Source organism: Cyanobium sp. Copco_Reservoir_LC18, from assembly GCF_009834675.1.
Classification (GTDB): domain Bacteria; phylum Cyanobacteriota; class Cyanobacteriia; order PCC-6307; family Cyanobiaceae; genus Cyanobium; species Cyanobium minutissimum.
Map to the genome: position 1 here is coordinate 1 of NZ_ASAC01000018.1, position 112,776 is coordinate 112,776.

Here is a 112,776-nt window from a genome sequence, read left to right on the forward strand (position 1 = left end):
CCCCTATCAAAGGGGGCCCACATGCCCCCCCCCCCCCCCCCTGCGGAGATCTCCTCGTCCACCCAGGCCCCGCCTATCACGGCCAGGCTCTTTTCAAGGATCGGGTCGGCTGTGACGCCAATGTCATCGCGGCCTTGGAGCAGCAGAGGGCAGACAGGCTGCAGCAGCAGGATTCTTAAGCGCCTTCATCTGTCGGCTCGTCTCTCAGGGCCAACTAAAGTGGTAAACCGTGAATCAGCTCAGTCTCTCCATGGACCCCAGCATTGAGGACGTCGAGGCCAGGGCCCAGCGCTCCCGGCTGCCGCGGGCTGTCGAAAACGGCGATGGCTTCACCTTCACTACCAAGCGGGACAAAGCGGTGGCGGCACTGCGATCGTTCCCAAGGATCCGCGGTGTCAGTGATGTCGATCTCGCAGGATTCGTTGACGAGGGGCGCCGCTGACCCTTCCCCTGGATGGACCCGTCGCCAGCGGATCCCCAAGAGCCGGGCAAAATGGCAGCGCATGTGCTGACGTCGATGGTCACGGCCAGGCCCCCTTCCCGTCCCGGCGGCGCCCCTCCAGGTGGCAAGCAGCAGCGCTTGGCGGCCCGCCCCGCCTGGGACTGGCGCCTCTGGGCGATCGTGGGGCTCTGCTTCGGGGTCGGCTACGCCGCCAGCCTGCGGCTGCTTAGCCTCGGCGGCCCCGAGGAAGAAGGCAGCCGCCAGCGCTTCGATGTCCAGCCCGCCCCGGGCACGACCCTCGATTCCCTGCGCCAGCGCTTCGGCGGCGACGCCCGCGAGATCCGCGGTGATCTCGATCTGCTCGAGCTGGAGCAGGAGCAGAAGCAGGAGGCGGCCGCGATCGAGGAGCGTCGCCGCCAGATGGAGGAGCGGGACGCCGAGGAACGCCGGCGACTGCTCGAGGGCGGGGAGACCCCGCCGACCGACCAGCCGGCCGCGCCAGGCGCCGCCGATGCCGGGCTCCCGGCGGTCCCTGTCCTGCCGCCGCCGCGCACGCCACCGGCCCGGGAGCGGGAGGAGGCCGGCCCGGCGCCGATCGCCCCGCCGCCGCTGAGCGCCCCACCGGCCCCCGGAAGCCAGCCCTGATCTGCCACAGTTCGGTCATCCCTCCGGCCAAGTCATGAGCGCGCCGCAGTCCCTCGCCAAGGCGGCCATGAACCGCCTGGCCGCCCGCCTGGGCAGTGGCCTGGCTGACGTGGCCGCCACCCTGGCGGCCCTCGCCCAGGAGGCCCCCGCCCGGGTGCAGCAGGAACTGAGTCTGTTCTGGGAGGAGGTGGCCATGGAAGCCGAACGCATCGAGAACGACCGCGGCGCCGGTGCCCCCGCGTCCCGGGGCGGCGCCGCCGAAGATCCCCAGGAGCGCATCGATGCCCTGCGGGCCAAGGTGGCCGAACTCTCCCGGCGCCTCGACCGGATGCCGGCAACCCCCGACGGTCCGCCGCGGTCTCCGGGGCAGCCCTGATGGCGGCCCCTTCCACCCCCGGGATCGTTCTGTCCCGCCTCTGGCGGTCCCTGCGCATCTGGCGCCTCGTGCTCCAGCTGCTCGCGGGTCTCTGGTGGGACGCCCGGCCCTGGACCTACCCGGGCGGACGCACCCCGCAAGCCCAGGCCGCCCGCCAGCGCCGACGGGCCCGCTGGCTCACGGCCCAGTTCCTCGAGCTCGGTTCCGCCTTCATCAAGCTCGGCCAGCTGCTCTCGGCCCGCCCCGATGTCCTCCCCGCCGACGTGGTGGAGGAGCTGGCCCACCTGCAGGACCGGGTGCCCGCCTTCCCCTTCCCCGTGGTGGAGTCCCTGCTGGAGCAGGAGCTGGGGGAGCGGCGGGCGGAGATCATCGATCTGGAGGTGGTGCCGCTGGGCTCGGCGAGCCTGGCCCAGGTGCACCGGGCCAGCCTGCGCAGCGGCCGCCAGGTGGTGTTCAAGGTGCAGCGGCCCGGGCTGGAGCGCCTGTTCCGCCTCGATCTGGAGGTGCTCCAGCAGGTGGCCGCCGCGGTGCAGCGCCATCCCCGCTGGGGCGCCGGCCGTGACTGGGTGGGCATCGCCAAGGAGTGCCGGCGGGTGCTGCTGCGCGAGCTCGATTTCCGCCTCGAGGCCGAGCACGCCGCCCGCTTCCGCCAGCAGTTCCTCGACGACCCCGGCATCCGCATCCCGGCGGTGGTCTGGGAGCTGAGCTCCCGGCGGGTGCTCTGCCTCGATTACGTGCCCGGCATCAAGATCAACGACCGCGAGGCCCTCGTCAGTGCCGGCATCGATCCGGCGGCCGTGGCCGAGAAGGGGGCGGCCAGCTACCTGCAGCAACTGGTGCGCTTCGGCTTCTTCCACGCCGACCCCCACCCCGGCAACCTCGCCGTCGCCAGCGACGGGGCGCTGATCTACTACGACTTCGGCATGATGGGCCAGATCTCCGAGCGGCTGCGCAGCCGGCTCGGACGCATGGTGCGTGCCGCGGCGGCCCGGGATGCCGCCTCCCTGGTGGACGAGCTGCAGCAGGCCGGGCTGATCGCCGCCGGCATCGACCCGGGGCCGGTGCGGCGGCTGGTGCGGGTGATGCTCACCGAGGCCCTCACGCCCCCCTTCAGCGCCAACGTCATCGACAAACTCTCCGGTGACCTCTACGAACTCGTCTACGGCCAGCCGTTCCGGCTGCCGCCCGAACTGATCTTCGTGATGCGGGCCCTCTCCACCTTCGAGGGGGTGGGCCGCAGCCTCGATCCTGGCTTTAGCCTCATCGCCATCGCCCGTCCCTACCTGTTGCCCCTCATGACCGCCAGCGGCAACGGCCCCAACGAACTGTTCAGCGAGCTCTCCCGCCAGGCGGCCGAGGTGGGCAGCCGCGCCTTCGGGATCCCCCGGCGACTCGACGAGAGCCTGGCCCGCATCGAACAGGGGGATCTGCAGGTGCTGATCCGCGCCGGTGAGACCGATCGCTTGCTGCGGCGCCTGGCCCTGGCCCAGCAGAGCGCCGGCCAGTCGTTCCTGCTCGGCACCCTGGCGGTGGCGGCCTCCGTGCTGGCGGTGAGCAGCCGCCCGGTGCTCGCCGCCGTCCCGCTGGTGCTGGCGGTGCCCCTCACCGCCGGCTGGCTGAAGATGCAGGCCCGGCTCCAGCGCGACGGTCGCCTGGATCAGCTGCCCGGTGTGTCGTCCCCGGCCCGGCCGGACTGAGCCGGGCCCGGCTCAGTCCGGGCCCCGAGGGTTCAGGCCTTGCCCCGCGGTCCCCGGTCCTCCACACCGGCATACACCGCCTGGCTGCCCAGTTCGTCCTCGATGCGCAGCAGCTGGTTGTACTTGGCGACCCGGTCGCTGCGGCTGAGGGAGCCGGTCTTGATCTGGCCGGCCCGGGTGGCCACGGCCAGGTCGGCGATGGTGGTGTCCTCGGTTTCGCCGCTGCGGTGGCTGATCACGCTGGTGTAGCCGGCCCGGGTGGCCATGTCGATGGCCTGCAGCGTCTCCGTGAGCGAGCCGATCTGGTTCACCTTGATCAGGATCGAATTGGCGATGCCCTGCTCGATCCCCTGCTGCAGCCGGGTGGTGTTGGTCACGAACAGGTCGTCGCCCACCAGCTGCACCGTGCCCCCCAGGCGCTCGGTGAGCAGGCGCCAGCCCTCCCAGTCGTCCTCGGCCAGGCCGTCCTCGATCGAGACGATCGGGAAGCGGCTCGCCAGGGCCGCCAGCTGGTCGACCATCTCGGCGCTGGTGTAGCTGCCGCCGCCGAAGGCGTAACGGCCATCGGCGTAGAACTCGGTGCTGGCCACATCGAGGGCCAGGGAGATCTGGTCGCCGGGCCGGTAGCCGGCCTTCTCGATCGCCTGCATCAGCAGCTCACCGGCGGCGTCGTTGCCGGCCAGGTCGGGGGCGAAGCCGCCCTCGTCGCCCACGGCGGTGGACAGGCCCTGATCCTTGAGCAGCCCCTTGAGGGTGTGGAACACCTCGGCGCCCATGCGCAGGGCCTCGCGGAAGCTGCCGGCCCCGTGGGGCACCAGCATGAACTCCTGGAAGTCCAGGTTGTTGGAGGCGTGGGCGCCGCCGTTGATGACGTTCATCAGCGGCACCGGCAGCAGGGTGGCCATCGGGCCGCCCAGGTAGCGGTAGAGCGGCAGGCCCAGGGCCTTGGCGGCGGCGTGGGCCGTGGCCAGGCTCACCGCCAGGATCGCGTTGGCGCCGAGGGCGGATTTGTTGTCGCTGCCGTCGAGTTCGTTCATGGCCGCGTCGACGGCGCCCTGGTCGAGGGCGCTCAGGCCGCACAGGGCCGGGGCGATGCGCTCCTCGATGTTCTCCACCGCCTTGCTGACGCCCTTGCCGAAGTAGGCCTTCTCGCCGTCCCGCAGCTCATGGGCCTCATGGGCGCCGGTGCTGGCGCCGCTGGGCACGATGGCGCGGCCGCTGGCGCCCCCCTCCAGATACACCTCCGCCTCCACCGTGGGGGTGCCGCGGGAGTCGAGCACTTCGCGGGCAACGATGGAGTCGATGACGAGGTCGAGGGAGTCGTACACAGGCGGTGTGCTGGTGGGCGAATCCTATGGGTCGTCCTCCGCCCTCGCCTGTGTTCCCTGCGCCACCCTGGTCAGAATGGCCCGAGCTGGTGCACCGCCGATGCGACTCCTCCACACCATGCTCCGGGTGGGCGATCTGGAGCGCTCCCTGCGCTTCTACACCGAGGTGCTGGGCATGAAGCTGCTGCGCCGCAAGGACTACCCCGGCGGCGCCTACACCCTGGCCTTCGTCGGCTACGGCGACGAGGCGGACACCACCGTGCTGGAGCTCACCCACAACTGGGACACCGACGCCTACGAGATCGGCACGGGGTTCGGCCACCTGGCCATCGGTGTCGACGACATCCATGCCACCTGCGCGGCGATCGCCGCCAAGGGCGGGCGGGTGGTGCGTCCGCCCGGTCCGAAGCAGCACGGCACCACCGTGCTCGCCTTCGTGGAGGACCCGGATGGCTACAAGGTGGAACTGATCCAGACGTCCTCACGGTCCGATGCGCACTGATTCCCGCATGCGTGACGACCGGGGCGCGGGGGGCGCTGCGGCCAGCCTCACCGGCGACCCCGACCGCTTCAGCGACGCCGCCTGGGATCTGCTGATCGCCTCCCAGGACCAGGCCCGCCGCTGGCGCCATGGCGCCATGGACGTGGAACACCTGCTGCTCACCCTGCTGCTGAACCGGCGCTTCGCCAGCTGGGTGGACCCCCTGCCCCTCGACGAGGACCGGCTGCTGGACCGGCTCGAGACCTTCTGCGCCGAGCAGCCGGACGGCGGCGGCGGCACCCTCTACATCGGCGATGCCCTCGAGGACCTGCTGGAGGAGGCCGATCGGCGCCGGGCCGCCTGGGGTTCCCGTCTGCTGGATGTGCCCCACCTGCTGCTGGCCCTGCTGGTGGAACCCCGGATCGGGGCGTCCCTGCTGGTGGAGGAGGGGCTGAGCGAGGACCTGCTGCTGCGCCAGTGGCGCCCCCTGCCGGCTGCGGCCGAGGCCGCTTCCACCGGGGCCACCGTGACCGCCGCTGCCCCCGCCCCGTCGCTGGCGCCGGCCCCTCCGGCCACGGCGCCAGCGCCGGCCCCCTCGCGGGCGGCCACGGCGCCCGCCCCCATCGCCCCCCCGCGGCCGCCGGCGGCGCCCGAGCCCGCCATGACCCTGCAGCGGGAGGGGGAGCCTGAACCCGGCGCCCTCGAGCGCTATGGCCGCGACCTCACCGCCGCCGCCCGGGCCGGCCAGCTCGATCCGGTGGTGGGGCGCGACACCGAGATCCGCCGGCTGATCCAGGTGCTTTCCCGGCGCAGCAAGAACAACCCGGTGCTGATCGGTGAGCCCGGTGTCGGCAAGACGGCCGTGGCCGAATCCCTGGCCCAGCGGATCGTGGCCGGTGAGGTGCCCGATGCCCTGCGGGGCCTGCGGCTGGTGGCCCTCGACCTGGGGGCCCTGATCGCCGGGGCCAAGTTCCGCGGCCAGTTCGAGGAGCGCCTGCGCAGCGTGCTGGCCGAGGTCCGCGACAACGACGGGGTGCGCGGCGAGGACGGGGAAGGCGGTCGGGCCGGCGGGGTGGTGCTGTTCATCGACGAGCTGCACACGGTGGTGGGCAGCGACCGCTCCGGCGCCGATGCGGCCAGCATCCTCAAGCCGGTGCTGGCCCGCGGCGACCTGCGCTGCATCGGCGCCACCACCCCCGAGGACTACCGGCGCAGCATCGAGAAGGATCCGGCCCTGGAGCGCCGCTTCCAGCAGGTGGTGATCCGCGAGCCCGATGGCCCCACCTGCCTTGAGATCCTGCGGGGGCTGAAGGAGCGCTACGAGCTCCACCATGGCGTCACCATCACCGACGGGGCCCTGGTGGCGGCGTCCCGGCTGGCCTCCCGCTACATCAGCGACCGCTGCCTGCCGGATTCGGCCATCGACCTGATCGATGAGGCCGCCGCCAACCTGCGCATGGAGGCCACCTCCAAGCCCCAGGTGGTGGAGGCGGCCGAGGCGGAACTGCGGCGGGTGGAACTGGCGCTGCTGGCCGCCGAGGCGGCGCCCCTGGAGGAGCGGGTGCAGCTGCAGGAGCAGCGGCGCCTCGCCCATGAGCAGCTCGACCGCCTGCAGCGGCGCTGGGCGGGGGAGCGGGAGCGCCTGGCGGAGCTGCGCGAGCTGCTGCAGCAGGACGAGGACCTGCGCCACGCCATCGCCGAGGCCGAGCGGGACGGGGACCTGGAGGAGGCGGCCCGGCTGCAGTACGACCAGCTGCACGGGGTGCAGCAGCGCCGGGCGGCCCTGGAGGCGGAACTGCAGAGCGATCCGATGCTGCGGGAGCAGGTGGAGGAGGGGGACATCGCCGATGTGGTGGCCCGTTCGACCGGCATCCCCATCCAGCGGCTGCTGGCCGGCGAACGCCAGAAGCTGCTGGAGCTGGAGCAGCGGCTCGGTGAGCGGGTGATCGGCCAGCCCGAGGCGGTGGCGGCGGTGGCGGCCTCGATCCGCCGCTCCCGCGCCGGCATGCAGGCCCCCACCCGGCCGGTGGGGTCGTTCCTGTTCCTGGGGCCCACGGGGGTGGGCAAGACGGAACTGGCCAAGGCCCTGGCGGCGGCCCTCTTCGATGAGGAGGAGGCCCTGGTGCGGCTCGACATGAGCGAATTCATGGAGCGCAACGCCGTCGCCCGCCTGGTGGGGGCTCCCCCCGGCTACGTGGGCTACGAGGAGGGCGGCCAGCTCACCGAGGCCGTGCGCCGCCGCCCCTATGCGGTGCTGCTGCTCGACGAGGTGGAGAAGGCCCACCCCGATGTCTTCAACCTGCTGCTGCAGGTGCTCGACGACGGCCGCCTCACCGATTCCCAGGGCCGCACGGTGGATTTCCGCCACACCGTGGTGATCATGACCAGCAACCTGGCCAGCCGCGCCATCCTCGAGCGGGCCCGCTCCGCCCCTGCTGCCGGTGAGCCGGGGGATCCCGGCCCCGAGGAGGGGGAGCAGGCCCGCGACCGCAGCCTCGATCGGGCGGTGGAGGAGGCCCTGTCGCGCCAGTTCCGGCCGGAGTTCCTCAACCGCATCGATGAGGTGATCCGGTTCCGTCCCCTCGCCCGTGCCGATCTGGAGCGGATCGTGCGGCTGCAGCTGGCGGAGCTGGCCCTGCTGCTGCGGGAGCAGCATCTGGAGCTGGAGGTCGACGAGGCCGTCGTGGCGGCCCTGGCCGCCCAGGGTTACGAGCCGGAGTACGGGGCCCGGCCCCTGCGCCGGGTGCTGCGGCGCCGCATCGAGAACCCCCTGGCCACCGAGCTGCTGGAGGATCACTTCACGGCGGCCCGGGGGGTGCGGCTGGAGCTCGCCGCTCCCGGGGAGACGGGCTTCCGCTTCGTTCCCCTGGCGGACACCCGGGAGGGACGTCCGGTAGGGTGATCGTTTGTCGATGTCTGCCGACACCAGGGCAGCCATCGGAATCCACACCGTGGACCCCATCCCCCCTGCCACCACCACCACGAGCAGTCCCGACGGGCCCCTGGCCCGCGGGAACGGCACGTCCGCGCCCGACGACGGTCCGGATGGCTTCCCCTCCGAGGAGAAGGAGCCCACCGGCTTCGTGGCGGTCACGCTCGCGGAGCTGCGCAAGGTCGTCTGGCCGAGCCGTCAGCAGCTGTTCAGCGAGTCGGTGGCGGTGATCCTGATGGTGAGCCTTTCGGCCGCGGCGATCGCCGCGATCGACCGCTTCTACCACTGGGGATCAACCCAGATCTTCCGTTGATGACCCTTCCCCCGCCTGCCGTGCCTGAGATCGAACCGGACGCCCCCGAGGTGCTGGAGCTCCCCGCCGAGGGTACGGATCCCGCTGGGGAGGTCCTCGACCTCGCCGCCGAGGGCGGGGCCGAAGCCGCTGAAGCCGCCAAGCCCCAGGTGGCCCGCTGGTTCGCGGTCCAGGTGGCCTCCAGCTGCGAGAAGAAGGTCAAGGCCACCCTGGAGCAGCGGGCCGTCACCCTGGGGGTGAGCAACCGGATCCTTGAGATCGAGATCCCCCAGACCCCCGGTGTGAAGCTCAAGAAGGACGGCAGCCGCCAGTCGATCGAGGAGAAGGTGTTCCCCGGCTACGTGCTGGTGCGCATGGTGCTCGATGAGGACACGATGATGGCGGTGCGCAGCACCCCCAACGTCATCAACTTCGTGGGCCAGGAGGAGCGTCGTGCCACCGGCAAGGCCCGCGGCCACATCCGGCCCCGGCCCCTCAGCCGCCAGGAGGTCGACCGCATCTTCAAGCGTGCCGCCGAGAAGAAGCCCGTCCTCAAGGTCGACCTCACCGAGGGGGATCAGATCCTTGTCACCGCCGGTCCGTTCAAGGACTTCCAGGGCGAGGTGATCGAGGTCTCCGGCGAACGCAGCAAGCTGAAGGCCCTCCTGTCGATCTTCGGCAGGGAAACCCCGGTCGAGCTCGAGTTCTCCCAGATCAGCAAACAGAGCTGATCGAGCGGCGGCCGCCTCCCTGCGGAGGGCGGCCCCGGGTGGCCCCCTCGAGGGCCGCCATCCCGCCGGGCCGGCCCCCGCCCCGGCGATCCGCAACCTCCCGCAAGGGAGTTTCGTCCCGCACTCCCGCAAGGGAGTTTCGCCCCCTAGCCCAGCCGATGGCCAAGAAAGTCGTAGCTGTGATCAAGCTGGCCCTCCAGGCCGGCAAAGCGAACCCCGCACCACCGGTGGGCCCTGCCCTCGGTCAGCACGGGGTCAACATCATGGCGTTCTGCAAGGAGTACAACGCCCGCACCCAGGAGAAGGCCGGGTATGTGATCCCGGTGGAGATCTCGGTCTTTGAAGACCGCAGCTTCACCTTCATCACCAAGACCCCGCCCGCCTCGGTGCTGATCTCCAAGGCGGCCGGCATCGAGAAGGGTGCCGCCACGTCCGCCAAGGGAGCGGTGGGTGCCATCAGCCGCGCCCAGCTCGAGGAGATCGCCAAGACCAAGCTGCCCGACCTCAACTGCACCAGCGTCGAGTCGGCCATGCGCATCATCGAAGGCACCGCCCGCAACATGGGCGTCGCCGTCAAGGACTGACCGTCACCGGTCGTCGTTCCACACCCTTCATCTCACCGCTCCATCACCTTTCTGGGGGAGACCGATCACGGTCGTCCGCACCCCTTACCGCCATGACAAAAGTCTCCAAACGCTTCACCGCCCTCGCCGCCAAGGTGGAGGACCGCGCCTACGAACCGCTCGAAGCCCTCGCGCTGGTCAAGGACAACGCCACCGCCAAGTTCGACGAAACCATCGAAGCCCATGTGCGCCTGGGCATCGACCCCAAGTACACCGACCAGCAGCTGCGCACCACCGTGGCCCTGCCCCACGGCACCGGCCAGACCATCCGCATCGCCGTGATTGCCCGGGGCGAGAAGGTGGCCGAAGCCAAGGCCGCCGGTGCCGACCTGGCCGGCGACGATGAGCTGGTCGACCAGATCGCCGGTGGCGCCATCGACTTCGATCTGCTGATCGCCACCCCCGACATGATGCCGAAGGTGGCCAAGCTCGGCCGGGTGCTCGGTCCCCGCGGCCTGATGCCGAACCCCAAGGCCGGCACCGTCACCACCGATCTGGGTGGCGCCATCAGCGAGTTCAAGGCCGGCAAGCTGGAGTTCCGGGCCGACCGGGCCGGCATCGTCCACGTGCGTTTCGGCAAGGCCAGCTTCGACACCGCCAAGCTGCTGGAGAACCTCAAGGCCCTGCAGGAAACCATCGACCGCAACAAGCCCAGCGGTGCCAAGGGCCGCTACTGGAGGAGCCTCTACGTCACCTCCACCATGGGTCCCTCGGTGCAGGTCGACTTCGCCGCTCTCCAGGACATCAAGCAGGAGAGCTGAGCGTCCGCGGTGCCTGCCTCCCCATGGCTGCGGATCGGCGGCTGGGTGGCCCTGCCGCTCGGCCTGCTGGCGCTGGGGTGGGGCCTGTTCTCCAGGCCCCCGTCCACGTCAATGGCGGTGGAGCCAGCCCAGCCTCCGCGCCCTGATGCTCCGGTCACCTTCGTCGGCGACTCACTCACGGCCCAGGGCGACTGGCAGGTGGCCTTCCCCGATCGGGTGGTGTTCAACCAGGGCGTGAGCGGTGACACCAGCTTCCAGCTGATGGCCCGCCTGCCGCAGATCCGCCGCACCGGGGCCGGCACCTACCTGGTGATGGTGGGCATCAACGACATCGTCTGGGGCTACGACCCCGGCCGGGTCGCCGCCCGGATCCAGTGGCTGCGCACCGGTCTCCAGATCGGCACGGGGGCCCGGGTGATCATCCAGTCCACGATTCCCTGTGCCCGCTTCCGCTGTGGTGCCGACGGGGTCCGCCGGGTGGCCGAGCTCAACGCCCTGCTCGCCAGCCAGACGCCTCCCCGTGACTTCGTCGACCTCACCCCGGTGATGGCGGACGGCGAGGGTCTCAGGCGTGCCTACACGGTCGATGGTGTCCACCTCAATGCCGCCGGGTACGGCCGCTGGGCGGCCCGGCTGCGGGAGCTGGGTCTGCCGTGATGTAGGTTCAAGAGCTGGATTCGTCCAGAAGGGCACGCGCCCCACCCAAGACAGCAGGTCGTCAGGGCCACCGATTTCGGTCGGTTGTCCCCTGCCGTAAGCCCTGCCGAGGTTCACGCGATTGGTTTTTGCCTGGGCTGGGGTCTCCAACGGAGTCCATCAGATCGGAGCGGAGCGATGAGCGGCCTCGAAGCCCCCCGCCAGGGGAGCCCGTCAGGACCGCGTTCCCTGCTTGTTCCCCCGATCCGATCCACCTCCTATGGGCCGCACGCTGGAGAACAAGCAACAGATCGTCGAAGAGCTCAAGGGGCTCCTCGGTGAGGCCGAAATGGCGCTGGTCCTTGATTACAAGGGCCTGACCATCAAGGAGATGACTGATCTGCGGACCCGTCTGCAGGCCAGCAACGGTGTGTGCAAGGTGACCAAAAACACCTTGATGCGCCGTGCCATCGATGGTGACAGCGCCTGGTCGGATCTCGATTCCCTGCTCACCGGCACCAATGCCTTCGTCCTGGTCAAGGGCGATGTCGGCGGTGCGGTGAAGGCCCTGCAGTCCTTCCAGAAGGACAGCAAGAAGTCGGAAGTGAAGGGCGGCCTTTTCGAAGGCAAGCTCCTTTCCCCAGACGACATCAAGGCCATCGGGGATCTGCCCTCCAAGGAGGTGCTCATGGCCCAGATCGCCGGTGCGATCAATGGCCTGGCCACCAAGCTGGCTGTGGGCATCAACGAGGTTCCGTCCGGTCTCGCCAGGGCGCTCAAGCAGCACGCCGAATCCGGCGAAGGTTGAGTTCGCACCCGCGAACCCCTGGGCTCCACCGATCCTCCCGTTCTGTTGCTGATTCCCCCCCATGTCCGCTACCACCGACCAGATTCTCGAACAACTGAAAACCCTCTCCCTGCTTGAGGCTTCCGAGCTCGTCAAGCAGATCGAAGAGGCCTTCGGCGTGTCCGCCGCCGCTTCCGCCGGCGTCGTTGTGGCCGCCGCCGCCCCCGGTGCCGCCGCTGAGGCCGTCGAGGAGCAGACCGAATTCGACGTCATCCTCGATGGCTTCGATGCGGCCGCCAAGATCAAGGTGCTCAAGGCCGTCCGCGAGGCCACCGGCCTCGGGCTGGGCGAAGCCAAGGCCCTGGTCGAAGCCGCTCCCAAGGCCGTCAAGGAGGGCATCTCCAAGGCCGATGCCGAAGCTCTCAAGAAGAGCATCGAAGAAGTGGGTGGCAAGGTCTCCATCAAGTGACCCGCCGTTGCCGGGCCTCCGGGTCCGGCAGCCCCGCTTCGTTTTCAGCCGGTCCTTCGGGGCCGGCTTTTTGATGGCTTGTGCATAAAAAAAAGCCCCGCCGAAGGCAGGGCTCTGGAGATGGAACGATTCCGGGAGTCTGTCCTCGTTTCGACCCTGGAAGAGCGTCCTTCACTCCTCACGAAGTCAGATTAAGGGGCCGGAAAGGGGGATGGCGGCAGGGGGGACCGGAGATTCAACTGGCCACAGCCCCGGCCCGCCCCGGCTCAGAGCCCCTCGCCACCATTGCCGCTGCCGCTGCTGCCGCCGCTGTAGGGAATCACCTGGAGGGCGACGGCCCGCCCGGAGCTGCCCATCGCCATGCTGTCCTCCCCCTGGCCCGCGCCCGGTTCGATGGGGCTGAGGGCCGGCGGCTGGGCCCGGCCGGGGCCGAGGGGCCGGCGCCAGGTGGGGGAGCCGCCGGCGCTGGCGATCAGCTGCTCCAAGGGGGTGGCGCTGGCGAAGTAGAGGTGGCTCAGGGCCCGCTCCCCGTAGGTGCGCCGCTTCAGATCCCAGCCCTGCTCGAGCCTGAGGGCCACGAAGCCGTCACGGTCCCGCAGGGGAATGTCGGCCCTGCCCACCACCAGGATGGCCGAGGTGCCCGGGGAAATGGCCTGGAGCTCCAGGCGGGATCCCACCTGCTGCACCCGCAGCCGGTAGGCGGTGCCCAGGTCCTGCTCGGCGACCCGCAGGGAATAGCCGTTGCTGTCGAGGTAGCGGTTGCAGATGCCGGTGTAGTCGAACCGGTTGAGGGTCGGATCCACCAGGCCATCCGGCCGGGCCTGCCAGCAGGCGGGCTGGGGTGTCAGCTGCTCCAGCACCAGGAGCGTCCAGTCGTTGTCGCCCACCGGGCGCGCCAGCACCGCGAAGCGATCGGCGTCGACGTCGGCGCTCTGGAAGAGACCGGCGGCCATGGCCAGCCGGGGCTGGACCATCGGCAGGCCGGCTCCGGCCAGGGCCAGGCCCGCCAGGGCCAGGTAGGTTCGCTGCATGGGAACACCTCCAGGGCCCGGGCGTTCTCCGGGAGAGAGGGACCCATTCAAGCGATGCTGTCAAGACGTCTCCATGGGTGATCGACCGGTGCGGGTAGTGGCTGCCGCCTGTGACGGGGCCTGCAGCGGCAACCCCGGCCCGGGTGGCTGGGGCGCCCTGCTGCGCTTCGAGGACGGCTCCCGTCGGGAGCTGGGGGGGGCGGATGGGGCCACCACCAACAACCGCATGGAGCTGACCGCCGCCCTGGCGGTGCTGGAGGCCCTGCGGGAGCTGCCGCGCCACCCGGACCTGGTGCTTCGCACCGACAGCCGCTATCTGATCGACGGCTTCGAGAAGTGGATGGCCGGCTGGAAGCGCAAGGGATGGCGCACCGCTTCCGGCGGGGCCGTGCTCAACCGTGATCTCTGGGAGCGGCTGGATGCCGCCCGGCTGCCGGGTCTGGCCCTGCGCCACGTGCGCGGCCACAGCGGCGATCCGGACAACGACCGCTGCGATGCGATCGCGGTCGCCTTCTCCCGCGGCCAGTCCCCGGCCCTGGCGACCGAAGCCCGGCCCGGCCGGTCACCGGCGTCGGGAGCCCCTGCCGCCGCCGATCCGGAGACCGAAGCCCCCGCGGCCGGCTCCCCGGCGCTGGCCGACCCTTCCGAGCCGGCCCCGCCGTCGCTCCAGCAGCTGCTCTCCCGGCTGGAGCTGGCCGACCGGCTGGCGGCGGGCGGCTACAGCCTGCGGACCGTCGAGCTCGCCAGGCTGCTGGAGGTGCCCACGGCCCGTCTCGAAGGGAAGGTGGAGCCATGGCTCTGGCGCGACTGGCTCGTCAGACCCCTGGGCAACGGGTGCTGGCGCCTGGAGCGCGGCGCGGGAGGATTGGACAGGCCGCAGTGAGGAGACAGGGATGCCGCAGGAGCCAACGACCAGCGGCGGCCAGGTGGGGACCGGCGCCCTCTATGCCCGGTTCGTCGGGCCCCTGCTGCGCCGTGACGACGGCGCCGATGCCGAGCAGCTGAGCCGGATGACCCTCCTGGCCCTGGGGCAGGCGTCCCTGCGCCGCCACTGGCCCCTGGTGAGCGGCAGCCTGGAGGGCCTCGGGGCGGAGCTGCAGCGCCGGGACCCCCGGCTGGAGCAGACCCTGTTCGGCTGTCGCTTCGCCAATCCCGTGGGGCTGGCGGCGGGCTTCGACAAGAACGGGGTGGCGGCCGCCATCTGGCACCGCTTCGGCTTCGGCTTCGCCGAGCTGGGCACCATCACCTGGCAGCCCCAGCAGGGCAACCCGCGGCCGCGGCTGTTCCGGCTGGCCGAGGAACGGGCGGCCCTCAACCGCATGGGGTTCAACAACGACGGGGCCCGGGGCGTGCGTCGGACCCTGGAACGGCAGCACCTGCCACCCCCCGGGCAACGGCCCGCGGTGCTCGGCATCAACCTGGGCAAATCGAAGGCCGTGTCGCTGGAGATGGCCCCGGACGATTACGCGGCCTCCCTGGAGCTTCTGGCCCCCCTGGCCGACTACGCCGTGGTCAACGTCAGCTCCCCCAACACCCCGGGGCTGCGGGACCTGCAGGAGGAGGCCCAGCTGCGGCGCCTGGTGGAGCGGCTGCGGCGCCTGCCCGCCTGCCCGCCCCTGCTGGTCAAGATCGCCCCCGACCTGGAGGACGATGCCATCGACACCATCGCCCGGCTGGCCTACGAGGAGGGGCTGGCCGGTGTGATCGCTGTGAACACTTCGGTCCACCGGCTCGGGCTGGACGGTCGCCGGCTGGTGGCCACGGGCCGCACCCTGGCCGAGGAGACCGGAGGGCTGAGCGGCCGCCCCCTGCGCCGGCGCGCGGTCGAGGTGCTGCGGCGGCTGCGGGCGACCGCCGGTCCGGCCCTGCCCCTGATCGGTGTGGGGGGCATCGATTCGGCCGAGGCCGCCTGGGAGCGGATCAGCGCGGGCGCCTCCCTGATCCAGATCTACACCGGTTGGATTTATGAAGGCCCCGTACTTGTTCCGTCCATTCTGGAGGGATTGTCGCGGCAGCTGGACGCCCACGGATGCCGGACGCTTTCGGAAGTTGTAGGTTCGGGGATGCCTTGGCGCCCGTGATTCGGTAACTTTCGCTGGCATCGGATCGGAGCCTTGGTTTTTTCTGGCCTGATCGGCTTGAAGGATGATCTCGAAGATCGTCTGAGGCCCGTCCGCGCCCAGCTCTTCCCGCGTCAGTTGCTGCTGGAGCTTCAGGACGACTCCCTGAAGGGGCAGGTGCTGAGGGGATCGGGGCCGGAGGCCGTGAGCATCGATCTGCCCCTGCCGCCCCTCACCTGTCTGGATGGCCAGCCCCTGGAGAAGGAGCCCCTCGGTGATCTGATCGGCGATCTTCTGGTGCGTGACGGCCTGCTCGATGCGGTCGTCCTGGCCTCCCTTCCCGAGGGGGCGGCGCAATGGCGGGTTCTCGACTGGCCCTTCGAGGCCATCCCCGACGATCCCATCGCGGCCCTGCGCACCATCGACCCCCCCCTGAATCTGGCGGTTCCCCTGGCGGAGGCCACGATCGATCTGCGGCCCCTGGCCGGATCCACCCCCCGGCTGCTGATGGCCGTGGCCCCCAGAAAGCTGGTGGACGACTGGATCGATGTCTTCAACCTGGCCGGCGTGCAGCTGGAGCGGCTGGCCCCGGCCCAGTCATGCCGGCTGGCGGCGGTCACCTCCGTGCTGGAAGCGGCTCCCGAGGATGAACTGACCGTGCTGCTGCATCCGCTGCCGGCCGGCGGCCAGCTGCTGCTGCTGCGCGGGACGGAACCGGTCTTCGACTGGTCCCTGCCCCAGGACGAAGCGTCCCTCATCCGGGAGGTGAATCGCTGCGTGACCTTCTACCGTCGCCGGGATCCCTCCATCCGTCGGCTCCGGCTGTTGCTCAGCGCACCCCTCCCCAGCCAGGACCGCCTGCAGGACGCCCTGGGCGTGCGGGCCGAGATCCTCACCCCTGAGCCCTTCGGTTCCCTGGTGCTCCAGGGGCTGGCGATGGTGGAGTCGGTCCGATGAGCCCACCGATCCTCGATCTGCTTCGGGAGAGGCGCAAGGAACTCGGCCAGGAGAGCATGGTCTCGGCCCTGCAGGACCGGCGCCCCCTGCTGCTGCGTGGTGCTCTGATCGGGGCGATCGTCCTGGGCGGGTCCGTCCTGGCCACCGCCCTGGTGTTCCTCCGCTTCCAGTACGTCCGGATGCAGACCGCCCAGCTGACCCGGTTCGAGGCCGAGGCCACCCAGATGCAGGCGGAGATGGCCGCCAGCCGGGCCAGGCTCGACCAGCTCGCGGCCACCAACCGCAGCCTCACCGAGGGGCTCACCACCCTGCGCACCTCCTCGGCCCTCCTGGCCGACCTGCAGCTGCGCACCCCCGAAGGCATCCAGATCCAGAGCGCCGAGGCGGAAGGCACGAACCTCGTGCTCAAGGGACAGGCCCTCGATCCCCTGGCTTTCGCCCGCATCAATGCCCTGCAGCTGGAGCTGTCCCGCTCCCCGCTGCTGAACCCCAAGGGAGTGGCGCTGGTGAAGCTGGAACGGGTGCCGCCCGGCGATGCACCGGCCGGGCAGGCCGGGACCGCCACCCCGGCGCCCGCCCCCGCGACGGTCCGCTTCGAACTGTCGGGGCCGTTCGCCACCCTGCCCCCCGCCCGCCAGCTGAGCGTCATGCGCCAGCTGGGATCGGAGGGCATGGTGCGTCGGCTGCAACTTCTCCAGGCGGAGGGCCTCATCCCATGACCAACCTTCAGCAGGGCTCCAAGCGTCTCCCAGTCGCCAGCCTGCGCCTGATCTGGCTGCTGCTGCCGGCGGGCGTGCTGGGTGGACTCGGGCTGCTCCTGATCCTGGCGGGCCTGGTGCCCCTCTGGGCCGGCCTGCAGCGGGACAGCCAGCGCCTCCAGGAACTGGAGCAGCTGCGGGACCAGGTCACACTGATGCGTGCCCAGCTGGTGACCACCCAGGAAAGCACCGAAGCCGCCATGGCCAGCAAGGCCAAGATCGAGCGGCTGATCACGGGCAACGGCGACCTGTCCACCTTCCTGGCCATGCTCGACCGCGAGGCCGCCGCTTCGGGCGTCGAGCTGACCCTGTTCGAGCCCACCCAGGCCGCAGCCCCCGCCGCCGCCACGCCCCCTGGGGCCGCCCCCGCTCCCCCCGCCGCGGCCCCACCCCCCGCGGGAGGAGCCCCTGCTCCGGCTGCGGCCCCTGCCGACCCCCTGGCTCTTCAGGGGCTCACCCTGCGCACCCTGCTGGTGTCGGCCAAGGGGTCGTTCCCGTCCCTGCTGTTCTTCCTGCGACGGCTGGAGGCCCTCAACGTGCTGGTGGTCCAGAGCGATCTCAGTCTCACCATCCCCGAAACCGAGCCCTCCGAGCGAAACCGGCCCAACGTGGTCTCGAGCCCGCCGGTGCTGATGAAGCTCACGCTGGGTCTGTACAGCCGCACCCCGGCTCCGGCCGCAGCCCCTGCCGCGGCGGCCCCGGGGGCGACAGCTCCGGCCCCGGCGGCGGCGCCGGCCCCTGCACCGGCGCCCGCCCCTGCGCCAGCGCCGACCCCCGCTCCCCCTGCCCCTTCCAACTGACCATGCCCATCCAACGGGATAAGGCAACTGGCCGTTTCGCCCCATCGCCGATACCATTCGAGCGATTCGGAGATCAGCGGAACGTGGCAAAACGTCAGTGGCGGCACGTTTTTTCTGCGTCTCTTGGTGTGGTGGCCCTCCAGGCAACGGGTGTGTCCACTGCAGTCGCGGCGGTTGTTCCATCCCCTGCCGGGGGCTCTTCCGGCGTCCGGCTGTCTGAGATCGCCCAGGCCACTGGCAGTCTCGACATCAAGCTGCGTCGCCTCCCGGACTCCGTCGAGGTGGTGATTGAGGGCACCGGCCCATCACCGATGCTTCAGCAGACCACCCAGGGAGCCGTCTGGCTGGGCCGCCTGCAGACCGCCCAGCCGATGACCCTGCGCCGCGGCCCGGTGCGGCTCTCCCTGCCCGAGGCAGGGCTGCAGAGCATCAGCTTCGAGGGTTCGGGCAACGTCTTCGATCTGAAGGTCTCCCCCACCCCCGGATTCCCGGTGGGCCGGCCCGTGGTGAGCGGCGACGGCCGCAGCCTGATCCTCACCTTCAACGCTCCGGCGCAGCCCACCCTCCAGACCCTCACCCCCAACGTCACCACCCCGGGGCGGGTCCCCCAGCCCGGCTTCGTGCCGCCCCTGCAGCCACGGGCGGTGGCTCCGCCGCTGGGGGACATGGCCGTGGGCACCATGACCATCAGCAACCCCAGCTACGTGAATGTCAGTGGGCCGCCGGTCACCATGACCCTCCGCAACGCCCCGGCGAAGGACGTGCTCATGGCCCTCAGCCAGCTGGGGGGCTATGGATTCGTCTATGTCGGCGATACCCCTGCGGCGGGCTCCACCCCGGCCCCGACGGCCACGGGCACGTCCCCAGACATGCGGCCCATCTCCATCTCCTTCCGCCGGGAGAACTACGGCCGGGCGATCAACTCGGCGCTCCTGGCGGCGGGGCTGCAGGGCAAGCGCGACGGCAACACGATCTTTGCCGGCCCCAACGTGCTGGCCAAGAGCTTCGGTGCCCAGCTCTCCAAGGTCTACCGGCTGAACCAGGTGCCGGCCAACTCGGCGGCCGATTACCTGGCCAACCTCGGTGCCCAGGTCACCAAGACCAACACGATCACCACGGCGGTGTCCGAGGGGGTCGCCGCCACGGCCGCCCCCGCCGGCAGCCCCACGGCCTCCACCACCACCGCCAGCACCACCACCACGGTGGAATCCTTCGGGGCCACGAACGGCCCCCTGATCGGCCTGCGGGCCACCACCGACACCCGGCTGGGCACCATCACCCTGGTGGGCGCCCCGCGGCTGGTGGCCATCGCCGAGCAGTACCTGAGGCAGCTCGATCTGCGCCAGCGCCAAGTGGCCCTGTCGGTGAAGATCCTGGACGTGAACCTCCAGAACGACACCGAGCTCTACAACAGCTTCGCCTTCCGCTGGGGCAACAATTTCATCGTCAACGACAACGGCACCCTGGCAGCGAACTTCGGCGGCGTTCTCGGCGGTGCTTCCGTTCAGAGAGGTCTGGATGCGCCGTTGCTTCCCGGACAGCCCCTGGCAGGATTTGTCGGACAGACGAACCCAGGCGCGGCCGTCGGGGCGACTGGCCAACCTCTATATCCAAACAACAATTTTTTTGATTTTTTCCAAGCGCGCATCCTCGCCGACAATTCTAAAGTCTTGGCCAGTCCGACCCTGATCCTTCAGGAGGACCCCTCAATCCTGCGTGACGATTCTGCTGGAGGCGCTGCTGGCGGCGGCGGGGACACGGCCGGCTCCAGCCTTTTCTCCTCCTCCTTCGACAACATCGACGCCCCGATCGGGCGAAAGCGGGGAAATGAAGGTGTCGTGCGGGTGGGCATCAACGTGCCCACCAACGTCACCTCTAATGTGACCGGCACATCGGCCACTGTGAGCTGCACCATCAGCGAACTCTCCACGGCCGGTCTCGTGCTGGGAGCTCGCGTCCAGAAAATTGACGACAACGGCTTCGTTACGTTTTCGCTCTCCCCCAGTATCTCGGCAGTGGAACGCGAGGTCAGCGCCGGTAACCAATGCCCCCCCATCAGCATCCTGCGGGTCCGTCGCCTGGATACGGGCGTCGTCCGCGTCCGCGATGGCCAGACCCTGATCCTCACTGGCGTCATCTCCGATTTCGACCGGGCTCTGGTGTCGAAATGGCCGATTCTGGGGGATATTCCCATTATCGGCCAGTTCTTCCGGGCCTCGTCCAACAATCGCGAAAAGCGGGAGCTGGTGATCATGGTGACGCCGCGCATCATCAATGACACCGAGGGCGGCACCTACGGCTACGGCTATCAGCCCTCCACCCCGGCCTCCCGGGCCTTCCTGGGCGGCGAGCCCCAACCTTCGATGACCCCCTGATCCGGGACGTCCCCTGAATCAGAAGCCCTGATTCAGAAGGCCAGGGGCAGGAGAAACTTCATCGCCAGAGGGGCCACGGCCGAGGCGAAGGAGGCGGCGCCGGAGAGCATCTGGCCGCCCATGCCGCTGCCCTGGTTGGTCTTCTTGCCGGGTTTGAGCAGGGCGGTGGCCACCTCGGTGAGTTGTTTCGCCTGGGCCTCCTCGCCGGCCTGGCCGTAGAGGACGGCGGCGTAGTTCAGGTCGGCGGCGGCCAGCTCGGTCTTGCCCTGCTCGGTGCGGCTCAGGCCCCGGGCCACCCAGCTGATCGCCGCGTCCGGCTGCAGCCGGATCGCCTCGGAGAACAGCTGCTCCGCCTGGGGATGGCGCCCTTCCAGGGCGGCGGTGACCCCGGCGTTGTGGAGTTCCGGGTAGCTCAGCACCGTGGGGGCCACGCCCCGGGCGTCCTGCCAGTGGCTGCGGGCCAGTCCGCCGGGGTCGATCTGGGCGCCGCTGAGGTCGCTCTGGCGCAGGTCGGTGCCCTCCAGATTGGCCCCGCGCAGATCCGCACCCCGCAGGGACGCCCCCTGCAGGCTGGTGAAGCGCAGGTCGGCCCCCTGGAGGTTGGCCCCATCCAGCCGGGCCTGGCCCAGGTTGGCGCGCTGCAGCCTGGCGCTGCGCAGGTCGGCGTCGCGCAGGTCGGCGTGCACCAGGTCCGCATCCTGCAGCTTGCAGCGGGGGCAGTCCCGCTGGCTCAGCAGCCGCATCAGGTCGGCGTCGCTGCCGGCCTGCCCAGGACCGGCCAGCAGCAGCACGAGAAGCGCCGGGCCGGTGAACAGCAGCCCGGTCAAGGCGTGGCGAACGGACCCTTGGGGACTGGTCATGGTCGCCTGTTCAGGGGTGGTCCCGTTGTACCGCTCCCGCCCGCCGGTTGCCGGTCCGCAGGGAACGGCGCAGCACCCGTCCCAGCCGCCGAGCCTGCCGTTGTCCTGTCCGGCTGGGGGCGCTGGCGAAGCGCTGCTGCTGGTAGGTCGCCACGAAGGCCTCCAGGGGATCGACCAGGGACGGCCAGCGCTCGGCCAGCCTCCGGGCGAAGCCGCCCAGGGTTTCCCCCGCCGCCGGTGCCATGCCCTGCCGGGCGAAGGCCCGCAGGGTGCGTTCCAGCTCCAGCCGCAGGGGATCGCCGCGGTGGCGCCGGCCCAGCCACCCCAGGCCCCCCAGGCCGGCGGCCAGGCTGACGGCCACCGCCACCAGCACCACCACCCCCAGCAGGTGGCGCTGCTCGCCCAGCAGCCGGGCCACCAGGGCCTGCTGCTGCTCGCCGTCGTACCCCAGCCACCAGCGGGCCCAGGCGATGTCGAGCCCCCACCACTGCTGCTGGACCCAGTCCAGCGGGCCGCCGCCGGCACGCCTGCCGGCGCCGGCGGCCGCGGAGCGTGCCAGGGGATCCCCCGCCGCCCAGGCGGTGGGATCGACACGCCGCCAGCCCTCTCCGGCCAGCCACACCTCACTCCAGGCGTGGGCGTCGGCCTGGCGCAGGTCCACGTAGCCGGTGCCGCCCACCGGCTGCACCCACTGGCCGCCGCGGTAGCCGCTCACCACCCGCGCCGGCACCCCTGCCGCCCGCATCAGGGTGGTGAAGGCGCTGGCGTAGTGGCCGCAGAAGCCCAGCCGGCTCTCGAACAGGAAGTGGTCGAGGGGGGCCTCTCGAGGCAGGGCCCCGGGTTCGAGGGTGTAGCGGAAGGGCTGGCTGCGGAACCAGGCGGCGGCCGCGGCCAGCCGTTCCTGGTCACTGCCGAGGCGCCGCCAGCCGGCGGCCAGGGCCTCCAGCCGCGGGTTCTCCCCCAGCGGCAGCAGCAGGTCGACGGGACCGGGGGGGGCGGTGCGCCAGCCGGGCTGCTCCGCTGTCCGGGTCAGGGCGTAGACCCGCCGCTGGCTGCCCGGGGCCCGGTTCAGCAGTTCGCCGCTGCGCTGCAGGTTCAGGTCGGCGGATAGGGGCCGGCCGCTGCCGCTCCAGGGCACCGCCGCCAGGCCGCTGGGCTCGATCAGCCACAGCTGGATCCCCTCCCCCGGGGCGGCGGGGGGCGGCGGCGGTGCGGTCTGGCCGGCCGCCGGCCTGGGGAACGTGGGGGCGGCGCTGCGCCAGCTGCGGCCGTCGAAGCGTTCATGCACCAGCACCCGCCAGTAGCGCTGCTCCAGGGGCGGGGGCTCGCCGCCGAGGGGGAAGGCGACGCGGGCGGCGGCCTGGCGGCTGACGGCGAGCCTGGCGATGGAGCCCGGCTCCATGCTGTCGCTGAGGCCGGTCATCGCCCCCATGCCCTGGCCCGCCCCGAAGGTGGTGAAGGGCATCAGGCGGGGCAGCAGCAGGAACAGCACCAGGGCGATGGGCAGGGCCGCCAGCAGCACCTGCAGGCTGCGGCGCAGCAGCGCCTTCCAGTCGGGACCGGCCCCCAGTTCCAGGGCCAGCAGCCCGGCCAGGGCCATCAGGATGGCCAGGCCCTGCAGCAGGCTCGGGGCCAGTTCGGGGCGCAGGGCGGCCAGCAGGCCGGCGCAGACCAGCTGCAGCAGGGCCACCACCCTCCGTTCCTCGATGCTGCGGGCCTCGCGCAGCTTCAGGGCCGTCAGCACCGCCAGGCCGAAGGCCAGCAGGCTCAGGGACAGGGCCGGCGACAGGCCCAGCAGCCCCAGGGCCAGCAACCCCATGGTGAGCCACTGCAGCGGGGCGGCGGCGCGGCTCATCGGCAGCAGGCCAGGGCTGTCAGGCACTGGTCCCGGTGAACCACCCCCCGGCCTGGCGCGATGGTCTGGCCGTTCAGCTCCAGGCCGTAGCTGAGGCCCCGGCCGTGCCAGCTCCAGATGCGCTCACTGAGGTGTTCGAGGGCCGTCTCCAGGGGCACGCCGGGTTCCGGGGCCAGCAGGGGGGCCGCTTCGGGGCGGTCCAGGAAGCGCTTGGCATACTCGCCCCGCCCCTGGGCCAGCAGCTTCCAGGCCAGCCGGCTGGGGCTGTCCTGGGGGCGATGGGGGGCCAGGTCGCGCCAGTCGTCGGTGCCGTCCTGGCGGCTGGCCAGGGCCGGCTCGCCCTCCACCGGTGCCGTGCCGGCGGCCAGCAGCCGCACCGGTCCGGCCCGGCGGGCCGGGTAGATCAGCTGGGCCGTCGGCGGATGCCAGCGCGACCAGCAGAAGAACAGCCCCAGGGGGGCCGTCGTCTGGATCCGCAGCAGCCCGGGCCGCTGCCAGCCCCGGCCCGGCGGGGTCCAGGCCACGGTCAGTTCATGCTCCCCCGCCGCCAGGGACAGGGCCGGCCCGGGCGCCTCCCCCGCCAGCCGCAGGCGCACCCCCTCGCTGCGGCCCGGGCAGCGCAGCCGGACCGGATAGGGGACCGGTTCGCCGGCGAAGCCCGGCGCCGGGGCGCCGCAGGCCAGCTCCACCCCCTGCAGGTTGAAGTGGGTGAGGTGCAGGGTCAGCAGGAACAGGCTCAGCATCAGGAAGCTGAGCAGCAGCGTGCCGTTGCTCTGCATCTGCACCCCCACCACCTGCAGCAGCACCGTGCCCGCCAGCCAGAGCCAGCCGAAGCGCGTCGGCAGGATGTAGAGGTTGCGCATCCGCAGGCGCACCCGTTCGCCCTGCTGGGGCCTACCGAAGTCCATCGACGCCTTCCTGGAGCCGCCGGCTCAGCTCCCCGTCGCCGCCGCCGCGCTGGCCACCGTCCATGCGGTGTTCGCAGACGGCCGCCAGCACCGCCTGGACGTCGTCCGGAATCACATGGTCGCGGCCCTCCAGCAGCGACCAGGCGCGGGCGGCGGCCAGCAGCGCCAGGCCGGCCCGGGGCGAGAGGGGATGGGCCTGGGAGGGCTGGCGGCGGCTGCGCTCCAGCAGGTCGAGCACGTAGTCGAGCAGGGCGGGGCTGCAATGCTGCCGGTCGGCGCGCTCCTGCAGCGCCAGCAGGTCGTCGGGGCCGAAGGCGCGGCTGAGGCCGTCGGGCCGCAGGCCCTCCCCCTGCAGCAGGGCCCGCTCCGCCTGGCGAGGCGGGTAGCCGAGGCTGAGGCGCATCAGGAAGCGGTCGAGCTGGGATTCCGGCAGGGCCGAGGTGCCCCCCTGGTCGAGGCCGTTCTGGGTGGCGATCACCAGAAAGGGCCGCGGCAGGGGATGGCTGGTGCCGTCCACGCTCACCCGGCCGGCGGCCATCGCCTCCAGCAGGGCGCTCTGGGTGCGGGGGCTGGCCCGGTTGATCTCGTCGGCCAGCAGCACCTGGCTGAACAGGGGACCGGGCTGGAAGCGGAAACTGGCGGCGGCGGGGTCGAACACGTTCAGGCCCGTGAGATCCGCCGGCAGCAGGTCACTGGTGAAGCTCACCCGCTTGAAGCCGAGCCCGAAGCTGCGGGCCAGGGCTTCGGCCAGGGTGGTCTTGCCCATGCCGGGCAGATCCTCGATCAGCAGGTGGCCGCGGGCCAGCAGGCAGGCCAGGGCCAGCCGCACCTGATGCTCCTTGCCCAGCAGCACCTCGCCGATCGCGCTGATGACCGGCTGGAGGGGGGAAGAGGGCACGGGGGAGTGCGGCGCACCGGTGGCCCCCCCATTGCAGCAGCCCCGCCCTGCTTCCGTGTTACAACCGCCTTAATGTTCGCTGGAGCCGGTGCCAGCCCTCCACCCGGTGATGGGGACGCCTGAACCGCCGGATCCCCATGGCGGCAACCTGCAGGCGGCCGCCCGGCGGCTCGGCTGCCGCCCGCAGCAGCTGCTCGACGCCAGCGCCTCCCTGGTGCCCTTCGGGCCGCCGCCCCGGCTGCGGCGCCTGCTGATCCGCTCCCTCGGCAGCGATCTGCGGGACTACCCCGACCGGGACTACGCCGCCCTGTGCGAGGCCATCGCCGCCTGGCACGGCCTGGATCCGGCCATGGTCCTGCCCGGCAATGGGGCCGCCGAGCTGTTCACCTGGGCGGCCCGGGACGCGACGGCCGACGGCCTGAGTCTGCTGCCGTCGCCGGGGTTCGCCGACTACCGCCGCGCCCTGGCCTGCTGGGGCGGTGCCTGGCGTTCCCTGCCGCTGCCGCTCGACGGGTCCGGGGCCGGGCCGGGCCCCTGGCCCCTGGCCGAGGCCGCCGCCCAGGCGGTCGAGGCTGTCGGGTCCGGCGCCGCCGTGCTCTGGCTCACCAATCCCCACAACCCCACCGGCCAGCTCTGGAGCCGGGCGTCCCTGGCACCCCTGCTGGAGCGCTTCGCCCTGGTGGTGGTGGACGAGGCCTTCCTGCCGCTGGTGCCCGGCGGGGAGGAGCAGTCGCTGGTGCCGCTGCTGGCGGACCACCCCCGGCTGGTGGTGATCCGCAGCCTCACCAAGCTCTTTTCGATCGCCGGGCTGCGGCTTGGCTACGCCCTGGGAGACCCCGGGCGGCTGGCCCGCTGGGCGGGCTGGCGTGATCCCTGGCCCGTCAACGGATTGGCGGCGGCGGCGGGCCGGTTCCTGCTGGCCGACCAGGCCGGCCTGCGGCGCTGGCAGGGGCGGGTGCAGCGCTGGGTGGCCGTCGAAGGGGCCTGGCTGGCGGCCCGCCTGGCGGCCCTGCCGGGCCTGGAGCCCCTGCCCTCGGCCGCCAACTACCTGCTGGTGCGCAGCCGCCCGCCGGCCGCGTCGCTGCAGCCACTGCGGCTGGCGCTGGAGCGCCGCCACCGGATCCTGGTGCGTGACTGCCGCTCCTTCGAAGGCCTGGGGGAGGACTGGCTGCGGATCGCCGTCCAGGACAGGGCCGGCAACCGACGCCTGCTGGCCGCCCTGGCCCAGATCAGGCGCGAACGATGAGCTGCTCCAGCACCTGCACCAGCCGCTGGTCGGCGTCCCGCACCGCCAGGGTCCCCATGCCATCACCCATCCCCACCAGGGGGTCGGCGGCGGCGGCGCTGCCCCGCAGGCGGGGCCCCAGCAGGCGCCAGACGGCCCGCTCCAGGGCGGGCTCTCCGGGGTCGTGCTGCCAGACGATCACCGCGGCACCCACGGCGGCGGCGGCGGCGGCGTTGGCGTCCTGATGGCGGTCGGCGGCTTGGGGGAAGGGCACCAGGATCGCCGGGGTGCCGCAGACTGCCAGTTCGCTGAGGCTGCCGGCGCCGGCACGGCTGATGGCCAGGTCGCAGTGCTGCAGCAGGCCCGGCAGCTCATCGCTGAAGGCCCGCTCCACCACCCCGTCGAGGCGCAGATGGCCGGCGTCCGGATCCTGGCTGCCGGTGAGGTGCACGACGCGGCAGCCGCTGGCCGCCAGCAGCGGCAGCAGGGGCCGCACCATGCGGTTGAGGCGCAGGGCCCCCTGGCTGCCGCCCATCACCAGCAGCAGGGGGCCGGCGCCCCGGGGCACCCAGGCCGGCAATGCTGCGGGGCTGAGGAACGACCGCCGCACCGGGGTGCCGCACACCAGCGGGCGGCAGCGGGGCAGCCGTTCGACCGCCTGGGGCAGACCCACCGCCACCCGGGTGCACAGGGGCCCCAGCAGCCGGGTCACCCGGCCCGGGACGGCGTTGCTCTCGTGCAGCACCACCGGCACCCCGCACCAGCGGGCGGCGAGGATCGCCGGTGCCGCGATGTACCCGCCGCTGCTGAACACCGCGCTCACCCCTTCGCGCCGGATCAGGCGCCGCACCGGCAGCACGGCCAGCAGCAGCTGGAGCAGGTTCCAGAGCCTGCGCAGGCCTTTCCCCTGCAGCCCCCCGGCCCGCACCGTGTGCAGGGGGTAGCGGCTGGGCACCAGCTCGGTCTCCAGCCGGTCCGGCACCCCCAGCCAGTGCACCTGCCAGTCGTCCGGCAGGGCCTCGGCCACCGCCAGGGCCGGGAACAGGTGGCCACCCGTGCCGCTGGCGGCGATCAGCAGGGTCGGCATGGGCGGGTGGGACGAGCGCGCCTAACTTAAAAGCCGACTCCGGTCCGCCCACCGCCGCCCCGGATCCCTCCCCCTCCATGGCTCCGTCCTGCCCGCCGCCCGCCCCCCTGCCCCCGGTCCGGACACCGCAGCGGCTCGCCGCCTGCCTGGTGGGCCTGGCGGTGGCGGCCGGCGCCGGCGGGGCCCCTGCCGTGGCGGCACCCCCGTCGGCGGCCCAGCTGCAGGCCCTCGAGAGCGCCCTCAACAGCAGTTCCGACACGGCCCTGGCGGGCCTGCTGCAGGCCGGCCCTGGCCTGGATCCGGCCCAGCTGGAGAGCCGTCGCCGCCTGCTGCGACAGCAGTTCCCCGATGCCCGCTGGCAGTTGAGTTCCGGCACCCAGCTGCGGGACGGCCAGCCCACGGTCACCCTGCGGGTGGAGGGTACCCGGCGCCAGGGCGGCACCACCTACCGGCTGGAGGCGGAACAGCTGCTCGCCCTCCAGAGCGACGGCACCCGCATCAACGGCCAGACGGTGCTGCGGGAGAAGTCCCTGCTGCGCAGCGGTGAGAAGCCCCTGTCGGTGAGCCTGCTGATCCCCGATGCGGTGCTGACCGGCCAGCGCTACGACGTTGACGTGATCTTCGACGAGCCGCTCGACGGGGCCCTGGCCGCGGGCGGCATCGCGGCCATCACCCCCCAGCAGCAGGCGGCGATGGCCAGCCCCAGCCTGGAACTGGGTGCCCTCGCCGGTGGCGGCCTGTTCAGGATCGTCCAGGCCCCCCTGTCCCCCGGCTCCCAGACCTGGGCGGTGCTGCTGGTCCATCCCGATGGCATCGTCAGCGCCACCAAGCGGGTGCGGGTCGTCGCCGATCGCAAATCGCTCGAGCCCTGAGCCATGGGCCGACCGCATCGGATCTGGGTGGTGGATGACGACCCGGAGCTGCGCCAGCTCCTGTCCACCTACCTCGGGGAGCAGGGCTACGAGGTGCGCTGCATGGGGGACGGTGCCCAGCTGATGGCCCGGCTCGAGGGCCAGCGCCCCGACCTGCTGGTGCTCGACCTGATGCTCCCCGGCGACGACGGCCTCAGCCTGCTGCGGCGGCTGCGGGACGGGGCCGACGACCTGCCGGTGCTGATGCTCACGGCCCGGGCCGATGCGGTGGATCGCATCATCGGCCTGGAGCAGGGGGCCGACGACTACCTGGCCAAGCCCTTCCTGCCCCGGGAGCTGACCGCCCGCATCGAGGCCGTGCTGCGTCGTCGCGGCACCCTGCCGGGCGGATTGCCCCAGCCCGACGGGGAGCGGATCGCCTTCGGCGACCTGGAGGTGGACCTGGCGGCCCGCACCCTGGAGCGCCACGGGGAGGCGCTCACCATCACCGGCGGTGAATTCGCCCTGCTGGCGGCGTTCGTGCAGCACCCCCACCGCCCCCTGTCCCGGGAGCGGCTGATCGAACTGGCCCGGGGCCCGGGCAGCGACACCGACAGCCGCAGCATGGACGTGCAGGTGTCACGGCTGCGGCGGCTGATCGAGCCGGAGCCGTCCCGGCCCCGCTATGTGCAGACGGTCTGGGGCTACGGCTACGTGTTCGTCCCCGATGGCAAGCCCCGTCAGTCCTGAGCAGGGCCGTCGCCCGTCGTTCCGGCGCACCCTGGGGTACCTGCTGGCGGGCACCGGTGCCGCCGCCTTTTGCCTGCTGCTGCTGCAGCTGCTGCTGGGTCGCCGGCTGGCCCAGCAGCAGCTGGTCCAGACCGGCTCGGAGGTGGCCGCGAACGTGGTGCTGGGGGAGGTGGCCCTGGAACGCTTCAGCCCCGAGGTGCTCGGCCAGATCAGCGGCATGCAGCTGGTGGTGGGCCAGCGGCCGGAGCCGGCGGCCAGGGACGGCCGTGGCGGGGATCGGCGGCTGCGCTGGCAGACCCTGCGCCTGCAGGAGGAACTCTGCCGCCGCCTGGGGCGCTGCCCGGCGGTGCTGCCGGCCTCGTTGCCGCGGCGGGGGGTGTGGGTGGAGATGGCGTCCCCCCTGGAGCGGGCGTGGCTGTTCGTCGCCCTGCCCTCCCCCCGCGGCTGGCCTCCCGATCCCCTGCTGCTGACCCTCTCCATCGGCCTGGGGGCCCTCGGGGCGCTGCTGCTCTACCTCACCCTGGAGATCCAGCGGCCCCTCACCCGCCTGCAGGAGGCCCTGGCCGACGTTGGCCTCGAGGCCCTGCCCGGCGCCCTGCCGGACCAGGGGGCCCCGGCGGTGCGCCAGCTGATGGCCCGGTTCAACGCCATGCTGCTGCGGCTGGAGGAGGCCGGCAGGGAGCGCACGACGATGCTGGCCGGCATCGCCCACGACCTGCGCAGCCCCCTCACCCGGCTGCGGCTGCGCCTCACCCTCGCCGCCGAAGGGCCGATGGCGCCCCAGGAGCTGGAGCGGGCCCAGGCGGACATCCGCTCGATCGAGCGGATCACGCGCCAGTTCATGATCTTCGCCGGCGCCGAAGCCGACGAGACGCCGGTGCTGGTGCCCCTCGATGCCCTGGTGTCCGAGGCGGCGGCGGCGGTGGGGGAGGTGCCCCTGGAGCTGGATCTGGAACCGCTGGTGCGGCGGGTCCGTCCGATCGCCGTGGCGCGGGCGGTGGGCAATCTGCTCGACAACGCCCTCACCTACGGCCGGCCGCCCCTGCGGCTGGTGCTGCGGCCCCTGGGTCCGGGGGACGGGGAGGGGCGGCCCCAGGCGGAGGCCGGAGCGGTGGAGAGCGGCTTCGAGATCCAGGTCTGGGACTGCGGCGAGGGCATCGACCCCCAGCAGTGGCGCAAGGCCATGACCCCTTTCCAGCGGCTCGACCGGGCCCGCGGCGGCGAGGGGCACTGCGGTCTGGGCCTGGCCATCGCCGCCAAGGTGGCCAGGGATCACGGCGGAGATCTGCGCCGGCTGGAGGCCACCGCAGCCCTCGAACCGCCGCCGGGACGCTTCGCCGTGGCGCTGCGCGCCTGGCCCCTGGCCGGGGGGTGAGCGAGCTTCAGTTGCATCCGGTCATACCTGGCCGGTGGCCAGTCTGATCGCCGTCACACTTGCCGGTCACCATGGGTGTGTTCAGGACAGTTCCTCCCATGCCCTCCCGCCTGCTCCAGCCCCTCCGCGTCGCCGTCCTGGCGATGGTCCTGGGCTCCACCGGTGTCGCCATGGCCCAGAGTGGCCCCACTCCGGCCGGCCGTCCCACGGCGGCCCAGATGCAGCGAAATCTTCCCCGAGCAGAAGCGCCTCGCCCTCAGCGACCAGCAGGCGCGCATCGCCATCCTTCAGCGCGGTGAACGCTGCCTGTCGGCCGCCGGCAGCAGCGAGGCCCTGCGCACCTGCATGAAGGAGCAGCGCAGTGCCAGCCAGCGCCAGCGGGAGCAGCACCGGGCCGCCATGAAGGCCCTGTTCGAGCGCAATGGCATCCCCCTGCCCCAGTGGGGCAAGGGGGAGCGCAAAGGGGGCTGGGGGGAGGGTCGCCGTCCAGGCCCCGACAGCATCTGAGCAACCTGGCCAAGGGCCGGCCGGGACCGGCCCTGAAGGGGGGACCTCAGGCCTCGTCGAGGGCGGCCACGCCGGGCAGCACCTTGCCTTCCAGCAGCTCCAGGCTGGCGCCGCCACCGGTGGAGATGTGGCTCATCTTCTCGGCCACGCCCACCTTCTCCACCGCGGCCACGGAGTCACCGCCGCCGATGATCGTGCAGCAGCCCTTGGCGCTCAGGTCGGCCAGGGTGTGGGCGATGGCGTTGGTGCCGGCGGCGAAGGCGTCGAACTCGAACACCCCCATGGGGCCGTTCCAGATCACGGTCTGGCAGTCGGCCAGGGCCGCCTGGAAGGTCTTGACCGAATCGGGGCCGATGTCGAGGCCCATCCAGCCGTCGGGGATGGCGTCGATCGAGGTGGTCTGGCTGTTGGCGTCGGGGGCGAAGTTGTCGGCCAGCACCACGTCGGTGGGCAGCAGCAGCTGGACGCCCTTGGCGGCCGCCTTGGCTTCGAGTTCCTTGGCCAGCTCCAGCTTGTCCTCCTCCACCAGACTCTTGCCCACCGCCAGGCCGCGGGCCTTGTAGAAGGTGAAGATCATGCCGCCGCCGATCAGCACCTTGTCGCACTTGTCGATCAGCGACTCGAGCACGCCGATCTTGGAGCTCACCTTGGAGCCGCCCACGATCGCGGCCAGGGGGCGCTTCGGCTCATCGATGGCGCCCTGCAGGTACTGGAGCTCCTTCTCCATCAGGAAACCGGCCACGCTGGGGCTCAGGTACTTCGTCACGCCCTCGGTGGAGGCGTGGGCCCGGTGGGCGGCGCCGAAGGCGTCATTCACATAGACGTCGGCCAGGGCGGCCAGCTTCTCGGCGAAGGCGGCGTCGTTCTTCTCCTCCTCGGCGAAGAAGCGCACGTTCTCCAGCAGCACCACGTCGCCATCGGCCATGGCGGCCACCTTGGCCTCGGCGTCGGGGCCGATGCAGCTGTCGGTCTTGGTGACGGGCCTGCCCAGCAGCTCGCTGAGGCGGGCCGCCACCGGGGTGAGCCGCATGGACTCGTTCACCTGTCCCTTGGGCCGGCCGAAGTGGGCGGCCAGCAGCACCCGGGCGCCATGGTCGATCAGGTGGCGCACGGTGGGCAGGGCGGCCCGGATGCGGGTGTCGTCCGTGATCGCCCCGGCCTCGTCCAGGGGCACGTTGAAGTCGACCCGAACCAGCACCCGCTTGCCGCGGAGATCGTCGGCACTGAGGCTGGAGAGGGATCGCTTCGCCATGATTACGGATAAGGAAAGGCGGGGGGACATTAGCCTCCGGCGCCTCCCGCTCCGCGGCCGCCGCGATTCGGTTCTTCCCACCCCCGCTCCCTGGCCCCCGCAACGGTCGGCGCTAGGACAAGAGGGCCGGGCCTTCCGCCATGTTCGACACCGTCCTGTTCCCCATCGACCAGAGCCGCCAGACGATGGAAACGGCGGCCGTCGCCCTGCAGCTCGCCCAGCGCCACGGCAGCCGTGTCGTGCTGCTGTCGGTGGTGGAGGCCGAGGAGGGGGTGATGCATGATCCCGCCGCCGTGGCGCAGCTGCTGGAGCAGGCCCGCGCCAGCTTCACCCAGGCCGGTGTGGCCTGCGAGGTGCTGGAGCGGGAGGGAAAGCCGGCCTTCGTGATCGGCGATGTGGCCGATGAGATCAATGCCGATGTGATCGTCATGGGCACCCGCGGCATCACCCTCGAGGGCGATCACCAGAGCACCGCCGCCCGGGTGCTGCAGCTGGCGCCCTGTCCGGTGCTGGTGGTGCCCTGATGCCGGACGTCGGCGACACGGTCCGCCTCAGCACCGCCGCCCCACCGATCCAGTGGTACCCGGGCCACATCGCCAAGGCGGAGAAGGCCCTCAGCGCCAACCTGGAGAAGGTGGACCTGGTGATCGAGGTGCGCGATGCCCGCATCCCCCTGGCCACCGGCCACCCGCGGCTGCAGCGCTGGATCCGGGGCAAGGAGCACCTGCTGGTGATCAACCGCCGCGACATGGTCAGCCCCGCGGCGCGCCTGGCCTGGGATGGCTGGTTCCGCCAGCGGGGGGAGGTGCCCTGGTGGTGCGACGCCAAGGTGGGCACCGGCGTCAAGCAGCTGCAGCAGGCGGCGATCCGGGCCGGCGAGGCGCTCAACGCCCGCCGGGCCGGTCGGGGCATGAAGCCGCGCCCCGTGCGGGCCCTGATGCTCGGCTTCCCCAACGTGGGCAAGTCGGCGCTGATCAACCGGCTGGTGCGCCAGAAGGTGGTGGAGAGCGCCCGCCGCGCCGGGGTCACCCGCAGCCTGCGCTGGGTGCGGCTGGGGCAGGACCTCGACCTGCTCGACGCCCCCGGCGTGCTGCCCCCCCGCCTCGATGACCAGCTGGCCGGGCTGCGGCTGGCCCTCTGCGACGACATCGGCCAGGCCTCCTACGACGGCGAGGCGGTGGCCCAGGCCTTCCTGCGCCTGCTGGCCCAGCTGGAGCCGGTGGCGGCGGCCGGGGTGGCGCCGGGACTGCTGGAGCGCCGTTACGGGGTGGCGGTGCCGCCGTTGCCCGGAGCGGATCCCGGCCGAACGATCCCCGATGCCGAAGCCTGGCTCGCGGCGGCGGCGGCCCGCCACACCAGCGGTGACACCCCCCGCATGGCCCAGCGGCTGCTCGATGATTTCCGCCGCTCCCTGCTGGGGCCGATCGCCCTGGAACTGCCGCCCCCGGGGCCGCCCCCCGAGCGGCCTGCCCAGGAGCCGCCCTCCAGCTGATGGGTGCCTTCGGGGAAGGCGAAGGGGAGCTGCTGAGGCTCCATTACCCGAAGCCGCTGCCGATGCGGCTGGATCGCTGGCTGGTGTCCCAGCGGCCCGAGCAGAGCCGGGCCCGCATCCAGAAGTTCATCGATGCGGGCTATGTCCGGGTCAACGGGGTCACGGGCCGGGCCAAGACGCCCCTGCGCACCGACGACACCGTCGAGCTGTGGATGCCGCCGCCGGAGCCCCTGCCCTACCTGGTCCCCCAGCCGATGGCGCTGGATGTGCTGTTCGAGGACGCCCATCTGATCGTGATCAACAAGCCCGCCGGACTCACGGTCCACCCGGCCCCCGGCAACAAGGACGGCACCCTGGTGAACGGCCTGCTGCACCACTGCCCCGACCTGCCCGGCATCGGCGGCGAGATGCGGCCGGGCATCGTGCACCGCCTCGACAAGGACACCACCGGCTGCATCGTGGTCGCCAAGAGCCAGGAGGCGCTGGTGAAGCTGCAGGTGCAGATCCAGAAGCGCATCGCCTCGCGGGAGTACCTGGCGGTGGTGCACGGCCGGCCGGCCGCCGAGAGCGGCACGATCGTGGCGGCCATTGGCCGCCATCCGGTGGATCGCAAGAAGTACGCCGTGGTGACCGACACCAGCGGACGCCATGCCTGCACCCACTGGCGCCTGGTCGAACCCCTGGGCGATTACGCCCTGCTGCGCTTCAAGCTCGACACGGGCCGCACCCACCAGATCCGGGTGCACTGCGCCCACACGGGCCATCCGATCGTGGGGGATGCCACCTATGGCCGCTGCCGCAAGCTGCCGGTGGCGCTTCCCGGCCAGGCCCTGCACGCGGTGCGGCTGGCCCTCGACCACCCGATCAGCGGCGAGCGGCTGGTGTGCGAAGCGCCCCTGCCGGAGGTGTTCGAGAAACTGCTGCTGGCCCTGCGGCGGCGGTCGACCTGAGGGCGTTGCTCCGGCAGACTTGAAATCCCGGATCCCGGTGTCATGGCCCCGCCGCCGCGACGGCTGTTCGTCGATCAGTTCTTCGTCGGCTGGGTGTATGGCCCCTGGGTGGTGGCCGGCCTGCTGGTGATCCTGGCGCTGCGGCTCCTGCTTGCCGAGGATTTCAACCTGCACAGCCATGCCTGGGGGCTGTTCGGCAACGCCGCGATCTGCTTCTCGATCGGCTGCGTCTGCCAGCTTTCCTGGGCCATGGCGCGGGTCGGTGCCGTGCGGCAACTGGAGCTGCAGCTGCGCCGGGAGCTGGGCCTGCGCTGATGGCGATGACCCGCTCCCAGCTCGGCCTGGTCGTCACCCTGCCCTGGCTGGCCGCCGGGGTGGTGCTGCTGGCGATGACGCGCCTTCAGGGCGAGACCCGCGAGGCCCAGCTGGGGCTGTTCGGCAGTGCGGCGATCTGCTTCTCGATCGGCTGCCTGGCCCGCACCAGCCTGGGTCTGCACGATCTGATGCAGGCCCGCACCGTCCCACCAGCCGCCGCGCCATCGGCCCCGTCCCCGGGTCCGCCCCCCGGGACACGCCAGCCGTGATCCGGCGTCAGCTCCGACGCTGCCTGGCCCCGGCCCTGGGCCTGGCGCTGGCGGCACCGCTGGCCCAGGCCTGGGGCCAGGAGCTGATCGCCGCCCCCCGGCCCCGGCGCCTGCCGCCCCCCTCGCCGGCGCTGCTGCGCAGCCTCCAGGGGTTCCAGGACGACCTCGAACGGCTCGACCGCACCCTGCTGCCCGCCGCGCCCGAGGCCGACGCCACCGGGGTGCCGGACGCCACCCTCCCCGGCCTGCCCGATCCGTCGCTGCCGGCCCCGGCGGCGAACGCCCTGCCCGAGGCGCCCGACGCGGTGCGCATCGAGCGGCGTCAGCGGCTCAGCCTGGCCGAGGCCCTGGCGGTGGCCGTGCGCAATGACCCCGATCTGGCCGCCGCCGTGCTCGGCGTGCGCGAGCAGCAGGACCTGGCCGGTTCGGCCCGGGGGCGCCGCTGGCCGGAGCTGGGGCTGAACCTGGCGGGCGGTTTCAGCCAGCAGCGGTCCTACAGCCAGGTCTGGACCGACAACGCCGGGATTTATCCAGCGGGCTCCCCGTTCCTGGTCCGCAACCAGGGCTGGAATGTGGTGCAGTCCAACGTCGGGGCGGCGGCCGCCCGGGTGGAGCTGGCCTGGGAGCTGCTCAGCCCCTACCGCGCCGCCGCCATCGCCGAGGCCGACGACAGCCTCAGGGCCTCCCGCCAGCGCTACGCCGACCGGCTGCGCCAGCTGCAGCTGGACGTGAGCATCGCCTACTACGGCCTGCAGCTCGCTGATCAGCTGCTGCGGATCCGCCGGGCCGTCGTCGAGAGCGACACGGTGGTGCGCGACCAGGTGGCGGCGCTCCAGCAGGCGGGCCTGGTGCCGCGGCTCGACCGGCTCCGCGCCGAGGCCGCCCTGCAGCAGAGCCGCTATCGCTTCGAGCAGGCGGAGGCCCTGCAGCTGAGTCGCCAGCGCCAGCTCAGCAACCTGATCAACGTGCCCTTCGATGTCAGCCTGCGGGCCAGCGATGCGGTGCGGCTTCAGCCCCCCTGGCCCCTCGATCTGGAGCAGACGATCGTGCGCGGCTGGCGGGACAATCCCCAGCTGCGGGCCCTGCAGGCCGCCCGCGACGCCCTGCTGCGCCAGGCCGACCGCCGTGCCGCCGAGCTGCTGCCCAGCCTGCGGCTGGTGGCCACCGGTGGCTACGGCCAGGGGCTGATCACCCAGCCCGTGATCCGGCTGGAGGGCTGCTGCAGCTCGGCCCTGATCCCCCAGCTGCTCAACCAGCGCTCCGACTGGGCGGCGGGCCTGCAGCTGCACTGGCGCTTCTTCGACGGCGGCGTCACCGCCGGCGCCGTGGCCGCCAGCCGCAGCGCCGCCGCCCGCACCGACCAGCAGCTGGCCCGGGAGCGCAACGCCATCCGCCAGCGCCTTGAGGCCGCCTTCTACGACCATCGGGCCGCCCTGCGCCAGATCGTGGCGGCCCGCGCCTCCTACAGCGCCTCCCGCGAGGCCTTTCGCGACGTGCGGGCCCGCTACCAGCTGGGGCTGGCCGACTACAGCGATGTGGCCGACACCGTCGCCACCCTGACCGGCGCGATGGAGGGGGTGGCCGAATCCACCACCCTGGCCAATGTCAGTTACGCCCAGCTGCTGCGCGAACTGCTGCCGGTGCCGGACCGGCCCGATCAGCCGGTGGCGCTGCCGCTGGAGCTGGGGGGCTCCTGAGCGTCGCCGTGGCGTTCCTGCAGCCGCTGCCAGCGGCGCTGGCGCCAGGCGAACGAGCGCCACAGCAGCAGCACCACCAGGGCGGCGAACCAGAACCACACTTCCGGGGCATTGGCGTGCAGCAGCACCACCAGCAGGGCCGCCTCCACCACCAGCCAGGGCAGTTCGCGGGTCATGGCAGGGCGTCCCGCTGGCGCAGGGGCGGCTGGTCCTGGCGTTCCTGCTGGCGCAGGGTGCGGTAGCTGCCGGTGAGGTCGCGCAGCAGCGGCAGCAGGTAGCTGACCGGCGGGCGCCATTCCACGTAGCCGTGGGCCTTGAGCGTCAGCCCCTCGCGGATCGGAAAGACGCTGCTGCCGCGGCTGAGGGTCCAGCGGTAGCCATCGAGGCCGGGGCCGCCACCCCCGGGCAGCAGGGCGATCTCGGTGCGCATCACCGGCCCGTTGCGCACCAGGGCCTCCGCCAGCTGGGGGTTGCCCAGGGTCGTGTTGACGTCCTCGCGGGTGGCGGGCAGCAGATTGATGCGGCGCACGCGGCCGCGGATGCCGCCGAAGCGGCCCCGCTCGTTCCAGTCCGGCACCACCTCCATGGCCAGGCCGGGGCGCAGGCGGCGGGCATCGGCCGGGGCGAAGTAGGCCACCGCCTGCTGGGCCTGGCCGCCGCCATCGGCGTTGCTGCGGGCCGCCCGGGGACTCCCCAGGGTGCCGAGGCGCTGGCCGGGCTTCACCGTCTGGCCCCGCACCACCTGCAGGTCGAGCAGCCGCCCGTCCCGGGTGGCGGTGAGGGTGCCGTCGTAGGCCAGGCGTGTCTGGGTGACCCTCACGGCACGGCGGGCGTCCTGGATGGCGAAGCGCCGCCGCTGGGCTTCGGTGTCGATGGCGAGCCGGACCTTCTCCCAGGCGTCGATGGCCTCCCGCTGCCGGATGCCCAGCTCGGCGACGCTGTTGTCGAGCTGGATGGCCCGGTCCTCGCTGGCCACCACCTCCGCAGCCAGGGGGGCCACCACCTCGCGGCGGGCCAGATGGCGGAAATCGGCCACCTTCTGGTCGTAGACGCGGCGCAGGGCGTCCAGGCGCTCCCGGTTCGCCTCCAGCTGGGCCAGGGCGGTGTCCCGCAGCCGCCGGGCCGAGGCCAGCCGCGCCCGGTCGCGCCGGTCCAGATCGGCGTTGATGCGGATCAGTTCGGCCAGGTCCTTCTCCTGGCGGCGCAGCTGCTGCTCCAGGGTGGGCAGGTAGAGGCGGACCAGGGTCTGACCCCGGCGCACCCGCTGGCCCTCCCGCACCGGCAGGCTGAGGATCTGACCCTCGGCCCGGGCATCGATCACCGTGGCGCCGCCGGGCACGATCACCACTCCCCGGCCGACCACCTCGGTGGGCACCGGCCAGAACAGGAACCAGCCGGCCGTCAGGGCCCAGGCGGTGCCCAGGGCCACCAGCACCCGCCGCTCCGACGTTTCCTCCGGCGTGCCCATCGCCGCCCTCAGCCCCGCAGCCGTTCCACCAGGTGGGTGCCCACCCGCAGGGCATTGGCGATGGCGGTGAGGGAGGGATTCACGGCGCCGATCGTGGGCATGAAGCTGGTGTCGACGACATAGAGGTTGTCCAGTTCGTGGGCCTTGCAGTTGAGGTCGAGCACCGAGGTGGCCGGATCGCTGCCGAAGCGGCAGGTGCCGGCCTGGTGGCCCACGGCGGCGATGCCCATGCTGTTGGCGATGTAGAACTGGCGCTCCACCAGGTGCTTCCGCAGATAGAGGCGATCCAGCAGGCCCTCCAGGCGGCTCACCAGGCGCGTCGAGGCGGTGAGGTTGTTGGGGGTGTAGCTGAGCTGGATCTGGCCGGAGCCGGTGACGGTCACGCGGTTGTTCGGATCGGGCAGATCCTCGCTGGAGATCCAGAAGTCGAGCGCATGTTCGGCGATCCTGTCCATGCTCCAGCCGGGCATCAGGAACGTTTCCAGGGGCGCGTAGCCCTTCATGATCGTGCCGTTGGTCTTGCCCGTCATCTGGATGTTGCCCATCGGGTAGTCGAAGTCGGCATCCCCGAGATACCAGTCGTTGATCGACACCGTTTTCTGGAAGATGGTGCGGTTCGGTTCATGGGCCAGGGCCACCATCGCCTTGCTGTTGTGGAACATGTAGTGGCGACCCACCTGGTCGGAGCCGTTGGCCAGGCCCCGGGGGTGGCGGTCGTTGGCCGACAGCAGCAGCAGCCGGGCGCTGTTGGCGGCGCCGCAGCTCACCACCACCACATCGCCGCTCACCGTGAGCGGCTCGCCATCCCGCTCCAGCTCCACCCCGGTCACCGTGCGACCGGTGGCATCGGTGCACAGCCGTTTCACCTGGGCCCGCGTCAGCAGGGACACGTTGGAGGCCTCCAGGGCCGGCCGGATGCCCAGCACCTCCGCGTCGGACTTGGCGTGCACCAGGCAGGGGAAGCCATCGCAGCAGTTGCACTTGCGGCAACGGCTGAAGGCCATGTGGGCCTCATCCAGCTGGACGCCGCTGGGGGCATGGAAGGGGTGGAGCCCGGCGGAGCGCAGGTCGTCGACCAGCTGCTGGATGCGCGGCTCGTGGGCCACCGGCGGATGGGGATAGGGGCCGCTGCAGGGCGGCTCCGTGGGATCCTCCCCGCGCAGGCCGTGCACGTGGTACATCTCCTCGGCCTTCTGGTACCAGGTCTCGAAGTCGGCGTAGCGCAGGGGCCAGGCCGGTGAGAGGCCATCGAAGTGGGCCAGCTCCTCGAAGTCCTGCTGGCGCAGGCGGAAATGGGCGGCGCCGTACATCTTGGTGGCGCCGCCGACGAAGTAATGGCTGCCGGGCTGGAAGGGCTTGCCGTGCCTGTCGAGCCAGGGATCCTTCGACACGTAGCGGTTCTGCTGGAACACCGCTTCGGCGTCCCAGTTCTGGGGCTCCTGGGGCAGCCAGTCGCCCCGCTCCAGCACCAGCACCTTCAGGCCCGTGGGGGCCAGGTGGCGGGCCAGGGTGCCGCCGCCGGCGCCGCTGCCGATGATCACCACATCGAAGTGGGCCCCGTGGCTCACCTGCAGCTGCTCCGCCTGCGGCAGGGGCGAGGTGTAGAGGCTCGGACCGGCGACCGGTGCGCTCGAGGACGGGGTGCTCATGGCAGGGGGATCAGCCTTCGGGATAGCGGTGGAGCTGGTTGAGCATCTTGCAGACCATGGCGCTCCATCCGGTCTGGTGGGAGGCACCCACTCCACTTCCATTGTCGCCGTGGAAGTATTCGTTGAACAGGATCAGATCGCGCCAGTGGGGATCGGTCTGGAACAGCTCCACATCTCCCAGGAAGGGACGACGGCCCCGGCCGTCGCGGCGGAACAGCCCCACCAGCCGCTTCTCCAGCTCGAGGGAAGCCTGCCAGAGGGTGATCCAGTGGCCCGAACGGGTGGGGAACTCCACCTGGAAGCTGTCGCCGTAGAAATGGGCGAACTTCTGCAGCGATTCGATCAGCAGAAAGTTCATCGGCATCCACACCGGCCCACGCCAGTTGGAGTTCCCCCCGAACATCGCCACCGGGCTGTCGGCCGGGCTGTAGGCGAGGGTCTGGCTCTGGCTCCCTTCGGTGTAGGTGTAGGGGTGCTGGTCGTACACCTTGGAAAGGGAGCGGATGCCATGGGGGGAGAGAAACTCCTCCTCATCGAAGAGCCGCTCGCAGATGCGCTGCAGGCGCTCCCTGGGCACCAGGGTGAAAAGCACCCGGTCGTTGTTCCAGATTCCCAGGTTTTCCACCATCCAGGAGGGTGTGGTGCGCTCGTGGGTGAACCAGGCCAGGGTCTGGGTGACATCAAGCATCGGCAACCGTGCCACGGTGTCGATGTCGAAGCTCTGCACCGCCAGCAGGGGCACCAGGCCCGAGAGCGAGCGGGTGCGCAGGTAGTCGACGCTGCCGTCGGGACGCTTGATGACGTCGTAGTAGAAGCCGTCCTCCTCATCCCAGTTGAGGTAATTGCGGCCGGCGGGATTGTTGAGGGCGATCGCCAGCTGCACGAAGTCCACCACGAAGCGTTCGCAGATGTCGGCGTACTCCGGCTCTTCGCGGCTCAGCTCCACGGCGATCTGCAGCAGGTTGAGGCTGAGCGAGGCCATCCAGGCCGTGCCGTCGCACTGCTCGATGATGCTGCCGTCGGCCAGGGGGAAGCGCCGATCGAACACGGCGATGTTGTCGAGTCCCAGGAATCCCCCCTCGAACACGTTGTCGCCGGAGCGGTCATTGCGGTTGGCCCACCAGCCGTATTCCAGGATCAGCTTGCGCAGGGCGGCGCGCAGGAAGCCCAGATCGGCGGCATCGCTGTTCTTGCGATCGATCTGATAGATGCGCATCGCCGCCCAGGCGCCGATCGGGGGATTGGGGTCCGAAAGGGCCCACTCATAGGCGGGGGTCTGGGCGTTGGGGGCGGTGTACTGGGGCTTGCGCAGCAGCATGCACTGCTCCTTGGCCGTGGCCGGGTCGAAGACGGCGAAGGCCACGGCGTGGAACATCAGATCCCACTGGCAGAAGTAGGGGTATTCCCAGCAATCCGGCATCGAGATCACGTCGTGGGCGTGCAGCCGCTGCCAGTAGGCGTTCGGGCTGCGGCGGCGCTCCGGAGGCGGCGGCGCCCCGGTGGGGTCGCCCTCGAGCCAGCGCATCACGCTCCAGCCGTAGTACTTCTTGCACCACAGCAGCCCGGCGGTGCCCGCCAGGTGGATGCGGCGGTCGTCCTCGGACAGCCCCGGCACCCGATGCTCGAAGTACTCCAGCCATTCCCGCTCCCGTTCGCGGAAGATCGCCCCGAACGTCTCCCCGAGCTCGGCCGGGCCCGGCGCGGGGCCGTCGCGCCGATGCAGCCGCAGCTCCACCAGCCACTCCTCGCCGGCGGCCAGGGTGCGCTGCAGCACACGCCCCGCCTTGCTGCCCACCAGGGCCGGGTTCACCGCGCCGGTCTCCCCGTCGACCACATGGCGATGGAAGCCGTCCTTCTGGAAGGGCGTGGCGTTGGGCTGACCCCAGAGTCGCTCGCTGTTGGTCTCGTTATCGGTGAAGATCCAGCTGCCGGGCTCCCGGCAGTCGAGCTGGTACACCCCCAGGTGGGGGAGCGCCTCGGTGACGATCGAAGGACCGCCGGCGTCAGCGAGGGGGCGGATCCGATGCTCCACCTCATCGGGATAGCCCCAGCGCCAGGTGTTGCGCAGCCACAGGCTGGGCAGCAGGGTGAGGGGGGCGGGATCGGGACCGCGGTTGGTGGCCCGGATGCGGATCAGCAGGTCCTCCGGGCCGGCCTTGGCGTATTCGATGACCACATCGAAGTAACGGCTCTCGTCGAAGATGCCGGTGTCGATCAGTTCGTATTCGGGCTGGTCGCGGCCGCGGCGGCCGTTCTCCTGCCGCAGCTGTTCGTAGGGGAAGGCCCCCTGCGGGTACTTGTAGAGCCCCCGCATGAAGCTGTGGGTGGGGGTGTTGGCGAGATGGAAGAAGTAGTCCTTGAGGTCCTCGCCGTGGTTGCCTTCGGGGTTGCCGAGGCCGAAGGGCCGTTCCTTGAGGATCGGATCCATGCCGTTCCAGAGGGCCAGCGAGAAGCACAGGCGGCACTGGTCGTCGCAGAGGCCCAGCAGGCCGTCCTCGCCCCAGCGGTAGACGCGGGAGCGGGCGTGGTCGTGGGGGAAGGAGCGCCAGGCGTCCCCGTCGGCGGAGTAGTCCTCACGCACCGTGCCCCACTGACGCTCGCTCAGGTAGCTGCCCCAGAGGCTCCAGGGGGCGAGGCCGTGGTCGCGCTCGGCCATGCGCCGGGTCTCCGACGGGGTGATGGCGTCGATCGCGGCGGGGCTGGGGACGCTGGCCGTCACAGGCAGGCCTTCAGGGCGGCGCCGATGCGCAGGGCATTGGCGATCACGGTGAGCCCCACCCCCACCGAAGGACAGGAGGGCAGCACGCTGGCATCGACGATCCAGAGGTTGGCCAGCTCGTGGCTGCGGCCCTCCAGGTTGACCACCGAGGTGGCCGGATCCGAGCCCATGCGGCAGGTGCCGCAGGCGCCGCCGATCACCGGCAGGGGGGCTTCGCCGCGGGGGTGGGTGGGGGCGGCCTTCGCCACCAGGGTCAGGGGGTCGGCCTCCACGGCCTTGAGGCAGTCGATCCAGCGGTAGACGAGCCGGTCGTGGGCCTCCCGGTTGTTGGCCGTGTAGTGGATCTGCAGGTTCTGACCCCGCAGGGCGACGCGGTTGTGGGGATCCGGCCGCACGGCACTCATCGCCCACCAGGTGATCGAACGGGCGGCCAGCTGCTCGAGGCCGAAGTCCGGCAGCAGGCGGGTCACCAGGGAGAGCACCGGTGGTGATTCGGCGAAAAGGGCGTCCTGGAGCACCCCGCCGCCGCTCTGGATCGAACCGAGGGGGAAGTCGACGTTCCTGTCACCCCAGTAGAAGTCGGTGATGCCATGGCCGCGGGCGTAGCGGCCCGAGTTGGGGGCGGCCGCCAGCTGCAGGATCGAGGTGAGCTGGGGCTTCATCAGGTTGCGGCCCACCTGGTCGGAGCCGTTGGCCAGGCCACGGGGGTGGTGGTCGGTGGCGGAACGCAGCAGGATCTCCGGTGTGCCGATGGCCCCGGCGGCCAGCACCACCTGGTGGCTGCGGAACAGCCAGCGCTGGTGGTCGATCTCCACCTCGACGCCGCGCACCTCCTGGCCCGACGGGTTGACGTGCAGCTGCAGCACCCGGGCGTTCTCCCTCACCGTCACGGTGCCGGCGCCGCGCGCCGGATCGACGCCGAACAGCTCGGCATCGCCGGTGGGGTCGACCGTCGACTCGGACCAGCTCAGGGGCAGGTCGTAGGGATGGAGCCCCTGGCGCTCCAGGGCGGCGCGCAGCTCGACCAGGAAGGGCTCCACCGGTCGCGGTGCGGCGGGATAGGCGCCCTGCATCGGGGGGGCGGTGGGGTCGGCACCGGCCACGCCGTGGACGCGATAGAGCGTTTCGGCCTGCTCGTACCAGGGGGCCAGCTCGTCGTAGCGCAGCTCCCAGTCCGGGGACGGACCCTCCTGGAGCGCCACGCCGGTGAACTCCGCCTCGCGCATGCGTTCGAGCACGCCTCCCCAGATCTTGGTGTTGCCGCCGATGGCATGCACCATCTGGGGGGAGAAGGGATCACCGTCGGTGCCGAACCACTTCTCCTCGGGGTGGTACCTCGGCTTGCGGAACAGCCCCACCTCGGCCACGTTCTGATCGGCCTGGGGCATCACCCCACCACGCTCCAGCAACAGCACCGTGTGGCCCCCATCGGCGAGGGCGGCCGCCAGGGTGCCGCCACCGGCGCCGCTGCCGATCAGGATCACGTCGTAGTGGGTGTCGTCGATGATCATGGTTCAGGCTCTCCAGACGTAGAGCAGCACGAACAGGATGATCCAGATCACATCCACGAAGTGCCAGAACAGGGAGGTGGCGATGACGCCTTCTTCTCCCCGGTCGTAGTTGCCGGGGACGAAGGATTTGGCCAGCATCAGGCCCATCAGCAGGATGCCGGTGAGTACATGCAGGCCATGGAAACCGGTGAGCAGATAGAAGGTGCCACCGAAGGTGCCGGAGGTGAAGCCGAAGCTGAGGCCGCGCCACTCCACCGCCTGGCCGTAGAGGAAATAGGTCCCCATGGCCATGGTCAGCAGCCAGAAGCCCCGGAACAGCCAGATCTTCCCCTTGCCCTTGAAATGCTCGGCCACCACCATCGTGAAGGAGCTCGACACCAGCACCACCGTGTTGATCAGGGGCAGGCGCCACTCCAGGCCCTCCACGCCGGCGGGCAGCCAGTCGATGGCGGAGAGCCGCAGCAGGGCATAGCCGCTGAAGAACGCCAGGAAGATGACGCTCTCGGAACACAGAAAGATGATGAACCCGGTGAGGTTGTGGTTGGCGTGCTGCCCTTCGCCATGGGGATGGGGGGCGGCAGCGTCGTCGCCGGGGGTGAGGGGGGTGCTGCTCATCGGTTGGCGTCCTGAAGGGTGAGGGTGCGCTCGATCTCGGCCTGGTGCTCCACCAGCGGCTCCCCGCTCCCGTAGCCGTAGGGGCGGCTGATCACCGTCGGAACGTGCTCACCGAAGTTGTCCTCCGCCGGAGGGGAGGGCAGCAGCCACTCCAGACCGATGGCGTTCCAGGGGTTGTGCGGGGCCTTCGGCCCCCGGGCCCAGGAGCTGATCATGTTGAGCAGGAAGGGGATGATCGACACCCCCAGCAGGAAGGCCCCCAGGCTGGCCAGCACGTTCCAGAAGGCGAACTCCGGGTCGTAGGAGGAGACCCGCCGGGGCATGCCCATCAGCCCGAGCGGGTGCATGGGCAGGAAGTTGAGGTTGGCACCGATGAAGGTGAGCACGAAATGCAGCTTGCCGAGGCCCTCGTAGGGCATGCGGCCGGTGAACTTGGGGAACCAGTGGTAGATGGCGGCGAACACCCCCATGACGGCGGCGCCATAGATGACGTAGTGGAAGTGCCCCACCACGAAGTAGGTGTTGCTGACGTGAATGTCGATCGGCACGGTGGCCAGCATGATGCCGGTGATGCCGGCGAAGACGAAGTTGAACAGGCCGCCCAGGCAGAACAGCATCGGGGTGGTGAGCCGGATCTTGCCCCGCCACAGCGTTCCCAGCCAGGCGAACACCTTCACCCCGGTGGGCACGGCGATCAGCATCGTGGTGACCATGAACAGGTTGCGCATCCACTGGGTGACGCCACTGGGGAACATGTGGTGAACCCAGACGATCAGCCCCAGGCCGACGATGATGAAGGAAGCCAGACACACATAGACGTAGCCGAACAGCGGCTTGCGCGAATAGACGGGGAACAGCTCCGAGAAGATGCCGAACACCGGCAGGATGATCACATACACCGCCGGGTGGGAATAGAACCAGAAGAAGTGCTGATACAGCACCGGGTCGCCGCCCCCTTCCGGCCGGTAGAACGACGTGCCGACGCTCAGATCCAGCAGCAGCATCACGGCGCCGCCGGTGAGGGCGGGCAGGCCGATCAGCTGCAGGGTCTGGGCGGCGAGGGCCGTCCAGCAGAACACGGGCATGCGGAAGAAGCCCATGCCCGGCGCCCGCATCCGCAGGATCGTGGTGACGAAGTTCACCGCGCCCATGATCGAGGAGACGCCGGAGAGGGCCACCGCCAGCACCCAGAGGAACTCGCCGTTGATCAGGTGGCCGAGGGGATTCTGGAGACTCACCGGCGGATAGGACCACCAGCCGGAGGTGGCCGGGCCGCTCGGCACGAAGAAGCTGGCGATCAGCAGGATGCCGAACACCGGCACCAGCCAGAAGGCGGCGGTGTTCAGTCTGGGGAAGGCCATGTCCGGGGCGCCGATCATGGTGGGAATCAACAGGTTGTTGAGCCCGTTGAGCACCGGAAAGATGAACAGGAACAGCATGATCGTTCCGTGCATCGTGTAGAGGCCGTTGTACACGGTGCGATCCACCAGATCGGCCTCGGGTGTGATCAGCTCGCCCCGCATGATCATGGCCAGCAGGCCACCGACCAGGAAGAAGAAGAAGGCCACCACGATGTACTGGATGCCGATCACCTTGGCATCGTTGCTGAAGCCGAAGTAACGCCGCCAGGAGGCGGGCGGTTCGGGGGAGAGGGCGGTGCTGGTCATGGCCTCAGGCGTCGTGGGGAAGGGAGCTGGAACCGGGAGCGTTCACCTGGGGCGGCGGGGCCGGCACCACCGTGGGCCAGCCGCTGCGGGGGTTGCTCTGGCGTTCGGCGTATTCGGCGGAGGCCACGCTGAGGCCGGGCTGCAGGGGGGCCGCGGCGGCCTGCTTCAGCCAGGCGGTGTGGTCGTCGGCCGTCTCCACCACCACATCGGCCTGGTTGGCGGCGAACCAGGTGCCGCTGAACTGGGAATCCCGCAGGCGGTAGCGCCCGATGCGGGTGGGGGTGAGGCTGAAATCGATCGCCCGGCCAGGGATCACGTCCTGCTTGAGCCGGAAGGCCGGGATGAAGAAGCCGTGCAGCACGTCCTCGGAGACCAGGCGGAAGGTGACCGGCCGATCCAGCTCCAGGTGCAGCTCGGTGCTGGAGACGTGCTCGGCGGGGTAGCGGAATTCCCATGACCATTGCCGGGCGATCACCTCCACCTCCTCCGCCGGTCCCTGGCCTTTCGGGGCTGCCATCGCCATGGGCAGGGGTTCGCTCAGATGGACGTGTTCCATCGGGCCCAGCACCCCGAGCTCGGTGTTGACCTGGATGGCGTACCAGGCGATGGCCATCACCAGCACCAGCGGAATGGCGGTCCAGATCACCTCGAGGCGGGTGTTGCCCTCGATCGGCTCGGCATCGCTCTCGTCGTACTTCTCGGCCCGGTGCACGAGCACCACCCAGGCCATCACCGAGATCACCCCCAGGAACACGAAGGTGCCGACGCCGGTCTCGAAACTGAACAGGCCGTCCACCAGCGGGGCGGCATTGGAGGCCTGCACCGGCAGCCACCGCAGGGACTGCCCCGCCACCCAGAGGCTGACCAGCAGCAGCAGGCCGACCCAGAGGGCCAGGGCGACGAGGGCGATGGGGCCGGGGCGACGCGGGGGGGCGGAGGTCATGGGAAGGGGGCCCTCAGGGAAGGGCGTCGCGAAGGTCGGCGCCGTTGGCCAGGAGCTGGTCGGCGGTGATGTGGACCCCGAATTCGGCCGCCAGTTCGGCACCGAGGGTGCCGTGCAGGCCGATCACGAGGAACAGGGCCAGGCCCACCAGCAGGTAGAGCCACTGCACCTGCCGGCCCATGTCCCGGCGCCAGAGAAAGCGCTGGTAGCCGCGCCACACCGTCATGGCGATGATCGCCAGCAGGATCGCCACCCCGCCGACGCCGTGCCAGAGCATGGTTTCCATGCTCTGGAGGCCGATGCTGCTGGTGACGCCCGGCACGGGGACCGCCAGCAGCATCTCGAAGAAGCCCGCCGCCACGGTGAAGAAGCTGACGATGGCGCAGGCCAGCAGGTTGTACCAGCCCACGTCGTGGAAGCCGGCCCGGGTGATCGGCAGGGCCAGGAAGCGGAACACCCGCTTCTCGATCGGATAGAGGGCCCCGACGATGTCGAAGGCGATGGCGATCACGAACAGGCCGATCGTGAAGTGGACCAGATTCGGATGGATCGGCAGGCTGTAGGGCAGGTCGTTGGGCCCCAGCCAGTCCCCCAGCTGCTGGATCGGCGCCTCGGCCGGGAGCACGGAGAGGTCCATCAGATCAGCCCGGCCCGTCCGGCGGCCACCACCGGCACGGTGTGCAGGCCGTACACCCAGATCAGCTGGTTGCCCAGGGTGACCTGCACCACCACCAGCGCGGCCAGCACCCCGCCGGCGGCCAGGAAGGGGAGCGGCAGGGTCTCGGGATCGCGGTTGCGCAGCACGTAACGCCAGCCGGTGAGGACCGAGAGGATGCCGGCCAACGACCATCCCAGGGTGCTGTGCAGGTTGAGGATCGCCCGGGAGGCGCCATAGGGATCGGCCAGCCCGGCCTCCACCTGGCCGAAGATGATCGCCACGAAGATCGCCCCGGTGGCGAACAGCAGATTCCAGAAGCTGACTTCAAACAGATTCGGCCGTCGCAGCACGACACCGATCAGATCGAAGACCACGCTGATCACCGCCATGGCGATGACGAAATGGACCACGATCGGATGGAGGGTGTCCATCCAGGGCAGGTTGTGGTCATTGAGGGCTGGCAGCAGTTGCTGCATGGGCACCGGCCACGCTGTGCCCCTTCACCATGGCCAGGCTCCGGCGGCTGGCCTGGGTCTGTGAGGATTTATTGCAGGATTGTGGCGATATGCCGACGTGGCCGGGAGCTCGCCGTTTCCGGGATCCTCCCTAGCTTTCAGGCAACCCGCGGACCGCATCGATGGCGAAGGAACGCTTCTTCCTCGAGCTGGAGCCGGGCGAGGCCGTGATGAAGGGCTGGCCCCATGTGGTGATCGTGGGTGGGGGGTTCGCCGGCCTGAAGGCGGCCCACCGGCTGGCCGGCCAGCCGGTGCGGGTGACCCTGGTGGACAAGCGCAACTTCAATCTTTTCCAGCCCCTGCTGTATCAGGTGGCCTCCGGTCTGGTGTCGGAAGCGGATGTGGCGACGCCGCTGCGACTGCTGCTGGCCAGGGCGGCCAATGTGCAGGTGCTGCTCGGTGAGGTGGTCGATCTCGATGCCGCCTCCCGGGAGGTGGTCTTCAACGATCGCCGCCTGCGCTACGACAGCCTGATCCTGGCCACCGGCTCCGGCAGCACCTACTTCGGCCATGAGGAATGGCGGGAACTGGCGCCGCCGATGAAGATCCTCGAGCACGCCGATGAGATTCGGCGCAGGGTGCTCACCGCCCTGGAGGAGGCTGAGCAGACCCCCGATCCGGAACGCTGCCGCTTTCTGCAGTCGGTGGTGGTGGTCGGCGGTGGCCCCTCCGGCTGCGAGCTGGCCGGATCGATCAACGAGCTGATGCGCCACGCGGCACGGCGCGACTTCCGCCAGCTGGATCCCGGCCTCTGCCGGGTGGTGCTCGTCGATCCCGGCGACCGGGTGCTGCGGGCCATGGATCCATCCCTGTCCCAGGCGGCCGGCGATTACCTCGTTTCCCGCGGTGTGGAGCTGGTGCTGGGGGGGCGGGTGCAGAGCATCGAGGCCGGACGCCTCACGGTGGCCTTCAAGTCGCCGGCACCGGGAACCCCCGGTGAACGGGTGCTGGAGGCGGCCACCATCTGCTGGAGTGCGGGGGTGCGGGCCTCCCATCTCGGCAAGCTGCTGGCGGAGCGCACCGGCTGTGCGGTCGACCGCGGCGGGCGGGTGGTCGTGGAGCCGGACTTCTCGATCGCCGGCCATCCGGAGATCCGGGTGGTGGGCGATCTCTGCTCCTATTCCCACACGGTCGACGGCAAGCCCCTGCCGGGCATGGCCGGCCCGGCGGTGCAGATGGGGGGCTGGGTCGCCCTCGACCTGCTGGCCCAGCTGGGGGGGCGGCGCCAGGCACCCTTCCGCTGGTTCGACTTCGGCAGCATGGCGGTGATCGGCCCCCTCTGCGCCGTCGCCGACCTGCGGGGCCTCAGGTTCACCGGTCCCCTCGGCTGGCTGCTGTGGGGCCTGGCCCACCTGGCCTTCATGCCCGCCAACGAGAACCGCCTCACCCTGCTGACCAAGTGGCTGTGGATGATCGCCACCCAGCAGCGGGCCAGCCTGCTGATCACCGGCCGCCCCGACCAGCACCTGGGTGTGGAGGTGGGGCTGGAGCGGGCCGAACGGGTGGAGGACCCTGCGCCGGCCCCGGCGGTGAACCCCGCGGCGTCCTCCACGGAGCAGCCGGCGGCGGCCTAGGCGCCGGTCCGTTCAGAGGCCGGGGCTGCTGTGCATCAGGCCGCCGTCGGCGAAGATCGTGGTGGCGGTGATGTAGCTGGCGGCGTCGCTGGCCAGGAAGCCCACCACCTTGGCGATCTCCTCCGGCTGGGCCATGCGGCCCATGGGAATGGCGGCGTTGAGCTTGGCCAGCAGCTCGGGATTGTTCATGGTGGAGTCGTTGATCGGCGTGGCCACCGCGCCGGGGCCCACATTGACGATGGTGATGCCGTGGGGCGCCAGCTCCAGGGCCGCGGTGCGGGTGAGCATGCGGACGCCGCCCTTGGCGCAGCAGTAGGGGGTGTTGTCGGGCATCGGCCAGTCCTCGTGCACCGAGGAGATGTTGATGATGCGGCCGCCGCCGCCCTGGGCGATCATCTGCTTGGCGGCGAACTGGGTGGCGAAGAACACACCGCGCAGATTCACATCGAGAACCTTGTCGAAGTTGTCCGGGGTGGTGGTGAGGATCGAGGTCCGGGTTTCAATGCCGGCGTTGTTGATCATCACATCGAGCCGACCATATTTCTGCACGGTGGTGTCCACCAGCCGCTGCAGGTCATCAAGCTTGCCCACATCGGCCTGAACCCCGAAGCTGCAGCCGCCATAGGCGCCGATTTCACGCTCCAGTTCCTCGGTGGCTTCGGGATGGGAGCGGTAATCGATCACCACCTTGGCACCGAGTTCGGCCAGATATTCCACGATTGATTTGCCGATGCCGCTGTTGCCGCCGGTGACGATGGCGACCTTGCCCTGCAGCAGGGTGGACAGGGCCTTGCCGGCCAGGGGGTTGGAGCTCGTCATCGGGTGCGGCCAGGAAAGGAATGGGGAGGGATGTCCACGCTTTCATCCTAGGGACGCCCAAAGGAGCGGCCCTTGATAGGGATCGTTGCGGCGACGGACAACGCACCACCGGGATACGGTGACCGTGGCATCACACCGGAAGGCCCCTACGCTGAGGCACGAGCGAGGGGAACCAGCCCGATGGACGGCGAAGCGTTGCAGGGGCCGGACAGCAACGGGACCCGCAATGGGCCGGGGAAACCTTCGGTGGCCAGGGGGGCGGCCCTGCTGGTGGCGGCCTTCCTGGCCAATACGTTGCAGAGCGCGTTTGCGCGGGCGGTGGGCAGCGCCATGGATGCGCTGATGTTCACCTGGCTGACGTTTGTGCTGGCGCTGCTGCTGCTGATTCCCTTGCTGGTGATGCGCGGCGGGCGCGATCTTCCCACGCGGGTGTTCCCGCTCCACCTGCTTCGTGGCGGCATGGGCATGGCCGGGTTTCTGCTGTTCATGTCGGCGGCCAAGCTGGTGAATCTTGTCAACGCCAATGTGCTGCTGAACACGACGCCCATGTTCATCCCGTTGCTGGCCTGGCTGGTGCTCAGGCAGCGCATTCCCCCCAGCCTGTGGAAGGCCCTGGCGGTGGGATTTGCCGGGATGGTGATCGTCGTTCAGCCCAACGCCAGTCTCCTTGACAAGCCCGGTGACCTGCTGGGATTGGCGGCCGGATTCGTCTGCGCCATCGAATTTCTGGCGGTGAAGGCCCTGGGCAGAAGTGAGTCCGCCCTGACGCAGCTGGTCTACTTCCTGGCCATCGGCGGTCTGGTCTCCAGCCTGATGATGGTCGGGCAGTTCCACGCCATCAGCCCCGATCAGTTCCTGTGGGTGCTGGCCTCGGCCCTCTGTCTGCTCAGCTTCCAGTTTCTGCTGATCCGCGCCTACAGCTATGCCGATCCCAGTGCGATCGGGGCCTTTCAGTATTCCTCGGTGGTCTTCGCCGGCCAGATCGGCTGGGTCTGGTTCGGCCAGATCCCCAATGCCGGCGTGATCGTGGGAACCGTGCTGATCTGCGTCGGCGGGGTGCTCAGCCTGGTGGGGCAGAACCCGCCCCCACCGGCGCCCGGACCGATGACGCTGGCCGGCCCATGACGCTGACCCTTCCCCACATCGACAGCCTCGGCTTCACCACGGCCGATGCCGAGGCCAGCGCCGCCTTCTTCGAGACCTGCCTGGGCTTCCGGCGTCTGGGGGAGGCCCGGGAGCTGGAAGGGGGCGCCTATGGGGCCCTGGTGGGGCTGCCGGCCGCCCGCCTGCGGGCGCTGCGGCTGGCGATCGGGGCGGAGGTGCTAGAGCTCACCGAGGTGCTCACGCCGGGTCCGGGCGTCCGTCCGGGGCGACCGATCCCGGCCGCCTCCCGCAGCAACGACCGCTGGTTCCAGCACGCCTGTCTGGTGGTCAACAGCCTGGAGGCGGCCCTGGCGGCGCTGCAGCCGGCCTTCGCCGCCGGCCGGATCGCGGCGATCTCCTCGGCGCCCCAGCGCCTGCCGGACTGGAATGCGGCCGCCGCGGGCATCGTCGCCTTCAAGTTCCGCGATCCGGACGGCCATCCCCTGGAGCTGCTGCAGTTCCCGCCGGACAAGGGGGAGGCCCGCTGGCATGGCGACGCCCCCGGGCCGGTGCTGGGCATCGACCACAGCGCCATCGGCATCGCCGACACGGCCGCCAGTGGTCGCTTCTACCGCGAGCTCCTGGGCCTGGCCGCTGGCGGCGACGGCGTCAACAGCGGCCCGGAGCAGGATGGTCTCGACGGTCTGGTGGGCACCCGGGTGCGCATCACGGGCCACCGCTGCCCCAGCGGCGCCGGGGTCGAGTGCCTCGACTACCGCGAACCCACCGGTGGCCGGCCCATGCCCGCCGACCAGGGCCTCCAGGACCTGGCCCACTGGCAGCTGCGCCTGCGGGTGGCCGACCTGGAGGCCATCGCCGACCGGGCCGGGGCCCTGGGGGGGCGGGTGATGTCGCCGGGGATCGTCGCGCTCGGGGATCAGGCGGAATGGCTCGGGGCTAGCCGGGCCCTGCAGCTGGCGGATCCGGATGGCCATCGCCTGCAGCTGCTGCAGGACTGAGGCCCACCACCAGCACCACGATCGAGCGGGGGCCCAGGGTGTAGGTGTCTGCCTCCAGGGCCGGCGCGCTGATCCAGGGCACGATGTCCTCCGGGCTGGGCCGGGAGGTGTCGATCCAGCGGCGCCAGTTCGGCTGGTCGCCCTCGGCAGCGGGCAGCCGGAAGTGCAGCGGCTCCCACCAGGCGTTGACCATGGCGTGCCAGCGGAACCGGTGGTCGACGCTGGTGATCGTGGCGGCGAAGGCGTGGGAGCTCTCGCTCCAGTCGGGCCGGTCGGGCTCGACCCCATGCCAGCGGACGTGGTGGCGCCGCACCAGCTCGCCCAGGCTGAGGTTGCGGGCGTTGACCACCACGTCGCGGCGCTGGCGGTAGGCGAGCAGCTCCCTCACGAAGCGATGCAGGTCGGCGTTGCGCTCCAGCAGCGACCAGTCGAGCCAGCTGATCGGGTTGTCCTGGGCGTAGGCGTTGTTGTTGCCCTGCTGGCTGCGGCCGAGCTCATCGCCCATGGCCAGCATCGGCGTGCCCACCGCCAGCAGCAGCATGGTCAGCAGGTTGCGGCTCTGGCGGGCCCGCAGGGCCAGGACCTCGGGGTCGCTGGTGGGCCCTTCGACGCCGCCGTTCCAGCTGGCGTTGTCGTCGCTGCCGTCGCGGTTGCCCTCGCCGTTGGCCCCGTTGTGATTGCCGTTGTAGCTGACCAGATCGGCCAGGGTGAAGCCGTCGTGGCAGGTGATGAAGTTGACGCTGGCCTCCGCCTCCCGCTGCTTGTGGCCGTAGATGTCGGGGCTGCCCATCAGGCGCTGGCCGACGCTGGCCGCCAGGCCCCCATCCCCCTTGATGAAGCGGCGCACGTCATCGCGGAAGCGGCCGTTCCACTCCTGCCAGTTGTCGCCGACGAAGCTGCCCACCTGATAGAGGCCGCCGGCATCCCAGGCCTCGGCGATCAGCTTGGTCCCGGCCAGCACCGGATCAGTGTCGATGTCCCAGAGGATCGGCGAGAGGGGGGTGGGTCGGCCGGTCTGGTCCCGGTCCAGCACCGAGGCCAGATCGAAGCGGAAGCCATCGACATGCAGATGCCGCACCCAGTGGCGCAGGCTTTCGCGGATCAGGCGCCGCACCACCGGGTGGTTGGCGTTGAAGGTGTTGCCGCAGCCGGTGACGTCGATGTAGGTGCCATCGCCGTTCTGCAGGTAGTAGTCGCCGTCCGCCAGCCCCCGGAAGCAGAAGGCCGGCCCTTCGGCGTCCCCTTCGGCGGTGTGGTTGAACACCACATCGAGGATCACCTCGATGCCGGCGCGGTGCAGCGCCTTGACCAGGTCGCGGAACTCGTCGATCACCGCCAGGGGGTCGGCGCTGCAGGCGTAGCCCGGGTGGGGGGCGAAGAAGGAGACCGGCTGGTAACCCCAGTAGTTGCGCAGGCCGGCGGGGGCCGCCAGGGGATCGAAGGCGAACACCGGCAGCAGTTCCACCGCCGTGATGCCCAGGTCCTGGAGGTAGGGGATCTTGCTGATCAGGCCCCGGTAGGTGCCCGCCTGCTCCGGCGGCAGGCCGGCGCTGGGGTGGGCGGTGAAGCCGCGCACGTGCAGCTCGTAGATCACCGCCTCGCGGGAGGGCCGGTGCAGGGGCCGATCCCCTTCCCAGTCGTAGGCGAGCGGGTCGGCCACCACGCTCTTCATGGCGGTGCCCCAGTCGCCGGCGCTGCAGCGGCCGGGGGCGCGGCCGTAGTCCGATGGCATCGCCAGGGCCAGCCCGTGGGGATCGAGCAGCAGGTTGGCCGGATTGAAACGCAGGCCCAGCTGGGGCTGCTGGGGCCCCTCGACGCGCCAGCCGTAGGGCTGCCCCGGCCCGATCCCCTCCAGCCGGCAGTGCCAGTAGTCGCCGGTGTGGTGCCGGTCGGGGTCGAGGGCGACGCGCCGGCACGGCACGGCATCGTCGACCCGTGCGAACAGGCACAGCTCCACCGCCGTCGCCCGCCGGGCATAGAGGCTGAAGTTGACGCCGCCATCGCTGAGCGAGGCGCCCAGGGGGGCACTGCTGCCCGGGGACGGCGGGGCCGCCGTGCATGAGGTCATGGCGTCGGCAGGGGTGGAAGGGACAGGGGCGTCCCCTCCGCATGATGGCCAGGACCCCCTGGTTTCGCCCGGCCGCCCCGCTGCGCCGTCCGCCGACCCTGCTTACGGTGAGCCGGCAAGCCCTCCAGCTGGTGCGCCCGCCGATGGATCTCGAGATCGTCACCCTGCTCGTGCCCACCGGCCCATCGGTGGCGGCCGGTGCTGGGCTGCTGGTGCTGCGGCTGTTCGTGGGGGTGGCCTTCATCCGCCACGGCTGGCCGAAGCTGCGCAACCTGCGCACCTGGTCCACGGCGATGAAGACGCCGGAATGGCTCTGCTTCCTCTCGGCGGCCTCGATGTGGGGCGCGGGCATCGCCCTGATTCCCGGTCTGCTCACCCCCCTGGCGGCCCTGGCGATCCTGGTGTCGATGGCCTACGCCATGGTGCTGGAGCTGGTCTCGGGATTCCCGTTCATCGCACCGGATCCCTATCAGATTCCCGAGGGGGACTACGCCGGCCCGATGGGCGTCGGTGAGCCGCCCAGCTGGGAGAAGGCGGCCATGTACGTGGTGATGTGCCTGGTGCTGATCACCTCCGGCGGCGGTCTGCTGTCCCTCGACAACCTGCTGATCGCCGACCTGCTGCGCGCCCTTCTCTGAAGGATCGCCAGGGGCCTTCGGCTTGATCAGTCGCGCTCCGGCGATGCCGCGGAGCGTTGATCCTCCCGCTCGCCGCCCCAGTACTTGAAGGCCAGCAGGGCCAGGGTCACCACGGCCATGCCGGCGCCGGGGAAGAAGATGTCGGCGCCGGCGACGGAGTGGGCGGGGTCGTCGGGGTCGAAGCTGTTGAGCAGCTCGAGGAAGGAGATCGCCATCGCCAGGATGATGAAGTTGGCGAACATGCCCTTCACTTCGTGGAAGTTCCGGAAGCTGAGGGTCTTCGGCAGCTTCAGCTCGCTGATGAACAGCGAGAACATGCCGATCGCCAGGGCCAGACAGCCCGTTCCCACCAGCAGCAGGTCGATTCCCTCGAGAATGTCCATCTCGAAGCGGTTGAGATCCACCAGGTCGGTGATGCTCACCAGGGCCAGTCGCAGCTGCTCCAGGATCAGCCGGCTGCCGCGCAGGAACAGGGCCAGGCAGCTGGCCAGCAGCGCCAGGATCGGCACCAGGGTGAGGTAGCGGGCGCGCAGGAGCAGGCGGTGCAGCATGGCGGTGCGGCGTGGATGGGGTTTCAGGGCAGGGGGGGCAGGCGCGGACAGGCCTCCACCAGGGTGCGGGTGATCGCCGCCTGGGGGTGGGCCAGCAGCTCGGCACCGGCCCCCTGCTCGACGACGCGACCACCGTCGAGCACGAGGACGCGATGGCAGAAGCCGCCGGCCACCGAGAGGTCGTGGGTGATGAACAGCATGCCCAGGCCGAGCTGGCCCTGCAGGCGTCGCAGCAGGGCCAGCACGTCGGCCTGGACCTCGGCGTCGAGCATGCTGACGCTCTCGTCGCAGAGCAGCACCTGGGGGCCCAGGATCAGGGCGCGGGCGATCGCCACCCGCTGCTGCTGACCGCCCGAGAGCTGGCGGGGCAGGCGGTCTTCGAAGGCTTCGGGCGGATCGAGCCCCACCAGCACCAGCTGCTCCCGGGCGCGGCGGCGGGCCTCCGGGCGGCGGGCCAGTCCATGGATCAGCAGGGGGTCGGCCACCGCCTCCCCTACGGTCATCTGGGGGTTGAGGCAGGCCAGGGGATCCTGGAAGACCATCTGCAGGCGGCGCCGGGCCCGCCGCAGCGACCGCCCCCCCAGGCGCCGCAGGTCGACCCCCTGGAGCCGCACCGCCCCGCCCCGCACCGGCGCCAGCCCCATCAGGGCGCGGCAGAGGCTGCTCTTGCCACAGCCCGACGCCCCCACCACACCGATGGTCTCGCCCTCGTGCAGGGTCAGGCTGATCCCATCCACCGCCTTGATCCAGCGCGGCCGCCAGGGCAGGGAGGGCAGGGGGTGCCAGCTGCGCAGCTCCTCCACCTCCAGCAGCACCGGTGCGGCGGCGGGGGCCACGCTGCGCCCGCCCTCCCGCTCCCGGGCGGCGCCCACCAGCCGCCGGGCCAGGGGCGAGGCCGGGGCGGTGAGCAGCCGGAGGCTCGGGGCCTCCTCCACCAGCCGCCCCTGGTCGAGCACGGCGATGCGGTCGCACCAGCGGCCGGCCATGGCCAGGTCGTGGCTGATCAGCAGCAGGGCGCTGCCGGTTTCGGTGCAGAGCTCGCTCAGCTGGGCCATCACCTGGCCGGCCACGGCCACATCCAGGCTGGTGGTCGGTTCGTCGGCGATCACCAGGGGCGGGTGCAGGGCCAGGGCCAGGGCGATGGCCAGGCGCTGGCGCATGCCGCCGCTGAATTCGTGGGGGAAGCTGCCGTAGCGCTCCGGGGCGATCCCCACCCGGGCCAGCAGTTCCCGGGCCCGCTCGCGGCCCCCGCCGCGGTGGGCGGCCAGGGTGTCGCGCAGGTGCTCGCCGATGGTGAGCAGGGGATTGAGCCGGGTCATCGGGTCCTGGAACACCAGGCCCACCGCCTCGCCCCGCAGCCGGCGCAGGGCGGCGCGCCTGAGCCGGCGCGGGTCCTGTCCCGCCAGCAGCAGCTCGCCGTCGCAGACGCTGCCCGGGGGCAGCAGCTGCAGCACGGCCCGGGCCACGGTGCTCTTGCCGCAGCCCGAGGGACCCACCAGGGCCAGCCGTTCGCCGGGGCTGAGGGTCAGGTCGAGCCCATCGAGGGTGGGCCGCTCACTGCCGGGGTAGCGCACCTGCAGACCACCGATCCGCAGCACCGGGGCCGCGGGCAGGGACGGGGCGGGCAGGGCCATGGACGACACCGGCGGCGCCCAGTCTGGATGGCCGAATGCGCAAATCCCCTGGTTCGTGACGATTGCCCCATACCATGGGTACACCCTGAAGGGTGTGATGCTGAGGGTGGCACCGGATCCAGGTTCCTCTCCGCTGGCCTACGCCTCGGCCGCACCTTCTGCTGCTCCAGAGGGGACGCGGGAAACGACGCAGGAGCCTCCCGCGGCCCTGGAGGCCCCGGCATCCCTGGCTGCCCCCGAGCGTGACTACGGCGTCCCCCTGCCGGCCTGGCTGCGCCAGAGCCTCCAGCAACGGCAGCCCGCCGACGCGGAGGCGCGCCCGGTGGATCCGGAGGCCCTGGTGGCCACGGCCTTCGACTTCGCCTACCAGCTCCACGACGGCCAGTTCCGGGCCAGCGGCGAGCCCTACATCGTCCATCCGATCGCCGTCGCCGGTCTGCTGCGTGACATCGGCGCCAGCGCGGCGGTGATCGCCGCCGGCTTCCTCCACGACGTGGTGGAAGACACCCAGGTCACCCCGGAGGAGATCGAAGCCCGTTTCGGCGAGGAGGTGCGTGCCCTGGTGGAGGGGGTCACCAAGCTGGGCGGCATCCATTTCACCAACCGCACCGAGGCCCAGGCGGAGAACCTGCGCCGCATGTTCCTGGCCATGGCCAGCGACATCCGGGTGGTGCTGGTCAAGCTGGCCGACCGGCTGCACAACATGCGCACCCTCGGCGCCCTCAAGCCCGAGAAGCAGCAGCGCATCGCCCGGGAGACCCGCGACATCTACGCCCCCCTGGCCAACCGCCTGGGCATCGGCCGCTTCAAGTGGGAGCTGGAGGACCTGGCCTTCAAGGTGCTGGAGCCCGAGTCCTACCGCGATGTGCAGCAGCAGGTCGCCACCAAGCGCAGCGAACGGGAGGAGCGGCTCGGGGCCACGGTGCAGCTGCTGCGCGACCGGCTGGTGGCGGCGGGCCTGCAGGACTGCGAGGTGAGCGGCCGGCCGAAGCACCTTTACGGCATCTGGAGCAAGATGCAGCGCCAGCAGAAGGCCTTCCACGAGATCTACGACGTGGCGGCCCTGCGGATCCTCTGCCCGAGCGTGGAGAGCTGCTACCGGGCCCTGGCGGTGGTGCACGACATCTTCCGGCCGATCCCCGGGCGCTTCAAGGACTACATCGGCCTGCCCAAGCCCAACGGCTACCAGTCGCTGCACACGGCGGTGATCGGCCGTCACCGGCCGATCGAGGTCCAGATCCGCACCACGGAGATGCACCAGGTGGCGGAGTACGGCATCGCCGCCCACTGGAAGTACAAGGAGGGGGGCTCGCCGGCCGCCGGCGACACCGAGCGCTTCAACTGGCTGCGGCAGCTGGTCGACTGGCAGAAGGACGACGGCGGCGAGGACAGCAGCGACTTCCTGGCCTCGATCAAGGAGGACCTCTTCGATGAGGAGGTGTTCGTGTTCACCCCCAAGGGGGATGTGGTGGGGCTGCGCAAGGGCTCCACCGCCGTCGACTTCGCCTTCCGCATCCACTCGGAGGTGGGCAACCACTGCCAGGGCGTGCGCATCAACGACCGCCTCTGTCCCCTGGCCACACCGCTGCAGAACGGCGATTTCGTGCAGGTGATCACCGCCAAGAACGCCCACCCGAGCCTCGACTGGCTCAACTTCGTGGCCACCCCCACGGCCCGCAATCGCATCCGGGGCTGGTACAAGCGCAGCCACCGGGACGACAACATCCAGCGGGGCACCGAGATGCTGGAGCGGGAGCTGGGCCGCGACGGCTTCGACGCCCTGCTCAACGGCGAGGCGATCGCCCGGGTGGCCAAGCGCTGCAACCTGGTGGGCACCGAGGACCTGCTGGCGGCCCTGGGCTTCGGCGGCGTCACCCTGCAGCAGGTGCTGAACCGCCTGCGGGAGGAGGTGCGCCTCAGCACCGCCGCCGCCGCCCCCGTCCCCACCAACGAGGAGGTGGCCGCCGGGGTGGCCGCGGCCCAGCCGCGCCAGACCCCCCACGGGCACCCCTCGAACAGCCCGATTCTGGGGCTGGAGGGGCTGGAGTACCGCCTGGGGGGCTGCTGCAGCCCCCTGCCCGGGGAGGCGATCGTGGGCACCGTGGCCCTGGGCAACCACGGCATCACCATCCACCGCCAGGACTGCGCCAACGTGCCCCAGGTGCCGGTGGAGCGGCGGCTGCCGGTGCGCTGGAACCCCCTCGGCGAGGCCCAGCAACGGCGCTACCCGGTGCGGCTGCGCATCGAGGTGCTGGATCGGGTGGGGGTGCTCAAGGACATCCTGATGCGCCTCTCCGACCACCGCATCAACGTCAGCGATGCCCGGGTGCGCACGAGCGCCGGCAAGCCGGCCCGCATCGACCTGCGGGTCGAGCTGCTCAGTGCCGCGCAACTGCGCACCACCATGGACCAGATCCGCTCGATGGCCGACGTGCTCGACCTCTGCCGCACCGGCATCGGCTGAACCTGCCGGCGGACCGGCCCCGTCAGGCGGCGGCCCGGCGGGCCCCCAGCAGCACCTGCTTCATGCTGCCGTTGGCCTGGAAGGACAGCACCAGCAGATAGGCCGCCAGAAACAGAATCCCGCCCACCGCGGCCAGCAGGCCCAGGCCGAGTCCCCTGGCGGAGAAGTCATGTCTCCACGCCACCCAGAGGCCCGTGAGCAGCAGCAGGCCGAGAAAATCCAGATCGAACTGCCCGGGCCAGCCCATCCCGCGGAGGTCCGACAGGAAGACACTCACCAGGTCGATGCCATGGTGCGCCACCACCACCGCTGTGTAGCCGGCCACGGCGAGCCACAGCAGCACGAGAGCGGCACGCAAGGCGGTCATGGTGGGAGGTCCTGATGTGAGGGTCCAGTCTGGAACGGCGCGCCGGAGGGCGCCGCTTCCGCGATCACACACCGGGGCGCCGGGCCCGGCCGTCACTTCATGATCAGCACGTCCACCCCGGGCGTCCGGCTGCGCACCTGAACCCCCACATCGTGCTCGCTGCGGTGGAACTGGAGGTCGATCCCCTCGTCGCCCAGCCGCAGGCCGTTGATGTCCAGCAGGTTCAGGCCCCTCGGCAGGCAGGGATTGTGGAGGCGCACCTGCACCCGGCTGCTGCCGTGCTCCCGCTCGATCGCCATGCCGGTGATCGCCTCCAGCAGGCCGAACACACTGGCGCTGGCCCAGGCCTGGGGGCTGCAGGCCACCGGATAGAAGGTGGGGCCCTCTTCCTCCCGGCGAGGGAAGCCGCAGAACAGCTCCGGCAACTGGAACATCGGCACCCCACTGGCGGTCTCGAACAGACCGGTCAGGATCTGCAGGGTTTCGGACCGGTGGCCGTACCGGGCCAGCCCCATGCCGATCAGGGCGTTGTCATGGGGCCAGACGGAACCGTTGTGGTAACTCATCGGGTTGTAGCGCCGCTCCCGCTCATCCAGGGTGCGGATGCCCCAGCCGTTGAAACTGGTGGGGGCCAGCAGCTGCCGCGCCACCGCCGCCGCCGCCTCCGAGGTGGCGATGCCTGTCCACAGGCATTGACCGGCATTGGAGGCCCGCACCTGGCAGGCCTGGCCTTCGCCATCGATGGCCAGGGCATAGGACTCGATGGAGGGCGTCCAGAAGGCCCGATGGAACCGGTGACGCAGTTCGGCGGCCTCCTCCAGCAGCGTCTCGGCATCCGAGGGCCGTCCCAGGCGGTGATAGACCGTGGCGAGGGATCGGCGGGCGCCGTAGGCGTAGGCCTGCACCTCGCACAGGGCGATCGAACCATCGGCCAGGCGGCCATCGGCGTGATGGATGGCATCGTCGGAATCCTTCCAGCCCTGATTGCGCAGGCCGTTCTCGGCCACCCGCAGGTAGCGGAGGAAGCCATCGAAGCTGCCGGCCTCGGCCCTGTGGATCCAGGCCATGGCCGCCTCCAGCTCGGGCAGCAGGCCGGCGACGAAGTCCCGGTCATCACTGCGGCAGAGATAATCGCCCGCCAGGATCAGGAACAGGGGTGTGGAGTCGACGGCGCCGTAATACCTGGAAAACGGAACTTCCCCGAGCGCGGCCATCTCTCCAAGCCGCGATTCGTGCAGGATCTTGCCCGGCTCCTCGTCGTGGGACGGATTGTCGGAAACCGCCTGGCTGCAGGCCAGGTAGCCCAGCACCCCGCGGGCCAGCCGCGGCTCCACCATCAGCATCTGGCGCGCCGTGATCAGGCCGTCACGGCCGAAGGGACAGCTGAACCAGGGCACCCCGGCGTAGGGGTAGAGCCCATCCTCCACCTGGCTGGCCAGCAGATGCACATCGGAGAAGGAGCGCATCAGCCAGCTGTTGAAGGCCGGGTTGTCGCTGACCACCGATGCGGCGCTGCTGCGGGCCTCCCGGAAGCGCTGGATCGTGGCGGCCATGGCGGCGTTGAAATGATCTTCCGCGCCCAACGGCGCAGCATCGGGGTGGAAATCCAGCACCAGGAAGATCCGTCGCGATTGCCGGGGCTCCAGGCTCACCTGCAGCCCGATGTGCTCCTCGCCCACCTCCCCGACCGGATCGCTCAGGCGCAGGACCGTGACCCGGTCTTCCCCATCCAGGCCCCGGTAGGTCATTTCCAGGGTGCCTGCCAGGCCCCGACGGACCGTTCGGCCCCGCTCCGGGCGGGTGTACCCCCTCACCTCGAAGATGTCGCAGAAGTCCGCATCGAGCCGCAGGGTCAGCGGCATCGTGACGGGCTGGTCTCCGTAACTGGTGAAGCAGAACTGCTGCAGGCAGGCGGTGGCGGTCAGGACGGTGCTGCGCTCCAGGTGGATGGTCATCGACGCCGAGCCACCGGTCCCACCGTCGTTGTTGCTGAGATGGCTCACGAGCACCCCCACCGCCCCACGCTCGGTGGAGCTCAGGACCAGCGGCGGCCGTCCCCACAGCAACAGCTGCAGCCGGCTGACGTGGCGTGTGCCGCGGTGGAAGATGCCGACATCGTGCTGGCCGTCCGGGCAGATCTCGCCACGGGAATCCAGGATCGCGAAGGTTTCCTCGTTCTTGAGGACGAAGGGATGCAGCGGATCAGGCATGCACCGGTGTGCGGTGGGCAGGGCTGTGGCAGCGGCGTGCCTGGATCTGGTGCCGGTAGAGGTGCTCGTAGTCCTCGGCCTGGCGAGTGACGGAGAAGCACACCTCGAAGTGGCTGCGGACCCGCGAGCGATCGAGCTGTTCGAGCCGTCCGACCGTGGCGATGGCCTCCTCGATCGATGTCACCAGGAAGCCGTTGACCCCCTCACGGATGACTTCCGGGGTGGAGCCGTTGCGCCAGGCGATCACCGGGGTGCCGCAGGCATTGGCTTCGATCATCACCAGACCGAAGGGTTCGGGCCAGTCGATGGGAAACAGCAGGGCGAGGGCATGGCCGAGCAGCTCCTGCTTGCCGGCATCATCCACTTCACCGATGAATTCCACCAGGGGATTGTTCAGCAACAGCGGCTCGATGTGATCGTGGAAGTAGGGGGTATCCACCGGGTCAATCTTGGCGGCCACCTTCAGGGGCAGGCCTACGGCCGTGGCGATGGCGATGGCACGATCCAGCCGTTTCTCCGGTGAGATGCGGCCGATGAAGGCCAGGTAGGGCCTGGGTGTGGGCTGGTAGTGATAGAGGTCGTTGGGGAGTCCGTGGTAGACGTTGCCGAGCCAGTTGGCGCTGGGTACGGGCTGACGCTGGGTTTCGGAGATCGAGACCAGGGGCACCCGATGGAAATGGGTGTACAGCAGCTTCTGCTCGGGCGCATGCAGGGGGCCGTGCAGGGTGTTCAGATGGGGAATGCCCAGCAGGTTGGAGAGGGGAAAATGGGAATGGCCGTTATGGAAATGGAGGATGTCGAAGTCATCCAGTCTCTCGAGTATGCGATCGAGCTGAATCGCGTTGTGAACGCTGGCGTCAGACACCTGCCCGCTTTGCCGCAGGGCCTGGGGGACACAGGCGCAGAGCTTGGCGCTGGTCAGAGAATCGCCGCTTGCAAATAAAACCACATCATGACCGCGTCGCACCAGTTCTTCGGTGAGATAGTGAACAACCCGTTCTGTTCCCCCATAGCCAACCGGTGGAACTCTCTCATGGAGCGTTGAAATCTGCGCGATTCTCATCACTTCACCTTCCTCTTCGGGCCTGCTTCTCCCTTAACCCTATGCAGAAAATCCAGGCCGGGTGGTGCCACTGCAGATCTGCTGCAGTCCGGCAGGTTGTTGTTCAGGCGTCGGCGAAGGGCTGCAGCGAGAGGCTGGAAAGAAGCACGATGGCCGCCCAGAGATCGGGCGCCATGGTGATTGTTTTCTTATAACGGGGATGCAGAATCTGATGTCGGAATGGTCTAGTCGGCGGGCTCCTGCTTGAGGATCCTGCCCGTCGCCGCGTCGATGCTGATCGTGCGTCGCCCACCTGAGCCGGCCATGTCGACCTCCCAGACGGTGCGGCCGTTCTCGGTGTCCAGATCGATCGCGATCACCCGGCCCCCGGAGGCGGCGGCCGTGGCGGTTGCGATGGCCTGCTGGACCGTCACCACCGGTCCGGGCCCGAGGGCTTCCCGCGGCAGCGACTCCCGTTCCTGCCTCAGAACCACCCCGGTGGTGGCGTTGATGTAGAGCTCGAGTCCGCTGTTGTCGGGCCTGCGGACGAGCACTTCCCATACCGCCCGGCCCTCCTGGCTCCCCGGATCGACGTCGACGACGGTCCCGCCGGGGACCCGCTGCAGGGCGATGGCGGCCGCCCGGGCGGCCGTGACCCGGGCGCTGGTGCCGGCCTCGCTGGCCAGCGCCTGTCCCGCCCCCAGAGCCAGTCCCGCGGCAAGGGCGAGTGCGGGGACGGACAAGGTGTCGCGACGGGCCATGCCGACGGTTCGCAAGGGAATCAACGTAACGACGCCCATTCCGTCCCGGACCGGGACCCTTCATGGATCCCGTGAGTCTTGCTGCCTGGGGATCCGCTGCCGGACGGGCCCCGGCTCTGGTCGGTTCCCGCTCCCTAGGGTCGCCCCTGTCACCGCCCAGCCCATGTCCACCCGCCCCAATCCGCTGCTGGGGCTGCCCTTCGAGGGGGGGCTGGAGGATCTCGGGCCTGAGTACTGGGACGTGGTGGAGGCGGCGACCTTTCCACTCACCCGGCTGCGGTTCCGCAACGACCCCCTGCTCCACCAGCTGGGCCTCGACCCGGCCAGCGTCAGCGACGACGACATCGAGGCGGCCTACGGGCGATTCGAGGGCCGCGCCCCCCTGCTGGCCCTCCGTTACCACGGCCACCAGTTCGGCACCTACAACCCCCTGCTGGGGGACGGCCGCGGCTTCCTCTACGGCCAGCTGCGGGATCGCCATGGCCAGCTGCAGGACCTGGGCACCAAAGGCTCCGGCACCACCCCCTGGAGCCGGGGCGGTGATGGTCGCCTCACCCTCAAGGGCGGGGTGCGGGAGGTGATCGCCGGCGAGGCCCTGCAGCGCCTCGGCGTCGGCACCAGCCGCACCCTGACGCTGATCGAGACCGGTGAAGACCTCTGGCGCGGCGATGAGCCCTCCCCCACCCGCGGCTCGGTGATGGTGCGCGTGGCCCGCACCCACCTGCGTTTCGGCACCTGCGAGCGGCTGCTGTTCCGGCGCCAGCCCGCCCAGCTGGAGCGGCTGCTGCGCCACGTGGTGGCTGTCCACTACCCCCACCTGGCGGTGAACCACAACAACGCCGAACCGCTGCTGGTGGCCTTCTACGGCGAGCTGGTGCAGCGGGTGGCGCGGCTGGCGGCCGAATGGATGGCGGCGGGCTTCACCCACGGGGTGCTCAACACCGACAACATGTCGCTGGCCGGCGAGAGCTTCGACTACGGCCCCTTCGCCTTCCTCGAAACCTGGGATCCGGCTTTCACCGCCGCCTATTTCGACCACGACGGCCTCTACGCCTACGGTCGCCAGCCGCTTGTCTGCGAGCAGAACCTGCGGCTGCTGCAGGAGCCCCTGGCGATGCTGCTGCCCCGGGCGCCCCTGGAGGCGGCGCTGGAGCCGTTCGGGGCGGTGTACGACGCCCACTACCGCCGTTGCCTGCTGCGCCGCCTGGGCATCGACGCCGCCAGCCTCCCCGCCGGGGGACTGGCCGATCTCCCCGATCCGGTGCCCGCCACCCTGCGGCTTCTGGCGGGCTGGCCGGTGGCCTACGGCGCCTTCTTCGCCGCCCTGGCCGGGCGTGTCCGGATGGGCGGGCTGCCGGCCACGGCCGAGGACCTGGAGCCCTTCGTGGCAGGGGCTCCGGCGCCACCCCGGGCCGAATGGCTCGCCTGGCGGGACAGCTGGTGGCACGGGTGCCAGGCCGTGGCGGACCCGGCGGCCATCGCCGCCGCCCTGCAGCGCTGGAACCTGCCGGAGACGCCGGTGCGGGCCGTGATCGAGCGGATCTGGGCGGCCATCGACGAACGGGACGACTGGACGCCGCTGCAGCAATGGCTGGCGCAGACGCTGTGATCGGTGCGGGTCCGCCGACGGGGTGGACGGCCCGTGTCAGGGGCTACAACCGACCGGGGCGGCGTCTTCTACAACACCGCCAAGCTCAGGCTTTCTCCATCGCAGCGATGCCATGACCTCCGAACAGGCCGCCCAGCTCATCGACAACACGCTCGATCTGGTGCATCAGCGCCTGCTGGATCTGGAGTCGCAATCGCTCGACCACGAGCACCGGGCCCTGGCGGCGGAATTCCGTGAGTGGCGTCAACCGTCCGGCGGCCACATCGACCTGATGGTGTTTCCCGGTCTGGCCGAATCCTGAGGTTTCAGTCTCCATCCGGCAACCGCTTTTCCCAGAACTGGGCCCGGCCCATGGCGGGGTCCAGCTGATACGGCTGGAAGCCCGCACGCTCGTAGACGGCCTGGGCAGCCCCGTTGCCTTCCAGCACTTCCAGGGTCAGCTTGCAGCAGCCGAGCCGCCGGGCGATCACTTCGGCCCGCTGCAGGAGTCGTCGCGCCACCCCCTGGCGGCGGAACGCATCGGCCACCACCAGATCGTGGATGTTGAGCAGGGGCCGGCAGGCGAAGGTGGAGAAACCCTCCAGGCCGATGGCCAGCCCGGCCGGCTCCTGCGCTGCCAGGGCCAGGATGACGTGCGCCGAAGGGCGGCTCGCCAGCGCCTCGATGAGATGGGCCCGGGTGAAGTCGGAGAGGCCCTGGCCGCCACCCATGGGATCGCGGGCGTAGACCTCCATCAGGGCCAGCAGCGCAGCGCCATCCACCGGGTTGCGGAGGTCGGCCTCGCGAATCTCGATCAGGGGTGAGGGGGCCACGGGGATGTCCGGCATCGGTGCGGCGGCGTTCAGGAGGCCCGCTGGCGGCGTTCCAGCCACCGCAGGCAGAGGAAGCCGCTCAGGGTGGCCGCCACCACCCCCACCACCGCCGAGCCGAGCAGCAGGCGGGAGGTGAAGTCCCAGCCCAGCTGGCGCAGGGTCTCGTGGTGCAGGGTCAGGCGCCCCGGCCAGCCCCTGCCGGGTCCCAGCAGCAGGCTGCCCAGCTGGTAGTTGAACCAGATCAGGGGGATGTCGGTGATCGGATTGCTGATCCAGGTGCCGGCGGCGGCCAGCAGGTGGTTGCCCCGCACCAGGCTGGCCAGCGCCACCCCCAGCAGGGTCTGGAAGCCGAAGATCGGGAAGCAGCCCATGAACACCCCCGCCGCCAGGCCCCGGGCCCGCTGGACATGGCTGCCCTCCTGACGCCAGACCCATTCGATGGCCTGGCGCAGCTTTCGGCGCACGCTCCGCACCAGCCGCGGCAGGGACAGAGACTGGGGGCGAAACGGTGCCATGCGACCAGTGACGCGGGGTGAGGGCACGGATGGGCCGAACCCTAACGGGGATACCATCGCCGCCATCGCCACCGCCGTGGCCGCGGGGGCCGGCAGCGTGGCGATCGTGCGCCTCTCGGGGCCCCGGGCCGAGGCCATCGGTCGGCGCCTGTTCGAGGCTCCGGGCCACCAGGTCTGGGAGAGCCACCGGGTGCTTTACGGCCACGTGGTGGATCCGGCCGATGGGCGGCGGGTGGATGAGGCCCTGCTGCTGCCGATGCGGGCCCCGCGCAGCTTCACCCGGGAGGACGTGGTGGAGTTCCACTGCCATGGGGGGCTGGTCGCCGTGCGGCGGGTGCTGGAGCTGGTGCTGGCCGCCGGCGCCCGCCTGGCGGGCCCGGGGGAGTTCAGCCAGCGGGCGTTTCTGAACGGTCGCCTCGACCTCACCCGCGCCGAGGCCGTCGCCGAGATGATCGCCGCCCGCAGCCAGCGGGCGGCCGAGCTGGCCATGGCCGGCCTCGACGGCGGCCTGCAGCGCCGCATCAGCGGACTGCGGGAGCGCCTGCTCGACCAGCTGGCCGAACTGGAGGCCCGGGTCGACTTCGAGGAGGACCTGCCCCCCCTCGACGGCACGCTGGTGCGGGCCGAGCTGGAGGCGGTGCGGGGCGAGCTGGAGCGGCTGGTGGCCGAATCCCGCCAGGGGGAGCTGCTGCGCGAGGGCCTGCGGGTGGCCATCGTCGGCCGTCCCAATGTGGGCAAATCGAGCCTGCTCAACCTGCTCAGCCGCCGGGAGCGGGCCATCGTCACCGACCTGCCGGGCACCACCCGCGACCTGCTGGAAAGCGACCTGGTGCTCGACGGGGTGCCCCTCACCCTGCTCGACACCGCCGGGATCCGTGCGACGGACGACCGGGTGGAGCGGCTGGGCATCGAACGCAGCCGCCAGGCCCTGGCGGCGGCCGACGCCGTGCTGCTGCTCTTCGATCGGGTGGCCGGCTGGTCCGCCGCCGACCAGGAGCTGAGGGAGCTGGTGCCCGAGGGGGTGCCCCTGCTGCTGGTGGGAAACAAATCCGACGCCATCCCGCCCGGGGCCGCTCCCACCGGCGTGCCGCCGGATGGGCCCCAGGTGACCATCAGCGCCCTCACCGGCGCCGGTCGCGACGACCTGGTGGCGGCCCTGCTGGGCCTCTGCGGTGCCGGCGACGTCCAGGGGCTGCAGGTGGCCCTCAATGGCCGGCAGCGGCAGCTGGCGGCGGCGGCGGCCACCAGCCTGGAGCGCTCCCTGGAGACCGCCGCGCTGGGTCTGCCCTGGGACTTCTGGACCATCGACCTGCGCGGCGCCATCGCCGGCCTCGGGGCGATCACCGGCGAGGAGGTGAGCGAGGCGGTGCTGGAGCGGATCTTCTCCCGCTTCTGCATCGGCAAGTAGCTCCCGGCCAACTCTGGCCACCTCCGGCCGCCATCACGAAACGCTCACCCCTGTTGACCGCTTAACCTCCAGCGCCAATGCTTTGGGAAACGATTCCCAGCGTCGAATGCAAACGGTCGACTGGCTCTGGATCCTGCACCCCGCCCTGGCGGTGGTGCTGATCTATCCCCTGATCGGCATGGTGGTGCGGCTGGGGGTCCAGGCCCGGCAGCGCCGGGTCGAGAAGGCCAAGCTGCCCCCCACCACCGGCCGCGACCACGCCGACCTGGGCCAGTGGCTCTCGGCGGGGGTGGTGCTGGTGGTGCTCGTGGCCCTCACGGTGGTGATCGTCACCAAGCAGCCGGCGGAGGGCTTCACCGGCGGGCCCGGCCGCGCCCTGCAACTGCTGCTGGTGCTGGTGGGCACGGTGGTGTCCCTGCTGGCCCTCTGGCAGGTGAAGGCCAAGGGCTACCGGCTCGTCTTCGCCCTGCTCACCTGGGCCGGGGTGCTGGGCCTCGGGGCCCAGCCGGAGGTGTTCCGCCTCAACGACAATCCTCTCAGCCCTGAGTTCTGGCAATCCCACTACTGGGCCGGGGTCGGGGTGGTGGGGCTGATGATCTTCTCCCTGGCCGCCCGCCCGGAGATCCTCAAGGACCTGCGCTGGCGCCGGCTGCACCTGGGCGCCTCGATCCTGGCGGCGGTGCTGTTCGTGGCGCAGGGGATCACCGGCAGCCGCGATCTGCTGGAGATCCCCCTGGCCTGGCAGAAGCCCACCATCTTTGCCTGCGATTCGGTGAAGCGGGTCTGCCCGCCCTTCGCCCCGCCCCCGGTGCCGGCCCCTCCGGCCGGACCGGCGGGCAGCTGAGGCAGCCCGTGATCTCACCTGGTGGGGGCCCGGCCCCGGTGCTCCCCTTCACCCCGGCCCTGGAGGGCCAGCTGCGCCAGTGGCTGGATGAGGACCTCGGCCGTGGCGATCTCACCGCCCCGGCCCTGGTCGGCCGCAGCGGACGGGCCCATTGGGTGACCCGCGCCGACGGGGTGTTCTGCGGCGGGGTGCTGGTGGGCCCGCTGCTGGCGATCCTCGATCCCCGGGCCTCGGTGCGGCTGCTGGTGGCCGACGGCGAGCCGGTGGTGGCCGGCCAGCGGCTGCTGGAGCTGGAGGGGCCGGCGGCCGCCCTGGTGGCGGCGGAGCGCACGGCCCTCAACCTGGCCATGCGCCTCTCCGGCATCGCCAGCGCCACCGCCGAACTGGTGCGGGTGCTGGCGGGCACCGGCGTGCGCCTGGCCGACACCCGCAAGACCACCCCGGGCCTGCGGGTGCTGGAGAAGTACGCCGTGCGCTGCGGCGGCGGCTGCAACCACCGCCTCGGCCTCGACGATGCCGCCATGCTCAAGGAGAACCACCTGGCCTGGGCCGGCGGCGTGGCGGCGGCGGTCGCGGCGGTGCGGGCCTCGGCCCCCTGGCCGGCGCGGCTGATCGTGGAGGCCGAAACCGCCGCTGAAGCGGAAGCGGCGGTGCGGGCCGGGGCCGATGCGGTGCTCCTGGACGACTTTTCCCCTGCAGCTCTGGCGGACCTGGTGCCGCGGCTGCGGGCCCTGGCGCCATCAGTGGTGCTGGAGGCCTCCGGCGTGCGGCCGGAGCAGCTGGGCGCCTACGCCGCCACCGGCATCGATCTGATCTCCACCAGTGCCCCGGTCACCCGCAGCCCCTGGCTGGATCTGAGCATGCGCTTCGCGGCGACGCTGGCCTGAGCCCGGCCCCGGGCCTGCGTTTCAAGCCCCGAAGCTTCCGTGGGCAAGCCGGCGAACCGCCCTTAAGGTGCAGCACGTGCACGAATCGGCGAATGGATTCTCCCGCTGCGGTGGCCCCCGGTTCCCTCCGATCCCGCCGCGGCAGGGCCCTGGCCCTGGGATCGGTGGTCTGCCTCTGCTGCCTGGGGGTGCCCGCCCGGGCCGCCGACGCCGTGCTGGAGCAGGCGGCCAGATCCGGTGAGGTGCTGATGGTGGGTCCTGCCGACAGCCCGCCGCTGATCCGGATGGGGCCGAAGGGGGAGCCGGAGGGCTACGCCATCGACCTGGCCCGCCGCATCGACCGCCAGCTCAAGACGGAGCTCGGTCCGTCGGTGCGGATCCGCTTCGCCCCCGTCGACAACACCGGCGTCACGGTGGAGGCCGTCGCCAGTGGCCGGGCCGGCCTGGCCTGTGGCGTGCCCTTCAGCTGGGAGCGGGAAAAGCTGGTGGACTTCTCCCTGCCCATCGGCCTTTCCGGCCTGCGGCTGCTCACCGGCAGCGGCGGCCTCGACGGGTCCCCCGCCTCCCTCGCCGGTCAGCCGATCGGGGTGGTGGAGGGATCCCTCGCAGCCGGTTTCCTCGGTTCTCTGGAGCCCACCGCCCGGGCGGTCCGCTTCCCCACCCTGCCCCAGGCCGTCACGGCCCTGGAGCAGAAAAAGGTGGCGGGGGTGCTCGGTGATGCCAACGTGCTGGCCGGCCTGCGCCACGAGCGCCGGCTCTCCGGCGTGGCCCTGGTGCCGGAGCAGCCCTATGTGAGCTACGGCGTCGGTTGCATCGTGCCGGAGAACAATTCCAGGCTGCTGAATGTGGTCAACCTGGCCATCGCCAGCCTCTTCCAGGGCTACCTGGAGGGGCGACCCGATGCCGTGGCCAGCGTCGCCCCCTGGATCGGTCCCACCGGTGTGCTGGAGCTCCCCGCTGAGCGGGTGCGGGCCTTCTTCGAATCGGTGCTGATCAGCCGCGAAGGCCTGCAGCTGGGGGGCCCCGCTCCGGCGCCCCGCCCCTGAACCCTCCCCTTCCCGCTTCCCCTTCCTTCCTGGCAGCAACCCGATGACGAACCACCCCCGTTCCGGTCTGTTCGGTTTCCTGCTGTTGCTGGCCGCCCTGGCGCCGGCCGGAGCCGGAGCCAGGGCCGTCATCGACGCCCCGTCCGCATCTCCCCTGGCGGCAGCGCCCGGTTCCATCGACGCCCGGCTGCGGCTCATCTCGGCGGCCATGGGACAGGCCACGGGCCAGCTGGCGGAGGCAGAGGGCCAGCCGGCGGGGGCGCCGGGCCGCGCCAAGGCTCCTGACGGCCGGCTGGCCTACATCTTCGTGAACGGGGGCGGGCCCCGCTTCGGCTGGGGCAACGGCGGCTTCCGCAACGGGGGCTGGGGCAATGGCGGTTTCCGCAACGGCGGCTGGGGCAACGGTGGCTTCCGCAACGGGGGCTGGGGCAACGGCGGCTTCCGTAATGGCGGCTTCCGCAACTTCTGGTGACCGCCACCGGCACGCCGCCACCGGGCAACCCGGAAGGCTTCGGGCCGCTGCAGCTGCTGGTGGTGCAGCCGACGCCCTACTGCAATCTCGACTGCGACTACTGCTACCTCCCCAACCGGGACGACCGGCAGCGGTTATCGCTGGAGCTGCTGGAGGCGGCCCTGGAGAGGGTGCTGGAGAGCCCCTTTGTGGGCGGCGACTTCACCCTGCTCTGGCACGCCGGTGAACCCCTCACCGTGCCGATCGCCTTCTATGACGCCGCCGCTGATTGCGTGCGGCGGGCGCTGGAGGGCTGGACGGGGGAGCCGCTGACGATCCACCAGTCGGTGCAGACCAACGCCACGCTGATCAACGAGGCCTGGTGCGACTGCTTCGAGCGCAACGGCATCGCCGTGGGGGTGAGCATGGACGGGCCGGCCTTCCTGCACGACGTCCACCGCCGCACCCGCACCGGCCTGGGCACCCATGCCGCCACGCTGCGCGGCATCGAGCACCTGCGCCGCCGCGCCATCCCCTTCCAGGTGATCGCCGTGATCACCGAGGAATCCCTCGGCCATGCCGACGAGCTGTTTGCCTTCTTCGTGGAGAACGGCATCACCGACGTGGCCTTCAACATGGAGGAGACCGAAGGGGAGAACCGCGTCTCCACCCTCAGTCGCCCCCGGGCCGAGGCCGCCTATCGCCGGTTTCTCGAGCGCTTCTGGGCGCTGTGGCAGGAGCGGCCCGAGGTGATGCGGGTGCGGGAGTTCGAGGGCATCTGCAGCCTGGCCCAGGCCGATGCCCGGCTGGCCTGCACCGACATGAACAACCCCTTCGCCATCGTCAACGTGGATGCGCGGGGCCGGATCTCCACCTTCGACCCCGAGCTGCTGGCGGTGCAGACCGACACCTACGGCGACTTCGTGCTGGGCCATGTGCAGACCGACAGCCTGGTGTCGATCGCGGAGAGCGCCAAGTTCCGGCGCATCCTGGCGGACATGCGTGCCGGCACCGACCGCTGCCGGGCCGAGTGCGCCTACTTCGGCCTCTGCGGCGGTGGCGCCGGCAGCAACAAGTACTGGGAGCACGGCACCTTCGCCTGCAGCGAAACCCAGGCCTGTCGTTACCGGATCAAGATCACCGCCGATGTGGTGCTGGCCGGCCTGGAGGAGGCGCTGGGGCTGGTGGCCTGATTCCTCTGGAGGACCGAACAGAAGAGCCGCTGCGGTGAGGCAGCGGCTCCGGGATCTGTCGGCCGTGAAACGCCGGCGCGTGGGTGACCTCTCACAGCAGGGGCTGGGTGTCGACCAGCCAGGGGGTGGTGGGAGTGGCACCGAAGCCGGCGGCCGGGAACGGCGAGGCCAGGGGATCGGTGGCGAGGGGTTGGCTGCCGCCGAGGCTGGCGAGCTCCGTCAGGGCCAGGATCGGATCGCTGGTGAGGATCGGATCCGCCGTCAGGGTGTCATCGAAGGCCATCGGGGCGCCGAGGACGTCGTTGTCGACGGCCGGGGCGAGGCTGGTGCCGCCGCCGATGATCGGGTCAACCGTCTCGATGGATGCCGGCTGGAGTGGGCTGAGCCGTGGCGCGCCGCTGGCGTCGACCATGAACTGCTGCTGGAGGAGCAGGCCCGTGGTGCTGGTGGGTGTGGTCAGGTTGTTGTCGGAGGAGACGAAGTTCCAGTTGCGATCCAGCGTCCAGGTGCGGATCTGGCCGGTGGAGACCACCTTCCAGAGGATCTGGTTCTGGCCGGAGGCATTGGCTTCCGCGGCCAGGATCTGGCGATCGGCGAACTGGGTGGCCGTGATCTGGGTGCCCTGGAAGCGGACGGCGGAGGTGAGGCCGTTGACGCGGACCGAGACCCGGTTGTTGGTGGTGTCACGCAGCAGCTGGACGGCGCCGTTGGGATCGATCACCTGGATGGTGCTGGCGGTGGTGGTGCCAGTGGTTGTGGTGGGCGGCGGGCTGGTGGTCAGCGGGGTGCCGTTGGCATCGACCATGAACTGCTGCTGGAGCAGCAGGCCGGCGCTGCTGGTGGTTGTGGTCAGGTTGTTGTCGGAGGAGACGAAGTTCCAGTTGCCATCCAGCGTCCAGGTGCGGATCTGGCCGGTGGAGATCACCCTCCAGAGGATCTGGTTCTGGCCGGAGGCGTTGGTTTCGGCGGCCAGGATCTGGCGATCGGCGAACTGGGTGGCCGTGATCTGGGTGCCCTGGTGGCGGACGGCCGAAGTGACGCCGTTGACGCGGACGGAGACCCGGTTGTTGCTGGTGTCGCGCAGCAGTTCAACGGCACCGTTGGGATCGATCACCTGCAGGGTGGTGCTGGTGGGCGGCGGTGTGGTTGTCGTGGGGGGTGGGGTGACCGTTGTGGTGCCACCCGCGGGCGCGACGGTGCCGCTCACCATGTACTGGCCGAGGCTGCCGTAGTCGGTGTAGCCGGTGGGGGTGCTGGCCAGGGGGGTGCCGAAGCCGACGCCGTCGATACCGAGGAAATAGGTGCCGGCGTCAAGGTTGAGGGAGATGCTGGCCGTGGTCAGATCGGCCGGGTTGAAGGTCTGGACGACGGTTCCGTTCGCCCGGTACAGGGTCGCCGCGATGTCGAGGTTGGCGCCGCGGGCGGCCAGATAGCTGGTGGTGTAGGAGCCGCCGGAGTTGATGAAGGCCCTTGAGGCGTTGACGATGTTGAAGGACACCAGGCCGGCGCCGGTGTCGAAGCGGAACATGTCCACATCGGTGTGCCGTTCGATGATCCCGAAGCTGCTGAAGGTCTGCCCGGTGAGCGCCGTCGCGGTGCTGAAGGCGTTGCCGTGGTCATCGACGTTGTAAGTGAAGCCGTTGCCCGTGGTGATCGTGGCCAGGTCGTCCTGGGTGTTGTTGGCCCCGGCGTACTGACCGTTGCTCCACTGGGTGAGGTGCTCGTCGTTGCCCAGCCAGGCCGCCCCCATGATCGTGCCCCAGCTGGTGGCGCCGGTGCCGCCATGGCCGCCGTAGTACTCGGTGGTGCCGGCGCCGTCGTGGGTGAGGCCAAGGGTGTGGCCGACTTCGTGGCTGGCCGTTTCGGCAGCGGTGTATTCGCCCCGGTTGAACACCAGGGCCACGTCGTCGGTGGCCCAGTTGAAGCTGTTGTAGTAGGCGGTGCCACCGCCGCCGGCATTCTTGATCGCCTGGCCGGTGAGCAGGTTGAGATTGCTGGTGAAGACCACCCGGATGCCCCAGCGGTCATCGCCAGTGCCGGATTTGCGCAGGGCTTCGGTGCCGGGATCCTGGGTGGTGACGTTGACATTGAAGGGGGAGAAGTCTTCGGCCACCCGCTGCCAGATGCGCTGGATCTCCGTGAGGATGGTGGAATCGAAGGTGCTGTAGAAGGCCTTCAGGCTCAGGTTGCCGCCGTTCTCCCAGGGGGTGTTGTTGATCTGGTAGCCGTCGAAGTCGAGATAGATCGTCTTCGTGGCGTTCGGGTTGCTGTGCAGCCGGAACACATCGCTCAGGTTCACGCCCGTGCCGAGGGTGACCAGGCTGTTGAGGACCAGGGGAGCCTGGTCGCTGGTGGTGTCCCAGGCGGCGGCCCCGTCACCGGTGGTGACGGCCAGCACGCTGCAGGCCCGGCAGCCGCAGGCGGGGCCCGCCGCGGTGGCGGCGGCGGCGGAAGCTTGCCCGGGCCAGGCATCGTTCAGGACCTGGTGGCTGTTCGTGGCCACCGCCGCGGAGGCCTCGAGGCTGACACCCCTCTGGAAGAGGGCGGCCGGTGGGGCGGCTGGAGCCGAATAGCTGGCTTCAAGGTTGTCCAGGGTGTTGCCTGAGCCGCGGGGGGGAGGCGAGGCCTTGGTCGTCGCCAGAACGGCGTTGATCAGGGCGGCGGGCACTTCGGCTGAGGCTGGCGCCGCGTCGGCCAGCAGGGTGAGGGTGGTGTCGGAGGAGCGTCGTGCCTGGTTGGAAAGGTCAGGGAACAGGGGGGAAAGTGATTGTGAGCCCCCTGCAGTTGCGGTGTAAGTCATGGCGGAGAGAGGGTATAAGGACGGCGAAATCCATCAACACCGGGAGCCTCCAACCATGGACAGGCGGATGCTTCAGGTGATCTTCAAAGTCGTTGCGCCCAGAGGTCTGGAGGGATCGACTTTGTTTCCGGGGGGGCTGATGGAAGGGAGCCTTTTCCCCCGCACTCATCATCGTTCTGCAGCAGCTTTGCAGCCTTTATGCACAGGCCAAATCACGGGGAGAGTTGCGTGACTGACGCTGAGCATTTCCTTGGAATTGCACCACCAATCCTGTGGTTTCGGATTCAAGAATGGCTGTTGGCCGGCCGCCGCGGCCTGACCCGGTGGATCGGACAACGGGTGCTCAGGCAGACACTTCAAACGGGCCTGGTGACACCCAGGGGATTGAAAAGACGACTGAATCCCAGTGGTGCCAAGGGCTCCAGCCGTTCACCTCCCGGCTCCCGGCGCCTTGGCGCAACCCGCCCTGAAATCTGAGGGTCAGAGCTGTATCGCTCTAAGCAGCGTTAAGCACAACGTGGAGATTTGTAAAGGATCTGCAGCCATTGCGCCGCTCTCCGATGGGGGGCTCTTGCTTCTGGAACGGCGCCGCCTGGAGCGCCGCTTGGCAAGTCTCACGGTGGTGGTGGAACGTCGGCCTCCGAGCTGTCGTCCTCCTCGGGCACCAGGCGGCTGAAGTACGCCTCCTCCGCGACACCGGCGGACCGCCCTGGAAGGGGCAGTCCCAGCAGGCCGCCGACCTCGGGTTGCTGCGCCCGCGGTCCCCGAACGGCGAGGGCGGTGTGCCATTCCACTAGCAGCGGCACCGCCTGCCCCTTGCGCTGGGCGCCCATGGCGAAGGCGATGGCCAGGGCGAAGGAGGAGAGCATCACCCGCAGGCTGTCCCTTGCTACGGCTTCAACGGCCTGGGGTGCGGGGGCCTGGATCCTGGCTTCCACCTGCTCCCGCACCTCCTTGAGGCGGGCGAGCATGGCGCGCTTGGTTTCCGGCAGCGGCAGCCCCAGATCTTCAAAGCGGATCCCCAGGCTAGGCGTCTGGATCGCTTGCAGCCGGGCCTGGAGGTTGTCGAGGCTGGTGGCTGTGGTGATGGTCTCCTGGAGCAGGTCGAAGGTGCCGTTGGCGACGGAGAGCTGGCGGGCGACGTTGGCCCTCGCCGTCGCGACGCTGTTCCAGCCGGCAAAGGCCTGCAGCGGGATGATCAGCAGAAAGCCGATGACCGCCAGGACCGCCCAGCGCGCCACGGCGTCTCTGCGCTTCTGCAGGGCGGGATTTCCAGGATTGAGGTAAGCGGCCAGATGCAGCAGCCCAAGGGCCACCAGGGGGATGGTGCCCGAGTCAAGGCAGGCCGAGATGAAGCGCAGCTGCCAGGCCGTGTCCAGCGGGCTCACCGGCACAATGCTGGCCAGCAGGCTGATGAGATAGATCACAAACAGCGCGATGGCCATAAAGGCCAGCCGATCAGCCAGGATCTCCGAATCGAATGGGCTGATTCCCTTGGTGTCGGTCATCAGGAAATCCAGGCTTGAACCTGAGTTCCCCTGTTGCCCGTTGGGTTGCCTGTGAGGAAATCGGCGTGGATGTCGATGGGACGAACGGCGAGCGCCACGGGATCGTCAGCATTCAGGCGCTAGAACTTTCCCCCAGCAACATCATTGCCAGGCCATGGAAGTTGCCACTCTTCCAACCGACCGAGCCGTGAATGTGTGAATGGGTATGACCAAGCTTGCAAATTCTGCCCACTTCTGAGAAGCAAAGAGGCTCACAAGCACTGCCACAATCAAAAAGCTTGGGCTCCTGCCAATGCACACCAGCTTCCGCACGGCTCGCACAAAAAAGCCCCCACATCGGCAGGGGGGCGGTGTCAGAACGACAGGCTCAAAATGGAGATCAAAGAGCGCTGGCCCTTACTGCTGCAATGGAATTGATCCGGCGGCGCAGTCTGCGGCTCCATCCGAAGGCGACGATGCCACCCGCGACAGGCAAGGGGCCAGGAACCTGGTCCACGGGGCCTTCATCAATCACGCGCCATTTGGCGAAGCCAGTGACTTTGTCACCGTCTTTGGACATCACCGGCTTGCCTTTCCTGTCGAGACCAGTGTTGACGTCTTGAAAGCGAAGAGCGATCTGCGCGTCTTTCCAGTTGTTGCCTGTTGGGGTATATTGGTTAAACAGATTGAAGAATCTTTCGGCAACTTGATCCGCCGTGGCAATGTTTGGATCGTTGGATTTCAAGGTGAATTGGACTTGAACAGATTTCTGCCCACCAATCCCTTCATCGCCGGAGCCGCCATGGCAACCGCTGGAGCTGCTCACGCGAGCGCAGAAATCAAAGGGGGCAAAGGGCTCGTAAGGTGCCAAGCTGTTACCCGTGAGCGTCCGTGTGTTACCCTCAACGAAGCGAACACCTCGGCTTCGCTGAGTAGAAGTGGGGTTGTTGATGCCCCCAAACACCCGCTCGTATCCAGAAACCAGCGGGTTATAGCCAAGTAGCGAAATGGCTTCGCTTTTGTTGTCGCTCTTGAGAGGCTCGTTGAAAGCAAATCCCACAAGGGTGCCCGAAGATTTGCCGCTGGCCGGGGATGTATTCGAAATCCCGAGATCAAGAAGGTAGGTGCTGGGATCGCTGGGGTTTACTTTGAAGTCGAAGGAGAGTTTGGCGGTAACGCCGGTGTTGTAGAAGCTCGTATTATTCCCTTTGGTGGCGTCGAAATAAACATTGAAACCGGTTTTGGCAACAGCTGGCGCCCCTGCGCCCATGACTCCCGCGAGGCAGCCGGCCAGAAGGAGCTGGTTCTGTCGAGACCGACCCAACACCGCGAACACCTGAAGGTCCTCTCACCATAGCACAGGGTTTGTCACCAAGCTCAAAGGTGCCTTAGCCAATTCTTAAGTCTCGGCCGCCGCGCCGCCCTGGGAGGCCGATCGAGGGCGGTCGCTGCCGCCGCAAACGGGTCAGTGGCCCGGGTCCTGGGCACTGCCGGGAATGCTCAGCGCCTCCTGACGCTTCCCCCTGGCGATCAGGGAGCGTGAACAACGCGGCGCCCGCTCAGGCTCCACACGGTCCCTGACCCACCGCCCGGCCCTCCGACCCACCGGGGAGGATGATCGTGTCCACGCCTGCCGTTCGACCGGTTCCGCTCCATGCTGCGCATCGCCCACGCCCTGAACAGCCAGCTGCTGGGGGCCCTGGAGAGCGCGTTCCCTGAGGCGGCCGCCACCGCCCGGGAAGCCGGCACGGCGCTGGATCCCCAGCTCGGGCCCGCCAGCAAGCCGGAGTTCGGGGATTTCCAGGCCAATGGCGCCCTGGCCCTGGCGAAGCCCCTGCGTCTGGCGCCCCGGGCGATCGCGACGGCGATCGTGGAGCGGCTGGCCGCCGATCCCGACTTCGCGGCCCTCTGCCTGCCGCCGGAGATCGCCGGCCCCGGCTTCATCAACCTCACCCTGCGGCCCGAGCTGCTGGCCGCCGAGGTGGGCCGCCGCCTGGCCGATCCCCGCCTCGGGGTGGAGCCCGTGGCCCCCGGCGGCGCCCCGGTGGTGGTGGATTTCTCCAGCCCCAACATCGCCAAGGAGATGCACGTGGGGCACCTGCGCTCCACGATCATCGGCGACGCCCTGGCCCGGGTGCTGGAGTTCCGCGGCCATCCGGTGCTACGGCTCAACCATGTCGGTGACTGGGGCACCCAGTTCGGCATGCTGATCACCCACCTCAAGCAGGTGGCGCCCGAGGCCCTCGACACCGCCGATGCGGTCGACCTGGGCGACCTGGTGGCCTTCTACCGCCAGGCCAAGGCCCGCTTCGACAGCGACGACGCCTTCCAGACCAGCTCCCGCGAGGAGGTGGTGAAGCTGCAGAGCGGTGATCCGATCAGCCGCCGCTGCTGGCAACTGCTGTGCGACCAGTCGCGCCGCGAGTTCCAGCTCCTTTACGACCGCCTCGATATCCGCCTGGACGAGCGCGGCGAATCCTTCTACAACCCCTACCTGGAGGCGGTGGTGGCCGATCTGGCCGCCGCCGGCCTGCTGGTGAGCGACGGGGGCGCCCAGTGCGTCTTCCTCGAGGCCGAAGACGGCACGGCGAGCCAGGCGCCGCCGGTGATCGTGCGCAAGAGCGACGGCGGCTTCAACTACGCCACCACCGACCTGGCGGCCATCCGTTACCGCTTCGCGGCGCCCCCCGACGGCGACGGCGCCCGCCGGGTGATCTACGTCACCGACGCCGGCCAGGCCAGCCATTTCGCCGGGGTGTTCCAGGTGGCGCGCCGCGCCGGCTGGATCCCCGAGGGCGGGCGGCTGGAGCACGTGCCCTTCGGGCTGGTGCAGGGGGAGGACGGCAAGAAGCTCAAGACCCGCGCCGGCGACACCGTGCGCCTGAAGGAGCTGCTGGATGAGGCGGTGGAGCGCTGCGATGCCGACCTGCGCCGTCGCCTGGAGGAGGAGGGACGTCAGGAGGAGGAGGCCTTCATCAGTGAGGTCGCCACCACCGTGGGCCTGGCGGCGGTGAAGTACGCCGATCTGTCCACCAACCGGATCACCAATTACCAGTTCAGCTTCGATCGCATGCTGGCCCTCAGCGGCAACACCGCCCCCTATCTCCTCTATGCGGTGGTGCGGATCGCCGGGATCGCCCGCAAGGGCGGCGGCGCCGGCGAGGACGGGGCCGGCACCAGCGGCCCGGAGGCTCCGGCCTCCCTGACATTCCGCGAGCCCCAGGAGTGGGCGCTGGTGCGCCAGCTGCTTCAGTTCGATGCCGTCATCCAGGAGGTGGAGGAGGAGCTGCTGCCCAATCGGCTCTGCAGCTACCTGTTCGAGCTCTGCCAGCTGTTCAACCGCTTCTACGACCAGGTGCCGGTGCTCAGGGCCGAAGAGCCGGCCCGCACGTCCCGGCTGGCGCTCTGCCGCCTCAGCGCCGACACCCTCAAGCAGGGCCTGGGCCTGCTGGGCATTCCCACCCTGGAGCGGATGTGAGGCCGACGGAAAGGTCCGGTAGCGTTTGCCGGCACGGCGGCTGATGGGTCCGGATGGTCGTGGAAGAGCCCGTCAGGGTCGTGATCATCGGCGGTGGCTGTGGCGCCATGGCGGCGGCCTATGAACTCTCCAGACCCGAGCACAACGGCCGCTACGCCATCACCGTCTACCAGCAGGGCTGGAGGCTCGGGGGGAAGGGGGCCTCGGGCCGTGGTCCATCCGGTCGGGTGGAGGAGCACGGACTGCATGTGTGGCTGGGTTTCTATGAGAACTCCTTCCGCATGATGCGGGAGTGTTACGCCGAGCTGGAGGCGTCGCCGGAAGGCTCGCCCTTCGGCCCCTGGCAGGACGCCTTTCTGCCGGAAAGGGATGTGGGGCTGTTCTCGCGATCGGGGTCGTCGGACTGGCGGAAGTGGAGCGCCCGGTTCCCACCCCGGCCGGGACTGCCCGGGGATCCCCTGCCCCCCGGTGCCACCTATTCCATGGCGGGGTATCTGCAGCAGGCCATCGCCATGCTGCGGACCCTGATCCTGGACGTGGACGTGAGCACGCCGACGGAGGCCCCAGATGGGCGCCGGCCCGCGGACCTTCTCGAGGCCATGGCCGGCTGGCTCTCGGGGGGCACCTTCACCGGAGCGGCCCTGATCGTGGAGGGCCTTGCGCTGCTGAGCAGCGCCCTGCGGATCCTGCCGCTGCCGATGGAGGCCCCCCTGGTCCGCTTCGTCGAGGAGCTGAACATCGCTACCCGATCCTGGCTGGAGGAGCGCTGGCTCGCGGACCACCCGAAGCGCCACATCTGGGAGATCGTGGATCTCGTGCTCGCGATCATCGTGGGCACGTTTCGCTTCAACCTGCTCCGGGATCCCCGGGGACTGGAGGCGATCGATCACTACGAGTGCCGGGAATGGCTGCGCCTGAACGGGGCCTCGGAGCGGGCCGTGCGCTCCCCCTTCGTCGTCGGTCTCTATGACCTCGCCCTGGCCTATGAGGACGGCGATGCCAGCAAGCCTGCTCTGGCTGCCGGCCAGGCGATCCGGGGCTCGCTGCGCATGTTCTTCGGCTACCGGGGCTCCCTGTTCTGGCGCCTGCGGGCGGGCATGGGTGATGTGGTGTTTGCGCCGCTCTATGAACTGCTGCGCCGCCGGGGGGTGCGTTTCCAGTTCTTCCACAGGCTGACCAATGTGCAGATTCCGGCGGGGCCACCCATCCAGCCGGGTGATCGCTGCCATGTGGAAGCCCTTGAGTTTGATGTTCAGGCAGAGATCCACGGCAATCGCGACTATGAGCCCCTGATCAGCGTCGGTGGTCGCCCCTGCTGGCCATCCCAACCTGACGATGACCAGCTGGTCGACGGGGATCGTCTCCGACGCGAACAGCGGGATTTCGAGTCCCACTGGGATCGCAGGTTCACCTCCAGGCGCCGCCTCGAAGTGAAGCGGGATTTCGATGCCGTGGTGCTCGGGGTGAGCATCGGCGCCATCCCCCATGTCTGCTCCGGGATCCTGGCCAGGGATCAGCGCTGGGCCACCATGGTGGAGAAGGTGAAAACCACGGCGACCCAGGCCTTCCAGCTCTGGCTGCAGGAGGATCTCTCCCAGCTGGGATGGCAGGGTCCTCCCTACATCGTCTCGGCGTTCGACAAGCCCTTTGACACCTGGTGTGACATGGCCCATGTCATTCCTGAAGAGGCGTGGGTGCGGCCCCCCGCCACCGCCCTCTACTTCTGCGGCGTGCTCAGGGATCCTCCTGTGCCGCCAGCGGATACCGACACCCCCTATCCGCACCGCAGGGCGGAGGAGGTCAGGGAGAACGCCCTGGATTTCCTGCGAAACACCGGCTCGGCCCTCTGGCCCGGCGCCTATGACGCCGCCGGAGCCTTCCGCTGGGAGCTGCTGGCCGACCCCACCGCACCGGAGCCTGCCGGAGGTCTTCCCGGCGGAGGGAACGGCGGCGAGCAGCGATTCCTGAATCAGTACTGGCGGGCGAACGTCAATCCGACCGATCGGTATGTGCTGGCGCTGCCGGGCAGCCTGAAGCACCGGATCTCTCCGCTGGATCCCACCTACGACAATCTCACCATTGCGGGAGACTGGACCGACTGTGGGTTCAACGAGGGATGCACCGAAGCCGCCGTGATCTCCGGGCGGCTGGCGGCCCATGCCCTTTCTGCTTCACCTTCGCTGGCAGAGATTCACGGCTATGATCATCCTTGAAGATTTCAGCAACAAATCCCCGCCACAGCACGGGCCGTCAGACCATCAGCCATCCGAGACCAGAACCCGATCACTCCATGCTTGATGGCCCCATGTCGGATATCCCCAAGCCAGAGAATCAGCCGGGAATGGAAGATGGGGCCACGTCGGACGGACGTTGGCAGCGGCCGCCACTGGAGCGTGACCGACCCTTCCGGAGCGGCTGGTCCGACGGCGGGGCGCCGTTCGGGGGCCGGCCCATCACCGAGACCGTGGAAGACACCATCCGGACGGCGTATCGGGTCCTGGGGGAGAATGTTCGCCAGGGCCATGACGCCGCCGAGCGCTACAGCCGGGAGACGGCCCGCGGCGCCGGCGACGCCTCCCGCGACCTTGGCACGTTGGCCAGTCGCATGATCCAGCTGGGGCGGGACATGGCCACGACCTACTTCGATGTCATGGACATCCTCCTGCAGGAGGTCGATCAACGGCGCGCAGACCGTGATCGCCCGCCGGAGCGGCGCGATCCCCCTGCGGACACGGGAAGCGACGATGCCGGCGAGCCGCGTTAGCAGAGCCGGTTGTCCCTGGGCTGCGTGGGGCCCATGACCAGAACGATCCAGCCGCTGCTGGACGCCTATGGGCGGCTGATTCGTGAGTATGTGGAGCGCTACCTCACCAGCCAGCCCCGGGCTCCCTATCTCCATGAACTGCTGGCCGATTATCCGAGCCGGGGCGGAAAGATGATGCGGCCGTGCATCTGCATGGCCAATGCCCGCGCCTTCGGGGGAAGGCTGGAGGACGCCATCCCCTTCGCCGGTGCCGTGGAGATTCTCCACAATGCCCTGCTGATTCACGACGACATCCAGGATGAAAGTGTGGAGCGTCGTGGCCTTCCCACCCTGCATGCCCTGCATGGTGTGCCGCTGGCGATCAACGCCGGTGATGCCATGCTGTTGATGGCCTTTGGTCCCCTGCTCGACCATGTCGGCCGTCGCGGCGGCACGTTTGCCAGAAGGATTCTGGACGTGACGCGACGCATGGCCAGGGAAACGGCGGAAGGGCAGGCGCTGGATATCGGCTGGAGAATGGACCGTCGCCATGACATCAGCACCGCGGACTATCTCACCATGGTGCTGAAGAAGACGGCCTGGATGGCCACCATCTGGCCGGCCCAGGTGGGGATGCTGCTCGGCACCCATGGCCTGGTGGACCCGGAGGCCGTGGTCCGCTTCGGCTTCTTTCTCGGTGCCACCTTCCAGATCCAGGATGACCTGTTGAACTTCTCCTCGGAAGCGGCCTATGGCAAGGAGCCGCGAGGGGATCTGTTTGAGGCCAAGCACACCCTGCTGTTGATTCATGTCCGTGACCAATGCAATCAACGCGAACGCCGGGACCTCGATCACTTCATGAACCTGCGCCGCGAGGAGCGCACCGCCGATGCCGTGGCCTGGCTGGCTGACCTCATGGTCAGCAAGGGCTCGCCTGACTATGCGCGCATGGTGGCGGAGTCCCTGGCGGGCGCTGCGCGCCATGAATTCACCAGAGCCTATGGGCACCTTCCCGACTCTCCGGACAAGGACTTCATCGAGGATCTGGTCCCCTGGGTGTTCAACCGGACGACCTGATGCCTGAGACCCCTGGCGACCCTGTCGCCGCGCCTGTCGGTCGCGTCCTGCTCTACGGGGCCACCGGCTTCAGCGGCCGCCTGCTGACCCGGGCGCTTCGGGAGCAGGGTGTCGATGTCGTGCTGGCCGGCCGGCACCACGGCAGGGTGACGGAGATGGCCCGCCGGTGGCAGCTGGACGGTCGTGTGGTGTCCCTCGACGACCGGTCGCTACTGGAGGCTGCCCTCGACGGGATCCAGGTGGTTCTGCATGCGGCGGGCCCCTTTCAGCACACGGCCCTGCCGATGATCTCCGCCTGCCTTCGCCGCGGGACCCACTATCTCGACCTGGCCGGGGAATGGCCCGTGTTTCAGCAGGCGATCGATCACGGTGAGCTGGCCGCCGCCAACGGCGTGATGCTGATGCCGGGGATCGGCTTTTCGATCGTGGCGTCGGACTGTCTGCTGGCGCTGGCACGCGCCCGGTTCCCGGAGGCGGTGGCGCTGCGGCTGGCCCTGTCCGCCCCTGAGGTGATGTCGCGGGGCACCTTCCGCAGCCTGATGGGGCTCACCAGTTCCACCGTGCTGGTGCGCAGGCGGGGGGTGGCCACGGCCGTGCCCGCCGGGTCGCTGTCCCGCTGCTTCGACTTCGGCGCCGGGTTGCGGACGGCGGTGGCCGTCACCTGGCCGGACGTCGTCATCAGCCAGGTCACCCACGGCATCCCCACCCTGGAGGTCTATGCCGAGGCGGACTGGCCGGTTCAGGTCGCCCTGCGGGCCGGCTCCAGCCTGGCCCCTCTCCCCCAGTCGCCCCTGGGCCAGCGGCTGCTGGATCTACTGAGCCAGGGCTGGCCCGAGGCCCCCTCCGCCACACAACGGCAGCGCGCCGGCTTCACCCTGGTGGTGGAAGCGGAGGATCGCTGGCGACGCTGCCGCTCCCTCCGCCTCCAGACACCGGACGGCTATACCGTCACCGCTGCCACGGTGTCGGCGATCGTCAGGCGTGTCCTGAACGGCCAGGTCGCACCGGGTTTTCAGTCGCCCGCCCACCTCTACGGAGGCTCGCTGCTGGAGGAATCCGGTTGTGTTTTGCGGGTAGGCTGAGTCAATGCATGTCGGGACCAGTCGCTCCTGCATCTGTGAACGATCTTCCCTATCTCGACAATCCACTGGATGGCCAGCAGGAGGCCCCCCCTTACGTCTTCAAGGGGATCCAGTCGCACTATTTCAAGCTCAGGGCCGAGGCCAGGGCCCTGGAGAGCTTCTGCTCACGTTTTCTCAATCCAGCCTCCAACGCCTTCACCTACTGGCCGCTGTCGTCCCTGCCGCTGCTGGGTGCCGGTTTCGGACAGCCGTTCGTTGTTCTTGGGGTGCTCTTCTATCCGGACATGCGCTCCGGCAGCTTCCACCCTGAACGCTCCACCCGGCAGCACGAGGTTTTCTTCTCCTTCCCCGTTCTTCGCTTCAACAATGGATTCCCGGACAGGATCTGCTGGGTCTATCCCTTCATCTGCGTGGACAACATCCGGTCGGCGATCACGGGTCGGGAAGTGATCGGCCTGTCCAAGCTGGTGGGCCGATTCGATTGCCTGGACTCCCGCCCTTCGGGCGCGCCCCACCCCCCGTCCCGTGACTCCCTTTCCGGAGAACTGTTCGGCGAGGATACGGACTCGATGGGAATCAGCGTGCCCACCTACATGCGCTACGGACAGGACATCCACGAACAGATGCTGCCCATCATTCGCGTCCAGGCGGATCCCAAGTTCCCGGCGGCCGCTCTGCCCGATGCCGAGGTGCCCCCGCTCCAGGAATCGCCGGTCCTGGATCGCGCCGCCGCCGAGGCAGGGGCCGGGCTTGGACCGTCATGGCCGGGCCCGGCAGGGTCCGCAGCCGGCGCTTTCCTGAACCGGATCGCCGAGCTGGTGCAGGGATTCACCTTCCTGTCTCCGAAGCTGGCCATCAACAGCCTCAAGCAGACCAGAAGCAGTGTGGATCCGGCCTGTTCCGACCACCAGGCCCTGCTGGAGACGGTCTGGCAGTCGGAGAATGTGCGCCAGCTCAGATTCTGGGGGCTCGGCCACTTCCGGATCCAGATCTTCAATCACGCTGGCCTTCCCCTGGTCAACCAGCTCGGTCTGGGGCAGCACAAGCGCGATGGAGACTTCATCGAGCTGGTGGGGCTGGGCTCCAGTTATTCCCTCAGCGCCGACCTGCGCATGGTGAGTGCCTCCGTCCTGGCGGAAGCCGACGGTGGGGCGCCGACCACGGGCAGCCCCCTCATCCGGGATCTCGCCACCATCCCCAGGGCCTGCCTGTCCCTGACCGCCGACCTGGCGGATGCCTCGATCCAGTGGGCCGGCCTCTCCGTGTCCCTGGCCCGACAGGCGCTGGGCCTGGGACCCTGAGGGGCCGCCATCTTCTTCGGTGTGCCGGAACGGCCGCGCCCTGGGTGAGAAGGGTTACGGGGCCGATCCGCCGATCCGTTCCCCTGCGTAAAGCTGTTTCTTCGCGTTGATCATCGTCTCGAAGCTGGTGGCCCCCTGGGTCCTGGCCATGGCCAGGGCCTGCTCCAGGGTTTCCATCACGGAGGGTTCGTCATGGCCCCTGGCCCTGGCGATCACATCGGCTTTGCGGACATGGACAAGGGGCAGGAAGTAGGCCTCACCTGAGCGCCTGACGGCCTCCTCAGCCGCCTGAATGGTGGCGAAGGCCTCGCAGGTGGAGCCGGCCAGAGAGTGGAGCGTGGCAATCTCGGCCAGCCGAAAGCCCTCCAGCGTCATGACACCCAGGCGCTGCTGTTCCCGCATGCCTTCGGTGGCGATCGCCAGCGCCTCTCCCCCCGGCTCCGCCTGTCCGGCCTGGGCCAGGGCGACGCCTCGGTAGACCTTGGCGATGGCACGCCAGGTGAGGTAGCCATAGGTCTCGGAGATCTTCAGGATGGTTTCGCTGAGGGCGATGGCCTCGAGATAGCGACCCTGCAGCACAAGAATCAGCAGTTCGTGGCTCATCGTGTAGACCGTCTCGTAGTTCCGGCCCAGCCGAGCGGCATGGCGTCGTGCCTGTTCGAGGGTGGCGGCCACCTGGTCCGGATCGCCGGCGGCCTGCTCCACCATCGCGAGGGCCGTGAGGGAACCCGTCATCGGATCATGGGTGGACGGAAAGCTCAGATCCCAGCCCTCGTGGAGGTGGTAGAGGTCAATGCTTTCTCGCAGATGCTGGCGCGCCAGGGCCATGGATCCCTTGACGTAATGGACGTATCCAATGGAGAAATGGGCTTCAATCCCGTGGATGGGATTCCGGCCCTGATCCCATAGCTGGAGGCACTGGCCAGCCGAGTGCTCGGCATTCTCCAGATCGCAGGAGACGAGGCTGAAGTTGCAGATTCCCCGCAGGATCGCGAAGGACGACTGGCTGTCCTCGAGGCGCTCCGCCAGCCGCCGGGATTCCTCCAGAATCTGCCCGACTTCCGGTGCCGAGTAGCTGCGGGATCCGGCCAGACTCATGGCCAGGCCCAGCAGCAGTGTCAGCTCCAGGGAGGGTGGCAGTGTCTCCTGGCGACAGCCTTCGTGACGCAGCAGATCGAGGGCCGTCTGGAAGTGCTGCACAGCTTCCTCATGGGAGGCCATTTCGGCGGACCGTGCCCCGGCACTGATCCAGTGGGGGATCGCCTGTTCGAAGGATCCTGCGCGGGTGAAGTGATGGGCCAGCAGCTGGGGCTCCGCATCCACCAGCTCATGAAACTGACCCGAGAGGGTCTCGGCGATCTGTTCGTGAGGGATCTGCCGTTCCCGTTTCAGCATGGTTTCGTAGGCCGTGTCACGAATCAGCGCATGCTTGAATTCGTAGGCTTCACCGGCTGTCTGATCGGAGAACTGCAGCAGCCCGGACACCAGCAGATCATCCATCTGCTGGCGCAGCACCGCCTCCGGCTGGCTGGAAACCGCTTCCAGTAAGTCGTAGGTGAAGCTTCTGCCGATCACGGCGGCGATACTGGCCAGCCGACGGGCCGGACCGAGCCGATCGAGGCGGGCGGCCAGGGAGTCCTGCAGGGTCTCCGGGATCGGGTCGGCGTCATCGCCGCCGCCGGAGCCGTTGGCACGAACCTGCTCGAGCATGGCCTTCGTCGTTTCCTCCACGAACAGGGGAATCCCATCGCAGCGTTCGACGATGCGCCGCATCAGCTGGGGGGAGAGCGCTTCATCGGCGTTCAGACAGGAGCAGATCTGTTCGGAGGCCGTGCGGTCCAGCCGCTTGAGGTTGACGTGGGCACAGTTGTCGCCGGGGGGCCAGCGCGCCTCGAATTCGGGCCGCGCCGTGGCCAGCACCATCCAGCGCTGCTGATGGGCGGCGGCGATCAGACGATCCAGCAGTTCCAGGGTTGTCGGATCGATCCAGTGCAGATCTTCGACGACGATCAGGCTCGGCTGACCCTGACTCCAGGCCTGGACCATGGCCAGCAGCGTGTCCAGTCGGATCTGGCGTTTCTTCTCGGGGGTCAGTCCTTCCAGCGCGGACTGCTGGCCTCCGGGGAGACCGATGAGATCGGCCAGAACCTCCAGGCTGCTGGCTTCGGTGGCGCCGTAGCGCTCCATCAGTCGGGCCAGCTTCTGGTGGCGGCTCCCATCGGCTTCGCCCTTCTCGAAGCCGGCGGCTTTGTTGATCTGTTCGGCGATGGGATGGAGGGTGCTTTCCCTGGTGTTCGGGCCGCAGTACCAGCTCATCTGACGGTGACCCTGCTCCAGCAGGGATCGCTTCAGTTCGCCGACCAGATGGGACTTGCCGATTCCCGCTTCCCCCTGGAGCAGCACCACCTGGCCCCGCCCTGCGGCGGTGGCCTGCCATGCGTTCCACAGCAGCTCCATCTCCTGCCGACGGCCGATCAGCGGCAGATCACTGGTTCTCCAGCGGGCCTGGGACCGGCAGGACACGTCGGTTTCCTCCACCACCGCATAGATCTGCACCGCCTGATCGAAGCCTTTCAGTTCCCTTGGCCCGAGACTCTGGAGATGGAACAACTCCCTTGTGATCCGATGGGTGCTCTCCGACACCAGGATCTGGTCGGGGCCCGCCTGCGATTGCAGCCTGGCGGCCAGATTCGGGGTTTTCCCCATCATCAGACCGGCCTTGTGCGGTGTCTCGATGTTCCGGATGCTGGTGGCCACCACGGATCCCGTGGCAATGCCGATGCGGCTGCGCAGGGGTTCACCGGTGGGCGACGGGAGGCCCCGAATCGCCTCCCGCAGCCGCAGGCCCGCCCGAACGGCATTGGGGGCCGCTTCCTCCGAGGCATCGGGATAGCCGAAGTAGGCGAGGATGCCATCACCCAGATACTGGGCCATGTAGCCACTGTGGGAGGACACAATGTCATCACAGATGGCGTAATAGGACTCCACCATCTCCATCAGCTCCTCGGGGTCGAGTCGCTCTGCGAGGGATGTGGAGTTGACGAGGTCGCAGAACAGAACAGTGACCTGACGTCGTTCCGGTGGACGGTTGACAGGTTTCACCCGTGGACCCATGGCTGATGCATCGCCGTGCTCGGGGCTGCGGTCAACGTCGAGAGGTGCGAAGCCCTCTGGCCCATTCTAACGGCCGTCTGTTTTTTCGTGCGACGTTCCGTCATTTCCGGCCACCCGGAGGGCCGTGCCGGAGCGGGGCCATCAGGGCTCCAGCAGTCCCCGCCGCCGCAGGGGCTCGAGATTCGCCAGCCGCAGCCCTTCGGCCGTCTCGACGATGGTTCCCCGGGAGCGGAGCTGGGTGAGGATCCGGGAGGTGGTGCCGCGGGCCAGCCCGGCGATGGCGGCGATCTCCGACTGCTTCAGGTCGGGAATCGGGGCGAGCGGATCGTTGCCGTAGCCGCTGCAGTAGGCCAGCTCCAGCAGGGTGGCCAGCACGCGGGTGGAGGCATCCTCGCCCCGCAGGCTGAAGCGACGTCCCAGGCCGAGCAGACGCCTGGCCTGCAGCCGGGCCATCTCGATGGCGAATCCCGTCGAGCGATCCAACTCGTCCTGGACCGTTTTCCAGCGCAGTTTCACCACTTCAAGCGGGGTGAGCGCCACTACATCCGCGGACCGCCGGCTGTTACCGAGAAGCAACGCCAGCTCCCCGAACATTTCCCCGGCACCCATCAACGCGATCACCACCTCCTCCCCCTGCAACGTGAGGCGTCGAACCTTCACCACCCCCGAGCGGATCAGGAACAGCCCATCGTTCCAGTCACCCTCGAAGACCAGCTGATGCTGGGCTGGCACCTGCAGGGTCCGGTGCTCGCCGAGAAGGCTCTCCAGCTGCTCGATCGCCAGCCCCTCGAACAGGGGGAAGGACCTCAATTCACCGGCCTCGAAGCCTCCCATCTCCCTCCGACGGTCGCGTCACCATCCCATGGTTTGCCTGGCTTGTCATCCAGGTGACAGCGGAGTGGCAGCCATCTCCCAGCCGGAGGCGACGGGGATCAACACACGCCGGCGACGATGCCCGGACAGTGGCGGCAGTGCGTTGGGCTGCCTGTCATGACGTCCTTCGTCCCCAGTCCCCGGTGTCGGTGGCCCGTGCCCGCTGGGGCGGACCGGTGGATCGGGCACTGCTGGCCAGAGCTGCTGGCCCTGGCGGTGGGCGGGCTGTCTGGCCCGGCGACGCCTGGGCCGCTCGTGCTGTCGTCCCTGATCCGCCTCAGTTGGTGCTCGGCGGAGCTGCTGCACGGGACCGGCCATGCCCTGATGCGCGCCCTGGTCGACGGCGACGGCGACGCCCTGGCCATGGTCAACCTTCTGGAGCATCGCTCCCCCGGCGAGGTGCTGGGGAGCCTGGCGCCCCTGGGGCGGATCGGTCCGGGGGACGGCCGGTATCGGCCGCGCCCCTGGGTGGCGGCCGGGGACCCGACGCCCTGGCGGGTGCGACTGAAGGCCTTTGGCGGCCTGCTGTCCAACCTGCTGGCCCTCGCCCTGGCCTGGGGCGGCCTGGAGGTGTGCAGCGCAGGGAGCCCCGCCCCCGTGCGGGCCCTGCTGGTCAGCGTGGCGGCGGCCAACGGCGCCCTGCTGCTGGCCTCACGCTCCGACTGGGAGGCGATCGGGAGCGGCCTGGCCACCCGCTTCCACTGCGGCCATTTCGGCTTCATCAGCGGTGCCGATCCATCGGTGCGTGGCGAGATGCTGCCGCCGCCCGCCATCGATCGCTTCCGGACCATGGGCCTGGAGATGGAGACCCGGGGGGCCCCCGCAGGCGCTGGTCTGGTGGTGGTGCGCGATCGGAGGGGCCGGATCGACGTCGTCGGACACGGAAGGATCAACGGCAAGCGCGGCCACCTCACCCGCGCGCTGGAGCGCGGCTTCCGCCGGGCCGGGCGCCGGGCCCTGCGGACGGGCCGCCGACCCCTGCCCTCCGGGCTGATCGCCGCCTGGCACTACGGCCCCGGCTCCAGCGGCCCCTCCGGGAACCTCGCGTCCCACTGGCAGCGCTGGTCCCCGCCCCAGCGCCGCCGCCTCTGGTCCCGGGCGCAGGGACGCTGGGTGAGTGACTGGCAGGCGGTTCAGCACCGCATCGCCCTCGAAGGCGAGTTCCAGGGGTTCAGCCTCTTCGGCGCCGAAACGACCGCCCACGGCCTGGGGATCTGGCTGCGGTCCGCCCTGCGCGGCGGCCCTGCGGCGACCGGGGCGGCGCCGACGGTCGCCGGACTGATGGATCTGCTGATCTGCCAGGGGGACTGGTTCGCCGCCGTGCGGCTGGCGTCCCTGCGGCTTCTGGCGGAGCCCGCCGCCGCACCGGCCAGCGACGCCTTCGCGCCCTGGGCCACCGGCTTCGAAGCCGCCTTCCAGGACCTGATCGCCTCCCGCCCCGACGCGTGCCTCGACCGCCCCGCCGTGATGGAGGAACTGACCCTGCGGATCCTGCACCGACTCGAGGCCGATCCCGTGCTGCGGCGTTACAGCTCCTCGCGGACCCGGCGCTGGATCCGGGCGGCCATCGGGGCGTTCCTGCATCACGATCCCTTCGCCGCGGCCCGCCAGTTCCTGGCCTGTGCCCGGGGCCGTTTCGGGCTGGTCGTGATCTCCGCCACCTGGCCCGACCGGCTGGTTCTCTGCAGCCTGGGGCAATCGATCGCCATCGGTGTCGACGGGCCCGGCGCCGTGGCTCTCTATGCCACCGAGCCGGCTGCGGTGGATGCGGTGCTGGGGGGGCGACCCGGCTGCCACCGCATCGACCTGGATCCGGTCGCCGGCGAGATCGCCGTTCTCTCCCCCACCGCCCTCACCATCCACTCGCTCTCGCAGGAGCGTGAACTGACCGCCGAGGAGATCCGTCGCCGCCGCCAGGCCTCCCGCACCTGCCCCGGATCCGCCGAGCCCCCACCCCGGGCCGGACGCGGTGGCCTGGATCCGGTGGGTGCGGACCTGGCGGCGATCCCCGGTCTGCTGTCCAGGATCCAGGACGACTGGATCCATCCCCTCTCGGCCAACCGCGCCAGCGCCCAGGCCCTGGCCCGGCTGCTGATCGCCACGGCGATGCGGCTGGCCGAAAGGCAGGCGTTGCTCACGCGCGAAGGACTGGATCCGGCCCTGGCCCGATCCAGCCATGTGGATCTGCTGGTCACCGGCCTCGAGAACAACCTCTGGCTGGGTGCGCACTTCGCGCGGGATCTGGAGGGGCTCATGCCCCTGCTCCACGTCAAAGCGCTCTCCGCCAGCGCCGTTCTCCAGCATCTGCACGGCGACGGGTCGTCCCTGAATCTGTCCCGCCAGTCGATCGTGCTGGTGCTCAGCGATTCCGCCCAGAGCACCCCCTGCCGCCAGGTGCTGGATGCCTGCGACCGGCTGGTGCGCGAGGCCCTGATCGGGGACGTCTTCCTGGTCATCGGCGACCCGGACAGCCTGCCGGCGTCTCCGCTGCCGGCCCCCGACGACCCCGATGGCTCCGCTGGCTCCGACCAGGCCCGGCGCCATCGGCTGTTCACGACGGCGGCCGGCCGCCGTACCTCCGAGGCGGCCACCGCCACGGTGGCGGCCATGCACCAGACCCTCACCGAGCTGCTGTTCAGCCTCTGCCGCCAGGTCCAGCAGGCCTTCCCCGACCAGCGCCCCCTGGGGCTGCGGCTGCGACCGGAGGCGCTGCTGGCACTGGAGACGATGGAGGACCAGCTTCTGGTCAACGATGTCCGGGAGATCATCGGTGCCGACGAGGGGGGGCAGCCCCACCCCACCGCCGTCTCCCGCCGGCTGGTCCAGGAGGGCAGGCGGTGGGCCTGGCATGTCCTGGAGACCCCGGCCGCCTGGCTGATCCACGCGCTCTACGTCCTCGGCAGCCTGGGATGGGGAATGCCCCTGTTCCGGGGCCTCACCCTCGCCCTGCTGCCGCTGGCCGGCCTGGCCGAAGGGGAGGGGATGGGTTCCCTGCTGCTGGCCCTGAGCCTGCCCGCCGATGTGGCCCTCTATGTCCTGGGTCCCTGGTGCTGGACCCTGGGCCTGAGGGTCCTTCAGGGGCGCCAGCCCCTGGCCCGCATCGGTCGGCGCAGCCTGGTGATCGGCGAGGCCGAGGGGCTGCACCAGCTGCTCAGCAGCTTCGTCAGCAAGCTCTTCGCCCTCAGCGATGGCCTCACGGCCCTGGATGTGCATGGTGCGGATCCCGCCGATTCTCTCCCCCACGGCTATGCCCATCGGCTGGTGCGCGGCACCCTGCTGTTCCTGGGGGGTCCCGACGGCCGCTGCAGCCAGCGACAGCGGGCCCACGCCGATGCGGTGCTCGGGGCGGCCCGGCAGGCCGAAGGGCTCCGCCACCTGGGAGCGGGTCCCGAGATCGTCGCCCTGAGTTCCGATCCCTGCATCACCGCCGAACACGTTCAGGCCGCCCTGGTCATCCCCAGCCCGATCCATGGGGGCTGCGGCAACGGCCTCCGTCTCCCCAGCGACGATGGGATCGAGGCGATCCGGGAATCCCGCTTCGGGTCCCTCCGGCGGCTGCTGGCCGCCTACGTGTTCTTCCATGCCATGGCCCACCGGGTGGCCACGGTGCCGGGGCTGGGCTTCGAGTGGTGGAGCTCCCAGAGCCGTCCGAAGCTGGCGCTGGCCGCCCCACCCCTGGCCCTCGCGATCCGGCGCATCCGCGCCGAACCGGCGGCGAGTGAGCCACCGGTTCGGGGCCGGCTGGTGCATCAGCTGCGCCGCTAATGACCGGGGATCCGATCGGCGCTCCGGCGCCCGGCCGCCCTGGATCGGGAGCGCGCCTCCTCCTGTCACCCGGATGACACCCAGCCATCACCAACAGCACGGGAACGGGTGCTCCCAGGTCCAGGTCGTTCCGTGCTGTCTCCACACAATCAGGGGGCCCTAACGGACAGGACCATGGCGGCAGGCGGCTCCAGAACGCGCTTCTGGATTGACATGAGCCTGGAGTGTGTTGGCCGGGACCACACCGATTCCCTGTCCCCCGGTGACCAGCGGGGCCCCTTCCTCACGGCTCGGGCCCTCGCCATGGCCCTGGCGGCCCTGCATGACGTCAGGTCCGTCGTCGCCGGCTCGGCCATGCAGCTGCTCAGCCTTCCCATCCCCGCCGGCCTGCTCCCCTTCCCCAGCCCGGAGATGAGGGATCTGGCCGCCGCGGCCGCCTGCCACCAGGTGCTCCGGCTTCGCTACCCCAACCAGGCCACCCCACTGGAGCGGGCCTGGCGCCAATGGCTCGATGATTTCGCCCTGGGTCCGGCCGGGACACCGGTGGAGATGGCCGGCAGGGCCTACGGCAAGGCCGTTCACCAGGTCGGCATCGACGACCTCAGCAAGGCGCGCGCCGCGGGCACGGCCGATGGCACGCCCTGCCACCATCGGCCGGCACCGCCCCAGCCGACCCAGGGTTTTGCGGGGGCCGACTGGGGACATGCCACGCCACTGGCCGCGACCCGGGTGACGGATTTCCCGCCGCCCCCCGGCCGCCTCGATGCCGCCACCGCCGCTTCCCCGGGGGAGTTCCGGCGCGCCCCCGGCGATCCGGCCTTCCGCAGCCTGGCCGAGGAGGTCATCGGCTCGGCCTGGGCGTACGACGGCCCCCGGGAGCTCGGCTCCCCACCCCGCCTCTATCTGCAGGTGGTGCTGACGGTGCTCGACGCCATCGAGACGCGCCATCCGGGCCAGCTCCACGGGCTGGATGGACTGGCTGCCATCGCTGGCGCCGCCGTGGCCATGGCCGATGCGGGCATCGATGCCTGGTTTTACAAGTACGCCCCGACCCACAGGATGGGCCGGCCGGCGGTGGGGGTCCGGGAGGCCGTTGTGGCGAAGGGGCTCGCCGCAGCCAGCCGGTTGCCCATGGGCCGTCCGGATGCCGACGGCACCGGGGCGGGGCTGACGCCCGATCTTCCCTCCTATCCCTCCGGCCACGCCACCCTCGGTGCGGCGGCCTTCCAGCTGCTGCGCCTGTTCCTGGTGGCCCGGGGGTTGAGCCGCTTCGATCCAGCCGGCAGCGGCCGGGATGATGTGCGCTTCGAACTCGTCTCCGATGAGTCCGATGGTCGCAACAGGGATCCCTGCACCCCATGGCCGCGGGACCGTCTCACCCTGAGTTACGGCAGCCTGTGGGAGGCGATGGTGGATAACGCGGTGAGCCGGGCCTATCTGGGGGTGCACCGACAATGCGATGGCATCACCACCCGCCTTCCCGGCAGCGAGGATGACGTCTTCGGGGTTCCGGCCACCCCCCGGGAACTGGGCCACATCGGTGGTGTGTGGCTTGGCGCCAGGATCGCCAATCAGATTGCCCGGAAGCTGGACATCCCGAACGCCACGATTGCCGCCTCCGGGATCGTCTGAGTTCTCTTTCTGAGCGCCTCTGCGCCCTCCGGGGGCTGGAGGGCACCGATCAGCCCTTGCCCGGTCGAGATCCACGGCCGACGGGCTGAACCTCAGGTCTTGGGCATCCTGGCCAGATAATCCTCCTGAAGGATGTACATGCGTTTGACGTCGCGATACTGGCCTTCGATGAAGAACTCGCCCACCAGATGGCCCTCTTCGACGAAGCCGCACTGCTGATAGAGGTGCAGGGCCTTGGCGTTGTCAACGGCTACGGACAGGTAGATCTTGTGCAGATTCAGGATGGTGAAGGAGTAGTCGAGGGCCTTGTGGATGCAGAAGCGCGCGTAGCCCTTGCCCTGGTGCTCCGGGGCGATGATGATCTGGAATTCGGCCCGGCGGTGGATGTAGTCGATCTCGATCAGTTCCACCAGGCCGATCAATTCCTTGGCCCTGTTCTCCACCACGAAGCGGCGCTCGGCATTGTCGTGGATGTGGCGGTTGTAGAGATCCTCCAGTTCATCAAATGACTCGTAGGGCTCTTCAAACCAGTAGGCCATGACGCTGCGGTTGTTCACCTGGTCGTGGATGAACCGCAGGTCGCCCCGCTCCAGGGCCCGCAGGGCCAGCTCCGATCGCGCCACCGGATTCCAGATCGACGTGCACAGACGGTAGGGCTGCGCTGCAGGATGGCAGTCGCAGCGATCTGAGCTCCGCCGCCGTGACCAGCCCCACCCCAGGCGAGAGCCCGGCCGTTCCCCCCTGCCCCCGGGCCCGGCCGGAGGTGGAGACCCTCACGGCCTACAGCGCCCCCCTGGAGGGGCGCCGAGGTCTGCTGCGGCTCGATTTCAACGAGAACACCGTCGGCCCCAGCCCCCGGGTGGTGGAGGCGATCCGCGCGATACCGGCCGATCACTACGCCATCTACCCCGAGTACGACGGCCTGCGGGAGGCGGTGGTGCGCTCGCTGGGGGGCCGGGGCCTCACGCCGGCCCACATCGGCCTGTTCAACGGGGTGGACGCGGCCATCCATGCCGTCTTCCATGCCTTCGGCGCGCCGGGCGACCGCCTGCTCACCACCAGCCCCACCTTCGGCTACTACACCCCCTGTGCCCGCATGCAGGGCATGGTGATCGAGGCGATTCCCTACCGCCTGCCGGATTTCGCCTTCCCCTTCGAGGCGATCCGGGCGGCCCTGGCGGCCCCGGGAACGGCGGCGGCTGCCCCACGGATCCTGCTGATCTGCAACCCCAACAACCCCACCGGCACCCGGCTGGCGCCCGAGCGGATCCTGGAGCTGGCGGCGGCGGCGCCGGACACCCTGGTGGTGGTGGATGAGCTCTACGAGGCCTTCACCGGCGACAGCGTGCTGCCCCTCGCCGATTTCGCCGCGGTCCCCAACCTGCTGGTGCTGCGCTCCCTGGCCAAGACGGCCGGCCTGGCGGGCCTGCGCATCGGCTTCGCCATCGGCGCTCCGGCGCTGGTGGAGCGGGTGGGCCGGGTCTGCGGCCCCTACGACATCAACAGCTTTGCGGTCACCGCCGCCCATGCCGCCCTCGCCGACCAGGCCTATGTGGATGGCTACGTCGCCGAGGTGCTGCGGGCCCGTGACCGGCTCGTGGGCCAGCTGCAACAGGCGGGGGTGCGCCACCATGCCGCCGGCGGCAACTACCTGCTGCTCTGGCCCCGCCGGCCGGCCGCGGCGGTGGAGGCCGACCTGCGCCAGGCCGGCATCCTGGTGCGCTCGATGGCCGGCAAGCCGCTGATCGACGGCTCCCTGCGGGTCAGCCTCGGCACCGGTGCCCAGATGGAGCGCTTCTGGGAGGCCTACCGCCGCATCGACGCTCTGGGGTGAGGCGCGGGAGCCGCCGCCGGCCTCAGCGCATCACCTCCACCACCACCCCATCCCCCAGGGGCGGCACCACCGAGATGGTGCGGCCGCCGCGCCGCACCGTGGCCCCCACCATCGCCTTCAGGAACGGCTCCACCGACCCCTGGTCGCAGCCGGCGGGGGGTTTGCCGGTGGTGTACTGCACCGGAATCACACGGCGGGCCTGCAGTTCCCGGGCCACCTCGGCCGCCTCCTGGCCGGTGTAGACCTTGCCGCCGCCGCCCACGCCGATGATCAGCACATCGGGCCGTCCCAGCAGCACCCGATCGGCGGGGCTGAGGCGACCGGCGGTGCCGCCGAGGTGGGCGATGTCGAGGCCGCCCTGGCGCCAGCGCCAGAGGGTGGCGTTGCCGAAGCGGCGGCCGCCCACCCGGTCGTGGGGGGCGGCGATGCCCTCGATCTGCAGGCCCGCCAGCCGGTAGGAGCCCGGCTTCACCAGGAACTTGCCGCTGGCCACCTGGGCGCCCTCATCCTTGAGCAGGCTGCTGGCCAGGATCACATCGGCGCTGACCCGGGGCTCGGGCAACCCGGCGGCACAGCCCACGGCCTGGAACGGGTTGACCAGGACGCGGGCGCCACCGCCCTGGATCAGCAGGGCGCTGTGGCCCAGATGGGTGATCGAGACGCCGCCGCCCTTCTGGGCCGCCGCCGGCATCGGCAGGGTGAGTCCGGCCGCCAGGGCCAGAGCCGCGCCGAGGCGCAGCCCTGGAGTGGCGGTCCTGCGCAGGGCTGTCGCGGATCCGGTCAGCGCTGTCGCGGACCGGCTGGTGGGGTCAACCATGGAGTCGCGTCTGGCCCCACCGGGCCCGGGATGTGGCGCGAAACTAGCAGTGGGAGGCCTGGCGCAGGAAATTGGCCAGCAGCTGGTGACCGGCCTGGGTGAGCACGCTCTCCGGGTGGAATTGGACCCCCTGCAGGTGGGGATGGTCGCGGTGCTGCAGGCCCATGATCGTGCCGTCCTCCAGCCAGGCGGTGATCTCCAGGCAGTCGGGCAGGGTCTCCCGCTCGGCGATCAGGCTGTGGTAGCGGGTGGCGGTGAGGGGCTCGGGCAGGCCTTCGAACACGCCGGCGCCGCGGTGGTGGACCGGTGAGGTCTTGCCGTGCATCAGCTCGCCGGCCCGCACCACCCGCCCGCCGAACACCTGGGCCAGGCACTGGTGACCCAGGCACACCCCCAGCACCGGCACGGTGGGCCCCAGGTGCCGCAGCACCTCCAGGCAGACCCCGGCCTGGTCCGGGTCGCCGGGGCCGGGGGAGATCAGGATCGCCGCCGGGTCGAGGGCCCGGATCTGCTCCAGGTCGAGGGCGTCGTTGCGTTCCACCCGCACCTCGGCGGCGAGGGGGTGGTCGGCGGCCAGTTCACCCAGGTACTGGACCAGGTTGAAGGTGAAGCTGTCGTAGTTGTCGAGGACCAGGAGCATGGGGACGGTCTAGACGCCGAGGCGGATCAGCAGGGGGGGCACGAGCAGCAGCAGGGCGATCAGCAGCGACGAGAGGGCGGCGACGAGCACGGCGGCGGCGGCGCAGTCCTTGGCGATGCGGGCCAGGGGGTGGAACTGGCGGCCGATGGCGAGATCCACCACCGCCTCGGTGGCCGTGTTGAGCAGCTCCAGCACCAGCACCGCCGCCACCGTGAGCACCAGCACCGCCAGGCGGTCGGCGGCCAGGCGCAGCCACAGCCCCAGGCCGAACACCACCGCACCGGTGACCACATGGATGCGGAAGTTGCGCTGGCTGGCGAAGCCGTAGGCCAGCCCCTGGGCGGCGTAGCGGAAGCTCGCCGGCAGGTCGCCCGCCACCTTCCAGGCCCCCACCCGCAGGCGCCTGCCACGGCGGTGCACGTCGCTGGCCCCGTCGCCGGTCACTTTGCCGGTGACCTGGCGGAGGGCCGGCGGAGGTTCCCCGGGAACGAGCATCGGCATCGCACCGCCGTTGGAGGGACAAGCGGCACCCTACCGCCGATGGTCGCCGGGAACAGCCCCTGTCAGGAGGGGGAGGCCACCAGCAGCGCCGTCTGCCGGGCCAGCATCGCCTCCAGGCTGTCGTCATCGGGGTGGTCCCAGCCCAGCAGGTGCAGCAGGCCGTGGCTGGCCAGGAACAGCAGCTCCTCGCCGAGGCCGTGGCCGGCCGCCTCGGCCTGCCGCCGGGCCGTGTCGAGGGAGATGACGATGTCGCCCAGCTCCAGCCAGTCCGGCTCCACCCCCGCGGGGGCGGGCGGCGCCTCCTCCTGGGCGGCGAAGGCCAGCACGTCGGTGGGGCCGCTGTGCTGCCGCCAGGCCTCGTTGAGCTCCGCGATCGTGGCGTCGCCGGTGAGCTCCAGCCCCAGGCTGTAGCCGGCGGCGCGCAGGGGGGCCGGCAGCTCCGGCAGCAGCTGGGCCAGCCAGGCCCCCAGATGGCCGCTCCAGAGGGCTTCGGCCACGGCGGGGTCGGTCAGGGGCTCCAGGAGAGGGGCATCGCCGCAGTCCCCGGACTCCAGGCTGAAGGCCAGGTCGATCTCCGGCGCCGTCATCCGGGCAGGCTGGGCCGCCCCAGCCAGGCGATCAGCAGCAGGAACCCGCACAGGCCCAGGGCGGTGAGCCCGAAGTGCAGCAGGCTCTGGCGGCCCTTGCGCACCATGTTGCGCATGGCCAGCTTGACGAAGCTGGGGCTTTCCTCCCCCGGTGCGGCGGGGGCGGGCGGGGGGCTGGGGCGCTCGGGCATGGGGGGCGCTGCGGAGGGAATCAGGCGGCCGCGTCGGCGGCGATCTCCACACCCTGGCGCAGCAGCGACTGGATGAAGGGATCCAGATCCCCGTCCATCACCCCCTGCACGTCGGTGGTCTCCTCGCCGGTGCGCAGGTCCTTGACCATCTGGTACGGGTGGAAGACGTAGTTGCGGATCTGGTTGCCCCAGGCCGCTTCGACGATGTCGCCGCGGATGTCGGCGATCTCGGCGGCCCGCTGCTCCTGGGCGATCACCAGCAGCTTGGCCATCAGCAGGGCCATCGCCTTCTCCTTGTTCTGGAGCTGGGAGCGTTCCTGGGTGCAGCGCACCGCCAGGCCGGTGGGGATGTGCAGGATGCGCACGGCCGTCTCCACCTTGTTGACGTTCTGGCCGCCGGCGCCGCCCGAGCGGGAGGTGGTGACCTCCAGGTCCTTCTCGGGGATGTCCAGCTTGACCTCCTCCTCGAGCTTGGGCATCACTTCGACGCCGGCGAAGCTGGTCTGGCGCTTGTCGTTGGCATTGAAGGGCGAGATCCGCACCAGCCGGTGGGTGCCCTTCTCATTGCGCAGGTAGCCGTAGGCGTAGCGGCCGTCGATCTCGATCGTGCAGCTCTTGATGCCGGCCTCCTCCCCCTCGGAGAGCTCATCCACGGTCACCTTCATGCCGTGGTCCTCGGCCCAGCGGGTGTACATCCGCATCAGCATCAGGGCCCAGTCCTGGGCGTCGGTGCCGCCGGCACCGGCATTGATCGAGATCACCGCCCCCTCCTTGTCGTAGGGGCCGCTCAGCAGGCGCTCCAGCTCCCAGCGGTCGAGGGCGCCCTTGAGCTGCTGCAGGCCACCGTTGGCCTCGCCGAGGAGCTCCTCATCGGGCTCGAGGTCGTACAGCTCCAGGGTGGCGCGGGCGTCGTCGATCGCCGCCTGCCACTGCTGCAACTGCTCCAGCTGGGCCTTCACCTCATCCAGCTGGCGCATCTGCTTCTGGGCCTGCTGCTGGTCGTCCCAGAAGCCGGGCTGGGAGGCGAGTTGCTCCAGGTCCCGTTGGCGGGCTTTCAGGGCCGGTACGTCAAAGACAGTCCTGGGCATGGCCCAGGCGGTCGGTGAGCTCGGAGAGGTCGCGCTTGAAGTCGGTGAGATCCAGCAAGGGGTAGCGAATCCGGCGTTGGCTCGACCCTATCAGCGCCCCCCATCCGGTCGCCCCGTGCGCTGCGGGGAGCGGGGCAACTGGATCAGGGCATCCGCGAGCAGCAGCAGCCGGCTGGCGATCAGCAGCTGGGTGCGGGCCTCCTGGGGCTCCGGATCGGTCGCCTGGGGCGCCGGCAGCGCCGCGGCCAGCTGCTCCCGGCAGCGGCCCAGGTCCGCCAGCGCGTCCGGGGCCTCCCGCCCCTCGACGAGCGCTCCGATCCGGGTCCGGCCGCTGTCCAGCAGCCGCGGGATCAGCCCGGGCGGCATCCACTCCGCCGGGGCCCCCTTCCTGAGCAGCAGGCAGAGATCCCGTGCCGCGCTCATCACCGTGCTGCCGTGCTGCAGCAGCCGCTGGGCCCGCAGCACCGCCTCGTCCGGCTGGCCGTGGATGAGGGTCCGCTCCGCCGCCAGCTGGGGCAGCCGGCGGCGCAGGCCATTGCGGCGTTCCCGCAGGGCCTCGACCTGCGGCTCCGGCTCGGGAGTGGTCGGCAGGCGCTCCAGGAAGCGGGCCAGATCGAGCAGCCAGCCGTCACAGGAGGCCTGCCAGGCGCTGGCGGCCCGCTGGCTGTAGATCTGCCGCGACACCAGCACCCCCAGGATCACGCCCAGGATCGTCATCACCGTGCGCCAGAACCCGTAGTGCCACCAGGCGGCGCCGTGGTTCATCAGGCTGCCCGCCACCACATGCCCGCCCACCACGAAGCCGCTGGTCAGACCGGCGGCGAACCCGAACAGCCGCACCAGGGTCAGTCCCACGAAGACGCCGAGGGCGCTGGACGGGCCGCCCAGGATCCCCGCCCCGATCACCACGGCGAGCAGTCCCAGCAGGGTGCCGATGATCCGCTCCCGCCCGGCCAGCACGCCGCCGCCGAGGTCGGTCTCGAGAATCGTGAGCACCGCCAGGGCCAGGAACAGTCCCTCCGGCAGCGCCAGGTGGTTGCAGGCGGCCACCACCAGCGCCAGGACCGCCCCGTTGCGCACGATCACGGCCGACCGTCCGGGTGCTGTCATGGCGCCGCCGCCAGGCTCCGCAGCCGGAGCAGGGCCTCGCGGCAGGCGTCGGCGTCGATGGAGCGCAGCACGGCCGGCACCCGGACCAGGGCGACGGCGTGGCGCAGGGCCTGCTCGAGCGCCTCGTGCCGCTGCTGCATCCGTTCACTCGCCAGGCCGAGGGCCTGGGGGCTGCGCAGCACGGCGGCGCGCACGGCGCAGTGGGCGCCGTAGGCACCGATCAGCTCCTCCGCTCCGTCGGGGGACGGGCCCGCCAGCAGGGCTTCGATCCGGCCCTGCAGACCCCGCTCGCTGTCCTCCAGGCGTTGCAGCGGCGAGCGGAACCAGAACAGGCGCTCGACGGCCATGCCAAGAAGCAGCCCGAGCAGGTGCCAGCCGGTCCTGTCGACGACGTACCAGCCCCCCATCCGCTCGTGGGCGGGCACCGCCAGGATCAGGACGGTCATGATCACGGCGTTCATCAGCGTGGCCGGACCCAGCCCCAGCCGGCGTCCCAGCAACTGGATGAGGACGTAGCCGATGCCGATGGCGAGCCAGTTGTGCAGGGCCAGGGTGAGCAGCACCACCACGGCGCCGCCGAACACGGTGCCCACGATCCGCGCCCAGGCCGCCTCCCGCGATGCCTCCGGAGTGGGCAGCAGGCTGCGGGCGGCGCCGTAGACCACGTAGAAGCCGTCGATCGCGTTGACGTCCGGTCCGGCCGCCGCGTGGATGCCGGCCGCCAGGAACCCGGCGAACCCCACCTGCAGGGCGTTGCGGATCTGCTGGGGCGAAGGGGGACGGGGGGGCATCGGGCCGACGGACCATGCTCCGCCGGGAGATCAGGCCCCAGGATGCCGGGCCTGCGCCGATCGGCCCAGGCGGATCTGGTGGGGCATGGACGGTCCCCTTAAGCTGCGCGCTGACGCCCCATGTGAGACCGGATGGAGATCCCAGGAGTCCCCCCAGAGCAATCCGGGCAGGACGCCGTGGAGGTGAAGCCGCCGGCCAAGGTGGAGATCTATACCTATCGCTTCTCCCCTGACTGCATCCGGGCCAAGGGTCTCCTGGATCGGCTGGGGGTCACCTACAACGAATTCATCATCGACGACGATGAGATCAACAAGGAAGTGATGATGAAGCGCTCCGGCGGCCGCACCAGCGTTCCCCAGATTTTCATCGATGGCATCGCCATCGGCGGCTACGTGGAGCTCGCCAAGCTCAACACGGCCGGTGAACTGGGCCCCATCCTGCGTCTGTCCGCGTGAGCCGCGATCAGGACGCCCAGCTGTTCGTGGTCGATCCGATCACGCGCCTGCGGCCGGCCAAGGATTCCAGCGTGGCCCTGATGCAGGCGGCCCAGCGGGCCGGTCTGGCGGTATGGGTCTGCACCCAGGCCGATCTCTCGAGCGCCGCTGCGGACGACGGCCGCCACCGGCCCCGGGCCTGGGCCCAGCCGGTGCGACTGGCCCCGATGGCCGCCACCGCCGAGGGCTGGAGCGTGCCCGATCCCTGGGTCGAGGTGGATGGGCCCCGTGACATGCCGCTGGATCACTTCCGCTGGATCTGGATGCGCAAGGATCCGCCGGTCGATGAGGCCTATCTCTACGCCACCCAGCTGCTGGAGCTGGCCGAGCCCTTCGGGGTGCGGGTGCTCAACAGCCCGGCCGCGCTGCGGTCGTGGAACGAGAAGCTGGGCGCGCTGCGCTTCAGCCACCTGATGGCGCCCTCGCTGGTGAGCGCCCGGGTGGAGCAGCTGGCCGCCTTCGCCGCGGGCCACCAGGAGGTGGTGCTCAAGCCCCTGGCGGGCCGGGCCGGCCAGGGGGTGGTGCGGACCGCGGCGGCGGCCCCCGGGCTGTGCTCCCTGCTGGAGCTGGTCACCGTCCAGGAGACGCTGCCGGTGATGGTCCAGGCCTTTCTGCCTGCGGTCACCGCCGGCGACAAGCGGATCCTGCTGGTGGACGGGGAGCCCCTCGGCGCCGTGAACCGGTTGCCGAAGGCGGGCGAATTCCGCAGCAACCTGGCCCTGGGCGGCGCCCCGGTCGCCGCCGACCTCACCGACGCCGAGCGGCACATCTGCGCCGAGCTGGCGCCCGTGCTGCGGGCCGAGGGGCTGTTCTTCGTCGGCATCGACGTCATCGACGGCCGGCTCAGCGAGATCAACGTCACCAGCCCCACCGGCGTGCGGGAAGTGGAATGGCTGGGCCGCCGGCCCCTGGCCGATCAGGTGATCGAGCGCCTGCTGGCCGGCTGAGGGCGGTCCGGCTCAGCTGAAGCCGGCCGCCACCGGCAGGTTGAGCTGCTGCTGCAGCACCCCGAGCTTGAGCGCCACCTCCTGCAGCTCCCGCTCGGGGTGGGAGCCCCGCACCAGCCCCGCCCCGGCGGTGAGCTCCAGCTGCCGCCCCCGCAGGGTGCCGCTGCGGATCGCCACCCGCAGGTCCGTGTCGCCCTCGGTGTCGATCCAGCCGATCGGGGCGGCGTAGTGCCCCCGCTCGAACGGCTCCAGGCTGCGCAGCCAGGCCATCGCCTCGCGCCGGGGCAGGCCCGCCACCGCCGGGGTGGGGTGGAGCGCTTCGGCCAGGGTGAGCGGGGCCTGACCCCGCAGCGACGCCGTGATCGGGGTGTGCAGATGGACCAGGGAGCCGTGGCGGGCCAGCCGCGGCCGCCGCGGCCGCCGTGGATCGAGGCCCGCCTTCTGCAGCACGGCGGTGATCGTCTCCACCACCAGCTCGTGTTCGTGGCGGTCCTTGCGCGACTGGAGCAGTAGATCGGCCGGCTCCCCCAGTGGCGCGGTGCCGGCCAGGGCATCGCTGCGCAGCTGGCCCTGCCGCAGGGTGAGCAGCCGTTCCGGCGAGGCCCCCACCAGCGCTTCCCGCTCCGAGCGCTGCCAGAGGAAGCGGCAGCTGCCGGGCTGGCTGCGGCGCAGGTGCGACAGCAGGCTGAGGGGATCGAGGGGACCATCCAGCAGCAGGTGCTGACGCACCGCCAGCACCAGCTTCTGCAGCTCGCCCCGCTCCACCAGCTCCAGGGCCCGGTCGAGGGCGGAGCGGTAGCCCGCGTGCCAGTGGGAGCCATGGGCGATGCCCACCGGGGTGCCCCGGCCCGCCACGGAAGGGCTGCCCACGGCCAGGGCCTCGAGCCGCTGGCGGGTGTCCCAGAGCTCCTCGGCCACGCTGCGGGCCGTGACGTCGCCCCCCAGGCTGCGCTGCAGCCGCAGCCAGCAGTGGCGGCCCTGGCGGCTCAGCTGCCAGGTGGGCAGGACCGCCTGCACCCCCGCCGCCCCGGTGCCGGGGTGCAGGGGGCTCTCGAAGAAGGCGAAGGCCAGCAGCACCCGGGGCCGGGCCAGGGCCGGACAGGGGGCCGGTGCGCTGGCCAGGCGGCTGAGGCTGAGGCTGCTGAAGCGCTGGGCCAGCTCGAAGCGCCGCGGACCGCTCAGCTCCAGGCTGTTGCACTGGCCGGCGGCGGCGATGCTGAGCCCCGGGGCGCCGTCCCAGAGGAAGCGGAAGTCGCCGCCCGCGCCCAGGTGGGTGAGGGCCACGAGGGGGTCGAGGGCGGCCATCGGCAGGGCCAGGCTGAGCACTCCCTCCTCCTCCAGGCGCCGGCTGGCGGCGGTGGCTGCCGAGAGCAGCGCGGAGAAGGTGGCAGGGGCCTGCACCAAGGGGCCGCGGGACCGGGGCGGAAGGCTGCTCAAATGTATGGGCCTTTCCCCGCCCAACGCCCGCGGCCCCCATGTCTGAGCCACAGGTCGTCGCAAGCCGTTACGCCGCGGGGGGTGGCGCCGCCTCGCAGGCCTCCTCTCGCGGCCGCCTCTGGCGGGCGGCGGTGAAGTGGCCCATGTACGCCGTGGCGGTGATGCCGGTGCTGCTGGCGGCGGGCTGGCGGCTGGGCCAGGGTCTGGGCCTGCGGCCCGGGCAGCTGCTGCTGTTCCTGCTGGCGGCCGTGCTGCTGCTGGGCTGGGAGAACCTCGCCAACGATGTCTTCGACGCCGACACCGGCGTGGACACCCATGGCAAGCCCCATTCGGTGGTCAACCTCACCGGCCGGCGGGACCGGGTGCTGGCCCTGGCCAATGGCTGTCTGGTGGTGGGGCTGGCCCTGATGACCCTGGTGGCCCTGCGCAGCAGCACCGCCGTGCTGCTGCTGGTGCTGGCCTGCTGCGGTCTGGGCTACCTCTACCAGGGGCCCCCGTTCCGCCTCGGCTACCGGGGCCTGGGGGAACCCCTCTGCTGGCTGGCCTTCGGCCCCTGTGCCACCGCCGCCGCCCTGCTGGCCCTGGCCCCGGCCGGGGAGGGGGCGGGCGGGGTGCCCTGGGGGGCCGCCCTTCTGCTGGGCAGCGGACCGGCCCTGGCCACCACCCTGGTGCTGTTCTGTTCCCACTTCCACCAGGTGGAGGAGGACGCCGCCCACGGCAAGCGCTCTCCGGTGGTGCGGCTCGGCACCCGGCGCGCCGCCGGCCTGGTGCCCTGGTTCGTGGCCGCCGCCCTGGCGCTCCAGTGGGCGCCGGTGCTGCTGGGATGGTGGCCCCTCACCGCCCTGCTGGGGGCCATCGGCCTGCCGCCGGCCCGGGCCCTGATCCGGCTCCTCGGCGAGCAGCACCACCAGCCTGAGCGCATCATCGGCAGCAAGTTCCTGGCCCTGCGCTTCCAGGCCTTCAACGGCCTGGGGCTCGCCTGCGGCCTGGCCCTCGGCCCCTGGCTGACGGCGCTGGCGGGCCGGTGAGCACAGGCACGGCCGGGGGGGCGGGGCCGCAGGGGCCCCTGGAGCTGCGCCTGAGGCCCTTCGCCTTCCGGCTGCCCCGGCCGCTGCAGACGGCCAACGGCACGGTCGCGGCGAAACGGGGCTGGCTGCTGCGGCTGCAGGGGCAAGGCGGCGGCGTCGGCTGGGGCGAGGCGGCCCCGCTCGACCCGGGGGAAACCGATGCGGTGGCCGCCGCGCTGGAGGGCCTCGGCTCCGCCGTGGAGCGGAACGCTCTGGAGCGCCGCCTGCCCGCCCTGCCGCCCAGCCTGGCCTTCGCCCTGGGGGCGGCCCTGGCCGAGGCCGACGGAGCGGTGGGGGCGGCGGCGGGCGGCTGGCTGGCCGCTCCCCCATCGGCCTGGCTGCTCCCCGCCGGTGAGGCGATGCTTGCCGCCCTGGAGCGGGGGCTCGCCGGCGCCGCTTCCCTGCCGCCCCTCGCGCCGCCCACGTTCAAGTGGAAGGTGGCGGCGGCGGCCGATGGGCTGGAGCGGGGCCTGTTGGAGCGGCTGCTGGAGCGCCTGCCGGCCCATGGCCGCCTGCGGCTCGACGCCAACGGCGGCTGGGACCGGGCCACCGCCGCCGCCTGGGCGGAGCGGCTGGGGCCGGAGCTCCGGCTGCAGTGGCTGGAGCAGCCCCTGGCCGCCAACGACCAGGAGGGCCTGGAGGCACTGGCCCTGCGCCTTCCGGTGGCCCTGGATGAATCCCTGCGCCAGCGGCCCCAGCTGCGGCAGCGCTGGGCGGGCTGGCAGGTGCGGCGTCCGTCCCAGGACGGGGACCCCCGGCCCCTGCTGGCCCAGCTGGGCCGGGGTGTGCCCCGGCTGATGGTGAGCACCGGCTTCGAGACCGGCATCGGCGGCCGCTGGACGGCCCACCTGGCGGCCCTGCAGTGGCGGGGACCGACGCCGGTGGCCCCCGGCCTGGCGCCGGACTGGACGCCCAGCGGCCCCCTGTTCGATCCGGACCCGGAACGGGTCTGGGCGGCGGCGGCCTGAGCCGGAGCCGGCGCTGGCGCCCCTCACCAGCCCTACCGTGCCCGAAAGCGCCGCCTGAGCGTGGCGCTCCGCCGAGACCCCGCGTGGCCGATCCCCCCTGGGCGCCCCTGCTGCTCGATGCCGCCCGGGCCGATCCCGTGGAGGCGGCGACCCGCCTGGAGCAGGCCTGGGGGCGGCAGCGGCTGGTGGCCCTGGCGGGCCCGGGGCAGCAGGGGGATCTGGCGGCGGCCCTGGGCGGCGCTTCGGGGGAGCTGGCGGAGCTGGAACGGTTCGGGGCCGCCGTGGTGGTGGGCAGCGGCGGCAGCAGCGGGGGACGGCACTGGTGCCTGCAGCCCCTGGCCCACCTGAAGGCTTCCGCCGAGGCCACCGCCGCCTGGCTGGAGGGGCTGGGCCTGGAGCCGTCCCCCTGCCTCCATCTCGACCCTCTGCCCCTGCACCACGTCAGTGGCCTGCTGCCGCTGGTGCGGGCCCGCCACTGGGGAGGGGAGCTGCGCTGGCTGGCCCCGTCGCTGCTGCGCCGGCCGGAGCTCCTGCCCGAGGCCTGTCCCCTCCCCCGGGGGCGGCCCGTGCTGCTCTCCCTGGTGCCCACCCAGCTGGCCCGGCTGATGGCCAGCCCCGCGGCCACGGCCTGGCTGGCCGGCTGTGCCCTGATCTGGGTCGGGGGGGCCGCCCTGCCGGCGTCGCTGGCGGCCGCCGCCCGCCGGGCCCGGCTGCCCCTGGCCCCCTGCTACGGCGCCACCGAGACCGCCGCCATGGTGTGTGCCCTGCCGCCGCAGCGCTTCCTGGCCGGCGCCGCGGGCTGTGGCGCGCCGCTGGCGGACGTGACCCTGCGGCTTGATGGGCCCACCGGGGCCGTGGAGGTGCGCTGCGGGCGCCTCAGCCCCGGCCGGCTGGTGGCGGGCCGCCTGCAGCCCCTGCCGCTACAGCCGGGCGGCTGGTGGCGCAGCGGCGACGGCGGCCGCATCGGGCGCGAGGGGCTGGAGCTGCTCGGCCGCCTCGACGGGGCCCTGCACAGCGGCGGCGAGACGGTGTTCCCGGAGCGGCTGGAGGAACGGCTGCAGGCCGAGGCGGCCCAGCGGGGGGCGGGCCTGGCGGCGGTGCTGCTGCTGGCCCGGCCCGATCCGGAGTGGGGGGAACGGCTGGTGGCCCTGGTGCGGCCACTCAGGCAGGAGGAAGGGACGGAGCTTCTGGCGCGGCTGCAGGCCATCACGGCCGCCTGGGCCCCCGCCGAGCGGCCCCGGAGCTGGCACCTCTGCCCCTCGCTGGCGCCCACCGCCGCCGGCAAATGGCAACGGGGACGTTGGCAGCGCTGGCTGGACTCGCTAGAAGCCTTCTGACATGCCCCTGCAACGATGACCGAAAGTCAACAGGTCGAGACCAGCAACAAGAAGCTGGCCGCAGGGCTGCTGGCCATCTTCCTGGGATCGCTGGGCATCCACAAGTTCGTGCTGGGCTACAGCAAAGCCGGGCTGATCATGCTGCTGGTCACGGTGCTCACCTGCGGCTTCGGCGCTTCGGTGATGGGGATCATCGGGGTGATCGAAGGCGTCATCTATCTCACCAAGTCCACCGACGAGTTCCAGGCCCAGTACATCGACGCCACCCGGGAGTGGTTCTGATGCCCGTGCTCCGGCCTGCAGCGGGTCGGCCGCGGCGGCTGGCCCTTCTCCTGGTGGCGGGAGGCGGGCTGGTGAGTTTCCTGGCCCTGGCCTCCACGCCCCACGATGGCCTGCACCCCCTGGCCCTGATGGCGGCGCTGCTGCCGCTGCAGCTGGCCGCCCTGGCCTGGGCCGGGATCCACCGCCGCTAGGGGCCCGTCCGGCTGGCCTCCAGCCACTGGGCGACGCTGGCGGGCAGAGCCGTCCGCCGGCGGCTGGCCGTCTCTATGGCCACGTGCCGGGTCAGCCCCGTGCCCGCCTCCTCGGGGCCGTGGAGGAAGCGGAAGCGAATCTCGAAGCTGCCGCCGTCGAGCTGCAGGGGCCGCAGCTCGATCGCCAGGGGATCGCCGCAGGCCAGGGGGCGCCGGTAGTCGGCACTGGCGTGCACGATCGGCAGGGCCACGGCAGGCGTCCGGCCTGGCCCGGGGAAGATCTCGCCGGCCACCACGCCGAACCGTTCCAGGCTTTCCTCGTACGCCTCATGGCACCAGCGCAGCAGCTGGTGGAAGTGCATCACCCCGGCGGCATCGGTGTCACCGAAGCGCACGGTGCGGCAGAGCAGCAGCCAGTCGACCGGGTCCGATGGGGACATGCCACCTCCATGGCGCCGGCGGGGCGCTTCCAGGCCCCATGGTGGCGCCCTTCGGGAGGCGTCGGCCTCCCGGATCCGTTGCTGGCCCGGCGGAACGCCCCTAGGTTCCGCCCAGTACGAACCCTTCCCCTTGGCCGCCGCGATCGCCTACGAGCCCCCCAGCATCTCCAAGGCCTGGGCCGCCTTCCTGGCCCACATCCCCACCATCCTGCTGATCTGGGTGGTGACGATCGTGATCGGTGTCATCGGCGTCGTGGCCTCGCTGGCGCTCACCACCCTGGGGGTGGGTCTCTCCAGCGGCGCGGCGGGTGCGGAGGCCGCGGCCGGCCTGGGGGCGGTGCTCGGCAACCTGGTGCAGCTGCCCTTCACGATCCTCTCCAATCTGGTGGGGGTGCTGTTCGTGGCGGTGCCGGCGATGCACTACGCCAGCGGCGAAACGATCGACGCCGAAGCCGCCCTGCGGGTGCTGATGCAAAGGCCGGTGCGCTACATCCTGGCCGGCGCCCTGTTCACGATCGTCGCCGCGATCGGCTTCGTGCTCTGCATCCTGCCCGGCCTCGCCGTCACCCTGGTGATGCCGGTGTACGTCAACAAGGTGTTCCTCACCGACAGCCCCATCCTCGACGCCTTCTCCTCCTCGTTCCAGGCCGTGTACGGCTCGCCCCAGGGCCGGGTGTTCGCCGGCATTGAGCTGCTGGCCTGGCTGCTGGTACTGGTGGTCTCGGTCTTCACCTGCTTCCTGGGCTCGCTGGTGGCGGTGCCGGTGGCCACCTTCTACATCCAGAACGCCGCGTACCACCGGGGGGTGCTCAGCTGAGGCGACACCACCACGTCATGGGCGTGCCCGCTCGAGCAGTTCCTCCGCCGCCGGCAGGCGCAGCCGATCCGCCCAGCCCAGGCGTTCGAGGCCGCGGATGAAGACATAGGTGGGATCAGGCAGCGCCCTGATGCGGCCCCCTCGCACGCCGTAGCCCTGGCGCACCGACCACTGGAAGGCGTGGTGGAGGTTGTGCCAGCCCTCGCCGAGGGTGATCAGCGCCACCCAGCCGTTGTTCCGGCTCATGTCATTGGTGAGGAACGGCCGCTCACCGGCGATGTGGGCCAGAGAATTCACCGTGGCCACGCCGTGGAAGAGCAAGGTGGTGCTCAGGAAGAAGGCCGCCAGCCACTCGAGTCCGCCAAGGAGATAGGACACCCCACCCAGGACCAGCAGCGGCACGAAATGCAGGCGGTCGATCAGCCTGAGCACAGGATCTGCCTCCACATCGGCGGGCAACCGCTCCGGGAAGAACGAGGGTGCCAGCAGCCAGCCCGCCTGCGAGCGCCAGAACCCACCCAGGCCTGCCTCAGGCTTCAGGGGCGAATGGGGATCGAGGTCGGTGTCCACATGGCGGTGGTGGGCCAGGTGATGGGCCTTCCACCAGCTCGGTCCCATCTGTCCCGCCGAGGCCCCCACCAGGGACCCGATCCAGTGCACCAGCCTGGGCGC

At 70.5% G+C, this 112,776-nt stretch carries 105 protein-coding genes (1 of these 105 only partly in view); 60 read left to right on the forward strand and 45 right to left on the reverse strand.

Annotated elements, in window-relative coordinates; translation table 11 throughout:
• Positions 1-250: 250 nt before the first annotated feature.
• The 4 genes from L107_RS10250 to L107_RS10265 all read left to right on the forward strand — a co-directional run bounded on the left by L107_RS10250 (position 251) and on the right by L107_RS10265 (position 3,160).
• Positions 251-442 carry a type II toxin-antitoxin system prevent-host-death family antitoxin gene (locus L107_RS10250; protein WP_159818539.1) on the forward strand — a complete coding sequence of 64 codons (192 nt, stop codon included), beginning with the start codon at positions 251-253 and terminating at the stop codon, positions 440-442.
• A gap of 75 nt (positions 443-517) precedes the next feature.
• The gene (locus tag L107_RS10255; protein WP_159818541.1) at positions 518-1,087 is read left to right on the forward strand and encodes a hypothetical protein; all 570 of its coding nucleotides are present in this window, start codon (positions 518-520) and stop codon (positions 1,085-1,087) included.
• Between the two features lie 34 nt (positions 1,088-1,121).
• Positions 1,122-1,463 (forward strand): hypothetical protein, encoded by a 342-nt coding sequence (locus tag L107_RS10260; protein ID WP_159818543.1) that lies wholly within the window; start codon positions 1,122-1,124, stop codon positions 1,461-1,463.
• A complete protein-coding gene (locus L107_RS10265; RefSeq protein ID WP_159818545.1) occupies positions 1,463-3,160 on the forward strand; it encodes an AarF/ABC1/UbiB kinase family protein in 1,698 nt (565 codons plus the stop codon). The genes L107_RS10260 and L107_RS10265 overlap by 1 nt, the downstream gene beginning before the upstream one ends.
• A 32-nt stretch (positions 3,161-3,192) precedes the next feature.
• Here L107_RS10265 and eno read toward each other — a convergent pair whose 3' ends face one another.
• A complete protein-coding gene (eno, locus tag L107_RS10270) occupies positions 3,193-4,488 on the reverse strand; it encodes a phosphopyruvate hydratase (RefSeq protein ID WP_159818547.1) in 1,296 nt (431 codons plus the stop codon).
• 100 nt (positions 4,489-4,588) lie between these two features.
• Between eno and gloA the strand changes: the two genes are divergently transcribed.
• The 9 genes from gloA (at position 4,589) to rplL (ending at position 12,200) form a co-directional block, all read left to right on the forward strand.
• On the forward strand, positions 4,589-4,990 hold the full coding sequence (gene gloA / locus L107_RS10275) for a lactoylglutathione lyase (protein ID WP_106219438.1): 402 nt from the start codon (positions 4,589-4,591) through the stop codon (positions 4,988-4,990).
• Positions 4,980-7,871 carry an ATP-dependent Clp protease ATP-binding subunit gene (locus L107_RS10280; RefSeq protein ID WP_159818549.1) on the forward strand — a complete coding sequence of 964 codons (2,892 nt, stop codon included), beginning with the start codon at positions 4,980-4,982 and terminating at the stop codon, positions 7,869-7,871. Before gloA ends, L107_RS10280 begins: the two co-directional genes overlap by 11 nt.
• A 100-nt stretch (positions 7,872-7,971) precedes the next feature.
• Positions 7,972-8,214: a preprotein translocase subunit SecE gene (gene secE / locus L107_RS10285; protein WP_236550635.1), complete on the forward strand. Its 243-nt coding sequence runs from the start codon at positions 7,972-7,974 to the stop codon at positions 8,212-8,214.
• Positions 8,214-8,924 carry a transcription termination/antitermination protein NusG gene (gene nusG / locus L107_RS10290; protein WP_159818551.1) on the forward strand — a complete coding sequence of 237 codons (711 nt, stop codon included), beginning with the start codon at positions 8,214-8,216 and terminating at the stop codon, positions 8,922-8,924. Before secE ends, nusG begins: the two co-directional genes overlap by 1 nt.
• 158 nt (positions 8,925-9,082) lie before the next feature.
• Positions 9,083-9,508, forward strand: coding sequence for a 50S ribosomal protein L11 (gene rplK, locus L107_RS10295; protein ID WP_106219434.1), 426 nt, complete (start codon positions 9,083-9,085; stop codon positions 9,506-9,508).
• Positions 9,509-9,600: 92 nt separating this feature from the next.
• Positions 9,601-10,308, forward strand: a complete 708-nt coding sequence (rplA, locus tag L107_RS10300) for a 50S ribosomal protein L1 (protein ID WP_159818553.1) — start codon at positions 9,601-9,603, stop codon at positions 10,306-10,308.
• Positions 10,309-10,317: 9 nt separating this feature from the next.
• Positions 10,318-10,965, forward strand: a complete 648-nt coding sequence (locus L107_RS10305) for a GDSL-type esterase/lipase family protein (protein ID WP_159818555.1) — start codon at positions 10,318-10,320, stop codon at positions 10,963-10,965.
• A gap of 259 nt (positions 10,966-11,224) precedes the next feature.
• Entirely contained in the window at positions 11,225-11,752 is a 528-nt protein-coding gene (gene rplJ, locus L107_RS10310; protein ID WP_159818557.1) for a 50S ribosomal protein L10, read from the forward strand.
• A 61-nt stretch (positions 11,753-11,813) separates the two neighbouring features.
• Complete coding sequence (rplL, locus tag L107_RS10315) at positions 11,814-12,200, forward strand: 50S ribosomal protein L7/L12 (protein WP_106219430.1); 387 nt, start codon at positions 11,814-11,816, stop codon at positions 12,198-12,200.
• 266 nt (positions 12,201-12,466) lie between these two features.
• Here rplL and L107_RS10320 read toward each other — a convergent pair whose 3' ends face one another.
• Positions 12,467-13,231 carry a DUF3747 domain-containing protein gene (locus L107_RS10320; protein WP_159818559.1) on the reverse strand — a complete coding sequence of 255 codons (765 nt, stop codon included), beginning with the start codon at positions 13,229-13,231 and terminating at the stop codon, positions 12,467-12,469.
• Between the two features lie 73 nt (positions 13,232-13,304).
• Between L107_RS10320 and L107_RS10325 the strand changes: the two genes are divergently transcribed.
• From L107_RS10325 to L107_RS10350, 6 genes are all read left to right on the forward strand, one after another.
• The gene (locus L107_RS10325; protein WP_159818561.1) at positions 13,305-14,114 is read left to right on the forward strand and encodes a ribonuclease H; all 810 of its coding nucleotides are present in this window, start codon (positions 13,305-13,307) and stop codon (positions 14,112-14,114) included.
• A gap of 10 nt (positions 14,115-14,124) precedes the next feature.
• Complete coding sequence (locus L107_RS10330) at positions 14,125-15,312, forward strand: quinone-dependent dihydroorotate dehydrogenase (protein ID WP_159818563.1); 1,188 nt, start codon at positions 14,125-14,127, stop codon at positions 15,310-15,312.
• Positions 15,313-15,369: 57 nt separating this feature from the next.
• Positions 15,370-16,248 carry a hypothetical protein gene (locus tag L107_RS10335; RefSeq protein WP_159818565.1) on the forward strand — a complete coding sequence of 293 codons (879 nt, stop codon included), beginning with the start codon at positions 15,370-15,372 and terminating at the stop codon, positions 16,246-16,248.
• Positions 16,245-16,967, forward strand: coding sequence for a PilN domain-containing protein (locus L107_RS10340; RefSeq protein WP_159818567.1), 723 nt, complete (start codon positions 16,245-16,247; stop codon positions 16,965-16,967). The genes L107_RS10335 and L107_RS10340 overlap by 4 nt, the downstream gene beginning before the upstream one ends.
• The gene (locus L107_RS10345) at positions 16,964-17,806 is read left to right on the forward strand and encodes a hypothetical protein (protein ID WP_159818569.1); all 843 of its coding nucleotides are present in this window, start codon (positions 16,964-16,966) and stop codon (positions 17,804-17,806) included. The genes L107_RS10340 and L107_RS10345 overlap by 4 nt, the downstream gene beginning before the upstream one ends.
• 311 nt (positions 17,807-18,117) lie before the next feature.
• Entirely contained in the window at positions 18,118-20,181 is a 2,064-nt protein-coding gene (locus L107_RS10350) for a type II secretion system protein GspD (protein WP_236550625.1), read from the forward strand.
• A 32-nt stretch (positions 20,182-20,213) separates the two neighbouring features.
• Here the strand turns inward: L107_RS10350 and L107_RS10355 are convergent, their stop codons facing one another.
• From L107_RS10355 to L107_RS10370, 4 genes are read right to left on the reverse strand one after another with little or no spacing between them, the layout of a single operon-like run.
• Positions 20,214-21,041: a pentapeptide repeat-containing protein gene (locus L107_RS10355; protein WP_159818573.1), complete on the reverse strand. Its 828-nt coding sequence runs from the start codon at positions 21,039-21,041 to the stop codon at positions 20,214-20,216.
• Positions 21,042-21,051: 10 nt separating this feature from the next.
• The gene (locus L107_RS10360) at positions 21,052-22,923 is read right to left on the reverse strand and encodes a DUF3488 and transglutaminase-like domain-containing protein (RefSeq protein WP_159818575.1); all 1,872 of its coding nucleotides are present in this window, start codon (positions 22,921-22,923) and stop codon (positions 21,052-21,054) included.
• Entirely contained in the window at positions 22,893-23,804 is a 912-nt protein-coding gene (locus L107_RS10365) for a hypothetical protein (RefSeq protein WP_159818577.1), read from the reverse strand. Before L107_RS10365 ends, L107_RS10360 begins: the two co-directional genes overlap by 31 nt.
• On the reverse strand, positions 23,791-24,702 hold the full coding sequence (locus tag L107_RS10370) for a MoxR family ATPase (protein WP_159818579.1): 912 nt from the start codon (positions 24,700-24,702) through the stop codon (positions 23,791-23,793). Before L107_RS10370 ends, L107_RS10365 begins: the two co-directional genes overlap by 14 nt.
• Positions 24,703-24,811: 109 nt before the next feature.
• Here L107_RS10370 and L107_RS10375 point away from each other — a divergent pair, with 109 nt between their 5' ends.
• Positions 24,812-25,948 carry an aminotransferase class I/II-fold pyridoxal phosphate-dependent enzyme gene (locus tag L107_RS10375; RefSeq protein WP_159818581.1) on the forward strand — a complete coding sequence of 379 codons (1,137 nt, stop codon included), beginning with the start codon at positions 24,812-24,814 and terminating at the stop codon, positions 25,946-25,948.
• On the opposite strand, the gene L107_RS10380 is transcribed toward L107_RS10375, so the two are convergent.
• Complete coding sequence (locus L107_RS10380) at positions 25,932-27,014, reverse strand: glycosyltransferase (protein ID WP_159818583.1); 1,083 nt, start codon at positions 27,012-27,014, stop codon at positions 25,932-25,934. The genes L107_RS10375 and L107_RS10380 overlap by 17 nt on opposite strands.
• 77 nt (positions 27,015-27,091) lie before the next feature.
• Here L107_RS10380 and L107_RS10385 point away from each other — a divergent pair, with 77 nt between their 5' ends.
• The 4 genes from L107_RS10385 to L107_RS10400 all read left to right on the forward strand — a co-directional run bounded on the left by L107_RS10385 (position 27,092) and on the right by L107_RS10400 (position 30,497).
• A complete protein-coding gene (locus L107_RS10385) occupies positions 27,092-27,886 on the forward strand; it encodes a hypothetical protein (RefSeq protein WP_159818585.1) in 795 nt (264 codons plus the stop codon).
• 3 nt (positions 27,887-27,889) lie between these two features.
• Positions 27,890-28,615 carry a response regulator gene (locus tag L107_RS10390; RefSeq protein WP_159818587.1) on the forward strand — a complete coding sequence of 242 codons (726 nt, stop codon included), beginning with the start codon at positions 27,890-27,892 and terminating at the stop codon, positions 28,613-28,615.
• A complete protein-coding gene (locus tag L107_RS16925; RefSeq protein WP_159818589.1) occupies positions 28,593-29,990 on the forward strand; it encodes an ATP-binding protein in 1,398 nt (465 codons plus the stop codon). The genes L107_RS10390 and L107_RS16925 overlap by 23 nt, the downstream gene beginning before the upstream one ends.
• Before the next feature lie 180 nt (positions 29,991-30,170).
• Positions 30,171-30,497: a hypothetical protein gene (locus L107_RS10400; protein WP_159818591.1), complete on the forward strand. Its 327-nt coding sequence runs from the start codon at positions 30,171-30,173 to the stop codon at positions 30,495-30,497.
• Between the two features lie 46 nt (positions 30,498-30,543).
• Here L107_RS10400 and pgk read toward each other — a convergent pair whose 3' ends face one another.
• The gene (gene pgk, locus L107_RS10405) at positions 30,544-31,749 is read right to left on the reverse strand and encodes a phosphoglycerate kinase (RefSeq protein ID WP_159818593.1); all 1,206 of its coding nucleotides are present in this window, start codon (positions 31,747-31,749) and stop codon (positions 30,544-30,546) included.
• 140 nt (positions 31,750-31,889) lie between these two features.
• Between pgk and L107_RS10410 the strand changes: the two genes are divergently transcribed.
• The 6 genes from L107_RS10410 to L107_RS10435 are packed head-to-tail and all read left to right on the forward strand — an operon-like array spanning position 31,890 to position 36,472.
• A complete protein-coding gene (locus L107_RS10410; protein ID WP_106219411.1) occupies positions 31,890-32,273 on the forward strand; it encodes a universal stress protein in 384 nt (127 codons plus the stop codon).
• A complete protein-coding gene (gene ylqF, locus L107_RS10415) occupies positions 32,273-33,241 on the forward strand; it encodes a ribosome biogenesis GTPase YlqF (RefSeq protein ID WP_159818595.1) in 969 nt (322 codons plus the stop codon). Before L107_RS10410 ends, ylqF begins: the two co-directional genes overlap by 1 nt.
• The gene (locus L107_RS10420; RefSeq protein ID WP_159818597.1) at positions 33,241-34,191 is read left to right on the forward strand and encodes an RluA family pseudouridine synthase; all 951 of its coding nucleotides are present in this window, start codon (positions 33,241-33,243) and stop codon (positions 34,189-34,191) included. Before ylqF ends, L107_RS10420 begins: the two co-directional genes overlap by 1 nt.
• 42 nt (positions 34,192-34,233) lie before the next feature.
• Complete coding sequence (locus L107_RS10425) at positions 34,234-34,506, forward strand: hypothetical protein (RefSeq protein WP_159818599.1); 273 nt, start codon at positions 34,234-34,236, stop codon at positions 34,504-34,506.
• 5 nt (positions 34,507-34,511) lie between these two features.
• On the forward strand, positions 34,512-34,775 hold the full coding sequence (locus L107_RS10430; RefSeq protein ID WP_201295866.1) for a hypothetical protein: 264 nt from the start codon (positions 34,512-34,514) through the stop codon (positions 34,773-34,775).
• The gene (locus L107_RS10435; protein WP_159818601.1) at positions 34,772-36,472 is read left to right on the forward strand and encodes a TolC family protein; all 1,701 of its coding nucleotides are present in this window, start codon (positions 34,772-34,774) and stop codon (positions 36,470-36,472) included. The genes L107_RS10430 and L107_RS10435 overlap by 4 nt, the downstream gene beginning before the upstream one ends.
• Here L107_RS10435 and L107_RS10440 read toward each other — a convergent pair.
• From L107_RS10440 to L107_RS10485, 10 genes are read right to left on the reverse strand one after another with little or no spacing between them, the layout of a single operon-like run.
• Entirely contained in the window at positions 36,433-36,648 is a 216-nt protein-coding gene (locus L107_RS10440) for a hypothetical protein (RefSeq protein ID WP_159818603.1), read from the reverse strand. The genes L107_RS10435 and L107_RS10440 overlap by 40 nt on opposite strands.
• Positions 36,645-37,940 (reverse strand): NHLP bacteriocin system secretion protein, encoded by a 1,296-nt coding sequence (locus L107_RS10445; RefSeq protein WP_159818605.1) that lies wholly within the window; start codon positions 37,938-37,940, stop codon positions 36,645-36,647. The genes L107_RS10440 and L107_RS10445 overlap by 4 nt, the downstream gene beginning before the upstream one ends.
• A gap of 8 nt (positions 37,941-37,948) precedes the next feature.
• On the reverse strand, positions 37,949-39,589 hold the full coding sequence (locus L107_RS10450) for a GMC family oxidoreductase (RefSeq protein WP_236550626.1): 1,641 nt from the start codon (positions 39,587-39,589) through the stop codon (positions 37,949-37,951).
• A 10-nt stretch (positions 39,590-39,599) separates the two neighbouring features.
• Positions 39,600-42,308, reverse strand: a complete 2,709-nt coding sequence (locus tag L107_RS10455; RefSeq protein WP_159818607.1) for a glucosidase — start codon at positions 42,306-42,308, stop codon at positions 39,600-39,602.
• Positions 42,305-43,819 carry a GMC oxidoreductase gene (locus L107_RS10460; RefSeq protein WP_159818609.1) on the reverse strand — a complete coding sequence of 505 codons (1,515 nt, stop codon included), beginning with the start codon at positions 43,817-43,819 and terminating at the stop codon, positions 42,305-42,307. Before L107_RS10460 ends, L107_RS10455 begins: the two co-directional genes overlap by 4 nt.
• A 3-nt stretch (positions 43,820-43,822) precedes the next feature.
• On the reverse strand, positions 43,823-44,434 hold the full coding sequence (locus L107_RS10465; RefSeq protein ID WP_159818611.1) for a heme-copper oxidase subunit III: 612 nt from the start codon (positions 44,432-44,434) through the stop codon (positions 43,823-43,825).
• Entirely contained in the window at positions 44,431-46,101 is a 1,671-nt protein-coding gene (locus L107_RS10470; RefSeq protein WP_159818613.1) for a cbb3-type cytochrome c oxidase subunit I, read from the reverse strand. Before L107_RS10470 ends, L107_RS10465 begins: the two co-directional genes overlap by 4 nt.
• 4 nt (positions 46,102-46,105) lie before the next feature.
• Positions 46,106-47,044 carry a cytochrome c oxidase subunit II gene (locus L107_RS10475; RefSeq protein ID WP_159818615.1) on the reverse strand — a complete coding sequence of 313 codons (939 nt, stop codon included), beginning with the start codon at positions 47,042-47,044 and terminating at the stop codon, positions 46,106-46,108.
• 13 nt (positions 47,045-47,057) lie between these two features.
• Positions 47,058-47,681 (reverse strand): DUF2231 domain-containing protein, encoded by a 624-nt coding sequence (locus L107_RS10480; protein ID WP_159818617.1) that lies wholly within the window; start codon positions 47,679-47,681, stop codon positions 47,058-47,060.
• Positions 47,681-48,178, reverse strand: coding sequence for a DUF2231 domain-containing protein (locus tag L107_RS10485; protein ID WP_015110318.1), 498 nt, complete (start codon positions 48,176-48,178; stop codon positions 47,681-47,683). Before L107_RS10485 ends, L107_RS10480 begins: the two co-directional genes overlap by 1 nt.
• Before the next feature lie 161 nt (positions 48,179-48,339).
• Between L107_RS10485 and L107_RS10490 the strand changes: the two genes are divergently transcribed.
• Positions 48,340-49,791: an NAD(P)/FAD-dependent oxidoreductase gene (locus L107_RS10490; RefSeq protein ID WP_159818619.1), complete on the forward strand. Its 1,452-nt coding sequence runs from the start codon at positions 48,340-48,342 to the stop codon at positions 49,789-49,791.
• 12 nt (positions 49,792-49,803) lie between these two features.
• Here L107_RS10490 and L107_RS10495 read toward each other — a convergent pair whose 3' ends face one another.
• Positions 49,804-50,610 (reverse strand): SDR family NAD(P)-dependent oxidoreductase, encoded by an 807-nt coding sequence (locus L107_RS10495; RefSeq protein ID WP_106219397.1) that lies wholly within the window; start codon positions 50,608-50,610, stop codon positions 49,804-49,806.
• A 246-nt stretch (positions 50,611-50,856) separates the two neighbouring features.
• Between L107_RS10495 and L107_RS10500 the strand changes: the two genes are divergently transcribed.
• Positions 50,857-51,735: a DMT family transporter gene (locus tag L107_RS10500; protein WP_159818621.1), complete on the forward strand. Its 879-nt coding sequence runs from the start codon at positions 50,857-50,859 to the stop codon at positions 51,733-51,735.
• Positions 51,732-52,712: a VOC family protein gene (locus L107_RS10505; RefSeq protein WP_236550627.1), complete on the forward strand. Its 981-nt coding sequence runs from the start codon at positions 51,732-51,734 to the stop codon at positions 52,710-52,712. Before L107_RS10500 ends, L107_RS10505 begins: the two co-directional genes overlap by 4 nt.
• Here L107_RS10505 and glgX read toward each other — a convergent pair.
• Positions 52,651-54,780 carry a glycogen debranching protein GlgX gene (gene glgX / locus L107_RS10510; protein WP_159818623.1) on the reverse strand — a complete coding sequence of 710 codons (2,130 nt, stop codon included), beginning with the start codon at positions 54,778-54,780 and terminating at the stop codon, positions 52,651-52,653. The genes L107_RS10505 and glgX overlap by 62 nt on opposite strands.
• 44 nt (positions 54,781-54,824) lie before the next feature.
• Between glgX and L107_RS10515 the strand changes: the two genes are divergently transcribed.
• Positions 54,825-55,418, forward strand: a complete 594-nt coding sequence (locus L107_RS10515) for a DoxX family protein (RefSeq protein WP_236550628.1) — start codon at positions 54,825-54,827, stop codon at positions 55,416-55,418.
• Positions 55,419-55,444: 26 nt separating this feature from the next.
• Here the strand turns inward: L107_RS10515 and L107_RS10520 are convergent, their stop codons facing one another.
• Together L107_RS10520 and L107_RS10525 are read right to left on the reverse strand one after the other, a co-directional pair.
• Positions 55,445-55,969 (reverse strand): YqhA family protein, encoded by a 525-nt coding sequence (locus L107_RS10520; protein WP_159818625.1) that lies wholly within the window; start codon positions 55,967-55,969, stop codon positions 55,445-55,447.
• A gap of 23 nt (positions 55,970-55,992) precedes the next feature.
• Positions 55,993-57,603 (reverse strand): ABC transporter ATP-binding protein, encoded by a 1,611-nt coding sequence (locus L107_RS10525; protein WP_159818627.1) that lies wholly within the window; start codon positions 57,601-57,603, stop codon positions 55,993-55,995.
• A gap of 97 nt (positions 57,604-57,700) precedes the next feature.
• Here L107_RS10525 and L107_RS10530 point away from each other — a divergent pair, with 97 nt between their 5' ends.
• On the forward strand, positions 57,701-60,067 hold the full coding sequence (locus L107_RS10530; protein WP_159818629.1) for a bifunctional (p)ppGpp synthetase/guanosine-3',5'-bis(diphosphate) 3'-pyrophosphohydrolase: 2,367 nt from the start codon (positions 57,701-57,703) through the stop codon (positions 60,065-60,067).
• 22 nt (positions 60,068-60,089) lie between these two features.
• On the opposite strand, the gene L107_RS10535 is transcribed toward L107_RS10530, so the two are convergent.
• The 4 genes from L107_RS10535 to L107_RS10550 all read right to left on the reverse strand — a co-directional run bounded on the left by L107_RS10535 (position 60,090) and on the right by L107_RS10550 (position 64,429).
• Positions 60,090-60,425, reverse strand: a complete 336-nt coding sequence (locus tag L107_RS10535) for a hypothetical protein (RefSeq protein ID WP_201295867.1) — start codon at positions 60,423-60,425, stop codon at positions 60,090-60,092.
• Positions 60,426-60,526: 101 nt separating this feature from the next.
• Entirely contained in the window at positions 60,527-62,644 is a 2,118-nt protein-coding gene (locus tag L107_RS10540; protein ID WP_159818633.1) for a glycogen debranching N-terminal domain-containing protein, read from the reverse strand.
• Positions 62,637-63,707 carry a glycosyltransferase family 4 protein gene (locus L107_RS10545; protein WP_159818635.1) on the reverse strand — a complete coding sequence of 357 codons (1,071 nt, stop codon included), beginning with the start codon at positions 63,705-63,707 and terminating at the stop codon, positions 62,637-62,639. Before L107_RS10545 ends, L107_RS10540 begins: the two co-directional genes overlap by 8 nt.
• Positions 63,708-63,931: 224 nt before the next feature.
• Entirely contained in the window at positions 63,932-64,429 is a 498-nt protein-coding gene (locus L107_RS10550) for a PepSY domain-containing protein (protein WP_159818637.1), read from the reverse strand.
• 181 nt (positions 64,430-64,610) lie between these two features.
• Here L107_RS10550 and L107_RS10555 point away from each other — a divergent pair, with 181 nt between their 5' ends.
• Together L107_RS10555 and L107_RS10560 are read left to right on the forward strand one after the other, a co-directional pair.
• The gene (locus L107_RS10555) at positions 64,611-66,056 is read left to right on the forward strand and encodes a YdiU family protein (protein ID WP_159818639.1); all 1,446 of its coding nucleotides are present in this window, start codon (positions 64,611-64,613) and stop codon (positions 66,054-66,056) included.
• Positions 66,057-66,168: 112 nt separating this feature from the next.
• Positions 66,169-66,357, forward strand: a complete 189-nt coding sequence (locus tag L107_RS10560; RefSeq protein ID WP_094585766.1) for a hypothetical protein — start codon at positions 66,169-66,171, stop codon at positions 66,355-66,357.
• 4 nt (positions 66,358-66,361) lie between these two features.
• Here the strand turns inward: L107_RS10560 and L107_RS10565 are convergent, their stop codons facing one another.
• Complete coding sequence (locus L107_RS10565; RefSeq protein ID WP_159818641.1) at positions 66,362-66,883, reverse strand: GNAT family N-acetyltransferase; 522 nt, start codon at positions 66,881-66,883, stop codon at positions 66,362-66,364.
• 14 nt (positions 66,884-66,897) lie between these two features.
• Positions 66,898-67,383: a DUF2062 domain-containing protein gene (locus L107_RS10570; RefSeq protein WP_159818643.1), complete on the reverse strand. Its 486-nt coding sequence runs from the start codon at positions 67,381-67,383 to the stop codon at positions 66,898-66,900.
• Between L107_RS10570 and mnmE the strand changes: the two genes are divergently transcribed.
• From mnmE to grrM, 6 genes are all read left to right on the forward strand, one after another.
• Positions 67,382-68,791: a tRNA uridine-5-carboxymethylaminomethyl(34) synthesis GTPase MnmE gene (gene mnmE, locus L107_RS10575; RefSeq protein ID WP_159818645.1), complete on the forward strand. Its 1,410-nt coding sequence runs from the start codon at positions 67,382-67,384 to the stop codon at positions 68,789-68,791. The genes L107_RS10570 and mnmE overlap by 2 nt on opposite strands.
• Positions 68,792-68,897: 106 nt before the next feature.
• Positions 68,898-69,635, forward strand: a complete 738-nt coding sequence (locus L107_RS10580) for a DUF4079 domain-containing protein (protein ID WP_159818647.1) — start codon at positions 68,898-68,900, stop codon at positions 69,633-69,635.
• A gap of 11 nt (positions 69,636-69,646) precedes the next feature.
• Positions 69,647-70,522: a carboxylating nicotinate-nucleotide diphosphorylase gene (nadC, locus tag L107_RS10585; RefSeq protein WP_159818839.1), complete on the forward strand. Its 876-nt coding sequence runs from the start codon at positions 69,647-69,649 to the stop codon at positions 70,520-70,522.
• A 92-nt stretch (positions 70,523-70,614) separates the two neighbouring features.
• Complete coding sequence (grrP, locus tag L107_RS10590; RefSeq protein WP_159818649.1) at positions 70,615-71,568, forward strand: extracellular substrate binding-like orphan protein GrrP; 954 nt, start codon at positions 70,615-70,617, stop codon at positions 71,566-71,568.
• A 43-nt stretch (positions 71,569-71,611) separates the two neighbouring features.
• Positions 71,612-72,040, forward strand: a complete 429-nt coding sequence (grrA, locus tag L107_RS10595; RefSeq protein WP_159818651.1) for a GrrA/OscA1 family cyclophane-containing rSAM-modified RiPP — start codon at positions 71,612-71,614, stop codon at positions 72,038-72,040.
• Complete coding sequence (grrM, locus tag L107_RS10600) at positions 72,037-73,212, forward strand: cyclophane-forming radical SAM/SPASM peptide maturase GrrM/OscB (protein ID WP_159818653.1); 1,176 nt, start codon at positions 72,037-72,039, stop codon at positions 73,210-73,212. The genes grrA and grrM overlap by 4 nt, the downstream gene beginning before the upstream one ends.
• Before the next feature lie 91 nt (positions 73,213-73,303).
• Here grrM and L107_RS10605 read toward each other — a convergent pair whose 3' ends face one another.
• From L107_RS10605 to L107_RS10620, 3 genes are all read right to left on the reverse strand, one after another.
• On the reverse strand, positions 73,304-76,012 hold the full coding sequence (locus tag L107_RS10605) for a zinc-dependent metalloprotease family protein (protein WP_159818655.1): 2,709 nt from the start codon (positions 76,010-76,012) through the stop codon (positions 73,304-73,306).
• 614 nt (positions 76,013-76,626) lie between these two features.
• Positions 76,627-77,520 carry a hypothetical protein gene (locus tag L107_RS10610; protein WP_159818657.1) on the reverse strand — a complete coding sequence of 298 codons (894 nt, stop codon included), beginning with the start codon at positions 77,518-77,520 and terminating at the stop codon, positions 76,627-76,629.
• 379 nt (positions 77,521-77,899) lie between these two features.
• On the reverse strand, positions 77,900-78,769 hold the full coding sequence (locus tag L107_RS10620) for a hypothetical protein (protein ID WP_159818661.1): 870 nt from the start codon (positions 78,767-78,769) through the stop codon (positions 77,900-77,902).
• A 384-nt stretch (positions 78,770-79,153) separates the two neighbouring features.
• Here L107_RS10620 and argS point away from each other — a divergent pair, with 384 nt between their 5' ends.
• The 6 genes from argS (at position 79,154) to L107_RS10650 (ending at position 87,180) form a co-directional block, all read left to right on the forward strand.
• The gene (argS, locus tag L107_RS10625) at positions 79,154-80,977 is read left to right on the forward strand and encodes an arginine--tRNA ligase (protein ID WP_159818663.1); all 1,824 of its coding nucleotides are present in this window, start codon (positions 79,154-79,156) and stop codon (positions 80,975-80,977) included.
• Positions 80,978-81,030: 53 nt separating this feature from the next.
• Positions 81,031-83,190 (forward strand): NAD(P)-binding protein, encoded by a 2,160-nt coding sequence (locus L107_RS10630; protein WP_159818665.1) that lies wholly within the window; start codon positions 81,031-81,033, stop codon positions 83,188-83,190.
• A 92-nt stretch (positions 83,191-83,282) separates the two neighbouring features.
• Positions 83,283-83,741, forward strand: coding sequence for a hypothetical protein (locus L107_RS10635; protein ID WP_236550629.1), 459 nt, complete (start codon positions 83,283-83,285; stop codon positions 83,739-83,741).
• 33 nt (positions 83,742-83,774) lie between these two features.
• Complete coding sequence (locus L107_RS10640; protein WP_159818669.1) at positions 83,775-84,797, forward strand: polyprenyl synthetase family protein; 1,023 nt, start codon at positions 83,775-83,777, stop codon at positions 84,795-84,797.
• Positions 84,797-85,879, forward strand: coding sequence for a trans-acting enoyl reductase family protein (locus tag L107_RS10645; RefSeq protein ID WP_159818671.1), 1,083 nt, complete (start codon positions 84,797-84,799; stop codon positions 85,877-85,879). The genes L107_RS10640 and L107_RS10645 overlap by 1 nt, the downstream gene beginning before the upstream one ends.
• Before the next feature lie 35 nt (positions 85,880-85,914).
• The gene (locus L107_RS10650) at positions 85,915-87,180 is read left to right on the forward strand and encodes a hypothetical protein (RefSeq protein ID WP_159818673.1); all 1,266 of its coding nucleotides are present in this window, start codon (positions 85,915-85,917) and stop codon (positions 87,178-87,180) included.
• A 54-nt stretch (positions 87,181-87,234) separates the two neighbouring features.
• Here the strand turns inward: L107_RS10650 and L107_RS10655 are convergent, their stop codons facing one another.
• The gene (locus L107_RS10655) at positions 87,235-90,282 is read right to left on the reverse strand and encodes an adenylate/guanylate cyclase domain-containing protein (protein ID WP_159818675.1); all 3,048 of its coding nucleotides are present in this window, start codon (positions 90,280-90,282) and stop codon (positions 87,235-87,237) included.
• Between the two features lie 153 nt (positions 90,283-90,435).
• A complete protein-coding gene (locus L107_RS10660) occupies positions 90,436-91,128 on the reverse strand; it encodes a Crp/Fnr family transcriptional regulator (protein ID WP_159818677.1) in 693 nt (230 codons plus the stop codon).
• A gap of 294 nt (positions 91,129-91,422) precedes the next feature.
• Here L107_RS10660 and L107_RS10665 point away from each other — a divergent pair, with 294 nt between their 5' ends.
• Complete coding sequence (locus tag L107_RS10665) at positions 91,423-94,932, forward strand: hypothetical protein (RefSeq protein WP_159818679.1); 3,510 nt, start codon at positions 91,423-91,425, stop codon at positions 94,930-94,932.
• 213 nt (positions 94,933-95,145) lie between these two features.
• Positions 95,146-96,564, forward strand: coding sequence for a hypothetical protein (locus L107_RS10670; RefSeq protein ID WP_159818681.1), 1,419 nt, complete (start codon positions 95,146-95,148; stop codon positions 96,562-96,564).
• Between the two features lie 92 nt (positions 96,565-96,656).
• Here L107_RS10670 and speG read toward each other — a convergent pair whose 3' ends face one another.
• Positions 96,657-97,187, reverse strand: coding sequence for a spermidine N1-acetyltransferase (gene speG, locus L107_RS10675; RefSeq protein WP_159818683.1), 531 nt, complete (start codon positions 97,185-97,187; stop codon positions 96,657-96,659).
• Between the two features lie 77 nt (positions 97,188-97,264).
• On the opposite strand from speG, the gene L107_RS10680 reads away from it, so the two are divergent.
• On the forward strand, positions 97,265-98,398 hold the full coding sequence (locus L107_RS10680; RefSeq protein ID WP_159818685.1) for a histidinol-phosphate transaminase: 1,134 nt from the start codon (positions 97,265-97,267) through the stop codon (positions 98,396-98,398).
• A 22-nt stretch (positions 98,399-98,420) separates the two neighbouring features.
• Here the strand turns inward: L107_RS10680 and L107_RS10685 are convergent, their stop codons facing one another.
• The 8 genes from L107_RS10685 to L107_RS10720 form a co-directional block, all read right to left on the reverse strand.
• Positions 98,421-99,215, reverse strand: coding sequence for an MBL fold metallo-hydrolase (locus tag L107_RS10685; RefSeq protein WP_201295868.1), 795 nt, complete (start codon positions 99,213-99,215; stop codon positions 98,421-98,423).
• Positions 99,216-99,258: 43 nt separating this feature from the next.
• Positions 99,259-99,855 (reverse strand): aminodeoxychorismate/anthranilate synthase component II, encoded by a 597-nt coding sequence (locus tag L107_RS10690; protein ID WP_159818687.1) that lies wholly within the window; start codon positions 99,853-99,855, stop codon positions 99,259-99,261.
• A 9-nt stretch (positions 99,856-99,864) separates the two neighbouring features.
• Positions 99,865-100,350: a diacylglycerol kinase family protein gene (locus L107_RS10695; protein ID WP_159818843.1), complete on the reverse strand. Its 486-nt coding sequence runs from the start codon at positions 100,348-100,350 to the stop codon at positions 99,865-99,867.
• A gap of 68 nt (positions 100,351-100,418) precedes the next feature.
• Positions 100,419-100,943: an rRNA maturation RNase YbeY gene (gene ybeY, locus L107_RS10700; protein ID WP_159818689.1), complete on the reverse strand. Its 525-nt coding sequence runs from the start codon at positions 100,941-100,943 to the stop codon at positions 100,419-100,421.
• A complete protein-coding gene (locus L107_RS10705) occupies positions 100,940-101,134 on the reverse strand; it encodes a DUF3285 domain-containing protein (RefSeq protein ID WP_106219357.1) in 195 nt (64 codons plus the stop codon). The genes ybeY and L107_RS10705 overlap by 4 nt, the downstream gene beginning before the upstream one ends.
• Positions 101,135-101,154: 20 nt before the next feature.
• Positions 101,155-102,280 (reverse strand): peptide chain release factor 2 gene (gene prfB / locus L107_RS10710; RefSeq protein ID WP_159818691.1). Its coding sequence is split into 2 segments (ribosomal slippage): positions 101,155-102,204 and positions 102,206-102,280, totalling 1,125 coding nucleotides; the frame shifts between segments, so codons are not numbered across the junction.
• A 32-nt stretch (positions 102,281-102,312) separates the two neighbouring features.
• Entirely contained in the window at positions 102,313-103,308 is a 996-nt protein-coding gene (locus L107_RS10715; RefSeq protein ID WP_236550630.1) for an aromatic acid exporter family protein, read from the reverse strand.
• Positions 103,309-103,328: 20 nt separating this feature from the next.
• Positions 103,329-104,123, reverse strand: a complete 795-nt coding sequence (locus L107_RS10720; protein ID WP_159818695.1) for an FUSC family protein — start codon at positions 104,121-104,123, stop codon at positions 103,329-103,331.
• A gap of 177 nt (positions 104,124-104,300) precedes the next feature.
• Here L107_RS10720 and L107_RS10725 point away from each other — a divergent pair, with 177 nt between their 5' ends.
• Together L107_RS10725 and gshB are read left to right on the forward strand one after the other, a co-directional pair.
• Complete coding sequence (locus L107_RS10725) at positions 104,301-104,579, forward strand: glutaredoxin domain-containing protein (RefSeq protein ID WP_370515482.1); 279 nt, start codon at positions 104,301-104,303, stop codon at positions 104,577-104,579.
• A complete protein-coding gene (gene gshB / locus L107_RS10730; RefSeq protein ID WP_159818699.1) occupies positions 104,576-105,565 on the forward strand; it encodes a glutathione synthase in 990 nt (329 codons plus the stop codon). The genes L107_RS10725 and gshB overlap by 4 nt, the downstream gene beginning before the upstream one ends.
• A gap of 12 nt (positions 105,566-105,577) precedes the next feature.
• Here the strand turns inward: gshB and L107_RS10735 are convergent, their stop codons facing one another.
• The gene (locus L107_RS10735) at positions 105,578-106,966 is read right to left on the reverse strand and encodes an isochorismate synthase MenF (protein WP_370515485.1); all 1,389 of its coding nucleotides are present in this window, start codon (positions 106,964-106,966) and stop codon (positions 105,578-105,580) included.
• A gap of 74 nt (positions 106,967-107,040) precedes the next feature.
• Here L107_RS10735 and menA point away from each other — a divergent pair, with 74 nt between their 5' ends.
• The 5 genes from menA (at position 107,041) to L107_RS10760 (ending at position 110,847) form a co-directional block, all read left to right on the forward strand.
• Complete coding sequence (menA, locus tag L107_RS10740) at positions 107,041-108,030, forward strand: 2-carboxy-1,4-naphthoquinone phytyltransferase (RefSeq protein ID WP_159818703.1); 990 nt, start codon at positions 107,041-107,043, stop codon at positions 108,028-108,030.
• Positions 108,027-109,037 carry an enolase C-terminal domain-like protein gene (locus tag L107_RS10745; RefSeq protein ID WP_236550631.1) on the forward strand — a complete coding sequence of 337 codons (1,011 nt, stop codon included), beginning with the start codon at positions 108,027-108,029 and terminating at the stop codon, positions 109,035-109,037. The genes menA and L107_RS10745 overlap by 4 nt, the downstream gene beginning before the upstream one ends.
• Positions 109,038-109,120: 83 nt before the next feature.
• Positions 109,121-110,374 carry an AMP-binding protein gene (locus tag L107_RS10750; protein WP_159818705.1) on the forward strand — a complete coding sequence of 418 codons (1,254 nt, stop codon included), beginning with the start codon at positions 109,121-109,123 and terminating at the stop codon, positions 110,372-110,374.
• Between the two features lie 15 nt (positions 110,375-110,389).
• Positions 110,390-110,656, forward strand: a complete 267-nt coding sequence (locus L107_RS10755) for a TM2 domain-containing protein (RefSeq protein ID WP_094587399.1) — start codon at positions 110,390-110,392, stop codon at positions 110,654-110,656.
• A complete protein-coding gene (locus L107_RS10760) occupies positions 110,656-110,847 on the forward strand; it encodes a hypothetical protein (protein WP_106219346.1) in 192 nt (63 codons plus the stop codon). The genes L107_RS10755 and L107_RS10760 overlap by 1 nt, the downstream gene beginning before the upstream one ends.
• Here L107_RS10760 and L107_RS10765 read toward each other — a convergent pair.
• Complete coding sequence (locus tag L107_RS10765) at positions 110,844-111,287, reverse strand: thioesterase family protein (RefSeq protein WP_159818707.1); 444 nt, start codon at positions 111,285-111,287, stop codon at positions 110,844-110,846. The two genes, L107_RS10760 and L107_RS10765, sit on opposite strands and share 4 nt — an antisense overlap.
• A gap of 130 nt (positions 111,288-111,417) precedes the next feature.
• Here L107_RS10765 and L107_RS10770 point away from each other — a divergent pair, with 130 nt between their 5' ends.
• The gene (locus tag L107_RS10770; protein ID WP_159818709.1) at positions 111,418-112,104 is read left to right on the forward strand and encodes a hypothetical protein; all 687 of its coding nucleotides are present in this window, start codon (positions 111,418-111,420) and stop codon (positions 112,102-112,104) included.
• A 15-nt stretch (positions 112,105-112,119) separates the two neighbouring features.
• On the opposite strand, the gene L107_RS10775 is transcribed toward L107_RS10770, so the two are convergent.
• A protein-coding gene (locus L107_RS10775) for an acyl-CoA desaturase (protein WP_159818711.1) crosses the window boundary here: on the reverse strand, positions 112,120-112,776 show its 3' portion. The gene runs 225 nt beyond the window's last position; the window shows 657 of its 882 coding nt (coding positions 226-882); the start codon falls outside the window, past its right edge — the gene reads right to left on this strand; it ends in the stop codon at positions 112,120-112,122.

Excerpts from the sequence above, each read along its gene's own strand:
- pgk (WP_159818593.1), bottom strand. The coding sequence starts at position 31,749 with ATGGCGAAGCGATCCCTCTCCAGCCTCAGTGCCGACGATCTCCGCGGC.
- L107_RS10445 (WP_159818605.1), bottom strand. The coding sequence starts at position 37,940 with ATGGGCACGCCGGAGGAAACGTCGGAGCGGCGGGTGCTGGTGGCCCTG.
- L107_RS10560 (WP_094585766.1), top strand. The coding sequence starts at position 66,169 with ATGACCTCCGAACAGGCCGCCCAGCTCATCGACAACACGCTCGATCTG.
- L107_RS10620 (WP_159818661.1), bottom strand. The coding sequence starts at position 78,769 with ATGGGCGCAGGGGCGCCAGCTGTTGCCAAAACCGGTTTCAATGTTTAT.
- L107_RS10760 (WP_106219346.1), top strand. The coding sequence starts at position 110,656 with ATGCCCGTGCTCCGGCCTGCAGCGGGTCGGCCGCGGCGGCTGGCCCTT.
- L107_RS10350 (WP_236550625.1), top strand. The coding sequence starts at position 18,118 with ATGCTTCAGCAGACCACCCAGGGAGCCGTCTGGCTGGGCCGCCTGCAG.
- L107_RS10460 (WP_159818609.1), bottom strand. The coding sequence starts at position 43,819 with ATGATCATCGACGACACCCACTACGACGTGATCCTGATCGGCAGCGGC.
- ylqF (WP_159818595.1), top strand. The coding sequence starts at position 32,273 with ATGCCGGACGTCGGCGACACGGTCCGCCTCAGCACCGCCGCCCCACCG.
- L107_RS10695 (WP_159818843.1), bottom strand. The coding sequence starts at position 100,350 with ATGCTCGTTCCCGGGGAACCTCCGCCGGCCCTCCGCCAGGTCACCGGC.
- L107_RS10540 (WP_159818633.1), bottom strand. The coding sequence starts at position 62,644 with ATGCCTGATCCGCTGCATCCCTTCGTCCTCAAGAACGAGGAAACCTTC.
- gloA (WP_106219438.1), top strand. The coding sequence starts at position 4,589 with ATGCGACTCCTCCACACCATGCTCCGGGTGGGCGATCTGGAGCGCTCC.
- L107_RS10705 (WP_106219357.1), bottom strand. The coding sequence starts at position 101,134 with ATGCCCGAGCGCCCCAGCCCCCCGCCCGCCCCCGCCGCACCGGGGGAG.
- L107_RS10470 (WP_159818613.1), bottom strand. The coding sequence starts at position 46,101 with ATGACCAGCACCGCCCTCTCCCCCGAACCGCCCGCCTCCTGGCGGCGT.
- L107_RS10465 (WP_159818611.1), bottom strand. The coding sequence starts at position 44,434 with ATGAGCAGCACCCCCCTCACCCCCGGCGACGACGCTGCCGCCCCCCAT.
- L107_RS10505 (WP_236550627.1), top strand. The coding sequence starts at position 51,732 with ATGACGCTGACCCTTCCCCACATCGACAGCCTCGGCTTCACCACGGCC.
- L107_RS10495 (WP_106219397.1), bottom strand. The coding sequence starts at position 50,610 with ATGACGAGCTCCAACCCCCTGGCCGGCAAGGCCCTGTCCACCCTGCTG.
- L107_RS10450 (WP_236550626.1), bottom strand. The coding sequence starts at position 39,589 with ATGAGCACCCCGTCCTCGAGCGCACCGGTCGCCGGTCCGAGCCTCTAC.
- grrP (WP_159818649.1), top strand. The coding sequence starts at position 70,615 with ATGGATTCTCCCGCTGCGGTGGCCCCCGGTTCCCTCCGATCCCGCCGC.
- L107_RS10545 (WP_159818635.1), bottom strand. The coding sequence starts at position 63,707 with ATGAGAATCGCGCAGATTTCAACGCTCCATGAGAGAGTTCCACCGGTT.
- L107_RS10685 (WP_201295868.1), bottom strand. The coding sequence starts at position 99,215 with ATGGTTGACCCCACCAGCCGGTCCGCGACAGCGCTGACCGGATCCGCG.
- L107_RS10475 (WP_159818615.1), bottom strand. The coding sequence starts at position 47,044 with ATGACCTCCGCCCCCCCGCGTCGCCCCGGCCCCATCGCCCTCGTCGCC.
- rplA (WP_159818553.1), top strand. The coding sequence starts at position 9,601 with ATGACAAAAGTCTCCAAACGCTTCACCGCCCTCGCCGCCAAGGTGGAG.
- L107_RS10645 (WP_159818671.1), top strand. The coding sequence starts at position 84,797 with ATGCCTGAGACCCCTGGCGACCCTGTCGCCGCGCCTGTCGGTCGCGTC.
- L107_RS10265 (WP_159818545.1), top strand. The coding sequence starts at position 1,463 with ATGGCGGCCCCTTCCACCCCCGGGATCGTTCTGTCCCGCCTCTGGCGG.
- L107_RS10610 (WP_159818657.1), bottom strand. The coding sequence starts at position 77,520 with ATGACCGACACCAAGGGAATCAGCCCATTCGATTCGGAGATCCTGGCT.
- L107_RS10260 (WP_159818543.1), top strand. The coding sequence starts at position 1,122 with ATGAGCGCGCCGCAGTCCCTCGCCAAGGCGGCCATGAACCGCCTGGCC.
- L107_RS10250 (WP_159818539.1), top strand. The coding sequence starts at position 251 with ATGGACCCCAGCATTGAGGACGTCGAGGCCAGGGCCCAGCGCTCCCGG.
- rplL (WP_106219430.1), top strand. The coding sequence starts at position 11,814 with ATGTCCGCTACCACCGACCAGATTCTCGAACAACTGAAAACCCTCTCC.
- L107_RS10430 (WP_201295866.1), top strand. The coding sequence starts at position 34,512 with ATGACCCGCTCCCAGCTCGGCCTGGTCGTCACCCTGCCCTGGCTGGCC.
- L107_RS10580 (WP_159818647.1), top strand. The coding sequence starts at position 68,898 with ATGCAAACGGTCGACTGGCTCTGGATCCTGCACCCCGCCCTGGCGGTG.
- nusG (WP_159818551.1), top strand. The coding sequence starts at position 8,214 with ATGACCCTTCCCCCGCCTGCCGTGCCTGAGATCGAACCGGACGCCCCC.
- menA (WP_159818703.1), top strand. The coding sequence starts at position 107,041 with ATGTCTGAGCCACAGGTCGTCGCAAGCCGTTACGCCGCGGGGGGTGGC.
- L107_RS10690 (WP_159818687.1), bottom strand. The coding sequence starts at position 99,855 with ATGCTCCTGGTCCTCGACAACTACGACAGCTTCACCTTCAACCTGGTC.
- L107_RS10365 (WP_159818577.1), bottom strand. The coding sequence starts at position 23,804 with ATGGACTTCGGTAGGCCCCAGCAGGGCGAACGGGTGCGCCTGCGGATG.
- L107_RS10420 (WP_159818597.1), top strand. The coding sequence starts at position 33,241 with ATGGGTGCCTTCGGGGAAGGCGAAGGGGAGCTGCTGAGGCTCCATTAC.
- rplJ (WP_159818557.1), top strand. The coding sequence starts at position 11,225 with ATGGGCCGCACGCTGGAGAACAAGCAACAGATCGTCGAAGAGCTCAAG.
- L107_RS10390 (WP_159818587.1), top strand. The coding sequence starts at position 27,890 with ATGGGCCGACCGCATCGGATCTGGGTGGTGGATGACGACCCGGAGCTG.
- L107_RS10530 (WP_159818629.1), top strand. The coding sequence starts at position 57,701 with ATGCTGAGGGTGGCACCGGATCCAGGTTCCTCTCCGCTGGCCTACGCC.
- L107_RS10355 (WP_159818573.1), bottom strand. The coding sequence starts at position 21,041 with ATGACCAGTCCCCAAGGGTCCGTTCGCCACGCCTTGACCGGGCTGCTG.
- L107_RS10525 (WP_159818627.1), bottom strand. The coding sequence starts at position 57,603 with ATGGCCCTGCCCGCCCCGTCCCTGCCCGCGGCCCCGGTGCTGCGGATC.
- rplK (WP_106219434.1), top strand. The coding sequence starts at position 9,083 with ATGGCCAAGAAAGTCGTAGCTGTGATCAAGCTGGCCCTCCAGGCCGGC.
- L107_RS10385 (WP_159818585.1), top strand. The coding sequence starts at position 27,092 with ATGGCTCCGTCCTGCCCGCCGCCCGCCCCCCTGCCCCCGGTCCGGACA.
- L107_RS10345 (WP_159818569.1), top strand. The coding sequence starts at position 16,964 with ATGACCAACCTTCAGCAGGGCTCCAAGCGTCTCCCAGTCGCCAGCCTG.
- L107_RS10490 (WP_159818619.1), top strand. The coding sequence starts at position 48,340 with ATGGCGAAGGAACGCTTCTTCCTCGAGCTGGAGCCGGGCGAGGCCGTG.
- argS (WP_159818663.1), top strand. The coding sequence starts at position 79,154 with ATGCTGCGCATCGCCCACGCCCTGAACAGCCAGCTGCTGGGGGCCCTG.
- grrA (WP_159818651.1), top strand. The coding sequence starts at position 71,612 with ATGACGAACCACCCCCGTTCCGGTCTGTTCGGTTTCCTGCTGTTGCTG.
- L107_RS10755 (WP_094587399.1), top strand. The coding sequence starts at position 110,390 with ATGACCGAAAGTCAACAGGTCGAGACCAGCAACAAGAAGCTGGCCGCA.
- glgX (WP_159818623.1), bottom strand. The coding sequence starts at position 54,780 with ATGACCTCATGCACGGCGGCCCCGCCGTCCCCGGGCAGCAGTGCCCCC.
- L107_RS10330 (WP_159818563.1), top strand. The coding sequence starts at position 14,125 with ATGCCGCAGGAGCCAACGACCAGCGGCGGCCAGGTGGGGACCGGCGCC.
- L107_RS10565 (WP_159818641.1), bottom strand. The coding sequence starts at position 66,883 with ATGCCGGACATCCCCGTGGCCCCCTCACCCCTGATCGAGATTCGCGAG.
- L107_RS16925 (WP_159818589.1), top strand. The coding sequence starts at position 28,593 with ATGGCAAGCCCCGTCAGTCCTGAGCAGGGCCGTCGCCCGTCGTTCCGG.
- L107_RS10410 (WP_106219411.1), top strand. The coding sequence starts at position 31,890 with ATGTTCGACACCGTCCTGTTCCCCATCGACCAGAGCCGCCAGACGATG.
- L107_RS10660 (WP_159818677.1), bottom strand. The coding sequence starts at position 91,128 with ATGGGAGGCTTCGAGGCCGGTGAATTGAGGTCCTTCCCCCTGTTCGAG.
- L107_RS10520 (WP_159818625.1), bottom strand. The coding sequence starts at position 55,969 with ATGCTGCACCGCCTGCTCCTGCGCGCCCGCTACCTCACCCTGGTGCCG.
- L107_RS10320 (WP_159818559.1), bottom strand. The coding sequence starts at position 13,231 with ATGCAGCGAACCTACCTGGCCCTGGCGGGCCTGGCCCTGGCCGGAGCC.
- L107_RS10515 (WP_236550628.1), top strand. The coding sequence starts at position 54,825 with ATGGCCAGGACCCCCTGGTTTCGCCCGGCCGCCCCGCTGCGCCGTCCG.
- ybeY (WP_159818689.1), bottom strand. The coding sequence starts at position 100,943 with ATGACGGCGCCGGAGATCGACCTGGCCTTCAGCCTGGAGTCCGGGGAC.
- L107_RS10375 (WP_159818581.1), top strand. The coding sequence starts at position 24,812 with ATGGGGACGCCTGAACCGCCGGATCCCCATGGCGGCAACCTGCAGGCG.
- L107_RS10280 (WP_159818549.1), top strand. The coding sequence starts at position 4,980 with ATGCGCACTGATTCCCGCATGCGTGACGACCGGGGCGCGGGGGGCGCT.
- L107_RS10485 (WP_015110318.1), bottom strand. The coding sequence starts at position 48,178 with ATGCAGCAACTGCTGCCAGCCCTCAATGACCACAACCTGCCCTGGATG.
- L107_RS10480 (WP_159818617.1), bottom strand. The coding sequence starts at position 47,681 with ATGGACCTCTCCGTGCTCCCGGCCGAGGCGCCGATCCAGCAGCTGGGG.
- L107_RS10630 (WP_159818665.1), top strand. The coding sequence starts at position 81,031 with ATGGTCGTGGAAGAGCCCGTCAGGGTCGTGATCATCGGCGGTGGCTGT.
- L107_RS10555 (WP_159818639.1), top strand. The coding sequence starts at position 64,611 with ATGTCCACCCGCCCCAATCCGCTGCTGGGGCTGCCCTTCGAGGGGGGG.
- L107_RS10340 (WP_159818567.1), top strand. The coding sequence starts at position 16,245 with ATGAGCCCACCGATCCTCGATCTGCTTCGGGAGAGGCGCAAGGAACTC.
- L107_RS10670 (WP_159818681.1), top strand. The coding sequence starts at position 95,146 with ATGAGCCTGGAGTGTGTTGGCCGGGACCACACCGATTCCCTGTCCCCC.
- L107_RS10640 (WP_159818669.1), top strand. The coding sequence starts at position 83,775 with ATGACCAGAACGATCCAGCCGCTGCTGGACGCCTATGGGCGGCTGATT.
- L107_RS10325 (WP_159818561.1), top strand. The coding sequence starts at position 13,305 with ATGGGTGATCGACCGGTGCGGGTAGTGGCTGCCGCCTGTGACGGGGCC.
- L107_RS10765 (WP_159818707.1), bottom strand. The coding sequence starts at position 111,287 with ATGTCCCCATCGGACCCGGTCGACTGGCTGCTGCTCTGCCGCACCGTG.
- L107_RS10635 (WP_236550629.1), top strand. The coding sequence starts at position 83,283 with ATGTCGGATATCCCCAAGCCAGAGAATCAGCCGGGAATGGAAGATGGG.
- L107_RS10605 (WP_159818655.1), bottom strand. The coding sequence starts at position 76,012 with ATGACTTACACCGCAACTGCAGGGGGCTCACAATCACTTTCCCCCCTG.
- L107_RS10255 (WP_159818541.1), top strand. The coding sequence starts at position 518 with ATGGTCACGGCCAGGCCCCCTTCCCGTCCCGGCGGCGCCCCTCCAGGT.
- L107_RS10570 (WP_159818643.1), bottom strand. The coding sequence starts at position 67,383 with ATGGCACCGTTTCGCCCCCAGTCTCTGTCCCTGCCGCGGCTGGTGCGG.
- mnmE (WP_159818645.1), top strand. The coding sequence starts at position 67,382 with ATGCGACCAGTGACGCGGGGTGAGGGCACGGATGGGCCGAACCCTAAC.
- L107_RS10380 (WP_159818583.1), bottom strand. The coding sequence starts at position 27,014 with ATGCCGACCCTGCTGATCGCCGCCAGCGGCACGGGTGGCCACCTGTTC.
- L107_RS10440 (WP_159818603.1), bottom strand. The coding sequence starts at position 36,648 with ATGACCCGCGAACTGCCCTGGCTGGTGGTGGAGGCGGCCCTGCTGGTG.
- L107_RS10425 (WP_159818599.1), top strand. The coding sequence starts at position 34,234 with ATGGCCCCGCCGCCGCGACGGCTGTTCGTCGATCAGTTCTTCGTCGGC.
- L107_RS10720 (WP_159818695.1), bottom strand. The coding sequence starts at position 104,123 with ATGCCCCCCCGTCCCCCTTCGCCCCAGCAGATCCGCAACGCCCTGCAG.